General features: G+C 69.9%; 104 protein-coding genes, 1 tRNA gene and 3 pseudogenes (2 of these 108 running past the window's edge). 48 read left to right on the top strand and 60 right to left on the bottom strand.

Annotated features, from left to right (window positions below; translation table 11 throughout):
• The 4 genes from OG252_RS29280 to OG252_RS29265 all read left to right on the top strand — a co-directional run.
• A protein-coding gene (locus tag OG252_RS29280; protein ID WP_329339843.1) for a low temperature requirement protein A crosses the window boundary here: on the top strand, positions 1–549 show its 3' portion. Its footprint begins 684 nt before the window's first position; 549 of the gene's 1,233 nt are visible here — the last part of the coding sequence; its start codon lies beyond the left edge, outside the window; its stop codon occupies positions 547–549.
• Between the two features lie 118 nt (positions 550–667).
• Positions 668–1,696 carry a P1 family peptidase gene (locus OG252_RS29275; RefSeq protein WP_266438143.1) on the top strand — a complete coding sequence of 343 codons (1,029 nt, stop codon included), beginning with the start codon at positions 668–670 and terminating at the stop codon, positions 1,694–1,696.
• A 131-nt stretch (positions 1,697–1,827) separates the two neighbouring features.
• Positions 1,828–3,048: a L,D-transpeptidase gene (locus OG252_RS29270; protein ID WP_329339841.1), complete on the top strand. Its 1,221-nt coding sequence runs from the start codon at positions 1,828–1,830 to the stop codon at positions 3,046–3,048.
• A gap of 187 nt (positions 3,049–3,235) precedes the next feature.
• Positions 3,236–3,982 carry a DUF6227 family protein gene (locus tag OG252_RS29265; protein ID WP_329339839.1) on the top strand — a complete coding sequence of 249 codons (747 nt, stop codon included), beginning with the start codon at positions 3,236–3,238 and terminating at the stop codon, positions 3,980–3,982.
• Positions 3,983–4,055: 73 nt separating this feature from the next.
• Here OG252_RS29265 and OG252_RS29260 read toward each other — a convergent pair whose 3' ends face one another.
• The 6 genes from OG252_RS29260 to OG252_RS29235 all read right to left on the bottom strand — a co-directional run bounded on the left by OG252_RS29260 (position 4,056) and on the right by OG252_RS29235 (position 10,159).
• Positions 4,056–4,307 (bottom strand): hypothetical protein, encoded by a 252-nt coding sequence (locus OG252_RS29260; RefSeq protein WP_266438136.1) that lies wholly within the window; start codon positions 4,305–4,307, stop codon positions 4,056–4,058.
• 99 nt (positions 4,308–4,406) lie between these two features.
• Entirely contained in the window at positions 4,407–6,479 is a 2,073-nt protein-coding gene (locus OG252_RS29255; protein ID WP_329339836.1) for a PTS fructose transporter subunit IIABC, read from the bottom strand.
• Positions 6,476–6,739, bottom strand: coding sequence for a hypothetical protein (locus OG252_RS29250; RefSeq protein WP_329339834.1), 264 nt, complete (start codon positions 6,737–6,739; stop codon positions 6,476–6,478). Before OG252_RS29250 ends, OG252_RS29255 begins: the two co-directional genes overlap by 4 nt.
• Complete coding sequence (gene pfkB, locus OG252_RS29245) at positions 6,736–7,683, bottom strand: 1-phosphofructokinase (RefSeq protein ID WP_266438129.1); 948 nt, start codon at positions 7,681–7,683, stop codon at positions 6,736–6,738. Before pfkB ends, OG252_RS29250 begins: the two co-directional genes overlap by 4 nt.
• Complete coding sequence (locus tag OG252_RS29240) at positions 7,680–8,441, bottom strand: DeoR/GlpR family DNA-binding transcription regulator (RefSeq protein ID WP_266438126.1); 762 nt, start codon at positions 8,439–8,441, stop codon at positions 7,680–7,682. Before OG252_RS29240 ends, pfkB begins: the two co-directional genes overlap by 4 nt.
• A 209-nt stretch (positions 8,442–8,650) precedes the next feature.
• A complete protein-coding gene (locus OG252_RS29235) occupies positions 8,651–10,159 on the bottom strand; it encodes an MFS transporter (protein WP_266438124.1) in 1,509 nt (502 codons plus the stop codon).
• A gap of 63 nt (positions 10,160–10,222) precedes the next feature.
• On the opposite strand from OG252_RS29235, the gene OG252_RS29230 reads away from it, so the two are divergent.
• The gene (locus tag OG252_RS29230; RefSeq protein ID WP_329345216.1) at positions 10,223–11,236 is read left to right on the top strand and encodes a helix-turn-helix transcriptional regulator; all 1,014 of its coding nucleotides are present in this window, start codon (positions 10,223–10,225) and stop codon (positions 11,234–11,236) included.
• Between the two features lie 221 nt (positions 11,237–11,457).
• On the opposite strand, the gene OG252_RS29225 is transcribed toward OG252_RS29230, so the two are convergent.
• Both OG252_RS29225 and OG252_RS29220 read right to left on the bottom strand, forming a co-directional pair.
• A complete protein-coding gene (locus tag OG252_RS29225) occupies positions 11,458–12,063 on the bottom strand; it encodes a TetR/AcrR family transcriptional regulator (RefSeq protein WP_266448387.1) in 606 nt (201 codons plus the stop codon).
• A gap of 546 nt (positions 12,064–12,609) precedes the next feature.
• Positions 12,610–13,605: a sigma-70 family RNA polymerase sigma factor gene (locus tag OG252_RS29220; protein ID WP_266438121.1), complete on the bottom strand. Its 996-nt coding sequence runs from the start codon at positions 13,603–13,605 to the stop codon at positions 12,610–12,612.
• 171 nt (positions 13,606–13,776) lie between these two features.
• On the opposite strand from OG252_RS29220, the gene OG252_RS29215 reads away from it, so the two are divergent.
• Entirely contained in the window at positions 13,777–14,295 is a 519-nt protein-coding gene (locus tag OG252_RS29215; protein ID WP_329339829.1) for a GNAT family N-acetyltransferase, read from the top strand.
• A gap of 26 nt (positions 14,296–14,321) precedes the next feature.
• On the opposite strand, the gene OG252_RS29210 is transcribed toward OG252_RS29215, so the two are convergent.
• Positions 14,322–15,113, bottom strand: coding sequence for a dioxygenase family protein (locus tag OG252_RS29210; protein WP_266448384.1), 792 nt, complete (start codon positions 15,111–15,113; stop codon positions 14,322–14,324).
• A 133-nt stretch (positions 15,114–15,246) separates the two neighbouring features.
• Between OG252_RS29210 and OG252_RS29205 the strand changes: the two genes are divergently transcribed.
• Positions 15,247–15,765: a MarR family winged helix-turn-helix transcriptional regulator gene (locus OG252_RS29205; RefSeq protein WP_329339827.1), complete on the top strand. Its 519-nt coding sequence runs from the start codon at positions 15,247–15,249 to the stop codon at positions 15,763–15,765.
• A gap of 94 nt (positions 15,766–15,859) precedes the next feature.
• Here the strand turns inward: OG252_RS29205 and OG252_RS29200 are convergent, their stop codons facing one another.
• Together OG252_RS29200 and OG252_RS29195 are read right to left on the bottom strand one after the other, a co-directional pair.
• Complete coding sequence (locus OG252_RS29200; protein ID WP_266438115.1) at positions 15,860–17,398, bottom strand: MFS transporter; 1,539 nt, start codon at positions 17,396–17,398, stop codon at positions 15,860–15,862.
• A 218-nt stretch (positions 17,399–17,616) separates the two neighbouring features.
• Entirely contained in the window at positions 17,617–18,261 is a 645-nt protein-coding gene (locus tag OG252_RS29195) for a TetR/AcrR family transcriptional regulator (RefSeq protein ID WP_266438113.1), read from the bottom strand.
• A gap of 263 nt (positions 18,262–18,524) precedes the next feature.
• On the opposite strand from OG252_RS29195, the gene OG252_RS29190 reads away from it, so the two are divergent.
• Both OG252_RS29190 and OG252_RS29185 read left to right on the top strand, forming a co-directional pair.
• Complete coding sequence (locus OG252_RS29190; RefSeq protein ID WP_266438110.1) at positions 18,525–19,802, top strand: M6 family metalloprotease domain-containing protein; 1,278 nt, start codon at positions 18,525–18,527, stop codon at positions 19,800–19,802.
• 134 nt (positions 19,803–19,936) lie between these two features.
• The gene (locus OG252_RS29185; RefSeq protein ID WP_329339824.1) at positions 19,937–21,556 is read left to right on the top strand and encodes an IclR family transcriptional regulator domain-containing protein; all 1,620 of its coding nucleotides are present in this window, start codon (positions 19,937–19,939) and stop codon (positions 21,554–21,556) included.
• Positions 21,557–21,622: 66 nt separating this feature from the next.
• Here the strand turns inward: OG252_RS29185 and OG252_RS29180 are convergent, their stop codons facing one another.
• Positions 21,623–22,246: an NADPH-dependent FMN reductase gene (locus tag OG252_RS29180; protein WP_266438105.1), complete on the bottom strand. Its 624-nt coding sequence runs from the start codon at positions 22,244–22,246 to the stop codon at positions 21,623–21,625.
• Between the two features lie 85 nt (positions 22,247–22,331).
• Here OG252_RS29180 and OG252_RS29175 point away from each other — a divergent pair.
• Positions 22,332–22,404 (top strand) — tRNA-Arg (locus tag OG252_RS29175).
• Between the two features lie 1,276 nt (positions 22,405–23,680).
• Here OG252_RS29175 and OG252_RS29170 read toward each other — a convergent pair.
• The gene (locus tag OG252_RS29170; protein ID WP_266438104.1) at positions 23,681–24,052 is read right to left on the bottom strand and encodes a hypothetical protein; all 372 of its coding nucleotides are present in this window, start codon (positions 24,050–24,052) and stop codon (positions 23,681–23,683) included.
• Positions 24,053–24,964: 912 nt separating this feature from the next.
• Between OG252_RS29170 and OG252_RS29165 the strand changes: the two genes are divergently transcribed.
• The 3 genes from OG252_RS29165 (at position 24,965) to OG252_RS29155 (ending at position 29,647) form a co-directional block, all read left to right on the top strand.
• Positions 24,965–25,291, top strand: coding sequence for a carboxymuconolactone decarboxylase family protein (locus OG252_RS29165; protein WP_266438101.1), 327 nt, complete (start codon positions 24,965–24,967; stop codon positions 25,289–25,291).
• Positions 25,292–25,359: 68 nt separating this feature from the next.
• Positions 25,360–26,796 carry a DUF2252 domain-containing protein gene (locus tag OG252_RS29160; RefSeq protein ID WP_266438098.1) on the top strand — a complete coding sequence of 479 codons (1,437 nt, stop codon included), beginning with the start codon at positions 25,360–25,362 and terminating at the stop codon, positions 26,794–26,796.
• Between the two features lie 181 nt (positions 26,797–26,977).
• Positions 26,978–29,647, top strand: coding sequence for a LuxR C-terminal-related transcriptional regulator (locus tag OG252_RS29155; RefSeq protein ID WP_329345215.1), 2,670 nt, complete (start codon positions 26,978–26,980; stop codon positions 29,645–29,647).
• A 53-nt stretch (positions 29,648–29,700) separates the two neighbouring features.
• On the opposite strand, the gene OG252_RS29150 is transcribed toward OG252_RS29155, so the two are convergent.
• Complete coding sequence (locus OG252_RS29150) at positions 29,701–30,666, bottom strand: hypothetical protein (RefSeq protein WP_329339820.1); 966 nt, start codon at positions 30,664–30,666, stop codon at positions 29,701–29,703.
• Positions 30,667–30,880: 214 nt separating this feature from the next.
• Here OG252_RS29150 and OG252_RS29145 point away from each other — a divergent pair, with 214 nt between their 5' ends.
• From OG252_RS29145 to OG252_RS29115, 7 genes are all read left to right on the top strand, one after another.
• A complete protein-coding gene (locus tag OG252_RS29145; protein WP_266438092.1) occupies positions 30,881–32,509 on the top strand; it encodes an MFS transporter in 1,629 nt (542 codons plus the stop codon).
• 208 nt (positions 32,510–32,717) lie between these two features.
• Positions 32,718–32,915, top strand: a complete 198-nt coding sequence (locus OG252_RS29140) for a hypothetical protein (protein WP_266438090.1) — start codon at positions 32,718–32,720, stop codon at positions 32,913–32,915.
• Positions 32,916–33,163: 248 nt separating this feature from the next.
• Positions 33,164–33,823, top strand: coding sequence for an HdeD family acid-resistance protein (locus tag OG252_RS29135; RefSeq protein ID WP_329339817.1), 660 nt, complete (start codon positions 33,164–33,166; stop codon positions 33,821–33,823).
• A 95-nt stretch (positions 33,824–33,918) separates the two neighbouring features.
• The gene (locus OG252_RS29130) at positions 33,919–35,268 is read left to right on the top strand and encodes a hypothetical protein (RefSeq protein ID WP_329339815.1); all 1,350 of its coding nucleotides are present in this window, start codon (positions 33,919–33,921) and stop codon (positions 35,266–35,268) included.
• Between the two features lie 3 nt (positions 35,269–35,271).
• Positions 35,272–36,135: a YhjD/YihY/BrkB family envelope integrity protein gene (locus OG252_RS29125; protein WP_266438081.1), complete on the top strand. Its 864-nt coding sequence runs from the start codon at positions 35,272–35,274 to the stop codon at positions 36,133–36,135.
• Positions 36,136–36,303: 168 nt separating this feature from the next.
• A complete protein-coding gene (locus OG252_RS29120; RefSeq protein ID WP_266438078.1) occupies positions 36,304–36,771 on the top strand; it encodes an SHOCT domain-containing protein in 468 nt (155 codons plus the stop codon).
• 30 nt (positions 36,772–36,801) lie between these two features.
• A complete protein-coding gene (locus OG252_RS29115) occupies positions 36,802–37,287 on the top strand; it encodes a DUF7144 family membrane protein (protein ID WP_329339812.1) in 486 nt (161 codons plus the stop codon).
• A 24-nt stretch (positions 37,288–37,311) separates the two neighbouring features.
• On the opposite strand, the gene OG252_RS29110 is transcribed toward OG252_RS29115, so the two are convergent.
• Positions 37,312–38,154 (bottom strand): alpha/beta hydrolase, encoded by an 843-nt coding sequence (locus OG252_RS29110; RefSeq protein WP_329339810.1) that lies wholly within the window; start codon positions 38,152–38,154, stop codon positions 37,312–37,314.
• 49 nt (positions 38,155–38,203) lie between these two features.
• Entirely contained in the window at positions 38,204–38,539 is a 336-nt protein-coding gene (locus OG252_RS29105) for a hypothetical protein (protein ID WP_266438070.1), read from the bottom strand.
• 438 nt (positions 38,540–38,977) lie between these two features.
• Between OG252_RS29105 and OG252_RS29100 the strand changes: the two genes are divergently transcribed.
• Complete coding sequence (locus OG252_RS29100) at positions 38,978–39,904, top strand: helix-turn-helix domain-containing protein (protein ID WP_329339807.1); 927 nt, start codon at positions 38,978–38,980, stop codon at positions 39,902–39,904.
• A gap of 60 nt (positions 39,905–39,964) precedes the next feature.
• Here OG252_RS29100 and OG252_RS29095 read toward each other — a convergent pair whose 3' ends face one another.
• The 5 genes and pseudogenes from OG252_RS29095 to OG252_RS52385 all read right to left on the bottom strand — a co-directional run bounded on the left by OG252_RS29095 (position 39,965) and on the right by OG252_RS52385 (position 43,610).
• Positions 39,965–40,942, bottom strand: a complete 978-nt coding sequence (locus tag OG252_RS29095) for a helix-turn-helix domain-containing protein (RefSeq protein WP_329339806.1) — start codon at positions 40,940–40,942, stop codon at positions 39,965–39,967.
• 140 nt (positions 40,943–41,082) lie between these two features.
• On the bottom strand, positions 41,083–41,682 hold the full coding sequence (locus OG252_RS29090) for a GNAT family N-acetyltransferase (RefSeq protein ID WP_329345214.1): 600 nt from the start codon (positions 41,680–41,682) through the stop codon (positions 41,083–41,085).
• A 101-nt stretch (positions 41,683–41,783) separates the two neighbouring features.
• Positions 41,784–42,554, bottom strand: a complete 771-nt coding sequence (locus tag OG252_RS29085) for a LamG domain-containing protein (protein WP_329339804.1) — start codon at positions 42,552–42,554, stop codon at positions 41,784–41,786.
• 226 nt (positions 42,555–42,780) lie between these two features.
• A pseudogene (locus OG252_RS29080) lies at positions 42,781–42,892 on the bottom strand (IS481 family transposase); the annotation flags it as partial.
• 430 nt (positions 42,893–43,322) lie between these two features.
• The gene (locus OG252_RS52385; protein ID WP_443068506.1) at positions 43,323–43,610 is read right to left on the bottom strand and encodes a hypothetical protein; all 288 of its coding nucleotides are present in this window, start codon (positions 43,608–43,610) and stop codon (positions 43,323–43,325) included.
• 216 nt (positions 43,611–43,826) lie between these two features.
• Here OG252_RS52385 and OG252_RS29075 point away from each other — a divergent pair, with 216 nt between their 5' ends.
• From OG252_RS29075 to OG252_RS29060, 4 genes are all read left to right on the top strand, one after another.
• Positions 43,827–46,175, top strand: coding sequence for a hypothetical protein (locus OG252_RS29075; RefSeq protein WP_329339802.1), 2,349 nt, complete (start codon positions 43,827–43,829; stop codon positions 46,173–46,175).
• Positions 46,176–46,328: 153 nt separating this feature from the next.
• On the top strand, positions 46,329–46,511 hold the full coding sequence (locus OG252_RS29070) for a hypothetical protein (RefSeq protein WP_266438053.1): 183 nt from the start codon (positions 46,329–46,331) through the stop codon (positions 46,509–46,511).
• A gap of 323 nt (positions 46,512–46,834) precedes the next feature.
• A complete protein-coding gene (locus OG252_RS29065) occupies positions 46,835–47,608 on the top strand; it encodes an ANTAR domain-containing protein (RefSeq protein WP_329339799.1) in 774 nt (257 codons plus the stop codon).
• 79 nt (positions 47,609–47,687) lie between these two features.
• Positions 47,688–48,404, top strand: a complete 717-nt coding sequence (locus OG252_RS29060) for a GAF and ANTAR domain-containing protein (protein WP_266438049.1) — start codon at positions 47,688–47,690, stop codon at positions 48,402–48,404.
• Positions 48,405–48,495: 91 nt separating this feature from the next.
• On the opposite strand, the gene OG252_RS29055 is transcribed toward OG252_RS29060, so the two are convergent.
• Complete coding sequence (locus OG252_RS29055) at positions 48,496–49,308, bottom strand: SigB/SigF/SigG family RNA polymerase sigma factor (protein WP_329339797.1); 813 nt, start codon at positions 49,306–49,308, stop codon at positions 48,496–48,498.
• 412 nt (positions 49,309–49,720) lie between these two features.
• Between OG252_RS29055 and OG252_RS29050 the strand changes: the two genes are divergently transcribed.
• The gene (locus tag OG252_RS29050) at positions 49,721–50,365 is read left to right on the top strand and encodes a hypothetical protein (protein WP_266438045.1); all 645 of its coding nucleotides are present in this window, start codon (positions 49,721–49,723) and stop codon (positions 50,363–50,365) included.
• A gap of 21 nt (positions 50,366–50,386) precedes the next feature.
• On the opposite strand, the gene OG252_RS29045 is transcribed toward OG252_RS29050, so the two are convergent.
• The 5 genes from OG252_RS29045 to OG252_RS29025 all read right to left on the bottom strand — a co-directional run bounded on the left by OG252_RS29045 (position 50,387) and on the right by OG252_RS29025 (position 55,057).
• Entirely contained in the window at positions 50,387–50,785 is a 399-nt protein-coding gene (locus OG252_RS29045) for an ANTAR domain-containing protein (RefSeq protein WP_266438043.1), read from the bottom strand.
• A 32-nt stretch (positions 50,786–50,817) separates the two neighbouring features.
• On the bottom strand, positions 50,818–51,096 hold the full coding sequence (locus OG252_RS29040) for a hypothetical protein (RefSeq protein WP_266438041.1): 279 nt from the start codon (positions 51,094–51,096) through the stop codon (positions 50,818–50,820).
• Positions 51,097–51,784: 688 nt separating this feature from the next.
• Complete coding sequence (locus tag OG252_RS29035) at positions 51,785–52,915, bottom strand: HTTM domain-containing protein (RefSeq protein WP_266438039.1); 1,131 nt, start codon at positions 52,913–52,915, stop codon at positions 51,785–51,787.
• On the bottom strand, positions 52,905–53,486 hold the full coding sequence (locus tag OG252_RS29030) for a DUF5819 family protein (RefSeq protein WP_323186033.1): 582 nt from the start codon (positions 53,484–53,486) through the stop codon (positions 52,905–52,907). Before OG252_RS29030 ends, OG252_RS29035 begins: the two co-directional genes overlap by 11 nt.
• Before the next feature lie 287 nt (positions 53,487–53,773).
• The gene (locus OG252_RS29025) at positions 53,774–55,057 is read right to left on the bottom strand and encodes an ice-binding family protein (RefSeq protein ID WP_329339793.1); all 1,284 of its coding nucleotides are present in this window, start codon (positions 55,055–55,057) and stop codon (positions 53,774–53,776) included.
• A gap of 902 nt (positions 55,058–55,959) precedes the next feature.
• Here OG252_RS29025 and OG252_RS29020 point away from each other — a divergent pair.
• Positions 55,960–56,181, top strand: coding sequence for a cold shock domain-containing protein (locus tag OG252_RS29020; RefSeq protein ID WP_266438035.1), 222 nt, complete (start codon positions 55,960–55,962; stop codon positions 56,179–56,181).
• 53 nt (positions 56,182–56,234) lie between these two features.
• Here OG252_RS29020 and OG252_RS29015 read toward each other — a convergent pair whose 3' ends face one another.
• Positions 56,235–56,411: a hypothetical protein gene (locus OG252_RS29015; protein WP_266438032.1), complete on the bottom strand. Its 177-nt coding sequence runs from the start codon at positions 56,409–56,411 to the stop codon at positions 56,235–56,237.
• A gap of 644 nt (positions 56,412–57,055) precedes the next feature.
• On the opposite strand from OG252_RS29015, the gene OG252_RS29010 reads away from it, so the two are divergent.
• A complete protein-coding gene (locus OG252_RS29010) occupies positions 57,056–57,967 on the top strand; it encodes a glycoside hydrolase family 11 protein (protein WP_266448376.1) in 912 nt (303 codons plus the stop codon).
• A gap of 60 nt (positions 57,968–58,027) precedes the next feature.
• On the opposite strand, the gene OG252_RS29005 is transcribed toward OG252_RS29010, so the two are convergent.
• The 7 genes from OG252_RS29005 to OG252_RS28975 form a co-directional block, all read right to left on the bottom strand.
• Positions 58,028–60,421, bottom strand: a complete 2,394-nt coding sequence (locus tag OG252_RS29005) for an excinuclease ABC subunit UvrA (protein ID WP_266438031.1) — start codon at positions 60,419–60,421, stop codon at positions 58,028–58,030.
• 107 nt (positions 60,422–60,528) lie between these two features.
• Positions 60,529–60,942, bottom strand: coding sequence for a VOC family protein (locus tag OG252_RS29000; protein ID WP_266438029.1), 414 nt, complete (start codon positions 60,940–60,942; stop codon positions 60,529–60,531).
• A 10-nt stretch (positions 60,943–60,952) separates the two neighbouring features.
• Positions 60,953–61,396 carry a helix-turn-helix transcriptional regulator gene (locus tag OG252_RS28995; RefSeq protein WP_266438028.1) on the bottom strand — a complete coding sequence of 148 codons (444 nt, stop codon included), beginning with the start codon at positions 61,394–61,396 and terminating at the stop codon, positions 60,953–60,955.
• A 65-nt stretch (positions 61,397–61,461) separates the two neighbouring features.
• Positions 61,462–62,673, bottom strand: coding sequence for a glycosyltransferase family 2 protein (locus tag OG252_RS28990; RefSeq protein WP_329345213.1), 1,212 nt, complete (start codon positions 62,671–62,673; stop codon positions 61,462–61,464).
• Positions 62,674–62,759: 86 nt separating this feature from the next.
• Positions 62,760–63,992, bottom strand: a complete 1,233-nt coding sequence (locus OG252_RS28985) for a DegT/DnrJ/EryC1/StrS family aminotransferase (RefSeq protein WP_266438026.1) — start codon at positions 63,990–63,992, stop codon at positions 62,760–62,762.
• Positions 63,993–64,118: 126 nt separating this feature from the next.
• Positions 64,119–65,255, bottom strand: a complete 1,137-nt coding sequence (locus tag OG252_RS28980) for a GNAT family N-acetyltransferase (RefSeq protein ID WP_266438025.1) — start codon at positions 65,253–65,255, stop codon at positions 64,119–64,121.
• A 153-nt stretch (positions 65,256–65,408) separates the two neighbouring features.
• On the bottom strand, positions 65,409–66,191 hold the full coding sequence (locus OG252_RS28975; protein ID WP_329339789.1) for a hypothetical protein: 783 nt from the start codon (positions 66,189–66,191) through the stop codon (positions 65,409–65,411).
• 94 nt (positions 66,192–66,285) lie between these two features.
• Between OG252_RS28975 and OG252_RS28970 the strand changes: the two genes are divergently transcribed.
• Together OG252_RS28970 and OG252_RS28965 are read left to right on the top strand one after the other, a co-directional pair.
• Positions 66,286–66,798 (top strand): glutathione peroxidase, encoded by a 513-nt coding sequence (locus OG252_RS28970; RefSeq protein WP_266438021.1) that lies wholly within the window; start codon positions 66,286–66,288, stop codon positions 66,796–66,798.
• Between the two features lie 79 nt (positions 66,799–66,877).
• A complete protein-coding gene (locus tag OG252_RS28965) occupies positions 66,878–67,744 on the top strand; it encodes a MerR family transcriptional regulator (protein WP_329339785.1) in 867 nt (288 codons plus the stop codon).
• Between the two features lie 147 nt (positions 67,745–67,891).
• Here OG252_RS28965 and OG252_RS28960 read toward each other — a convergent pair whose 3' ends face one another.
• The 3 genes from OG252_RS28960 to OG252_RS28950 form a co-directional block, all read right to left on the bottom strand.
• Entirely contained in the window at positions 67,892–68,083 is a 192-nt protein-coding gene (locus OG252_RS28960; protein WP_217243132.1) for a DUF397 domain-containing protein, read from the bottom strand.
• A 222-nt stretch (positions 68,084–68,305) separates the two neighbouring features.
• The gene (locus tag OG252_RS28955; protein WP_053747518.1) at positions 68,306–69,163 is read right to left on the bottom strand and encodes a helix-turn-helix domain-containing protein; all 858 of its coding nucleotides are present in this window, start codon (positions 69,161–69,163) and stop codon (positions 68,306–68,308) included.
• A 314-nt stretch (positions 69,164–69,477) separates the two neighbouring features.
• Positions 69,478–70,233 (bottom strand): GOLPH3/VPS74 family protein, encoded by a 756-nt coding sequence (locus OG252_RS28950; protein WP_266438006.1) that lies wholly within the window; start codon positions 70,231–70,233, stop codon positions 69,478–69,480.
• A 228-nt stretch (positions 70,234–70,461) separates the two neighbouring features.
• On the opposite strand from OG252_RS28950, the gene OG252_RS28945 reads away from it, so the two are divergent.
• From OG252_RS28945 to OG252_RS28930, 4 genes are all read left to right on the top strand, one after another.
• Positions 70,462–73,437 carry a D-alanyl-D-alanine carboxypeptidase gene (locus tag OG252_RS28945; RefSeq protein WP_329339780.1) on the top strand — a complete coding sequence of 992 codons (2,976 nt, stop codon included), beginning with the start codon at positions 70,462–70,464 and terminating at the stop codon, positions 73,435–73,437.
• Between the two features lie 151 nt (positions 73,438–73,588).
• Positions 73,589–75,490 (top strand): MFS transporter, encoded by a 1,902-nt coding sequence (locus OG252_RS28940; protein ID WP_329339778.1) that lies wholly within the window; start codon positions 73,589–73,591, stop codon positions 75,488–75,490.
• 168 nt (positions 75,491–75,658) lie between these two features.
• A complete protein-coding gene (locus tag OG252_RS28935; RefSeq protein WP_266437998.1) occupies positions 75,659–76,516 on the top strand; it encodes a hypothetical protein in 858 nt (285 codons plus the stop codon).
• A 141-nt stretch (positions 76,517–76,657) separates the two neighbouring features.
• Positions 76,658–77,356, top strand: a complete 699-nt coding sequence (locus OG252_RS28930) for a response regulator transcription factor (RefSeq protein WP_329345212.1) — start codon at positions 76,658–76,660, stop codon at positions 77,354–77,356.
• A 42-nt stretch (positions 77,357–77,398) separates the two neighbouring features.
• Here the strand turns inward: OG252_RS28930 and OG252_RS28925 are convergent, their stop codons facing one another.
• Positions 77,399–78,010, bottom strand: coding sequence for a TetR/AcrR family transcriptional regulator (locus tag OG252_RS28925; protein WP_329339776.1), 612 nt, complete (start codon positions 78,008–78,010; stop codon positions 77,399–77,401).
• 281 nt (positions 78,011–78,291) lie between these two features.
• Between OG252_RS28925 and OG252_RS28920 the strand changes: the two genes are divergently transcribed.
• From OG252_RS28920 to OG252_RS28910, 3 genes are all read left to right on the top strand, one after another.
• Positions 78,292–79,800 carry an MFS transporter gene (locus tag OG252_RS28920; RefSeq protein ID WP_266437992.1) on the top strand — a complete coding sequence of 503 codons (1,509 nt, stop codon included), beginning with the start codon at positions 78,292–78,294 and terminating at the stop codon, positions 79,798–79,800.
• Positions 79,801–79,971: 171 nt separating this feature from the next.
• On the top strand, positions 79,972–80,757 hold the full coding sequence (locus OG252_RS28915; protein WP_329339773.1) for an SDR family oxidoreductase: 786 nt from the start codon (positions 79,972–79,974) through the stop codon (positions 80,755–80,757).
• Between the two features lie 161 nt (positions 80,758–80,918).
• Positions 80,919–82,496, top strand: a complete 1,578-nt coding sequence (locus OG252_RS28910; RefSeq protein WP_329339771.1) for a sodium:solute symporter family protein — start codon at positions 80,919–80,921, stop codon at positions 82,494–82,496.
• 2 nt (positions 82,497–82,498) lie between these two features.
• Here the strand turns inward: OG252_RS28910 and OG252_RS28905 are convergent, their stop codons facing one another.
• Positions 82,499–83,614: an ADP-ribosylglycohydrolase family protein gene (locus tag OG252_RS28905; RefSeq protein WP_266437986.1), complete on the bottom strand. Its 1,116-nt coding sequence runs from the start codon at positions 83,612–83,614 to the stop codon at positions 82,499–82,501.
• A gap of 333 nt (positions 83,615–83,947) precedes the next feature.
• On the opposite strand from OG252_RS28905, the gene OG252_RS28900 reads away from it, so the two are divergent.
• A complete protein-coding gene (locus OG252_RS28900) occupies positions 83,948–84,460 on the top strand; it encodes a DUF2165 domain-containing protein (protein WP_266437983.1) in 513 nt (170 codons plus the stop codon).
• Here the strand turns inward: OG252_RS28900 and OG252_RS28895 are convergent.
• The 4 genes from OG252_RS28895 to OG252_RS28880 all read right to left on the bottom strand — a co-directional run bounded on the left by OG252_RS28895 (position 84,453) and on the right by OG252_RS28880 (position 89,589).
• Positions 84,453–85,019, bottom strand: coding sequence for a hypothetical protein (locus OG252_RS28895; protein ID WP_266437980.1), 567 nt, complete (start codon positions 85,017–85,019; stop codon positions 84,453–84,455). The genes OG252_RS28900 and OG252_RS28895 overlap by 8 nt on opposite strands.
• Positions 85,020–85,110: 91 nt before the next feature.
• Positions 85,111–85,986 (bottom strand): DUF4231 domain-containing protein, encoded by an 876-nt coding sequence (locus OG252_RS28890; protein WP_329339768.1) that lies wholly within the window; start codon positions 85,984–85,986, stop codon positions 85,111–85,113.
• Positions 85,987–86,055: 69 nt separating this feature from the next.
• Positions 86,056–88,641 carry a bifunctional FO biosynthesis protein CofGH gene (locus OG252_RS28885; RefSeq protein ID WP_329339766.1) on the bottom strand — a complete coding sequence of 862 codons (2,586 nt, stop codon included), beginning with the start codon at positions 88,639–88,641 and terminating at the stop codon, positions 86,056–86,058.
• A gap of 69 nt (positions 88,642–88,710) precedes the next feature.
• Positions 88,711–89,589 (bottom strand): LLM class F420-dependent oxidoreductase, encoded by an 879-nt coding sequence (locus OG252_RS28880; protein WP_266437972.1) that lies wholly within the window; start codon positions 89,587–89,589, stop codon positions 88,711–88,713.
• A 131-nt stretch (positions 89,590–89,720) separates the two neighbouring features.
• Between OG252_RS28880 and OG252_RS28875 the strand changes: the two genes are divergently transcribed.
• Entirely contained in the window at positions 89,721–91,253 is a 1,533-nt protein-coding gene (locus OG252_RS28875; protein ID WP_329339763.1) for a CehA/McbA family metallohydrolase, read from the top strand.
• Between the two features lie 35 nt (positions 91,254–91,288).
• On the opposite strand, the gene OG252_RS28870 is transcribed toward OG252_RS28875, so the two are convergent.
• From OG252_RS28870 to OG252_RS28845, 6 genes are all read right to left on the bottom strand, one after another.
• Positions 91,289–91,717 carry a hypothetical protein gene (locus OG252_RS28870; RefSeq protein ID WP_329339761.1) on the bottom strand — a complete coding sequence of 143 codons (429 nt, stop codon included), beginning with the start codon at positions 91,715–91,717 and terminating at the stop codon, positions 91,289–91,291.
• Positions 91,718–91,730: 13 nt separating this feature from the next.
• Positions 91,731–92,228, bottom strand: coding sequence for a protease inhibitor I42 family protein (locus OG252_RS28865; RefSeq protein ID WP_266437963.1), 498 nt, complete (start codon positions 92,226–92,228; stop codon positions 91,731–91,733).
• 17 nt (positions 92,229–92,245) lie between these two features.
• Entirely contained in the window at positions 92,246–92,638 is a 393-nt protein-coding gene (locus OG252_RS28860; protein ID WP_266437960.1) for a type VII secretion target, read from the bottom strand.
• A 43-nt stretch (positions 92,639–92,681) separates the two neighbouring features.
• Positions 92,682–93,191, bottom strand: coding sequence for a protease inhibitor I42 family protein (locus OG252_RS28855; RefSeq protein WP_266437958.1), 510 nt, complete (start codon positions 93,189–93,191; stop codon positions 92,682–92,684).
• Positions 93,192–93,198: 7 nt separating this feature from the next.
• Positions 93,199–94,806 (bottom strand): peptidoglycan-binding protein, encoded by a 1,608-nt coding sequence (locus tag OG252_RS28850; RefSeq protein ID WP_266437955.1) that lies wholly within the window; start codon positions 94,804–94,806, stop codon positions 93,199–93,201.
• Between the two features lie 154 nt (positions 94,807–94,960).
• Positions 94,961–95,809 carry an endonuclease/exonuclease/phosphatase family protein gene (locus OG252_RS28845; RefSeq protein WP_329339757.1) on the bottom strand — a complete coding sequence of 283 codons (849 nt, stop codon included), beginning with the start codon at positions 95,807–95,809 and terminating at the stop codon, positions 94,961–94,963.
• A gap of 105 nt (positions 95,810–95,914) precedes the next feature.
• On the opposite strand from OG252_RS28845, the gene OG252_RS28840 reads away from it, so the two are divergent.
• Positions 95,915–96,310, top strand: a complete 396-nt coding sequence (locus tag OG252_RS28840; RefSeq protein ID WP_329339754.1) for a nitroreductase/quinone reductase family protein — start codon at positions 95,915–95,917, stop codon at positions 96,308–96,310.
• A 25-nt stretch (positions 96,311–96,335) separates the two neighbouring features.
• Here OG252_RS28840 and OG252_RS28835 read toward each other — a convergent pair whose 3' ends face one another.
• The 3 genes from OG252_RS28835 to OG252_RS28825 are packed head-to-tail and all read right to left on the bottom strand — an operon-like array spanning position 96,336 to position 97,380.
• The gene (locus tag OG252_RS28835) at positions 96,336–96,617 is read right to left on the bottom strand and encodes a hypothetical protein (protein WP_329339752.1); all 282 of its coding nucleotides are present in this window, start codon (positions 96,615–96,617) and stop codon (positions 96,336–96,338) included.
• Positions 96,614–96,889, bottom strand: a complete 276-nt coding sequence (locus OG252_RS28830) for a hypothetical protein (protein WP_329339751.1) — start codon at positions 96,887–96,889, stop codon at positions 96,614–96,616. The genes OG252_RS28835 and OG252_RS28830 overlap by 4 nt, the downstream gene beginning before the upstream one ends.
• A 50-nt stretch (positions 96,890–96,939) precedes the next feature.
• Positions 96,940–97,380, bottom strand: coding sequence for an ATP-binding protein (locus tag OG252_RS28825; protein ID WP_329339749.1), 441 nt, complete (start codon positions 97,378–97,380; stop codon positions 96,940–96,942).
• A 200-nt stretch (positions 97,381–97,580) separates the two neighbouring features.
• Here OG252_RS28825 and OG252_RS28820 point away from each other — a divergent pair, with 200 nt between their 5' ends.
• Entirely contained in the window at positions 97,581–98,432 is an 852-nt protein-coding gene (locus OG252_RS28820; protein ID WP_329339747.1) for a helix-turn-helix domain-containing protein, read from the top strand.
• A gap of 10 nt (positions 98,433–98,442) precedes the next feature.
• Positions 98,443–98,625: a DUF397 domain-containing protein gene (locus tag OG252_RS28815; RefSeq protein ID WP_329339745.1), complete on the top strand. Its 183-nt coding sequence runs from the start codon at positions 98,443–98,445 to the stop codon at positions 98,623–98,625.
• Between the two features lie 745 nt (positions 98,626–99,370).
• Here the strand turns inward: OG252_RS28815 and OG252_RS28810 are convergent.
• Complete coding sequence (locus tag OG252_RS28810; protein ID WP_329339743.1) at positions 99,371–99,571, bottom strand: hypothetical protein; 201 nt, start codon at positions 99,569–99,571, stop codon at positions 99,371–99,373.
• 189 nt (positions 99,572–99,760) lie between these two features.
• Here OG252_RS28810 and OG252_RS28805 point away from each other — a divergent pair, with 189 nt between their 5' ends.
• The 6 genes and pseudogenes from OG252_RS28805 (at position 99,761) to OG252_RS28780 (ending at position 105,927) form a co-directional block, all read left to right on the top strand.
• Positions 99,761–101,233 carry a NaeI family type II restriction endonuclease gene (locus tag OG252_RS28805; RefSeq protein ID WP_329339741.1) on the top strand — a complete coding sequence of 491 codons (1,473 nt, stop codon included), beginning with the start codon at positions 99,761–99,763 and terminating at the stop codon, positions 101,231–101,233.
• 1,198 nt (positions 101,234–102,431) lie between these two features.
• The gene (locus OG252_RS28800) at positions 102,432–103,037 is read left to right on the top strand and encodes a hypothetical protein (protein WP_329339739.1); all 606 of its coding nucleotides are present in this window, start codon (positions 102,432–102,434) and stop codon (positions 103,035–103,037) included.
• An 81-nt stretch (positions 103,038–103,118) separates the two neighbouring features.
• The gene (locus OG252_RS28795; RefSeq protein WP_329339738.1) at positions 103,119–103,613 is read left to right on the top strand and encodes a hypothetical protein; all 495 of its coding nucleotides are present in this window, start codon (positions 103,119–103,121) and stop codon (positions 103,611–103,613) included.
• 438 nt (positions 103,614–104,051) lie between these two features.
• Positions 104,052–104,846: a hypothetical protein gene (locus OG252_RS28790; RefSeq protein ID WP_329339736.1), complete on the top strand. Its 795-nt coding sequence runs from the start codon at positions 104,052–104,054 to the stop codon at positions 104,844–104,846.
• Positions 104,847–104,995: 149 nt separating this feature from the next.
• A pseudogene (locus OG252_RS28785) lies at positions 104,996–105,312 on the top strand (SAM-dependent methyltransferase); the annotation flags it as partial.
• A 29-nt stretch (positions 105,313–105,341) separates the two neighbouring features.
• A pseudogene (locus OG252_RS28780) lies at positions 105,342–105,927 on the top strand (hypothetical protein).
• Between the two features lie 69 nt (positions 105,928–105,996).
• On the opposite strand, the gene OG252_RS28775 reads toward OG252_RS28780, so the two are convergent.
• From OG252_RS28775 to OG252_RS28750, 6 genes are all read right to left on the bottom strand, one after another.
• Positions 105,997–107,451, bottom strand: a complete 1,455-nt coding sequence (locus OG252_RS28775) for an aldehyde dehydrogenase family protein (protein ID WP_329339734.1) — start codon at positions 107,449–107,451, stop codon at positions 105,997–105,999.
• Between the two features lie 20 nt (positions 107,452–107,471).
• Positions 107,472–109,202 (bottom strand): N-acyl-D-amino-acid deacylase family protein, encoded by a 1,731-nt coding sequence (locus OG252_RS28770; protein WP_266437941.1) that lies wholly within the window; start codon positions 109,200–109,202, stop codon positions 107,472–107,474.
• Positions 109,203–109,296: 94 nt separating this feature from the next.
• Positions 109,297–110,415, bottom strand: coding sequence for an LLM class flavin-dependent oxidoreductase (locus OG252_RS28765; protein WP_323186032.1), 1,119 nt, complete (start codon positions 110,413–110,415; stop codon positions 109,297–109,299).
• Between the two features lie 101 nt (positions 110,416–110,516).
• Positions 110,517–111,263 (bottom strand): SDR family NAD(P)-dependent oxidoreductase, encoded by a 747-nt coding sequence (locus tag OG252_RS28760; RefSeq protein WP_329339731.1) that lies wholly within the window; start codon positions 111,261–111,263, stop codon positions 110,517–110,519.
• A 12-nt stretch (positions 111,264–111,275) separates the two neighbouring features.
• Complete coding sequence (locus tag OG252_RS28755; RefSeq protein ID WP_329339729.1) at positions 111,276–112,190, bottom strand: TIGR03619 family F420-dependent LLM class oxidoreductase; 915 nt, start codon at positions 112,188–112,190, stop codon at positions 111,276–111,278.
• Positions 112,187–112,902: the 3' portion of an amidohydrolase family protein gene (locus tag OG252_RS28750; RefSeq protein ID WP_266437931.1), read on the bottom strand. 523 nt of this gene lie beyond the right edge of the window; 716 of the gene's 1,239 nt are visible here — the last part of the coding sequence; the start codon falls outside the window, past its right edge; the stop codon is at positions 112,187–112,189. The genes OG252_RS28755 and OG252_RS28750 overlap by 4 nt, the downstream gene beginning before the upstream one ends.

Below are 112,902 nucleotides of genomic sequence, written 5' to 3'. Positions count from 1 at the left end.
GTGAAGTCCGGCTTCGACGAGAGCGACGTGCTGGACGAGCTGGTCCCGATCGCAGCCGGCGGTCTGCTGATCATCTTCGCCGCCTGGTGGATCTACTTCGTGGTGCCCATCCACGGCCATCTGCGCTCCAGCAAGCAGGCGTTCGTGTGGGGCTACGGCCACTACCTGGTCTTCGCCTCGGCCGCGGCGATCGGCGCCGGCCTCGAGGTCGCGGTCGAGCAGGCGATCGGCAAGGCGCACATCTCCACGCTCGCGGCGTCGGCGGCCGTGACGCTGCCGACGGCCCTCTTCCTGCTCACCGTCTGGGCGCTGCACGCGCGCCACTTCAAGGTGGGCACGGCCCAGCAACTGGTCCTGCCGACCACGGCACTGTTGGTGATCTGCTGCAGCTTCCTGGGCGACTGGGCAGTGCTCGCGGCAGGCGTCGTCATGGCGGGCGCGGTGGCGGTCGGCACGACGCTGACGGCGCGGATGGCCGCCCAGGAGAACGAGGACAGTGGGGACAGCGGGGAGAGTGGGGGCAGCAGACAGGCGGCCCCGGTGGTCTGACGTCACTGGAGCCAGAGCCGGAGCCGGAACCGGAACCGCAACCGCAACCGAACCGGAACCAGGCCCGGTGGCGTGACGGAGCCGGGACCGGGCCCGCTACCTGGACGACACTGGCCCCATGACAGTTGACGCACTGACGGACGTCGCCGGTGTGCGCGTGGGGCACGCCACCCGCACCGGCGACGGTTGGCTCACCGGCACCACGGTCGTGCTCGCCCCGGACGGCGGCGCCGTGGCCGCCGTGGACGTGCGGGGCGGCGGACCCGGCACCAAGGAGACCGACGCCCTCGACCCGCGCAACGTGGTGCAGAAGGTCGACGCGATCGTGCTGACCGGGGGCAGCGCGTACGGGCTCGACGCGGCGTCCGGGGTGATGGCCTGGCTGGAGGAGCAGCGGCGCGGGGTGCGGGTGGGTCCGGACCCGGCGCATGTCGTGCCGGTGGTGCCGGCCGCCTGTGTCTTCGACCTGGGGCGCGGCGGCGACTTCCGGGCCAGGCCGGACGCGGCCACCGGCCGGGCGGCTGTCGAGGCGGCCGCGGCGAGCGAGCCCGGCGCACGGGTGCGGGAGGGATGCGTGGGCGCGGGTACGGGCGCCGCGGCCGGGCCGATGAAGGGCGGCGTGGGCACCGCGAGCATCGTCCTCGATTCGGGGATCACGGTGGCCGCGCTGGTGGTGGCCAACGCGGCGGGATCGGTGACGGATCCGGAAACGGGGGTGCTGTACGGGGAGTTGTTCCAGGGGCGGGTGACCTACCCGGAGCCGCGCGTGCACGACGCCGCCCGCCTGCGCCTCGCCGACCTCGCGGCGAAGAGCGCGCCTCCCCCGCTCAACACCACGCTCGCGGTGGTCGCCACCGACGCGGACCTGTCGAAGGCGCAGGCGCAGAAGGTGGCCGGCACGGCCCACGACGGCATCGCGCGGGCCGTACGGCCGGTGCATCTGCTGCACGACGGCGACACGGTGTTCGCGCTGGCGACCGGGGCCCGCCCGCTCGACACCGAGCGCCCCCTCCCGCTGAACGAGATCCTCGAGGCGGCCGCGGACGTGGTGACCCGCGCGGTCGTGCGGGCCGTACGCGCCGCCGAGTCGGTGGACGGGCCGGGCGGGGTGTGGCCGTCGTACGAGGAGTTGTACGGGGGCCGGTGACGCGAAATGTGTCCTGGTTCTGTCACGTGATGGCGTTCACGGCGGTGTGTGGGAACCCGACCACCGACCGATCCCCTCTTTCTCCACGGACCGGAGCGGATCGAACACACCACCTGAACCTGGAGCAGCTCGTGACAACGCCGGACAAAGCAGCGCGGCGCGTACTCGGGGCCTGTGCCGCCCTGATGGTCGGCGCCCTCACCCTCACCGCGTGCGGTGGCGGCACCGATGCCGGGAAGGACGACAGCAAGGGCGGCGGGGACTCCGCCACGGCCTCGGCGGCGAAGATATCCATCTCGGCCAAAAACGGCTCGACCGGTGCGTCTATCAACACGACCGGAGTGCAGGTCAGCGACGGGAAGCTGACGGACGTGAAGATGACGGTGGCGGACGCCGGGACGGCCGTACCGGGGGCGATATCCGCCGACGGAGTCAGCTGGAAGCCGAAGGAGCAGCTGGAGCGGGGGACGAAGTACGAGATAACGGCGAGGGCGAAGGACGCGAACGGGCGGGCCACGGCCGCCGAATCGGCCTTCACCACCGTCAGCCCGGCGAACAGCTTCATCGGGACGTACACGCCGGACGAGGGGACGACGGTCGGTGTCGGGATGCCGGTGTCGTTCAACTTCGACAAGGCGATCAGCGACAAGAAGGCCGTGCAGTCCCACATCACGGTGTCGTCGGACACCGGGCAGGAGGTGGTCGGGCACTGGTTCGGGGCGCAGCGCCTCGACTTCCGGCCCGAGGAGTACTGGAAGGCCGGCTCCAAGGTCACGATGAAGATCGACCTGGACGGGGTCGAGGGCGCGAACGGCGTCTACGGGGTGCAGAAGAAGACGGTCAGCTTCACGATCGGGCGCTCACAGGTCTCCACGGTGGACGTGAGCAAGCAGACCATGACGGTCGTGCGGGACGGCAAGACGCTCAGGTCGGTGCCGATCTCGGCGGGCAGCCCGGAGTTCACCACGTACAACGGGCAGATGGTGATCTCCGAGAAGTTCACGAAGCTGCGGATGGACAGCAGGACGGTCGGCCTCGACAACGCGTACGACATCCCGGACGTGCCGCACGCGATGCGGCTGACCCAGTCGGGGACCTTCATCCACGGCAACTACTGGTACAACAAGGGCAACCCGCCCTTCGGTCGCGAGGGCACCAGCCACGGCTGCGTCGGCCTCCAGGACGTGCAGGGCGCACAGGGTGACACTCCGGCCAAGTGGTTCTACGACAACTCGATCCTCGGGGACGTCGTGATCGTCAAGAACTCCCCGGACAAGACGGTCTCGCCCGACAACGGGTTGAACGGCTGGAACATGGCGTGGAACGAGTGGGTGGCGGGGAGCGCCGAGTGAGCGCGGCCCGTCGCCGCAAGTAGCGTCTGACCGGCACTTTTTGACGAATGATCGGGCCGCGTGGGAACTTTCCCCGCGGCCCGCGCGTTTTTCGGGCGTACGTTTTCTCGGTTCCCGGACATGATGTCCGACCGAGGGGCTACGGTATGCACCCACAAGGTGACATGCAGCAACGCCGGGAGAAACCTTGAGCGTTCCGTACGAGACGGCAGCGTACGAACCACCCGAGTCGCCCGAGTCTCCGGAGGAGCATCTCGCGCGGCTCCTCGGCCGTGCCCTGAACTCCTTCGAGCTGCCCGACGAGACGATCCAGCGGCTGGACTGCGCGCTGGCCCACGACAGTTCGCTGCACTCCGCGCACCACAGCGCGGGGCTGCACCGCGAGACGTACCGCCACACCTGGCTGCTCGCCGACGGCTCGGCGCTCACGCTGTGGGAGCTCGTCCACAACACCGCCCCGGGCAGCGCCCCGCAGCACGAGGTGTATGTGGACGAGGAGGAGCTGCGCGCCGCCACCGCGCGCCTGCCCCTGCCGGCGGACGCTCCGGACTTCGAACTGCCGGTGATGGTGCAGCTGTCGCCGATCCCCACGCCGCGGCACGCGTATCTGCCCGACGACTCGGCGGACCACGCGCGCCGGGTGCTGCGCCGGGCGGAGAACACGGACCGGCCGGACGCGGAGACGGCCGCGCTGCTGAGCACCGCGTTCGCGCACCAGATCACGCAGGCCTTCGGGCGCCCCAGCCGCACCGGCCGGGCCGGCCTGTCCTTCGCGCTCTACGAGCACGCGTTCCTGCTGCGTGACGGAGCGGAGGTCTCCCTCTGGGAGGTCGAGCACACGGCGACGCCGGACGGGCGGCACATGTGCGAGGTGTACGTCAGCGAGGACGCGGCCAGGGACGCCATGGAGCGACGGGCGACGCAGGTCTCCTGAGCGGAGTCACCTGAGGGGCGGAGTCACCTGAGCGGGACTCCGGATCAGCTCCGCCGAGCGGTCCGAGCGCGGGTCAGCGGCCGGCGCTGAGCCGTCGTACCAGTCCCGCGAACGCGTCCGCTTCCGCCGGGGTCAGTTCCACTGCCTCCCGCTGCGGGCCCACCCGCCGCTGGTGCGGCAGTCCGGGCAGGCCCTGGGCCCGCCACAGGGCCGCCTCGACGCGGCCGCGGCGCAGCATGAAGACCAGGCCGGCCACCCATGCGACGGCCACCAGGACGAGGAAGGTCATACCAAGCAGCTGGTAGACCGAGACGTGCTCAGGCATGCGTTCCAGTAGACACCACGGTCCGGGACCGAAGTCCCGGACCGTGACGTATCTCGCATGTGCCGTGAACAACTCACAGCATCCCAAAGGGCTGTGTTGCTAGGCCGCGACCGGCTGCTTCCGCTCCGCCGACGGCGTGGCCGAGCCGCTCCGATCCGCCTCGGCGGCCACGGCTTCCGGTGCCTTGCGCATGCTCTTCAGTACGACGACCAGCGCCGTCGTCACACACACGCCCGCCGCGATGGCGATCAGGTAGAGGAAGGCGTGGCCGATCAGCGGGACCACGAAGATGCCGCCGTGCGGGGCGCGGAGCGTGGCGCCGAAGGCCATCGACAGGGCGCCGGTGACCGCGCCGCCCGCCATCGAGGCCGGGATGACGCGCAGCGGGTCCGCCGCGGCGAACGGGATCGCGCCCTCCGAGATGAAGGAGGCGCCCAGGACCCAGGCGGCCTTGCCGTTCTCGCGCTCGGTCGGCGTGAAGAGCTTCTTGCGGAGGGTGGTCGCCAGCGCCATGCCCAGCGGCGGGACCATGCCCGCGGCCATCACGGCGGCCATGACCTTCATCGCGGAGTCGCTGGGGTCCGCGACGGCGATACCGGCCGTGGCGAAGGCGTACGCGACCTTGTTGACGGGGCCGCCGAGGTCGAAGCACATCATCAGGCCGAGCAGGATGCCGAGCAGGATCGCGTTGGAGCCGGAGAGGCCGGAGAGCCAGTCCGTCATGCCCTTCTGGGCCTCGGCGATGGGCTTGCCGACCACGACGAACATCAGGAAGCCGACGACGATCGAGGAGATCAGCGGGATCACCACCACCGGCATGATGCCGCGCAGCACCGGCGGGATCTTGATCCGCTGGATCGCGAGGACGACACCGCCCGCCAGCAGACCGGCGACCAGGCCGCCCAGGAAGCCCGCGGCGATCTGCGAGGAGATCATTCCGCCGACGAAGCCGGGGACGAGACCGGGCCGGTCCGCCATGCCGTACGCGATGTATCCGGCGAGGACCGGGATGAGGAAGCCGAAGGCGACCCCGCCGATCTGGAACATCAGGGCGGCCCAGCTGTCGACCTGGGTCCAGGAGAAGTGCTCCATGACCGAGGGCGCCTTGTTGATCTCCCAGCCGCCGATGGCGAATCCGAGAGCGATCAGCAGACCGCCCGCGGCGACGAACGGGACCATGTAACTGACGCCGGTCATCAGCCACTTGCGGAGCTTGGTGCCGTAGTTGTCGCCGGACTCACCGGCCCGCTCGACGGGCGTACCGCCCTTGCCGGCCGCGGTGACCTCGCCGCGCTCGGCCCTGCCGCGCACGTCGGCGATGAGTTCGGCGGGCTTGTTGATGCCGGCCTTGACGCCGACGTCGACGGTCGGCTTGCCGGCGAAGCGGTCCTTCTCCCGTACGGGCACGTCGTGGGCGAAGATCACGCCGTCCGCCGCCGCGATCACCGCCGGGTCGAGCCGGGTGAAGCCGGCCGAGCCCTGCGTCTCGACGACGAGTTCGACGCCCGCCTCGCGGCCCGCGTTCTCCAGCGACTCGGCGGCCATGTAGGTGTGGGCGATGCCGGTGGGGCAGGAGGTGACGGCGACGATACGGAACGGGCGCTCTTCGCCTGCTCCGGTGTCCCCGGTTGCTCCGGTGTCCCCGGCGTCGTCGCTGCCCGTGGCGGCGCCGGCGGAGGCCGCCGCCGGCGCCGCCACGGAGTCTGCGGAGGCGGCCTCGGCCGCCTCGGGCTCGTCCCCGCGGATCAGGGCCGCCGCGCCCGCCGCGTCGCCGGCCGAGCGCAGCGCGTCGGTGAACTCGGCGTTCATGAGCTGCCGGGCCAGCGAGGACAGGATCGTCAGGTGGGCGTCGTCGGCGCCCGCGGGGGCGGCGATCAGGAAGATCAGGTCGGCGGGGCCGTCGGCCGCGCCGAAGTCGATGCCGGCGGCGCTGCGCCCGAAGGCGAGCGTCGGCTCGGTGACGTGCTCGCTGCGGCAGTGCGGGATGCCGATGCCGCCGTCGAGGCCGGTCGGCATCTGTGCCTCGCGGGCGGCCACGTCGGCGAGGAAGCCCTCCAGGTCGGTCACCCGGCCCAGGGCGACCATGCGCTCGGCGAGGGCACGCGCCGCCGCTTCTTTGGTGTCGGCGGACAGGTCGAGGTCGACCAGGTCCGCGGTGATCATCTCGCTCATCGCGGGCTCCTTCGCACGCGTATCGCCCGGGGGATGTGGTGGGCGGGGGCGGGGACGGGGATGCAGTGGGGGTTCGTGGGGTTGGTGGAGGAGGCGGGACCGGGGAAGCCCCGCCCCCTCCGGGCGGCGGGCCGGCTCAGGTGGCCCTGCCTCCCTTCGGCCGCGGCGAGTAACGGGGAGCCTCGCCGCTTCACGGCCGGTCCGGTGAGGACGCCGGTGAGGGCACCAGTGACGACGCCGGAGGACACGCAGCTGGTCATGACACCGGCTCCTTCAGTACGCGGTCCACCGGTACCTCGGCCGTGACCGTCACGGCCGCCGGGTCCAGGTCGGACGGCGTCGGCATCACGCTGCCGGGCAGCTGGACGGCCGCGGCGCCGTGCGCGACCGCCGAGGCGAGCGCCTTGGGCCCGCTGCCGCCGGCGATCAGGAATCCGGCGAGGGAGGAGTCGCCGGCGCCCACATTGCTGCGTACGGCGGCCACCTGTGCGCTGCCGAACCAGGCGCCCGCGTCGTTCACGAGCAGCTGTCCGTCGGCGCCCAGGCTCGCGAGGACGGCGCGCGCGCCCCTCTCGCGCAACTCCTCGGCCGCCTTCACCGCGTCGCCCACCGTGGACAGGGGCCGCCCGACGGCTTCCGCGAGCTCCTCGGCGTTGGGCTTCACCACGTCGGGCCGCTCGCGCAGCGCGGCGAGCAGCGCGGGCCCGGAGGTGTCCAGCGCGATCCGCGCGCCGGCGGCGTGCGCCCGCGCGACCAGCTCGGCGTACCACTCGGGCGCGAGCCCTCGGGGCAGGCTTCCGCAGCAGGCGATCCAGTCCGCGTCCCGTGACTGCGCGCGCACCGTCTCCAGGAGGAGCTCCTGCTCCTCCACCGACAGTTCGGGTCCCGGCGCGTTGATCTTCGTGAGCACTCCGTCCGACTCCGCGAGCGCGATGTTCGAGCGGGTGGCTCCGGCGATCGGCACCGGCGCGACCTCGATGCCCTGCGCGTCCAGCAGGTCGGCGACGAGCGCGCCCGGCGCACCGCCGAGGGGCAGGATCGCGACCGTGCGCTGTCCGGCGGCCGAGACGGCCCGCGAGACGTTCACGCCCTTGCCGCCCGGGTCCATGCGCTCGCCGGTGGCGCGGATGACCTCGCCACGGTCGAGCGACGGGACCTCGTAGGTGCGGTCCAAAGACGGGTTCGGGGTGACGGTGAGGATCATGCGCGCACTACTTCCGTGCCGCCGCGCTCGATCGCGGTGGCGTCTTCGGGGCTCAGCCCGCTGTCGGTGATCAGCAGGTCCACGTCGCTCAGGTCGCCGAAGCGGGCGAAGTGCTCCTGGCCGTGCTTGGAGGAGTCGGCGAGCAGCACCACACGGCGGGCCGCGGCGATCGCCGCCCGCTTCACCGCGGCCTCGGCGAGGTCGGGGGTGGTCAGGCCGTGCTCGGCGGAGAAGCCGTTGGCCGCCACGAAGAGGACGTCGGCGCGGATCTCGCCGTACGCCCGCAGCGCCCAGGCGTCCACGGCGGCGCGCGTACGGTGCCGTACGCGTCCTCCGACGAGGTGGAGCTGGATGCCGGGGTGGTCCGCGAGGCGGGCGGCGATCGGCAGGGAGTGCGTGACGACGGTGAGCGCCGCCTCCAGGGGGATCGCGCCGGCCAGCCGCGCCACGGTCGTACCGGCGTCGAGGACCATCGTGCCCTCGGTCGGCAGTTCCGCGACGGCCGCCTTGGCGATGTGGTCCTTCTCGTCGGCCGCCGTGGTCTCGCGTTCGGCGAGGTCCGGCTCGAAGTCGAGGCGGCCGGCCGGGATGGCGCCGCCGTGCACCCGGCGCAGGAGGCCGGCGCGGTCGAGGGCCTTCAGGTCGCGGCGGATCGTCTCCGCAGTGACCTGGAACTGTTCGGCCAGCGACAGTACGTCCACGCGGCCGCCGTCGCGGGCGAGGCGGAGGATCTCCTGCTGCCGCTCCGGTGCGTACATGCCCGTTCGCCTCCCACCTGTGCCCGAACTTGTGGTTTCGCTCGGAGGCTACGCCCGGATTTCCGGAAAGTAAACAGGTTCGGACGTGATTCGGGCATGAACGGACTTCCGTTCATGCCCGAACGCAATACGAGGGCCCGGCACCTCCGCAGGTGCCGGGCCCTTCTCTCCGCCGCTCAGGACAGGAACTCGGGTCAGGACACGATGGGTCAGGACACGAACTCGGGCTCCTTCTCGGCCGCCACCGGGAACTCCGCCCCGGCCCCTTCCGCATGCTGCGCCGGCCGCTTCGGCAGCGCGGACATCAGCAGGAAGATGACGCCCATCACCGCGGCCACCCACCACAGCGCGTGCTGGAAGCCGTCCACGAAGGCCGGGCCCACCTGGTCCGGCCGCAGATCGTCGGCGATCACACCGAAGAAGACCACCGACACCAGGCCGAGCCCCAGCGCGTTGCCCATCTGCTGCACGGTGTTGATGAGGCCCGACGCCGAACCCGCGTGCTCGCGCGGCACCTCCGACAGCACCGCCTCCGTCAGCGGGGCGACGATCAGGCCCATGCCGACGCCCATCACGACCAGCGGCAGCGCCATCTGCCAGGACGCGATGCCGAGGCCGTAGCGCTCGGACTCCCAGATGTAGAGCAGTACGCCCGCCCCCATCACCAGCGCGCCCGCCTGGAGCACCTTGCGGCCGAAGCGCGGGACCAGCTTCTGCACGGACAGACCCGCCGCCGTCGACACGGCGATCGAGAACGGGACGCCGGTCAGCCCGGCCCGCAGCGGGGTCCAGCCCAGGCCCATCTGCATGTACATGGTCCACACCAGGAAGAAGATGCCCAGCGCGACCCCGAAGACGGTCTGCACGGCGATACCGGCGGCGAAGCTCTTGACGCGGAACAGGGACAGTTCGATCAGCGGGGAACCGTCACGCGCCGTCTTGCGCCGCTCGTACGCCACCAGCGCGCCGAGCACCACGAGCGAGCCGCCCATCGACACGTATCCCCACAGCGGCCAGCCCAGCTCCTCGCCGCGGGTGAGCGGGTAGATCAGCATCAGCAGGCCCAGCGTCACCAGCGCGACGCCCACCAGGTCCAGCTTCAGCGCCTTCGGTGCCTTCGACTCGGTGATGAAGCGGCTGCCGAGGATCAGGCCGGCGATGCCGACCGGCAGGTTGATCAGGAAGATGGGCCGCCATTCGAGCCCGAACAGGTTCCACTCGGTCAGCAGGGCGCCCAGCAGCGGTCCGGACACGGCTCCCAGACCGACGATCGCGCCGAAGAGCCCGAAGACCTTGCCACGCTCGTGCGCCGGGAAGGTGGCGTGCACGATCGACAGGACCTGCGGCACCATCAGCGCCGCCATGCCGCCCTGCAGGATGCGGGAGGCGACCAGCATCTCCGGGTTCGCGGCGAAGCCGCACAGCGCGGAGGCGACGGTGAAGCCGCCGATGCCGATCAGGAACAGCCGCTTGCGGCCGTGGATGTCGCCGAGCCGTCCGCCGGTGATCAGGCCGGCGGCGAAGGCCAGCGCGTACCCGGCGGTGATCCACTGGATCTGGCTGAAGGAGGCGCCCGCGTCCTGCTGGATCGACGGGATGGCGATGTTGACGATCGTGACGTCGACGAGGTCCATGAAGGCCGCGGTCATCACGATGGCGAGGGCGAACCAGCGGCGTCGGTCGCCGGCCGCACTGAGGGTGGGCTCGGTGGAGGTCATGTCCCAGAAGCTATGACCGCATTAGGTCAGATCATGTCCTACTTCTGCGGCATCCTCGAACTCATGACGACGGACACTCCGGCCCGGCTCCTCCAGCTCCTCTCCCTCCTCCAGACACCCCGCGAGTGGCCCGGCGGCGAGCTCTCCGACCGGCTCGGGGTCTCCCGCCGCACGGTCCGACGGGACATCGACCGGCTGCGGGAGCTCGGCTACCCCGTGCAGGCGACCAAGGGTGCCGACGGCGGCTACCGGCTCGTCGCGGGCAAGGCGATGCCGCCGCTGGTGCTCGACGACGAGGAGGCGGTGGCGATCGCGGTCGGCCTGCGGGCCGGCGCCGGGCACGCGGTCGAGGGCGTGGAGGAGGCGTCCGTACGGGCGCTGGCCAAACTGGAACAGGTGCTGCCGTCCCGGCTGCGCCACCGCGTCTCCACCCTCCAGGCCGCCACCACCGCGCTGACCAGCGGCGACGGGGCGAGCATCGCGCCCGAGACACTCACCGTCATGGCCTCCACGGTCGCCGGGCGGGAGCGGCTGCGGTTCGCCTACCGCGCCAAGGACGGGGCCGACTCGCGACGCGTGGTCGAGCCGTACCGGCTGGTGTCCACCGGGCGGCGCTGGTACCTCGTCGCCTACGACCTCGGCCGCGACGACTGGCGCACCTTCCGCGTCGACCGGGTGAGCGACCCCTTCGCGACCGGGGCACGGTTCGCCCCGCGGGAGCTGCCCACGGGCAACGCGGCGGAGTACCTGCGGCGTTCGATCCACGGACAGCAGGAGACGTACGACTTCGCGGTGACCTTCGACGCCCCGGCCGAGGCCCTCGCGGCCCGGGTCCCGGCCTGGCTCGGAACGCCCGAGCCGCTGGGTGAGGCGCGTTGCCGGTTGCGGGGTTCGGCCGGATCCGTGGAGTGGCTGGCGGTGCGGCTGGCGATGCTGGGGTTCGACTTCACCGTGCAGGAGCCCGCGGAACTCACGCGGTGCGTAAGGGAGTTGGGCGCGCGGATGGTTCGGGCGGGGTCGGACCCGGAGGACCAGGAGGACCAGGAGAACCCGGCGGACCCAGAGGCCTCTGACTGACCGCCGACTGACCGCGGGTCCGGAGGACGCCCGAACCCGGAGAATCCGGAGGACCGGGAGAACCTGAAGAACCTGGAGGACCGGGAGAACCTGGAGGACCCAGCCTGACCGCGGTCCGGAGGACGGTCGAACCCCGCGGACCCGGCCTGACCGCCATCCGGACGGCGCCCCCGGACGCCCAGGAGGCCCCGGCCCGACCGCCGTCCTGACGGCGCGGCCCTTCAGCCCCGGCACCCCTCCCACGGGAACTCCCCCAGTGCCCCGAGATTGCGCAGCGCCAGTCCCGCCGGTCCCGCCGGTCCGGAGGCCGGGGCGTCCCCGGTGGCCCATGCCTCAACGGCCGTACGTACGGCGGCACTTGCCACGGCGGCGGCGAAGCGCAGGTCGGGCCGTGCGGGGAGAGGACCGGCCACGTCGTCGCCACCGGGCGTGAGCCGCTCCGCCAGTACCTCGGCCAGCGTCCGCTCCCCCGCCTGGCAGACCTCCGCCCACACCTTGCGCAGGCTCGGGCTCGCCTCCGCCAGCCGGATCAGGGTGCGCACCCACTCCCAGGACGCCGCCGACACTCCGGCGCCCGGCGTCAACGTGTGCCGGACCGCGTGCTCCAGGGCCTGCGGCACGGTCAGGTCGGCGGGTGCCTGGCGTACCGCCTCGGCCCAGAGCTGGGCGCCCGCCGCGTAGAGCGGGGCGACGGACTCCTCCTTGGTCGCGAAGTAGCGGTAGAAGGTGCGCGGGGCGATGCCGGCGGCCTGGGCGATGTCCTCGGCCCGGGTGGCCCGCAGGCCGTGTTTCACGAAGAGTTGGGCAGCCGCCCGGGCGATGTCCATGCGGGTCGCGGCCTTGCGCCGTTCGGTGAGGGAGACGGGGGTCGCCGCGGGCGAGGGAGGGGTGGGGCTGCTCACGTTCGGCAGGCTATGCCCATGTGGCAGAATCTGCCATCCGGCGGGCCACCCCGGGGTTCAGGTACGGGGTGGCCCGCCGTTTCACCTTGCCCGGGTACGGAACCGGCGGCAGCGGCGGCCGGAAGGAACCGGGGCACGGCGGCCGGAAAAGACGGAGGCGAGCCCGAGCCTGCGCAAAGAGAGAGCCGGACCCCGGCGCCCGGGGGGAGGGGCGCCGAGGCCCGGCTCGGAAGAGTCCCGGCGCCGGGGGGATGTATGCGTCGGGACTGTGGCTCGGTGGGTCGGCAGGGCACGGAGGCCGGCGGCGGGACGGGTCCCGGCCCGCTCGAACTCCTGGGCCCTGAAGTCTTGTTCCCGGGGCTTCGCCGGTTGAAGCGGCGTTACAACGCCATGTTTGCGCTGTCTTTCGCCACCCGGCGCGCGCGGCACCCTCGGTCGTACGCCTCCCGGCGCCGCGCCCGCCCGGGACGGTTACGCCGCCGCGTCGAACCCGGTGTCCCGCGCCAGCTTCTTCAGCTCCAGCAGCGCGTGCTTCTCGATCTGGCGGATCCGCTCGCGCGTCAGGCCGTGTTCCTTGCCGACCTCGGTCAGCGTGCGCTCCCGGCCGTCCTCGATGCCGTACCGCATCTTGATGATGGAGGCCGTGCGCTGGTCGAGGCGCCCGATGAGGTCGTCGAGTTCCTCGCTGCGCAGCAGCGTGAGCACCGACTGCTCCGGCGACGCCGCCGACGTGTCCTCCAGGAGGTCGCCGAACTGGGTCTCGCCCGCGTCGTCCACCGGCATGTTCAGGGAGACCGGGTCGCGGGCCCAGTCCAGGACGTCCGTGACACGGGCCGGGTTCGAGTCGAGCTCGGCGGCGATCTCCGCGGGCTCCGGGTCGCGGCCGTGCTCGCGGTTGAACTCGCGCTGCACACGGCGGATCCGGCCCAGCTCCTCCACCAGGTGGACGGGCAGGCGGATGGTGCGCGACTGGTCCGCTATCGAGCGGGTGATGGCCTGACGGATCCACCAGGTCGCGTACGTCGAGAACTTGAAGCCCTTGCGGTAGTCGAACTTCTCGACCGCGCGCACCAGGCCGGCGTTGCCCTCCTGGATCAGGTCGAGCAGGGGCAGGCCGCTGCGGGGATAGCGGCGGGCCACGGCGACGACCAGGCGGAGGTTGGAACGGATGAAGACGTCCTTGGCCCGCTCGCTCTCGGCGACCAGGGCCTCGAGCTCCTCGCGGGTCGCGTCCGCCTTCGCCACTTCGTCCCCGTCGAGAATCTGCTGTGCGAAGACACCCGCCTCGATGATCTGGGACAGCTCGACTTCCTTGGCGGCGTCCAGCAGCGGTGTACGCGCGATCTCGTCGAGATACATGCCGACCAGGTCGCGGTCGGCGATCTCGCCGCCATGGGTGCGAACACTGCTTGCCGCGTCGGTCCCGCCGGTGGCGGACTGACGACGGGCGACGGCACGGGTTGCCATGCGTGCTCCCTTGCGATGGTGAGGTCAGCGGGTGGTCCTTAGACGCTGGGCACTCTCCTCGGGTGCCCTGCTTCCGATGGAAACAACGACTGGAATCCGGACAGAATTCCCAACCCACCCCACTATTTTTCTGATCATGCAGTACCCTGCCTGGCCACACGAGGAGGCACGATGTCGTCGGAACGTACTGAGGTGCAGGTCAGGCCTGGAGTCGAAAGCGACCTCACAGCCCTCACCGACATCTACAACCACTACGTTCTGGAGACGCCCATCACATTCGATACCGCGGTCTTCACTCCGGAAGAGCGCCGCCCTTGGCTGCTCTCCCACCCTGAAGACGGCCCGTATCGCCTGAAGGTTGCCATCCGGGCGGACACACAGGAGATTCTGGGTTACGCCACATCCAGCCCTTACCGCGCGAAGCCCGCCTACTCCACCTCCGTGGAGGTCACCGCCTACCTCGCCCCGCACGCGGGCGGCCGCGGCATCGGCACGCTCCTCTACAAGGCGCTCTTCGAGGCCCTGTCCGGCGAGGACGTGCACCGCGCCTACGCGGGTATCGCCCAGCCCAACGAGGCGTCGAGGCGGCTGCACGAGCGTTTCGGGTTCCAGCACGTCGGCACGTACCAGGAGGTGGGCCGGAAGTTCGGCCGCTACTGGGACGTGGCCTGGTACGAGAAGGAGCTGTAGCGGCCTCGGCCGAAACGCCCTTCGGATCAGCCGAACTGCACGGACCGCTTCGCCATTCCCATCCAGAACCCGTCGATCACCGACTTCTGCGTGTCCATCTCACCGGCCACGTCCGCCGCGCCCATGGTCACGAACAGCGGGGCGAAGTGCTCGGTGCGCGGGTGGGCGTACCGGCCGGCCGGGGCCTTGTGCAGGAAGTCGAGCAGGGCGTCCCAGTCGCGGGTCTCCAGGGCGCGGCGGCCCCAGTCGTCGAACTCGGAGGACCAGGTCGGCACGCCCGGGCCGGTGTGCCGCAGGGCGGCCAGGTTGTGGGTGAAGAAGCCGGAACCGACGATCAGCACGCCCTCGTCGCGCAGCGGCGCGAGCTTGCGGCCGATCTCCATGAGGCGGACGGGGTCGAGGGTCGGCATGGAGATCTGGAGCACCGGGATGTCGGCCTCGGGGAACATCTCGACCAGCGGGACGTAGGCGCCGTGGTCGAGGCCGCGGTCCGGGATGTCCTGGACGGGGATGCCGGGCGCGCGCAGCAACTTCCGTACGGATTCGGCGAGTTCGGGGGCGCCGGGAGCGTCGTACGTCACTTGGTAGTAGTGCTCGGGGAAGCCCCAGAAGTCGTAGACGAGGGGGACGGGCCGGACGGCGCCGAGGGCGAGCGGGGCCTCCTCCCAGTGGGCGGAGACCATGAGGATCGCCTTGGGGCGCGGCAGGCCCGCCGACCAGGCGGCGAGTTCGCCGGGCCAGATCGGGTCGTCGGCCAGGGGCGGGGCCCCGTGGCTGAGGTAGAGGGCGGGCATGCGCTCCTGAGTGGCGGCGGACATGGCGGGCGGCTCCTCCGTGAATCGTGCGTGGGTCACTGCTTCAAGTGTGAAGCTCCATTTGCTTCAACTTTTAAGCTTCTACTCCCAGACTCTACGTCCTACTTGTTTAAGATTCAAGAAGAGCTCTCGTACGATGGAGTACATGAACACGGCATCCGCATCCGCTGAAGGGCCACGTTGGCTCACCGAAGAGGAGCAGCGCGTCTGGCGCGCCTACGTCCACGCCACCACGCTCCTCGAAGACCACATGGACCGCCAGCTCCAGCGCGACGCGGGGATGCCGCACATCTACTACGGCCTCCTCGTCAAACTCGCCGAGTCCCCGCACCGACGGCTGCGCATGACCGAGCTGGCCATGCACGCGAAGATCACCCGCTCCCGCCTCTCGCACGCCGTGGCCCGCCTGGAGAAGAACGGCTGGGTCCGCCGCGAGGACTGCCCCTCCGACAAGCGCGGCCAGTTCGCGGTGCTGACGGAGCAGGGCCTGGAGATGCTGGAGCAGGCCGCGCCGGGCCACGTCGCGGCCGTACGCAACGCGGTCTTCGACCGGCTCACCCCCGAACAGCAGAAGTCCCTCGGCGAGATCATGGAGATCGTCGCCGAGGGACTTCAGCCGAACGAAGCGGGTGCGGACCTGCCCTGGCTCCGCTGAGGGAAGCCAGGGCAGGTCCTGCGGGACGTACGTACGGGGCGTCCCCTCCCCGTACGCACAGATGGCCCGAAGGGGTACGACCGGACAGCCGCCGTCAGTGGGCGATCACCGGAATCGGCAGCTCGTCCTCGGCGCCTTCGCCGGAGCCGGTCACCGTGGTGGAGCCCGGCTTGCCGGTGTTGATGAAGGTCGCGGCGATCACCGCGGCGAGGACCAGGATGCCGACGGCGAACCAGATCGCGTTGGTGTACCCGTGCACCTGGCCCTCCAGCTGGACCAGCTGCTGCTGGGCCTGGGAACCGGCGCCGCCGATGTGGTCCTTGATGTACGCGGTCGTCGCCGAGGCGGCGATCGTGTTCAGCAGGGCCGTACCGATCGCGCCGCCCACCTGCTGCGAGGTGTTGACCATCGCGGAGGCGACACCGGAGTCACGCGGCTCGACACCGTGCGTGGACAGGGACATGGCGGGCATGAACGCCGTACCCATACCGAGGCCGAGCAGCACCATCCCCGGCAGGATGACACTGGCGTACGAGGTGCCGAGCTCCAGCTGGGTGAGGAACAGCATGCCGACCGCGGCGACCAGGAAGCCCGGAGCCATCAGCAGGCGCGGCGGGACCCGGGTCATCAGGCGGGTGCCGATCTGCGTGGAGCCCACCATCATGCCGCCGATCATCGGCAGGAAGGCGAGGCCGGTCTTGACCGGCGAGTAGCCCAGCACCAGCTGCAGGTAGTAGGTCAGGAAGAGGAACAGGCCGAACATCGCGATGATCGCGAGGCCGAGGGAGAGGTAGACGCCTCCGCGGTTGCGCTCGGTGATGACGCGCAGCGGCAGCAGCGGGGCCTTGACCTTGGACTCGACGAGGGCGAACGCGGCGAGCAGCACGACCGACGCGACGAACAGGCCAACCGTCGTGGAGTCGCCCCAGCCGTCGGACTCGGCGCGGGTGAAGGCGTAGACCAGCGTGACCAGACCGAGAATGGACAGGACGACGCCCGGGATGTCGAGCGGCGAGCGGTTGCGGCTGCCGGACGGCTCACGGATGACGAAGTACGCGCCCGCGGCCGCGACGACCGCGAACGGGATGTTCACGAAGAACGTCCAGCGCCAGTCCAGGTACTCGGTGAGCAGGCCGCCGAGGATGAAGCCCACGGCGCCGCCGCCACCGGCGATCGCACCGTAGATACCGAACGCCTTGGCGCGCTCCTTGGGCTCCGTGAACATCACGGCGAGCAGCGAGAGCGCGGCGGGCGCGAGCAGCGCGCCGAACGCACCCTGCAGGGCACGGGCGCCGAGCATCATCGCCTCGTTGGTGGCCGCACCGCCGAGCGCGGAGGCGGCGGCGAAGCCGATCAGACCGGCGACGAAGGTGCGCTTGCGGCCCCACAGGTCCGCGATGCGGCCGCCGAAGAGCAGCAGACCGCCGAAGGCCAGGGCGTAGGCCGTGATGACCCACTGCCGGTTGCCGTCGGAGATGCCCAGGTCCTGCTGTGCGGACGGCAGGGCGATGTTCACGATGGTCGCGTCGAGGACGACCATCAGCTGGGCGAGCGCGATGAACGTCAGCGCTTTCCAGCGGTTTGCATGGGAGTCGGCTGCCGCCTTGGCGGTGGCCTGAGCTGTTTCAGACATGGGAGTACCCACTCCGGGACTTCGTGACGGAAATTCGGGACGTAGTGGTCGAAAAAGACGTAGTGGTGGAAAAGACGTTGGTGGAAAAGGCGTCCAAGGAGAACGGCTCGTCGACGGTGACGGCCGAAGTTCGGTGTGATGACCGAGCCGGTGGGGCGACTGAGTCCCTGTGGTTGCTTGCTTGTGCGATGACTCGTGGGGAGTGCTGAACTAATCGGTCAGGACTGCCGCAGGTCCTCCATCGTCACGGCCGATCCCGGCAGGGTGGAGGGGGCAGGCGCCCGCATTCCGTCCAGGAGCAGCTGCAGGTGTCGGTGTACGAAGCGGTCGGCCATTTCGCATCCGGTCCCGGCCGGAGGCCGGCTGAGCTGGGCCACGACGACCATCACGTCGCCGACACCCACGTCGGTGCGAAGCTGCCCGGCCACCTTGGCCCGGTCCATGAGCGCGTCGATGATGCCCTCGAGCCGCTCGCGCGCCGCCTCCAGGTCCGGGTGGTACCGGTCGAAGGTGGTGGCGACCATCGGGCACAGCGCGCTGACCCGCTCGTCGGCGGCGACGTGCACGAAGCGCTCCAGCGCTCCGAAGGCGTCGCCGGTCTCGGCGAGCGCCTGCTCGGCCGCCTCCGCCGTGCGGTCCATGACCGAGCAGACGACCTCGCGGACGAGGGCGTCACGGTCCGGGAAGTTGCGGTACACCGTGGCGTTGCCCACGCCGGCCCGGCGGGCGATCTCGTCGAGCGGCACGTCGGGGCCGAACTCGGTGAACATCTCCCGGGCGGCGGTGACGATCCGCTCCCTGTTGCGCAGGGCGTCGGCGCGCGGCCGGGGCGCCTTGCGGCGCACGGGGGTGGCGGTCTCCACGGCGTACTCCAGAGGCTGTTGGTGTGCGATCCGGGGAAGTGCTCCCCGTTTCGCTCGGACACATGGCTAAACGGGGAAGAGGTCCCCGGTTATTTCCCGCTCACCGGAACATTCCATGTGACCTGAGTCACATAACTCAGGGGCGGGAAACCCACGTTCGGGTCCCTCCAGCGCGCGCCCTCGAATCCCTCGCCACAGGGTGATCGAAAGGGCGCAGCTTCGGACTCCAGAGCACCGGCTGCCGCGGAGCGAAGGGGCCATGCATGCAGCCGAGCCGTCGGATACGCCCGCGCCGCGTGGCCGCCCTCGCGTCCGTGACCGCGCTGACCCTCGCGGTCAGCACGTCGGCCGGCACGGGGCACCTCACGCCGGGCACCACGACGGCCGGCGCCGGGCCGATCGCCCTGGCCCGCACCTCCGCGCACGGCCCCTGCATGATCAGCGGCGGCCCCACGGTCCAGATGTCCGAGGGCGTCCCCACCCCCGGCGGCTACTCCCGCTCCACCGGCACCGTCCGCGCCCTCACCCTGATGGTCGACTTCTCCGACGCCCCCGGTGCGGGCACCGCCCTCGACCGCTTCCACGAGTTCTTCCCGCAGACCCGGGAATGGTTCCGCACCAGCTCCTACGGCCGCCTCGACTACCGCCCGGAAACCCCCCTCCCCGACTGGCTGCGCATGCCCAAGCCCTTCCGGGCGTACGACATAGAGCGCGGCGCCCCCTTCGACCCCGGCTACCGGCAGCTGGTCCAGGACATCGTGGCCGCGGCCGATCCCCAGGTGGACTTCCGGACGTACGACTTCCTCAACGTCCTGGTGACCCCGAACGCCGGCCCCTCCGCCCTGGACACGGTCCTGTCGGTGACCTTCGCGGGCAACGTGGAGGCCCCGGTCGCGGACGGCGTCCCCGTCGCCAACGCCTCCTTCGTCTACTCCCGCCAGGACGACGGCTCCGGCTCCTACGACCGCACCGGCTACCGCGTCCTCCCCCACGAGAACGGCCATGTCTTCGGCCTGCCCGACCTCTACACCCAGGAGGGCGGGGGCGCGGTCGGCCACTGGGACATCATGAGCGAGGACTGGGGCGCCAACAACGACCTCCTCGGCTGGCACAAGTGGAAACTCGGCTGGCTCGACGCGACCCAGGTGAACTGCGCCTCGACACCCGGGACGACGGAGTACACGCTCACCCCGCTGGCCCGCTCCGGCGGCGCGAAACTCGTCTTCGTCCCCCTCGACCGCCGCACCGGCTACGCCGTCGAACTGCGCACCCGCGAGGGCAACGACGAGACGGTCTGCCGTCCCGGCATCCTGATCTACAAGGTCGACGCGGACGTCGACACCGGCCGGGGCCCGGTCACGGTCTACGACTCCCACCGCGACAGCGGCGGCTGCACGCGCAGCCCGAACGTCCACGCGGAGCTGTCGGACGCGCCGTTCGTCCCCGGGGAGGAGTTCCGGGATGTGCGGCGGGGGGTGCGGATCGCGGTGGCGGGGGCGGAGCTTTCGGGGGATTACCGGGTGCGGGTGAGTCGGGGGTAGGTGGGATGGTGGGAGTGGGCGCGGCCGGGATTACGGTGGGGCTGCCCTGACCGCCGTACGGGATTACGGTTGGCCGTCCTGACCGCCGTACCGGATTACGGTTGGCCCGACCCGACCGCCGTACCGGAGACCCGATGCCCGCTGAGACGACCGTGACGTCCTGGACGTCCTGGGACGCCGTACCGTCGGCCGACTCCCCCGCCGTACCCGCCGAGGCGGTCGCCCCGCTGATCCGGGGGGTCGGCGTGCTGCGGCGGCTCACCGAGGCCGACGGGACGATGAGCGCGAGCGGGCTGGAACGGGCCACCGGCCTCGCCCGTTCCACGGTCGACCGGATCGCCTCCACCCTCGCCCGCATGGGATACGTCCGCCTCGACGGCCGGGACGTGATCCTCACCCCCCGCCTGATGGAACTCGGCAACGCCTACCTGGCCGCCCTGCGTCTGCCGGCACTGCTCGACGCCCGCGCGGACGCCCTCGCCGACGAGCTGGACGAGTCGGTGTCCCTGGCCGTCGGCGACCGCGACGGCATCCGCTTCATCCACCAGGCCACCCACCGCCGCGCCATGTCCCTCAGCTTCCGCATCGGCGACCTGCTGCCGGCCGAACGCACCGCACCCGGCCCGCTGTTCGCGACGGAATGGACGGAGGCCGACTGGCAGGGCTGGCGCGCGCGCCGGGCGGCGGACCCGGAGGACCGGGGCTTTCCGGCCGTACCGGCGCGTGAACGGGCGGGTGCGGACGAGGAGTTCGTACGGGCGGTGGCGCTGGCGCGCGAGAACGGCTGGGCGCTGGACGACCAGTTGATCGAGCCGGGGCTGGTGGCGGTGTCCGTCCCCGTACGGCATCCCCGCACCGGTCGGATCGCCTGCGTGGCGAGCGTGGTGAGCCACACGAGCCGGCACTCGGCGACAGACCTGCGCGAGACGCTGCTGCCGCGGCTGCGGGCGGCGGTGGCGGAGATGGAAGGGGAGTTGGGGCGGGAACCGAGCCGGGCGACGGTGGAGACGACGGAGGTCCCGTCCGGCCTGGCGGCCTGGACGGGAGCGTCGAAGCACGAACTCGGCAGGGAGTTCGTCGAGTCCCTCGCCCGCGGCCTCACCGTCCTGACCGCCTTCGGCGAGGGCCGGGCCGAGCTGACGCTCACGGACGTGGCGAAGGCGACGGGGCTGGCCCGGGCGACGGCCCGGCGGGCGCTGATCACGTACGAACACCTGGGCCTGGTGACGCCGGGCAGCACGCAGCGGACGTTCAGGCTGGCGCCCCGCGTACTGTCCCTGGGCTTCCCACCCCTGTCCCGTACGTCCCTCTCCCGCATCGCGACCCCACACCTCGCGGACCTGTCGGCCCGGGTCCACGAGTCCGCGTCCCTGGCGGTCCTGACCGCCTCCGGCGAGGAGATCCAGTACACGGCCCGTGCCAACGCGAGCCGCGTGCTGAGCGCCGACATCACGATCGGCACGCGGCTGCCCGCGGCGGCGACGGCACTGGGCCGGGTGTTGCTGGAGGACGTGCGGGAATCGGGTTACGCCCTGGTCGACGAGGAGCTGGAGAAGGGCCTGCGCTCCATCGCGGTCCCGATCCGCGACCGCACGGGCCGGGCGGTCGCGGCGACGAACGTGGCACTGCACGCCGCGCGTCGGACGGTGGAGGAGATCATGCGGGAGATCCTGCCGGAACTGAGGGCGACGGCGGACCGGATCGAGGGGGATCTGTGGGTGGCGGGGCGGTTCACGAGGGTGGCGCTGTCGTGACGGGCTGCTGACTTTTGAGGGGTTGGTGCCTTCTGAGGGGTTGCTGCCTTCTGAGGGGTTGCTGCCTCAGCCGTCGTACGGCCGGACGGCCCGCCCCTCCCGAAGGGTCAGCCCCCACCAGGCGAGCTGGTCCAACAGCACGGCGGCGGCCTTGGCGGTGCCCTCCTCGTCGTACGGCCGACCGCGCTCGTCGAACCGCTCCCAGGCCATGTGAAAACTGACCGTGTCCCGCATCGTGACGGCATGCAGCTCGGCGAAGACCTGCCGCAACTGCTCCACCGCCCGCTGCCCGCCGGCCATCCCGCCGTACGACACGAACCCGACCGGCTTGGCCCGCCACTCGCTGTACACGTAGTCGATGGCCAGCTTGAGGGAGGCCGGGTACCCGTGGTTGTACTCCGGCGTGATCACGACGACCCCGTCGACCTCCCCGATCCGCCGCGCAAGCCCCGGGACCCCGTCCCCGCCACCGCCGCCCCGCTCGAAGGAGAGCCTGAGCTCATCGACGAGGGCCGGCTCGGCCAGATCGATCACGTGCACGTCCATGTCGTCCCGCTTCCGTACCTCGCCGATGAACCAGGGAGCGACCTTGTCGGCGAAGCGGCCGGCGCGGGCGCTGCCGATGAGGATGCCGATCTTGAGGGGGGACGGGTTGGTGTCAGCCGTGATGTCCGGCGCTGTCTGAGGCATGCAGCAGAACGTAAAACCTCAACCAAACATGAGGTCAAGCCCACTCCGCCGAGAGGCCGACCCCACCCGCTACACTTACGCCGTCGCCTTCGTAGCTCAGGGGATAGAGCACCGCTCTCCTAAAGCGGGTGTCGCAGGTTCGAATCCTGCCGGGGGCACACGAATAAGGGCCAGTTCAGAGGGTTGATCCTTTCGAACTGGCCCTTTGCCGTGATCACGGCCGTGCCACAAATCCACTGGGAATCCACATCGCCCCGCCTCTTGCGAATCGTCAAGCCCCGGCTGCGCTCCGCTCCGCCGGGCGCGATAGAGCCGGTGGCCATGGGTCGATCACCGCATTGCGCGGCCCACGGTCAAGGCGATGCCTCCGGCGGGGGATCGGCCGGCACCGGGATGGAGGGGGCGCCGTTTCCGGCCGCGGGCCCGTAGTGGCGTGCGCGAGGAGCTTCCATCCCGACCACCGCGGACCCAGGCAGAGCCGAGCAAACGCGGCCCATGGCGTCCAGGTCGTTCGTACCGTGGCGCGCTTCACCTGGTAGTGGGTTCAGGAGAGGGGGATGCTCAGATCCCGAGCCGCCTCAGTCCGCGCTACAGGCCCGTGCCAGACTCAGGGGCCCGGTTTGCGGGCGTACCTGACTCGGGAGCACGCATGACTCCGCGCCTTAGGCGACTTGGCAGCGGCCTGATGACCTGCATCGCCGTGGCTTGGTTCGGCAACCAGGCCCTATACGGCGAGGGAGGGCTACGCATCGCCTCCATCATCTTGTTGCTCGCGGGCGCGGTAACGACCGCAGGCGCGATCCTCGATCACGTCCTTCCTCGACCGAAGCGACGCCGGGCACTCGACAAGGGGGACGCCGGTTGAGCAGCTCGTCCCGCCGCTTGCTCTCCAGACCGAGTTGGTGATGCCGGGTTCGCGCGCGTGACCTCCAAATGAGGCCAAATCGCTATCTACTGGGATCCGGTCAAGCTCGCTCACCGGCGAGAGGCCAGAGAACGCGCAGGTCAGGCGCAGACCTCAGCGACCGTCCCGCCCGTAGTTCGCATCGAGGGGTCGTGGCACGGTCCCCGGGCCGTGCCACTCTCGTGCCAGAACGCACGGGGATTCACGGGGCATCGGGGTTCGCCAGGGCGTACCGCCGGCGCCCAACCTCGCTCCTAAAGCGGGCGTCGCAGGTTCGAATCGTGCCGGGGGCACTACGACCGCCCCGACGAATCCCTGACCAAGGCCGGCGAAGAGCTACGGGTCCGCACGGTACGCGGCACGGACGGAACCCGCACAGTCCTCACGTACAAAGGCGCCGCGGTCGACGAGGATTCCGGATCCAGACCCGAGGACGAGACCCACGGCGGGTGAACGCCCCTGCGCCACGGGACCAAGCACTCACGCCGTTCTGAAACGCCGAGCGAAATTGCCTCTCAACCTGATCAAGGTCATTGGGTACCGGATTCGGCCTTGTGCAGCATCTGGGCCAACAGCAGGGCCCCTCCGGTCGCTGCCCCTACCGCTCCCGCGGCCAGGAAACCGCGAGAGGAACGCCAGGACAGTACCGACCACCTCGACTGCGCGGAAAACAACGATCCCGTACTCAGCCACGAACCGGTTGAGATCAGTGACAGGGAGGAACCGATCGAGCCGACCGACAGGGCACTTCCGATCGAACCGACGGACAAGGCGGAACCGACGGACCCCACGGACAGCACCGAACCCACTGAGCCGATCGACAACACGGAGTCCTGTGACCACAACGACAGCACCGAACCAGAGGAGGCACGACGGACCGACCGTACGGAAAGCTTTGTCATGAGGCCATCTTGCCCGCTGGTCGCTCTGTCTCGGGAGGTTGTGGACTGATGGCGCGGGTCTCGGGTGAGGACCTTCCGGCATCTGGCTCGCTGCGTCGCGGGCCGATCCCATGGGGAGTCCGCGCCGGCTGTCGGCGCGGACTCCCCATGGGATCGGCCCGAAACTACGACCACGCCAGACCCTCATGAGTGGTCGCCCAGTTAGGGTGCGCCGCATGACCAACGATGCCCCGGCCTGTCCCGGGTGCGGCCAACCCATGAAATTTGGCGGCTTGGTGCTCTCCCTGCGAGAGGACGACGGCCGGCGGACCTGTCGGTCATTGTGGAGATGTGCCGATCGGCATGTCTGGTGGAGCTGGGCAGACCGGCCGGACGAACCATTGGAGGCCTGCCCGGTCCCAGGGCTGTGGCGCTGACATCCAACGTTGACATCCCCACGTACGGCCGTGACTGTCAGCGCACGTCGAGCTCAGCCGCCATCGGAGTGCGGACCTCGACGCCCCATGCCTGATGCATCGCAGGGCGCAGGTGGCGGCGACCTTGTGTTCGCAGGGGGCGTTCAGCTCGCCGGGATCGCCCGGGACGCGGGAGCCGTCGGAGTCCTGGCCGATGGCACGGACCTGGAAGCGCTCACGTCCTGGGCCAAGGAGCAGGAACTCCGGGGCTTGACCCTAGTACTCGCACCCCACCGCTCCGAAGCCGGAGACGTGGCGGAAACGGGATCAGCCGGAGGGTCACAGGCAGCACCGGAGCCGATGGGCGGTTCTCGATGGCGCGCCATGCGCGAGGCCCGGATGGGTTCTACGGTTGAGGGGGCCCCACACTCACGGAACCGGGTCCGTGCCTCATATGTCCCTCGGACCCTGCCTCAAATGTCCCTCGGACTCGAAACTCACCAGAAGGGCATACGACATGTCCACTGCATCCGAAACCCCTGTCCTGGACACCCTCGCCGCCATGACGGTCGACTCGATCGAGCGATGCGGGCTGGCCCCTGACATGCTCATCCTCACGCGCATCGCGGCACTCGTCGCCGCGGACGCCCCGCCCATCTCCTACGCGGCCCACATCGACCCCGCCATCAGGACCGGCCTGACCGCCGAACAGCTGCAGGACGTCCTGGTCGCCATCGCACCCATCGTGGGCACCGCCCGCGTCATGACCGCAGCGGGCAACATCGCCACGGCCTTCGGTATCGCCATCGCCGTCGCCGATGCCGAGATCGAAGCACAGGGCTGAGCGCAGCCGCTCACCCCTGCACCGATGGTCCGCGCGGCCGACATCGGACAGAAGGCCAAGGAGCTGTGATGTCCCAGAACGCGACCACGGCCATGCGCGCGGCACCCCACACCACGCCCGAGGACCGCGCGGCTCTCGGCAAGGAGGCGCGGCGCCGCTCGCCGCGGTCGGGTCACGCCGTGTACAGGCCCTCTCCCGACCGTCCGGACCCGCTGGCGATCCTGGAGGCGCAGTCCGCGGCACGGGTGCCCGAACTCGTCCCGATCCGCTACGGCCGGATGACGGAGTCCCCGTTCCGGTTCTACCGGGGCGCCGCCGCGATCATGGCGTCCGACCTGGCCGACAGCCCGACCTCGGGACTCACGGCCCAACTGTGCGGCGACGCGCATCTGCTGAACTTCCGTCTACTGGCCTCCCCGGAGCGGCAGTTGGTGTTCGACATCAACGACTTCGACGAGACGCTGCCGGGGCCGTGGGAGTGGGACGTCAAGCGGCTGTCGGCGAGTCTCGTCATCGCGGGCCGGGCGAACGGCTTCGACGACGCCGAGCGCGCCCGCATCGTGAGCTCGACGGTCCGTTCGTACCGCGAGGCGATGATCCGCTTCGCGGGCACGGGCAACCTCGACGTCTGGTACGCGAAGATCGACGCGGACCTCCTCGAGTCCCTGCTCGCAAGCCGACTCCACGGAACGAAACGTGGTCAGAAGAACCTGGCCCGCGCCATGGCCAAGGCCCGCACCCGCGACAGCCTCCAGGCTTTCGACAAGCTCACCGAGACGGTCGGCGGCCGGCCCAGGATCGCGGCGGATCCCCCGCTGCTCGTCCCGGCCGGCGACCTGCTGCCGGACGTCGAGCGCAGCGCGCTGGAGCGTCAGTTCCGCGGTCTGGTCGAGCGGTACGGCCGCACTCTCGCTTCCGACCGGCGCACGCTCCTGGCGGATTACCGGCTGGCCGACGTCGCCCGCAAGGTGGTCGGCGTCGGCAGCGTCGGAACCCGGTGCTGGATCTTCCTCCTCCTCGGCCGGGACGACCAGGACCCGCTCTTCCTCCAGGCCAAGGAAGCCGACGTCTCCGTGCTCGCCGCACACGTCGGGACCAGCCGCTACCCCAACCAGGGCGAGCGGGTGGTCTCGGGCCAGCGGTTGATGCAGGCCGCGAGCGACATCTTCCTCGGCTGGGAGCGGGTGGAGGGGATCGACGGCAAACAGCGCGACTTCTACGTCCGCCAGCTGCGCGACTGGAAGGGCATCGCCATGCCGGAGCGGATGCGGCCGAAGGACATGCAGGCGTTCGGCCAACTGTGCGGGGTCACCCTGGCTCGTGCGCACGCGCGGTCCGGAGACCGCATCGCGATCGCCGCATACCTGGGCGGCGGCGACTCGTTCGACCGCGCACTCACCACCTTCGCGGAGGCATACGCCGACCAGAACGAGCGTGACCACCAGGCTCTGGTCGACGCGGTGCGCGCGGGCCGGCTCCCCGCGGAGGAGCTGCCGGCAGCCTGACCCGGAGAGGACACCCGGCTCGCCGAAGGGCAACGGGGTGTTGTGGGCGACGACCACCGCCGCGCGCCGGGGCGAAGAGACTGGGAAGCTGGAGGAGGGAGCGCCGCCCGTGACGTGACCCTGGCGGACAGGGGTGGTGAGTGCCGTGACCGAGACCCACGAGAACGCCCAAGGACCGACCGTGCCGACCGCGCCGACCGTGCCGGTCATTCCGGCCGTTCCGTGCGCCGATCCCCAGGGAGACCCGTTCCTGCGCACCCGGTTCGCCCTCCCGGCGAGGCCCGCCACGTTCCTGCGGCGGCAGCGGCTCCTCGACCACCTCGACCAGGCTCGCGGGACGCCGTTGACACTGGTCAACGGGGCGGCCGGGGCCGGCAAAACCCTACTCGCCGCCGACTGGGCCGCCGGACTGCCGCCACCGGTCGCCTGGCTCACCGTCGAAGCGGGGGACCGGCATCCCGGGCTGTTCTGGGCATACGTCCTTCAGGCACTGCGCGCCTGCGGTGCGCCGGCATCCGACGCGGTCGGGGTGCCCGCGGACGCGACCAGGGTGGACCAAAGGCTGCTGGCAAGGCTCGCCGCCGAGCTGAACGATCGCGACCGGCCCGTGATCCTCGTGCTCGACGAGTACGACCGCATGACCGATCCGGAGATCACGGAGCAGCTGGAGTTCGTCCTGCACCATGCCGGGCGGGGCCTGCACCTCGTCCTCGTCACGCGCACCGAACCGCTGCTTCCGCTGCACCGTTACCGGGCGGCCGGCGAACTGACGGAGATCCGCGCCGCCGAGCTGGCCTTCACGCCGGAAGAGGCCGTCGCACTGCTGGAACTGCACGGTCTGAGCCTTCCGGTCCACGCCGCGGGCGCCCTGGTGGACCGCACCCGGGGCTGGGCCGCCGGCCTGCGCCTGTCCGCCCTGGCCGCTCTGGAGAGCGCCGACCCGGAGCTGTACCTGAAGGAGTTCGAGGCGGACCGCAGTACGGTCGCGGACTTCCTGCTGGCCGAGGTCCTCAAGGGACAGCCGGAGGAGACACAGGGCCTCCTGCTGCGGGTCAGTGTCCTGGAGCGCTTCTGTCCCGATCTGGCCAACGCGCTGACCCTTCGGACCGATGCCGAGCCCATTCTCGCCGGGCTGCACCGCGACAACGCGTTCGTCGAACACCTCGGGCACTCGTGGTACCAGCTCCACCCGCTGTTCGGAGAGATACTCCGGGCCCATCTGCGCGAGCGCCTGCCCGGCCTGGAGCCGGAACTCCACCGGCGGGCCGCGCGGTGGCTGCGTCGTTCCGGGTTCCTGCCGGAGACGCTTGCCCACGGCGCCGCCGCGGGAGACTGGGATTTCGCCGCCGGCGCCCTCGTCGACGACCTGGCGATCGGACAGCTCTTCACCGGCCTGCGCTCAGGTGACCTGACCGAGTTGTTCTCCCTCATGGGGCCCGAGGCCAGGAGTCCCGCGGCGGACCTCGTGCGCGCGGCCCGCGACCTGTCCCGGTACGACCTCGACCGCGGACTGGCCCGCCTTCGCCAAGCCGGGGAGCATGTGTCCGACGACGCGCCCGAGCAGGCGGCGGCCCAGCTGAGCTGTGCGCTGCTCGAGGCGCTGGCCGCCCGACTGACCGGATGTCCCCCACGGGCCGAAAGGGCCGCCGAAAGAGCCGATGAACTGCGGCAGGAGGTCCCGGCACACCTCCTGGACGAGCACCCCGAACTCACTGTCCTCCTGCTGACCCATCTCGGTTCGGCCCGCCTGTGGGCCGGGCGTTTCGAGGACGCGCGCGCCGCCCTGACCGCGGCGGTCGGTGTTCCCGGCAGGGCCTCCACCCTGCTGCCCCGGGAGGACTCGATGGAGCACCTGGCCCTGCTCGACTATCTGAACGGCTGGCTCGGCCGGGCGGAGCGCAAGGCCCTGGCGGCGGTGCCCGAGGCGGAGCGGCCGGGCCTGCCCCGGCCGTCCGGCTCCGGCATCGGGCAGCTGGTCCTGGCCGCCGTGGCCGTCGACCGCCATGAGCTGGGCCGGGCCCAGGCCCTCCTCGACGAGACGGCCCGGCTCCCCTCGGGAACGCGCGATCCGGTGGCGGCGGCGGGACGAGCGCTCGCCACCGCTCGCCTCCTGTTGGTCAGGGGCAAGGCACGAGCCGCTGTCGAGGCGGCGGACCCCGCCGTCGCCGCCGCCGTGGCCTCACCCTGGGCGGCAGGCTATGAAGCACTCGTCGCCTCCGCCGCCCACCTGGCCGAAGGACGGCCGGGCGAGGCCGCCGAGGTGCTCCAGGGCGTGTCCGGCGACCAGCCGGCGTGTGCCGTGGAGGCCGCGGCGATCCACGTCGCCGCAGGCCGTGCCGGGGCGGCCGTCGACCTGCTCGACAGTATCCGCACCGGGGGCCGGGCCGGGCCGGCGGTGACCGTGAGGGCAGCGCTGGTGAGGGCTCAGGCCGCGGAGCAGGCGGGAGACACCACCACCGCCCGCAAGCTCGTGGCGCATGCGCTCCTCGACGCCCGGCGGGAGCGGCTGCGGCGTCCGTTCCTCGATGCGGGAGCGTGGATCCGGCCCCTGCTGGCCACGCCTCCGCTCCACGAGCTCGCAGCAGACTGGCTCACACCCGGCCTGCCGCGACACGGTGGGCAACCTCGGCCGGAGTCGCTGTCCCCGCCGCTCGTCGCGGTGGAGCTGAGCGGACGCGAGCGCGACGTCCTGGAGCGGCTGGCCCGGATGATGTCGACGGAGGAGGTCGCCGCCGACCTCTACGTGTCGGTGAACACGGTGAAGACCCACCTCAAGAGCGTCTACCGGAAACTGGCGGTGAACCGACGCGGCGACGCCGTGCGCCGCGCGCGCGACCTCCGGCTGCTGTGAACGATCGTCATGCTGTGAACGCGCGTCGGTGAGAGCGTCCTCCTGAAGAACGGTCAACGGCGCCGGTGGCGGCGCCAGTACCAGAGCGCGCCGACCCCGGCGGACGCCGTCGCCAGGGTGATGCCGAGGACCGGCCAGCGGCTGTCGGCGATGCGCAGACCGGTGAGGAAGGTCACGGCGGTCACGACGAGCGGCACGAGGAGGGAGAGGAGCGCGCGGAGTGCGGCCGCCATTGCTTCCGGTTCGAGGCGGGCGGTCCGGTGGCGCGGGGCGGGTGCGGTGTCGGCGAAGTAGTAGGCGAGGACACGGTCTGCCAAGCGGGCGTCGGCGCGCTGGTAGACCACCGCCATGTACGGGAGCCAGACGAGGGGGGCGACCAGTCCGGCCAGGAAGACCACACCGAGGAGCAGCCAACGCCAAGTCTGGACGGCGACCCGCCCTACGCGCCGGCCCGCGTCCTGGCTCTCGTCGGCCGGCGCGAGAATGCCGAGGAGGTGGGCCATGCGCAGGGTGACGCCCCAAAGGGCCACCCCTCGCTTCCAGCACGCGGGTGCGCCTGCGGCGCGTCCGGTGCGGGCGAGCGCGTCCTGGGCCTGTCGGGTGTCCTCGTACACGCCCTGGAGGACGAGGAGTTCGGCGGCGCGGGCGCTCGCCGTGGGGGTGCGGCCGTCGAGGGCGGCCAGCTCCAGGACCGTACGTGCCTGGCGCAGCAGCGCCGCGCAGAACGCGACGGGAATGAGCACGAGGAACGGGCCGCCCACGAGGGAGCCCTCCGACACGACGGCCCGACGTCCGCGAGCGACCACCCGGGCCCGGAGCTCCGCCTCGCCGGCACTGGGGTGGTCTTGCCGAAGCGAGGCGACTGCTTCGGGCACGGCCGGACCGACACGGCGGACGGCGAAGTCGGCGAGGAGTTCGGGAAGGTGCCCGGGATCGGTGACGACCGACGCCAGCAGCGAGCGCTCGGGAGAGGGCTCCTTGCGGGAACCCGCAGTTCTCAGATCCTCCCGTGGCGGCACACATCGTATCTATCACGAATCACCCCAATCAGGACGATCGATCTGCTTCTCGGAGCGCGGCAGCAGACACCATCGCGGCGCAGCCCTTCCCCCGTGGCGGGTGAGGCACGAGGCGCGCGCTTCGGATGGGATGGGAGGAACAGCGACGCGTGCGTCGGCCCATTGCCCGGCCGACTCCGCCGGCGTATCGGGCCGACTCGGCGAGGTGGACGGTGTGAAGCACTGGCGAGCTCTGATCGTCCTCGGTACGGCCCAGTTCCTGATGGTCCTGGACACCTCCGTCATGAACGTGTCCATCAGTCAGCTGGTCGAGGACTTCGACACGGAGGTCACCGCCATCCAGGCCGTCATCACCCTGTACGCGCTGGTCATGGCGGCGTTCATGATCATCGGCGGCAGGTTCGGGGACATCCTGGGGCGTCGCCGTATGTTCCTTCTGGGGCTGGCCGTCTACGGCGTGGGGTCGGCCCTGACCGCCGCGGCACCCACACTGGGGGTCCTCACGCTGGGCTGGTCCGTCATCGAGGGACTGGGCGCCGCCATGGTGCTGCCGGCCATGGCCGCCCTCGTCGCGGAGTCGTACCGCGGGAAGGACCGGGCCATCGCCTACGCGGTCATCGGCGGGCTCGCCGGCGCCGGGATCGCGGTCGGCCCGCTGCTGGGCGGCTGGGTGACGACGTACCTCACCTGGCGGCTGGTCTTCGCCGGCGAGGTCGTGGTCGTCGTGGCCGTCCTGCTGTGCCGCCGGGTGATCGTGGAGTCCCCCCGGACCGGCCCGCGCCCCCGGCTGGACGGAGTCGGTGCCGTGCTCTCGGCAGCCGGACTGGGACTGGGCGTGCTCGGGGTGCTGCAGAGCAGCACCTGGGGATGGGTGCAGCCCCGCAACCCGCCCTTCACCGTCTTCGGCTTCGCCCCGACGCTGTTCGTCGTCGGCATGGGGGTGGCCGTCCTGGCCGTCTTCCGGTGGTGGGAGCGGCGGCGGGAGCACAAGGGGACCGACCCACTCGTCCACCTGTCCCTGCTGGGCAGGCCCGTGCTGCGGTCCGGACTGATGACACTGCTGAGCCAGAACCTCATCCTGCTGGGGCTGTTCTTCACCATCCCGCTGTACTTGCAGGTGGTTCAGGGGTTCGACGCCTTCGAGACGGGGCTTCGCCTGCTCCCGGTGTCCGCCACCATGCTCGTGACCTCCCTGTGCGGAACCTTGCTGGGTCGGGTGATGGGGCCGCGCCAGGTGGTCCGGCTGGCCCTGCTGACCCTGACGGCGGCCATCGTGTGGCTGCTGGCCACCATCGACCCGGTCATCGACGACGCGCAGTTCGCCGGAGCCATGGCCCTGCTGGGCGTGGGTGTCGGCCTGCTCGCCTCGCAGCTGGGCAACGTCGTCCAGTCCAGTGTCGACGAGGAGGAACGCAGTGAGGCCGGAGGGCTCCAGTTCACGGCACAGAACCTGGGCTCGGCGCTGGGCACCGCGCTCATCGGGTCGATCCTCATCGGTGCGCTGGCCCACGCCTTCACCACGCAGGTGGAGGACAACCCGCAGCTGTCCGAGGGGACCCGCGAGCAGGTCGGCGTCTCGCTCGAGGCCGGAGTCACCTTCGTCCCCACCGATCAGGTGCGCTCGGCGGCCGAGCGTGCCGGGCTGCCGCCGTCCGAGGTCGAGGCCGTCGCGGACTCCTACGCCTCCGCGCAGCTGAACGGCCTGAAGGCGGCGATCCTGGCCACCGGCGGCATCGCCCTCGCCAGTTTCCTGGTCACTCCCCACCTGCCGACCGGCCGGGACGGCCGTCCGCGGCAGCCGGACGCCGATGCTCCGGCCGGAGTGACCGGATCGAAGCGCTGAGTCCTGTTCACGCGGCGCCGGTGCTTCCCGGTGGCTTGTGGCCGCTACCGCGTCGGCCGGCCTGTTGCTCGGCCTGCGGTGATCCGTACGGTCCGTCGCTCGGTCACGGGTCACCTCTACCGGGTGAGGCCCGAAGGAACACGGAGGCGCACGATCGTAGGGAGCAGTGCCGTCCGTCTGTCCCAGGCAGTCCACGGGAGGACAGCTCGTGCGCTACGAGATCCGAGTCGAGGGACACCTGTCGGAAACGCTGGCCAAAGCCTTCCCGGAGCTGGGCCACGTCGTGATGTCCGGCCAGACCATCCTCTTCGGCCCCGTCGTGGACGAAGCACACCTGTACGGGCTGCTGGCACGCTGCCAGTCACTGGGACTGCGCGTCATGGAGATGCGACAGCTGCCGGAGTGACGGGGCCGGGCGGTGTGCGGTGCGGGCGGGGCCCCGGCGGCGTGCGGGGCGGGGCCGAGCCCCGGCGGCGGCGTGCGTCCGGTTTTCCCGCCCCACCGCCCCGGCGGCGTCACCGATCACCCGTGGTGGGTGACCCCGGCACCGGGTGACAGGCGTGACCCTGGAGCGGCCAGGTCCTCGCACACCGCTCCGTCACACACCCCCGTCGGCGGTCCGGAAGCGACCGCTCGATCACGCGAGGAGGAACCATGACCATGCCGCGTGATCCGGCATCGCGCACCGGACAGGAACAGGAACATGAGCCGGACCGGGCGGCCCCCGGTCCGATGGACGACCCCGCGCAGGCACTGGGGCGGCTCGGCCGTTCATGGACCTGGCTCCTGGGCTCGGCCGTCGCGACGCTGGCTTTGGGTGTCCTGGTGCTGGTCTGGCCGGAGGCGACCCTGCACGTCCTGGCGGTCCTCATCGGCCTGCATCTTCTGGTGGGCGGGGCGTTCCGATTCGTGGACGTCTTCGCCCGGGCGGGGCACGAACGGCTCCCGGGGCTGCTCCTGGCCGTGCTGTACGTCCTCGCCGGGGTGCTGTGCCTGCGGAACCCGCTGCAGACGATCAACGCGCTCTCCCTGATCGTCGGGGTCGTCTGGCTGGTGTCCGGCATCCTCACCCTCTACACGGCCGTCGCCGCCGATGACCTGCCGCACCGTGGCGTCGTCCTGGGCATCGCGGTCCTCGGCATCGTCGCGGGGATCGTGGTGCTCGCGCTGCCGGCCGAGTCGGCCCGCGCCCTGACCCGGCTGCTCGGCCTGTGGCTCGTCCTGCTCGGCCTGGGCGAGGCGGTGGTCGCCCTCGCGTGGCGGGCCGCGCTCCGAAAAACGTCCACCACCGGCACCCCCGCCGCGACGGCCTGACACCGCACGCGCCGCTCCGATGCCGCTGCCTCGACGACGGTCATTGCGACCGGCGAGCGTCGCGGCTGCCGCGGCGCACACGGAGAGGAGCTTCCATGAACCCGGCCGCGCCCCCCGACCCGCCGGACTCCGGCGGATCCGCCGAACGGCACCACGTCATGACCGCCGAGGAACGGGCCGAGTACGAGCGACTGCGCCGCCACGCGGCGGTGCGCCACCGGCGGCTACGCCACTCCGGCGCCTCCCTCCTCCTCCTGCTGGCCCTGCTCCTCGCGCCCCTGGCAGTCGTCGCGGCCTGGGTCCAGGACACGGTCTCCGACACCGACCGGTACGTGGAGACCGTCGCGCCGCTGGCGTCCGAGCCGCCCGTGCAGGAGGTCGTGATCAACCGGCTCACGGACCGCGTGGTGGCCAACGTGGACGTCAAAGCGGTGACGGACTCGCTCACCAGGGTCCTCCAGGACGCCGGGGCACCACCCCGCGTCGTGGCGGGGGCCGAGTCCCTCGAGGGTCCGCTGCGCAACGCGGTCAGGACCGTCGTGGACCGCACCGTGACCCGCGTGATCACCAGCGACGTCTTCCAGCAGGTGTGGGAGGGCGCCAACCGGCGCTCGCACGCCGCGGTGGTCAACATGCTCACCGGTGAGAGGGAGGGTGCCGTGCGTGCCGAGGGTGACACCGTCCAGCTGGACGTGGGGGCGGTCGTCGAAGAGGTACGGGAACGGCTCGTCGACGCCGGCTTCGACAAGGCGGCCGCCATCCCGGACACCGACCGGACGATCACGCTGTTCCAGGCCGAGGAACTGGGCAAGGCTCAGGACACGATGCGGCTGCTGGACATCCTCGGCACCTGGCTGCCCGTCCTGACCGTCGTACTCGCCGCGCTCGCCGTGTGGACCAACCCGGCGCACCGGGTGATGCTGATGATCACCGCGACGGGTGTCGGCGTGATGATGGTGGTGCTGCTCGTCGCGCTGGCCGTGGTCAGACGGGTCTATCTGGACTCGGTCCCGCCCACGGCGCTGCCCACCGACGCGGCCGCGGCGATCTACGACACGTTCGTCCGGTTCCTGCGCGACAGCACGCGCACTTTGCTGGTCGTCGCGGTGGTCACGGCACTGGTCGCGTACCTGTACGGTCCCGGACGTCCCGCCCGTGCCGTCCGCATGGCGACGGACAGGGGTACGACGGCCGCCGGCCGGAGGCTGGGCCGCGCCGGAGTGCACACCGGGTCCACCGGACGCCTGCTGGCGGACCACCGGGCATGGACCACCGGTGCCGTCATCGCGGCCGGAGCGCTGGCGCTGGTGCTCTGGAACCACCCCACGGTCGGAGCGGTGGCGCTCGTGCTGGGCATCGCCCTGGCCGTCCTGATCATCCTGGCGATCCTCGCGGCCGCCGCGGGACCGACCGCCGGGCACGAGGACCGGGCGGCGGCCCCGTGAGCCATGGCCAGGAAACCCGGCCCCGCCCCGGCCTCCCGCAGGCACACGGCGGTGGAGCGGGCCCTGGCGAGCCTGCGGTCCGGCCCGGTGGCCCGCCTGCTTCCCCGCCTGTCCGCGCTCAACATCGTGGAGGGCTCCGTACGACTGGCCGCGCAAGCCTTCATCACCGCGCTCCCGCTGCTGATGACCGTCGCGGCGTTCGCCCCCCGAGGGGTGCAGGACCTGCTGGGCGACTCCCTCCGTGCGGTTCTGGGGGTGCGCGGTGACACGCTCGACGAGGTACGCCGTGCCTTCACCGCCACCGGCACACCACGGGACGCCGCCGGAGCTGTGGGCGTGGTGGTGACTCTCGTGTCCGCCACGGCCTTCAGCCGGGCGCTTCAGGCGGTCTGCGAGCGGTGCTGGCACCTGTCCCGGACACCGGTGCGGGCCGCGGTCTGGCGCTGGCTGGTCTGGCTGCTCGTCTGGCTGGGCGTCCTCCTGGTCCAGGCCCCGCTGCGCGACGGGTTCGGCGGCGGCGCGGTGATCGGAGGGGTGCTGTCGCTGCTGTCGTCGACGCTGCTGTGGTGGTGGTCCCAGCATCTGCTGCTGGGCGGCAGGATCGGCTGGCGGAACCTGCTGCCGGGGGCCCTGCTGGCCGGCGCGGGCACGGTCGTGCTGAGCTGGGCCGCCGGCCTGTTCGTGCCCACTGCCATGGAGCGCAGCCTCCAGGAGTTCGGTCCGCTGGGGCCCGTCTTCACGTTCCTCTCCTGGTTGATCGCCGTGTTCCTGGTGGCCGTCTCAGGCCTCGCCCTCGGCCAGTACGTCGCCTCCTCCGACTGGTACCGGACAGCCGCCGTCCCCCGCCGTACGCGGCCCGAACCCTGATTCCTGCCGCGCGGGAGCGCATCCGTCGAGCCCACCGAGCGCCGGGCCGCCCGCAAGCTCACCCGCACCGGGTGAGGTCACCCGCCCCGGGCCGTGGCCACGCTGAGGACAGCACGCAAGGCGGCCGGGCGAGCGCCCGGGACGGAGAACAGACATGGGAGAAAAGACATGAGCGCGCAGACCTACCTGGCGTACGACTACCCCTTGCTGAGCGTCTTCTGGAGCATGCTCCTGTTCTTCCTGTGGATCATGTGGTTCGTCCTGCTCTTCCGCGTCGTCGTGGACATCTTCCGCGATGACGCGATGAGCGGGTGGGCGAAAGCCGGCTGGCTGGTGCTCACCATCCTGCTGCCCTTCCTGGGCGTCTTCGTCTACGTGATCGCCCGCGGCAAGAACATGGGCCGCCGGGAAATAGCGCAGGCCCGAGCACAGCAGGAAGCCTTCGACGCCCGCGTCAAGGAGGCCGCGGGCGGCGTGGGCCGACCCAGCAGCGCCGACGAACTCAGCAAGCTGTCCGAGATCCGCGCCCGCGGTGACATCACGGACGAGGAGTTCCGCAGGGCCAAGGAACTGGTCCTGACCGGGCACGGCCCGGCGGAGCACGCCGGCTCCGCCGCCCGCACCCCCGGTCGCTGAGCATCCGCACACCATGAATCGAGGCGCAAGATGACCGCGACACACACCCGGCCGGCACACACGGCGAAGCAGGAATGGGCGACCGGCCTGACGGCCTTCGCGGCCGTGATGCTCTTCCTTGTCGGCCTGCTCGACATCTTCCGGGGCATCATGGCCATCGCCGAGGACGACATCTTCGTCACGACGCGCAATTACGTGTTCGAGTGGGATCTGACCGGCTGGGGCTGGATGCACCTCGCTCTGGGCGCGGTCGCCGTGATCGTCAGCATCGGGCTGCTCCAGACCGCGGTGTGGGCGCGCGTCGCCGGCGTGGCCATCGCCTCACTCGTCATCATCGCCAACTTCCTCTCCCTGCCGTACTACCCCATCTGGTCCGTGGTGATGATCACGATCTCGGGCTTCATCATCTGGGCCCTGTGCGTCGTCCAGCGCGGCAACCTCTTCGACCTGTCCGAGGAGCGCCCGTTGTCCGATGAGCGCCAACCGTCCGAAGAGCGCCCGTCGCACAGGGTGTGAGCACTGGGCACATGATGTCCCCGCTCAGGCGGCGAAGCGCTTCACGAAGGCCAGGGCCGTGGCGGCGACCTCGCGCCAGCCGCTGTCGATCGTCAACGCGTGGCCGCGGCCGGGCAGCTCCGTGATCTCGGTGACGGCGGCCTCGTTGCGTGCCTGCTTCTTGTACGAGGCATTCGCGATGGCCCAGGGAACGGTGTTGTCCTTCTCCCCCGAGATGATCAGCAGAGGGCCGCGGTCGGGATGGAGCGTGTCGACCTTCACCTCGGTCCAGGGGTTGACGTTCGCGACGGCCGCCTGGAAGAGGGGTTCCCCCGGTGCCGGGACCGCGAAGTTCTCGTACAGCTCCCTGGCCTCCTCTTCGCCGACCGCGTTGGCGAAGGCATACCGGAACTGGTCGTAGGTGAGGGGAACGGCCCGGTGATAGTTCGCCGGATTGCCGAGCACCGGCCGCGCGGCGCGCAGGGAGGAGACCGGCAGCGGAAGCACCCCGCGGAAGGGCGCCGGATCGATCGCCACGGATGCCGCCGAAAGGCCCCGCCCCGCGATCATCTGGGTGATGAGGCCACCGAAGGAATGGCCGATCACGACAGGCCTGCGCTCCAGCTTGCCGATCAACTCGGCGAAGTGGTCGGCGACTTGACCGACACTCTTGCCCGCGAAGACCTCAGGGTGGGCGTTGGCCTCGGCGACGGTTTCGGGGTCGTCGGGCCAGCCGGGAGTCAGCGGGGCGAAGCCGGCCTCCTCGAAGACCGCGGTCCACCGGTCCCAACTGCTGGGCAGCAGCCACAGGCCGTGCACGAAGACCACCGGGGTGCGGCCGGTGGCGTTGATCTCCTCTACACGTTCGAGGTCGTGCGATGCCGGCATGGCGCAAGTCCGTTCTGTCGACGGGAAGATGAGCTGATGCGGTGCGAAGTCAGGGGCGTACGCCGCGGACGGCGGCGCTGATGATGTCGGCGACCGCGTCCGGGCAGCTGAGCAGCGGCAGCCGGTCCTTCGTGGCGATCAGATCCCAGGAGGGGATGGTGTGCCAGGCCGTGGACGTGGCCCGGCCGGTGAACGCCGTGGCGCTGAGCGGCCGCTGCCCGGCGGCGAGCACGCGCGTGGTGGACCTGGGCACGTCGCCGGCGAAGACCCGGTGGACACTCACGGTCTCGATGTAGAGGTCGAGCCCGGCGGACCCGTCCGGGGCGGGTGAGGACACCGCGGTGAGCGCCGGTTCGAGCTCCGAACCGGGGAACTTCGCCGACATGCCGCGAGGTGCGCGGCGTCGGCGGGCAGCCCGCGCAGCGGGTTGGCCACCGCGACGACCGGGAAGCGCCCCCGCTGCAGTCGCTGGATCACAGGCATCGGCCGGCGTCGCTGTCATCCCTGTCATCCCTGTCATCCCTGTCATCCCGGCCAGGGCGGTAGCGGCCACCGCCGTCACGCCAGTGGTCACCGCTCGGCGCCGCGTCACGTGCTGACGAGCTGTCATGTGGCCCCCATCCCCTCTGAGTTGACCGGGACTCAAGCTAGGGGCGGACGGGTCTCGGGTGATGACTGCACGCGCACAGCTCTGTCCCCACCGTGCACACCACCGGCTGTGCACGCGGGACCGCCGCGCGGAGCCCGAGGGCACAATCCCGGTCGTCGATAATGTTTTTGACCGTACGGGGAGGGCGAGATGCTGTTGTTGGACACGAATACCGTGCCTCCCGCCGATCGGGTGGAGGCGTTCCATCACGCCCTGACCCACGCCTCCGTGCCGAACCGCATCGTCCACGAGGAGCCGGAGACCGGGCTCCAGGCACGGATGCACCTGTGGCGGATCGGTGCGCTCGATCTGTTCACGTCCCACAACACCGGCTTCCGGCTGACCCGCACGGCCCGCCATGTACGGCAGGAGAGCCGGCCGATCGTCGCCGTGGCGCTGCAGAGCCGAGGGCTCGGCCGCGCTGAGATCGACGGTGAGCAGGGGATCGTCGGCCCGGACGACGTCTATCTCTTCAATGAGATGACACCTCGCGAGTTCGGCTGGGCGGGAGAAGGAGCTGCCCAGGCCATACTGATCGACTTCGACCGTCTCGGGCTGCCGATGGAAATCCTGCGGAACTCCACCTTCCGGCTGCGGGCGAGTCCGTTGCACGATGTGGTTCTGCAGCATGTGCGAGCCCTGTGGCGGGATACGGAACGGCTCGCTGCCGACCCGGGGGCCCCGGCTCTGGCGAACGCCACGATCGAGCTCGTACGGGCGCTGGTGGTCTCGGCCTCGCAGGAGGCGGGGGCGCTCGCCCGGGAGATCATGGACGATACGCTCCTGACCCGGATGCTCGCGTACGCACGCCGCCATCTCGGCGACCGCGACCTCGACGCCGGGCTGATCGCCAGGGAGCACGCCATATCGGTGCGCCACCTTTACGAGGTCTTCCAGCGCGCGGGACTCAGCCTGGAGCAGTGGATCATCTCCGAGCGGCTGGAGGGGGCACGGAACACGCTCGCCTCTCCGCAGCTGGGCCATCCGACCGTTGCGGCAGTCGCCCGGAGGTGGGGGTTCGCGAACCCGGGCCATTTCACCCGCAGGTTCCGGGCCGCCTACGGTCTGACCCCGAGCGAATGGCGCAGCCTGAACGGCTGACGAGGTGGCCGGTGCAGGACCCCGTCGGTGGCCGGTGCAGGACCCCGTCGGCCGGACGCGTCAGCCCGTGGGACCGACAGCGCCCTGGTCCACCAGCTTCCGCCACTCGCTCGGTGACACCCCGTACGCCTCCTTGAAGACCCGGCTGAAGTGGGAGGCGCTGGTGAAACCCCATCGATGAGCGATGGCTGCGACCGTCAGCGACCTGGTCCGGGGATGGCCCAGTTCCTTCCGGCACTGTTCAAGACGATTGGCCCGGAGCCAGTCTCCGAGTGTGATCCCCGACCGCGCCAAGATCGTGTAGAGGTACCGCACTGATATGTGGTGCGTACGGGCGATGCGGGCCGCGGTCAGGTCGTGCTCGGCGAGATGGGCGTGCAGGTACTCCATGATCCGGTACTGCAAGGTGGACTCGAGCGGCTCCTGAGCGAGACGGGAGTCACCGAGGTAGGTGGCGATCACCGCTCGCAACAGTTCGACGCTCGGCTGTTCCACGGAACAGGTCTGCTGGAGATCCATCCGCAGCCGGGTTCGGGCCAGCCGCGCGAAGTACGTCGAGGCGAGATCGGCGACCGGGTGGTCCCGGCCCAGTCGCACCGCGGTGACCTTGCTGAGCGCGGCCGCGGGCAGGGCCAGTTCCCGGCGGGGAATGCGGAAATAGTGCTGGTGGATACCGTTCTCGTTGACCAGTGTGTACGGCTGCGTGGTGTCGTAGACGGCGAAGTCGCCCGGGCGCAGCACCGCTTCCCTGTCGCCCTGCACCACCATGCTCGCCCCGGACACCTGAAGGCCGAGAAACAGGCTGGGTTCGAGGTCGTCGCGGACCAATGCCGCGGTACGCCTGACAACGGTCGCGTTGGACCTCACCGAGCAGACGTTCAAGGCCCCGACAGAGCTGACCGTGCCGACCGCCGAGATCTGTTCCGCCTGCGGATGGTGCTCGATGTCGACACGGACGACGCGGTCCCAGATCACCTCCCGAACGGCCTCGGCCCGGTCGGACGGTGGTACGTGGGTCGTGTCGAAGGTGATGCTCATATGGCCCCCATGCCCGGTCCGGTCGAGGCCGTCCGCGAGCAGGCGGGATCGGCCGGACTCCCACTACGAGACGAATCAGGCTAGTTGGAGCCTCCATGGGCTGAAGCCCCCGTGCAGTCAGGGGTACGTGTCGCGCACGCTCAGTTCAGAGTTGCTGCCGTGCTGTCGAGTTGAGGATCCGCGCTGTCGAGCACGCGCTCAACCGGACGGCGTGGCCGGGGAGACCACATGCCGAGCCACTGCTCGGCGCCATAGGCCTCGAACCGCTCTGCCTCAGTGAACCCCAGCTTCGCCGCGAGACGCATCGAGCGGGTGTTGGCGGTCTGGGTGAAGAGCACCACCGGCTCGCCGGGAAGCTCGTCGGCGAACCAGTCGAGTGCCGCTGTGCATGCCTCGGCGGCGTACCCGTATCCCCACGTCTGCGGCAGGAAAAGGTAGCCGAGCTCGGCCTTCCCAGCGGCAGCCGGAGGGCCGTGCTCCGTTGCCCGTCTGAGAATGATCTGGCCGATCATCGCTCCGTCGAGATCGACCGTGAAAAGGCCCGGGCGCCGCTCGGGCGCCCCCGACATCTCGCGCTCGAGCTCGTCACGCGGCCGGGGGCCGCCGAGGTAGGTGTGCACCTCCGGCGAGGCGAGCAGCTCGATGAACGCCGCACGGTCCCGGGCCTCGGGCTCACGGAGCACGAGCCTCCCGGTCCTGATCGGGGCAGGCGGCCAGGCGACGGAGCCGAGTTGAGTCATGCCGGCCAGCCAATCAGCGGGCTCGACAGCGATCAAGACGCTGCGGGCCTGCATGCCGGGTGGGCTTCACGACCGGTGGACGCGGCCGACCCGCCCGGGACTCAGAGGTCGGGGACTCCGGTCAGGGAGGCCATCTGGCTGATCATCGTCGGGCTCGCGACGCCGGAGTAGGCGCGCACCTCGTCCACGGTGCCCCGGAAGTACTCACCGCGGATCGCCGAGCGGCCCACCTGCAGACCGCCCGAGGCCGTCCACGAGGTCGTGTCCACGGCGGTCGACATGTTGGTCAGTTGCCCGTTCACATAGAAGCGAAGCTCATGAGCGGGGGCGTCGAAGACGACGGCCAAGTGGTCGCCCACGCCGTAGGGATCGTCATCGGGCAGAGCCTGCTCCTCGGTGATGACCACGTGCGGAGCGTTCGCCTTGTCCTTGGTGGAGACCGCGACTTCCCACTTGCCGCTCGCCGCCTGGTACCGGATCACGACGCGGTCGGCGTCGGAGCCCGGGAGTGACAGGACGGTCTGGGTCCTGTCGTCGACTGCGGCCGGGCGAGCGCGGGCGGCGAGAGTGAAACTCCCGTCCCCGCCGACCGGTGCCGCGGATGTCGCCGCCCAGTCACCGTCGCCGTCGAGCCTGAGATCGCCCTGGTCGACCAGTGCGGGATCGCCGAAGATGTCCTCGTTGTGGTAGATCCACGCATCGCCGTTCAACGTCAGCGGAAGGCCATCGGGCTCCACATTGGGAGCGATTCCGCCGGGCGCCTCCTCCAAGGGCCAGTAGCCCTCCCGGCTCAGCGACGTCTCTTCGGCCCGGGTTCCGTGCCCCTGGCCGACCGCGTGGGCGGCACCAGGGAGCGCACCGAGTGTGAACACGAGCGCGACGGCGCCTGACGCCATTAACGCGGCGCGGTGTCTGTCGTACATGACCCCCCTTTGAAGAACCTGGTCTTGAAGAACCTGGTCAAAATACGCGAGTGATCTTCCAGCCTCCCTCCTTCAAGCGCAAGGAGTTTCGACCGCGCAGATCACGGATCGGCCGGTCAGATGCTGGACAGTAGGTGTGGAGGAAGTCTGCCAGGGCGTCGGTGCGTTCGGTGTTCACGGGAGATGCCCATCTCCGCGGCGAGGTGCGCAACGGGACGGCCAGAGCGGACACGGTCGACGAGCAGTCGCCTGCCGTGAACGGTCAGCCGGGCATTACGGTGGGACACGAAGGCCTCCGTGCGGTGAAGATTCGACACCTCCACCACACACGGAGGCCTTCGCCATGATCAAGCCCGGCCGGTGTCAATAACGCTCGTGATCAATACACCTAGGCGCCGTGGGAGAACGGCTCGGGTGGGCCGACCTCCATGCCGAGTTCGGCGGCTGCCAAGGCGTGGTCCCCCTCGTCGACTCGTCGGCGATGTCCTGCGAGAACCGGTGAACTGCGGGGTGCGGCTGCTGTCGCACCGGATCCTTGTGTCGATGCCGGTGACGTCGTACGCCTTGGCGTTCATACCGCCCTGCTTGTACCCGGGGACGGGTCGTTCGCGTCCACCGGCTGCTTGCTCACGCTGCGGCCGCTGGTCCCGCCGTTCGGTGCGGTCGAAAAGGTTATGCGGTCGTCGTCCGCGCTTCCGGTCGGCATGGTTCCCCGTTTCACAGGTGTCGTCGCGGTTGCCGCAGGGGCTCTCGGAGGGACTCTTGAAGAGGCCGCCAGAAGGAATCGAGGCTGTTGCGCGGAGGGACGGACCCGGTCGCCTCCGGTTCGGTGTCGAGAGCTTGTCGACCTCGCTGTCGATGTCCACGGCGATCGCCCGCAGTTGGGGCATCCGCCGCCCGGTGGAACCCGCGGTACGCCGTCGCCGCCGGTCCTCGCCAACCCGCCTCGATGCGGTCGACGATCGCGTCCATTCGCTTGATCTGCTTGTCCAGGTAGGCCTGCATGTCGTCCAGGTCATCGGCCAGTTCAGTGAGGTCCTGGCCCGACACCCTCAGATCGACGCCGCCCTCCTGGCCCGCGCCCGCACCACGTACGCCCATGGGAGCGAGTACGCCACGTCAGCGGCTGTCCGAAAGTGGTGGCGGCATTGCCTGGACCTTGTCACACTCCGTCATATGCCGTCCCCTTTCCGTGGTTTGAGTCGCAGACGGAGGGCGGCGTTGGGAGCATTCGCGCTGCTCGTCGCGGCCGGATTCTCCGTCATCCTCGCCTTCGTCGACAGCGAGAAACTGGTTGCCCTGGTCAGCGGTGCCGCGGCGGAGCTGTTGGGTGCGCTGGTGCTGGGGATCTGGGCCCTGCTGATGGACGGTTCCGTCGCCGCCGACGACTCGCCGAGGTCGTCGGCGCAGGCGGCGGACGCCCTCGCGAGGGAGGCCGTGGAGCTTTACGATCAGCGGCAGCGCGCTCGGAATCTGGTCGAGCACGAGCCCGTGCCGGTCCGCTGGGTGTGGTCACGCCACCAGGTTTTCGGACGACCCGAGGACGTCATCCACCCCGAACATGGTGTGGGTTCGCCGCGCTTCGCGGTTCTGCCGAACGCCGAGCCCGCCTCACCGGCCATGCTGGCAGAAGGCGGTCTCAGCGAGCTGTTCAACGTCTACGCCGGGGTGAGAAGCGGTCGAGTGGTCGTGCTCGGTGAGCCCGGATCAGGCAAGTCCGCAGCCGCCGTTCTCACCGTTCTGAAGGCCGCTCAGGAGCGCCAGGGCATCGAGGACGAGCGGGAGCGCGAGCGGGTGCCGGTTCCGGTGCTGCTCACTCCGAAGGGCTGGAACCCGAAGATCCAGAGGGTGCAGGACTGGCTCGCCGACCGGCTGGTCAGTGACTTCAAAGCCCTGCGCGCACCCTCCTTGAGCACTCGGACGCCGGCCCAATTGATCAGCGAGCACCGCATCGCCCTGTTCCTCGACGGCTTCGACGACATCGACGCCGAGCAACTGGACGCGGCTCTGCTCGCCCTGCGCGAACTGAGCGAGAGCATCCGGCTGGTGATCTTCAGCAGGAACGAGCAGTTCACGCAAGCGGCGCAGATCCGGCGGCTCCCCAGGGCCGCCGTGCTCGAACTCCAACCCGTGCCCGCCGGGGTGGCGGCGGACTGTCTCTCAGCCTGGCAGCCCGACGGAGTCCACTTGCACCTCCGGCAGCCGCTGGCCGAGCGCGTCAGAGAAGAGCCCGACGGTGTACTGGCACGTGCCCTCCGTACGCCTCTGATGCTGACCCTGTTGCGGGACGCGTTCCCCCACGGCGAGATCGACGGATTCCCCGCGCTGGTGGAGGAGTTGCTGACGCCCGGGAGGTTCAGAACTCCCGAGGACATCCACGACCGTCTCCTCAAGCAGATCCTGCACCGGGCGTACCCTCCTGACCGCCCCAACGCCCCCACCCCGTACACCCTGGACCAGGCGCAGCGCTGGCTCGGCCGCATCGCCCAGCGGATGACCAGCGACGAGGCACAGGAACTGGCGTGGTGGCGCATGCACGAGTGGGCCTCCGCCGCCTGGCGGATCCTCGCGGGGATAGCCGGCGGCGGTCTCGCCGCGGGGCTGATCGCCGCTCTCGTGGGGCGGTTCACCAACGAACTCGGCGAACGGACGGTCATCGGGGTGTTTCCGGCCGCGGTGGCCGGTGCGGTGCTCGGGCTCGCCACCGGAATCGTCACCGAGCGGCGCGCCGCGCAGGTCAATCTGCTCCGAGGCTCCGAGAGGGCCGGCTTCAATGCCGGGATGGGGCTGATGTCCGGGCTCGCGGTCGGGAGTGCGGTGGCGCTGACCGTCGGCCCCGCATCCGGACCGGTCGCGGCTGTGATCGCGGCGCCGGTGGCTGCCCTGACAGCCGGGATCGGGACCGGTTTCGCCGCGGGACTGCTGGACCTGACGCCTCCCCGGGCCACCACGAACTCACAGGCATCGCCCCTGCTTCGCTTCCTGGGCCGACTGGTGGTGGGACTCCCAGCCGGGCTCGCCACCGGGGTCCCGGCAGGCCTGGCGGGCGGTATCCCGCTCGGCCTCGCCCAGGGAACGCGGCGCGGGCTCGTCGTCGGCCTGGCCATCGGCATCGCCTACGTCCTCGCGTTCGGCCTCCTCGACGGCTTCGCCCGGATCGCGCCGAACGCCGACTCCCCCGTGGGCCCGAAGTCCGCCTGGAACGAGGACCGCAAACACAGCCTCTCCACGGGCGTCGTCTTCGGACTCGCCATGGGGTTCGCGGCCGGGCTCACCGATTCCCTTGCCACCGCCCGGCACGATCCCCTCGGGGTCGCGATACCGGTCGGACTCATCACCGGAGTGGTGGTCGGCGTCGTGACCGGGACCGCGGCCGGCCTCACCGTGTCCAACAGCTGGCGGACCATGGTCGTGTTCGTGCAGCTGTGGGTACTGCGTGTCCTCCCGCTGAGGGCGATGCGCTTCCTCGAGGACGCCCGCGAACGGGACGTACTGCGAGAGACAGGGCCCTTCTACGAGTTCCGGCACGCGCGGCTCAAGGACTATCTGGCTCGGCAGCCGGAGAGCTGAACGAGAACGTGCCAGTTGCCGAGCCTTCCCGCCCACATCACCACCTGGCACTGGATTCGCACGACTGATCGGCACCGTCCGGGGAAGCCAACTGATAGCGGCGCAGCCACCGGGTTCACCGGTGGTTCACCGTCCATCGGCAGGAGAAGACAGATGCTGGCATTCGTGGCGGGCGCGCTCTTCGTCATCGCCTTCATCATCCGCGTCACGGAGACGTCGACAGATACGATCTTCAGTCCGACGAGTCTCATGTTCGTCGGCCTTGCTTTCCTCGCCGTGCACATGGCCGGCGTAGGGGCCGGCCGGTCCCCCCGGGGAAGTGGACGTCGCCGCTGAGCAAGGAGCCCAACTCAGGGCTTCCGGCAGCGCCTTGACGTTCGGTGACGTCATGATCCGGCCGCACCCGCAGGACCGGGGTCTGGCCCGTCGTCTGCCGGAGCGGCTGCTGACCGACCACCAGGCGTCACACGGTGCCACGTTGGTGGACCGGGCCGATCGCCCTCCTCTCGCCGCGCTCCGCTCCTGGGAGTGGCAGGACGTCGGAGAACTTCGCAGGCCGGGCGGTTCGACCACGTTCCGTGCGCTGGTACGGCCCGTCGGGGAACGAACCGCGGCCGGGACGGACGGCCCCGTCACAACGCCTTGAAGGGGTGGCCCGGGTGGGGACCGACAGGCGGTCGTCCCGCGTGCGGATGCTGGTGGCCGAGCAGGCGGTCCGGCGTGGTGCGCGGGTCGGTGTGGTCGACGTGTGCACCGCGGCCGTGGCCGCGCTGCCGGTCGGTGGGGCCGGGCTGTCGGCGATGTACCGGTCCGCGCCGAGCCATCCTTTGTGCAGCACCGACGCCATCAGCGAGCAACTGGAAGAGCTCCAGCTCACCCTGGGCGAAGGGCCCTGCGTGGACGCCTTCCTGCACGGCTCGGCCGTCCTGACACCCGATCTGCTCACCCGTGACCTGCAGAACCGCTGGACGGTGTTCGCCGACGCGGCCCTGGAAGCCGGAGCCCGCGCGGTCTTCGCGCTCCCCCTGCAGTTGGGGGCGATCAGCCCTGGAGTCCTGGACCTGTATGCCGACGTGCCGACCGCGCTGGACTCGGAGGAACTGGCCGACGCACTGGCGTTCGCCGACCTCGCGACGTTGGTCCTGCTCGATACAAGGATCGACGAGACGGGCGGGCCGACCGGCGGTCCGATGCCGGACCGGAGCTTCGAGGACCTGGGCGCGTACCGCGCGGAGATCGACCAGGCCAGCGGCATGCTCACCGCCCAGCTCGGAGTCGGCATCGAAGAAGCCTTCGTCAGACTTCGTGCCTACGCCTATATGAGGGGCCGTCGGCTCGCCGACGTGGCCGCCGACGTGGTGGCCCGCCGAGTCTGTTTCTCTCCGGACGCGGAACCGAACGAGGAACCGAACGAGGAAGATGAGAGAACCTGACGCATGACTGCCGACCGCCGAACGCGCCGTATTTCCCGCCCGTTCAGGCCGGGACCAGTCTCAATCGAGGGTGCCCACGATGGATCAACAGCTTCTGGCCAAGACCTTCGTCGAGCTGGCCGACAATCTGGTCGCCGACTTCGACCTCATCGACTTCCTGCGCCTGCTGACCGACCGCTGCGTCGGAATGCTCGACGCGAGCGCCGCCGGGGTGCTGCTCGCCGACCGGGACGGCAAACTCCGCGTCATGGCCGCCTCGGACGAACAGGTGCGCCTGCTGGAGCTCTTCCAGCTCCAGAACGACGAAGGCCCCTGCCTTGAGTGCTTCCGCACCGGCACACCGGTGATCGTCCCCGATCTCGGTACGGAGACCGCCCGCTGGCCGCGCTTCGCGGTGGCGGCCCAGCGCGGCGGATTCGGGGCGGTCCAGGCCCTGCCCATGCGTCTGCGGGATGAGGTGGTCGGCGCCCTGAATCTCTTCCGCACCACTCCCGGCCCGTTCGATCCGGCCTACACGCCCGTCGCCCAGGCCCTGGCCGACGTCGCCACCATCAGCCTGTTGCAACAACGCACCCTCCACCGCGGCACGGTGCTCAACGAACAGTTGCAGATGGCATTGAACAGCCGGGTACTGATCGAACAGGCGAAGGGGAAGCTCGCCGAACGCCAGGGGATCGACATGGAGCAGGCGTTCACCGCGCTGCGCGGCTACGCCCGCGCCCACAACCGGCGCCTGGTCGACGTGGCCCGCTCCTTCATCGACGGCTCCGAATCCCTCGCCGGTCTGGGGTCCTGACGTACGCCACACCACGCCGAGCGCCGAACACCGAGCGAGGGCGTCGGGCCCCGGCCCGGCAGTCCGACGCCGCCCGTGCACCGGGACGTCGTCACACCACCCTGCCGCCATCCTCGGCCATCACCTGGTCGCGCAGGCGCGCACAGGTGCGGGTGATCAGACGGGAGACGTGCATCTGCGAGAGACCGAGCTGCAGGGCGATCCGATCCTGCGTCATCTCGCAGAAGAACCTCATGTAGAGGATCTGTCGTTCGCGTTCGGGCAGTGCCCGCAGCAGCGGGCGGAGCGCCTGACGGTTGACGATCAGGTCGAAGCCGGGCTCCGTGCCACCGAGAGTGTCGGTCAGTGGGTAGCTGTGCTCGGAGCGGCCGGGTCCGGCGTCCAGGGACAGCATGGTGAAGCTCTCCATCGCCCCCTCCCCCAGCCGTACCTCCGCCTCGGTGAGGCCGGTGTGCGCGGCGATCTCGTGAACGGAGGGTTCGCGGCCGTAGAGCGAAACGCACTCATGGCCGGCGGTGCGGACCCGGCCGCGCAGCTCCTGCACGCGTCGCGGCACATGTACGCCCCACAGATGGTCCCGGAAGTGGCGTTTCACCTCGCCGAGGATCGTCGGTACGGCAAAACTCGGGAAGGCGGTGCCGAGGTCCGGGTCGAAGCGGGTCACCGCCTTGACCAGGCCGAGTCGGGCGACCTGCTTGAGGTCTTCGAAGGACTCGCCGCGATGGCGGAAGCGCCCGGCGAGCCGTACGGCCATCGGCGCCCAGGCGCACACAACCTCCTGCCGCAGCGCGAACTTCTCCGGGCCGTCCGGGAGAGCGGTGATACGGCGGAACGCGGCATCGGTGTCCGGAGCGTCGTCATAGGGGTGTGTGCTTCGTGGGCTCTGTGCGCGTGCGTACGGCATGGGCACGTGTCTCCCCGATCGGTGGCGTCGCTCACCGTGGGAGCCGGCAGATCGCAGCACACTGGGGAGCAGCGACAGCTGCCCCCACGGGCGTGCCTCCGGTCTGAAGCACACCGGGTGAGTGCCCGGGCAGCCCGCTTTCAAACAGGGCCCGTGCAACGCAACTGCGGCTGCTCACGATCGACGTGCAGGCGAAACACCGCGTTCTGCGCCACCCCGGCCGACATCCGCGCCGTCGGCACCGCACCGTCCATCCGCCGACGCCCCAGTGACCCCGTGTCCCCAACGAGCCCCGGCGCGGCGCCGATCCGGGGCTATGCTGCTGAACGACGTCCCAGACCCAGGCGCCGCACCGCCCATCGGCCACGATGGCTCTCCCGCACGTTTCCGGTCTCCTGAAACGAGGCGCCCCATGCAGACTCCGCGGCAACCCCACGAACCCGAAGGCTCCAAGCCGTCCGCCATGGACACGGTGCGGCTGCGCCGACTGAACCGGTGGCAGGCCGAGGGGATGCGAGAGGACCTGGCGGATCTCTACGTGGAGTCCTCCGCCACCCCGCCCGGGCAGGAATTCCAGGATCGGCAGGAGTTCCTGCGCCGTCTGGCACACGACGTCCAACAGCCGGGATTCGACATGCTGGTCGCCGAGGCGCAGTCCCTGACCGGCTGTGTCCTCGGATTCCCCGTGCCGCGCGACGGCTCCTGGTGGCAGGAGTTCGAGGGACCTCTGCCGCAGAACCTCGAGCAACTGACCGCCTCCGGACATGTCTTCGCCATCACCGAGACCGTCGTCCATCCACACGAGCACGCTCACGGGCTCGCCCGCCGCCTGCAGGAGCGCCTGCTCGCCGACCATCAGGCTTCGCTCGGCGTCACCTTGGTGGATCAGTCCGACCGTCAGGCCCGTGCCGCGTTCGAGACCTGGGGCTGGCTGGAGGCAGGGCAGATCCTCCGCGCACCGTCCGTCCTGTGCGTAGTGCTGCTCCCCCTAGGAGAGCGCACGACGGAGCATCCGGACGGCCTTGCCCACAACGCCCGGACCCAACGGCCCGAGTAGCCGCCCGCGCTGGAACGGGAGTCACGGAGGGTCGCGGCGGTGCCTCGTTGCGACATCCGTCGATGTGCGGTCCGCCAGATGAAGGCCCCGCAGTGCTCGGCGCAGCTCCCGCTGTATCGGCTCCGGAAGCGTCCGGTCATTCGTCGTGACGACCAGAGCCACAGCCACGTCCCGGAGCTTGATGTTGCAGTGCTGCGACACGTCCACCAGCACGTCCCAGGCCCTCTCGCTGGAACACGGCGCGAGTGCCATCACCATGCCGCGGGCCTGGTCGATCACCGCACGGCTCGCCAGCGCCCGCCGCAGCTGGTCATTCTCGGCACGCAGGGCGACGACGTCCTGCCCCGCCTGCGTGTTCCCCCACGTGGCCTCGGCCCGGAGATCCCACCACTCCTGTTGGATCACGGTCGTGCGTTGCATGGCATACACCTCTCAACGGACCACTTCACAGGTCACCTGCGGTGTTCACGGTCCCGACGGTCCTCGCGCCTCCAGCGCGCCCGGTGCTGACGGCTGTAGCGGCGGTCCCAGCGTTCCTGACGATTCCGGCGCTCCTGGTAGCCCCGGTAGTCCCCGAGGTCGGAACTGCCGCCACGGCTCCGGCCTCCGCCACGGTCGCGGCCGTAGCGGGTGGCGCCGTAGACCAGCACTGCCGCGGCCACCCACCAGATGGGGTTGAGGAAGCCGAAGCCGAACAGGGCGACGATGAGGATGAGGAGCAGGGCGAACACGGTGGGCCTCCCCGGGAGCGGGACACAGCATCGATACCGGGGACTGGGGCCTCACCCCGCAGCGTAGTCCTGTCCGGAGGCCGCGGATACAGCGCGGCGTAGGCCGTCCTGCTCGGTACGGATGGCTACTTGACACTGGTACGCGCTGATCGTTCCCGCTACGGTCCCGACCGGCCTGGCAGCACGACGTAGGGCTGTGCACTCCGGATCATTCGGGCGCAGCATTCCTGCGGGAAGCCATGGTCGAAGCCTTTTCGAGGCGCCGGTCGCCGAACAGCCGGCCGACCCGTCCCGGCCCCACCAGCCGCCCCCGACCCCGCACCACGCCAACGCCCCGACGCCACGCGAAGGGAAGCAGCCCCGGGCCGAGAGACGCCGCGAGAGCCCGACACCGAAACGGCCGACCTCCATCGCAGGGCGGGCTCGGAACTGCTTCCGCAGGGCGAACGGGACAAGCTCACCCGGCGTCTCCAACAGGCCGTCAGCGCCTCCGTCGACAGCCCACACCAAGCAGTGGAAGACGCCGACGGCACCTTCGACGAACTCGCCACCCTCCTGGCGGGCGCCCTCACAGAGCGGCGCCGGGTCCTTCGTTCAGACCGGCAGGAACCGGCCGCCGAAACCGGACAGAGGAACTACGGCTCGCCACAGCCGGCTCATGTCGCCGCGGCCCGGACCACCCAGGGCTTCAGTGGCCGGACGGTGCGGGCTGCGCCGGCACGAGTGCCGACTCTCCGCGAGGCGGGACCCCCGTCTTCCAGGTGTCTGCCCGCCTGCTCGTGCGCCGCCGCAGTCGTCCCAGTGAACGGTAGAAGCGGTCCGGCAGGAACACGGCGTCCGCGATGATCATCGCGCCGGAGAAGAGCGGCAGCCCCAGGAGGACGGCGATGCCCAGGTGCATGCCCAGCAGCAGGGCCAGGACCGGGTACTTGAGCCGTCCGAACAGGACGAACGGGAAGGCGACCTGCAGCAGCACTGTCAGGTAGCAGGCGATGGCGAGCAGTACGTCGTGCTCGTCCGCCATGAGGGAGAGTTCGGGCCAGGGCCGGAACAGGTCGAGGTTCAGGACGTAGTGGAGGGCGGTGCCGTTGCCCCAGGTGCCGCCCTGCACCTTGTAGAGGCCCGCGGATCCGTAGAGGAAGCAGACCTGGGCCGCGATGACGAACATGCCGCAGTTGTGGAGTACCGCCGTCAAGGTCCGGCGGGACACGCCCAGTTGATGCCGGAGCTCGCCTGCTCCTGAGCCTGCCGAGCTGTTCTCCCCCTTCCCCGCCGAGGCGTGGAGACGGGTTCTGCGCGCATCCAGGGACCAGCGCCGGCCGCATGCCGTGAAGACGAGGTACATGGCCATCAGGAGGATGAGGTTGTCTCCGCCGTCGGTCATGAAGATCGCCCTGGCGTGGAACGACGCCACCATGATCGCGAACAGCACGGACACCGCTCGGGTCCGCCAGCCCAGCATGAACAGCGCGGCCGTGACGAGAGCCGTCGCGTAACAGACCTCGAAGTACGCCCGGCTCTCGGACAGGGTGAGGAGGCTGGCCCACCCCGTCTGGCCGAACAGCTGCGTGGCCAGCTCGGGCGTCCACGGTGAACCAGGACCCCAGATCTCGTCGCGGTGCGGAAACTCGCGCAGCAGGAAGACCAGGTAGAGCAGCCCGTACCCGATCCGCAGCACGGCCGCGGCGTACAGCGATACCGGCCGCTCGGTCAGGACGACGAGCAACGTACCGATCCGCTCCGGTACGTGGCGCGACGTGCCTGCGTCCGCCGGCTCGGGAGTACGCCGGTACTGTGTCTGTGCCTGCTCAGTTTCCATGGGAGGCCACCTTCCACCAGGGCAGATACCGCGTTTCAGCAGGCTTCGGAGCAGCAGCGGACGAGCCGGGGACGCCCGCCGCGGCGGGCGCCGCGATGGGCACAGTGATCACCCGCAGCTGGACGGACTCGAAGCTGCCTCCGCGATGGGCGGCGATGCGATCGGCCGCGATGTTGGTCAGGTACTGCTGCACCATGAGCGCCCGCTGCGAGCGCGGCTGGTCGTCACCACCATGGGTTTCGAGGTACGAACTCCATGCCCGCCGCAGCATGTTCTGTGCCGTGTGGCTCGGGAAGGCGTTGTGCTTCACCGCGGAGTTGTCGACGGCGGTCAGATCGAACCAGCCGCTCACCTGCGTGGTGCCGTCCGGGGTGGTGTGCATGGTCCTCGCCGAGATCTGCCGGTTGACCGACTCCGGATCCGGCGCGAAGAGCCGCCAGTTCTGCTCGAACAAGGGGAAGACCCACGCACCGACCTGCCGGCTGTACTGCTGGGAGAGGGGGTTCGGAGGCGCCACGTGCAGAAACACGAGGAGAACATGGACCAGGGCGGTGGCCAGACAAAGGACCACGGCGACGCTCGTGCCTGCCTTCAGGAGGCTGGGCGGAGGTTTGGAAGACCCATGGCACGCGAGGGCTTCCCCTCCCCGATCCTCCTGCTGTCCTGTCGGCGGAGTGCCGGTGCGGTCCGGTCCGTGGACGTCCCCCCCTTCAGCGCCACCCGGCACGGCCCCACCCGGCCTTTCCACCCTGGCTTCTCGCATGACTTCTCCCGAGACTTCGCCGACTTCGCCAGCGGCGCGCGACGGAATCGACCACGACCCGTCGCGCGCCGCTCGCCCTGCTTGCTCACTTGGAGCTAGGCAGCCTTCTTGTGGTGTCCTTCGTGATCGCTGCCGTAGCCCTCGGGCTCGCCGGGTTTGCCGGGCTTACCGTGCTGTCCCGGATGCCCGTCGTGCTCATCGGGCTTGTCGTTGTGATCATGGTCGCCGGGCTTGCCGGGCTTCTCCTCGTGGTCGTGGTCGCCGGGCCTGCCGGGCTTCTCCTCGTGGTCGTGGTCGCCGGGCCTGCCGGGCTTCTCCTCGTGGTCGTGGTCGCCGTTTCCACCGATCACGCCGCCGTTCCCGCCGCCGTTCCCGCCGCCGTTCACGCCACCCGTGGTGGCGCCCGCGACCAGGCCACCCAGCACGCCGCCGGTGGTTCCACCTGTCGTCAGGACACCACCGAGAACGCCGCCCTGGCCGCCACCGGTCCCGCCGCCCGTCGGCACGCCGGCGATGACGCCGACCGTGGTGGTGCCCGTGGTGCCCGCTGTGGTCTCACCTGTCGTGGCACCGGCGATCACACCGCCCGAGACCAGACCACCCGTGGTCCCACCGGTCGCGCACTGCCCCTGGAAGATCGTGTTGTCGTCCAAGGTCACGGCGCCGTCGTCGACCGCAGCGGCCAGTAGCCGGCCATTGATGGTCGCCCCTGTGGTGGCCGTGATCGAGGCCGCGGCCAGGATGTTGCCCACGAACGTGGAGCTGGTACCGAGCGTGGCCGAGCTGCCGACCTGCCAGTACACATTGCACGGCGAGGCGCCGTTGATGAGACGTACCTCGCTGGCGGACGCCGTCGTCAGCGAAGAACCGATCTGGAACACCCAGACGGCATTGGGGTTGCCCTGGGCGTTCAGGGTTAGTGGACCGGTGATTTCTGCGGCGACGGGCGCCCTGTAGACGCCCGGAATCAGCGTCTGACCACCGAACTCATGGGGACTGTCGACGTACGTGACGTCCGGTGCCTGTCCGGCGGCCTGGTTGTAGGCGATCCCCAGATCGCTCTGGGCTCCGGCAGCGACGGCGTCAGCAGCGTGCAGAGCTCCGGGCGGCAGCACCTGGCCGGGCGGGAAACCCACGATGGCCGAACCCGGACTCACTCCGACGTTGCCCTGGATCACCGAGGTGCCGGTGTTGGTGACTGTCGAACCAGCCAGTACTCCGAAATCTGCTGCCGTGCCGAGAGGCACAGGGATGGCAACGGCATTTGCGCGTGTCGGCATCAGCGCGAGGACGACAGCGGCGATCACTACACCCGCTACCGCCGCGATCCACACCGACATGGTGCGCCGTAGAGGCGCGTCAGGGATATTCAGCGTCATCGAGGGGCCAACTCCTTTATGCGGATCGTCTTGGCGGTTCCCAGTCGCACAGAATCGCCTGTTTCCGGCGTTGGCATATTACTGAGGAGTGTGACCGTCGATGATTCCCCGGAGCGGGTTCTCCAGAATTACTGAATAGACAGTAAAATACATAGGAATGCTCAATGGGCCAAGTGGCCCCAAAATCACAATTGCCGCCAGGGCGTCCGCCCGGCGCAGTCGGCGGGACGGAAGAAACACCACGAGAAGATCACGCATGCCCCGCACAGAAGGTGGCCATTCCGATGGGTGTCGCCCAAAGCGAGGCCACTTCATGATCTTGGGATTTTCGACGAGGATTCGGCCGCCACCTGCGCTTATCTGATGTGCGAGGGCATGGTCGCAGTAGACAGGCCGCGCGCGACACACCCGGCACAGCCAAGTCGGCACGTCACGGTGTTCGGTGACCGTCCGGCCAAAGGAAAGCGCGCGGCGATGCGTCGCTCGAGATATACCCGAAATCCACTGTCCGCAGTAATATTGACTGCGGGTCGGTTCACTCTCACGTGCAACCGCCCGGAAGGGCGACTCCGGCGTGTTTGCGCCGGAGTCGTTGTCGTCGGATCCCACCTGCATCGCTTCCGTGCGTGTGCCGCGCGCGATCAACGGCGAGAAGACGAGCCTGGAAAAGACCCTCAGTACCTGCTCCGCCGCCATCCACGCCCGGCTGGAAGCTGCCCGAGGTCCTGGACCGACGTGGCTCGGGCATCTCTTCTGAGCCACCCCCTTGGTCGCGCTCTCGCCGTACCGCGACAGCAGGCCGACCCAACGCTGCGTAGCGTACGGGCAGCCCCTGACAGCCGGGCCGCACCACAAGGGCATCAGATGCCGGCGCAGAGAGAACCCGTGGGGTCCCACCCACGGTGACTGCGACTGTCCGCGAGTGGAGCGACGAGGAAGGGTGGGGCGTGCTCGACTCGCCCGAGACTCCCGGCGGCTGCTTCGGCCACTTCTCCGACATCCGGACAACCGGCTTCCGCACACTGTCGCCCGGACAGCAGATCGACCTCACATGGGAAGCCCCCGGCTTCGAACAGGACGGCTACGACTACCGCGCGGTGAGCATCGTTCCTCGGCCTGCCTGACGCCCACACCTGACATCAACGATGTCGCACGTTCAAATCCAGGTCGCGCAAGGTCAGAGCCCGCACGCCATCAGCAAGGGCAGCAGCGCACCGGCGACCGTCGCCGCCGCCCCGCCCAGCCGTACCGCTCGATGCGGGCGGGACTGCGGGGTGAGGACGCGGCGCAGGCGGATGAGGGCGCCGGGGCCGCCTGCGCCCAGGGCTGCTTGCGGAGTCGGGAACGACGCCACCTCGCACCAGGTGGTGCCCGGCCCTGAATGTGGGCGCGCTCGTGTTCCTCGTCAGTCGGGCGTCCGCCCGCCCATGACAGGTCGTGATCACGGCGTTGCCCTTGCTGAAGCGGACGTACGTGTCCCCGTGGGCGCCGCGCACCACCGCTTGCCGTTCACGGAGGACCTGCGCCGCATGCCCCGCTCGCGAGGGCCTTCCAGGGCGGCAGCGGCACCTGCGTTGCAGTCCTGATTTGTCAGGATCCGGAAGAAGTTCGAAACATTCGTAGATGAGACCCTCGTGAATCGATCTCGAAAGGAAAGGCTTTCGGTGACTCATCTCGGCCGAACTTGCCCTCTCTGACGTTTGAACAGGGGAAATACCAGCCTCACGAGACCCCACCGCAATCGAATGTTTCGCGATCATTGTCGAAAATATTGACAGTTGACAGGGCCAGACCAACACTGGCGCCGTTGACGGGGGGCTCAATCACTGTCGATCCACCTCACGAGCACGAGGAGGAAACCCGCACATGAACGACGCACCCGCACCCGCACCCGCACCATCAACCGCGAACCCGACGAACCAGGGGAACCGCAACCACGGCCGCTTCCGGCCGTTCACCCGCTTCAAGCTGCTCATCAGCAGTGCCTGCGCCATAGTCATGGTCGCCGTGGCCGCGATGGCCATGCCGGGCACCGCCCACGCCGACACGGTCGTCAACACGAACCAGACCGGCACGAACAACGGCTACTACTACTCGTTCTGGACCGACGCTCCGGGCACGGTCTCCATGAACCTGGGGTCCGGCGGCAACTACAGCACCACCTGGAGCAACACCGGGAACTTCGTCGCCGGCAAGGGCTGGAGCACCGGCTCACGCAGGACGGTGACCTACTCGGGCACCTTCAACCCGTCCGGCAACGCCTACCTGACCCTCTACGGGTGGATGTCGAACCCGCTCGTCGAGTACTACATCGTCGACAACTGGGGCACCTACCGGCCCACGGGAACGCACATGGGCACCGTGTCCAGCGACGGCGGCACGTACGACATCTACAAGACGACGCGGTACAACGCCCCGTCCGTCGAAGGCACGCGCACCTTCGACCAGTACTGGAGCGTCCGGCAGTCCAAGAGGACGGGTGGAACCATCACCACCGGCAACCACTTCGACGCCTGGACCCGTGCCGGAATGCCCCTCGGCAGCTTCAACTACTACATGATCATGGCGACCGAGGGATACCAGAGCAGCGGCAACTCCAACATCACCGTGGGCGGCACCACCGGTGGCGGTGGCGGCAGCGGCAGCGGTTGTACGGCGTCCCTGTCCGCCGGGCAGCAGTGGAGCGACCGCTACAACCTCAACGTCTCGGTCTCCGGCTCCAGCAACTGGACCGTGACCATGAACGTGCCCTCCCCCGCAAAGGTCCTCTCCACCTGGAACACCAGCGCCAGCTACCCCAGCGCCCAAGTGCTGACCGCCAAACCCAACGGCAGCGGCAACACCTTCGGCGTCACCATCCAGCCCAACGGCAACTGGACCTGGCCGACCGTCTCCTGCAGCACCGGCTGACCACTGATCACCTGTGGCGCGGCGGCCCTTGCCGCCGCGCCACCCGTCCCAGGAACTCCGTCAGGCGCCGACGTACGCCGCCAGGTGCTCCCCGGTCAGCGTCGAGCGGCTGTCGACCAGGTCGGCGGGTGTGCCCTCGAAGACGATGCGGCCGCCGTCGTGGCCGGCGCCGGGGCCGAGGTCGATGATCCAGTCGGCGTGTGCCATGACCGCCTGGTGGTGCTCGACGACGATGACCGACTTGCCGGAGTCGACGATCCGGTCGAGGAGGCCGAGCAGGTGCTCGACGTCGGCGAGGTGGAGGCCGGTGGTCGGCTCGTCGAGGATGTAGATGCCGCCTTTCTCGGCCATGTGGGTGGCCAGCTTGAGCCGCTGGCGCTCGCCGCCGGACAGGGTGGTGAGCGGCTGGCCGAGGCTGAGGTAGCCGAGCCCGACGTCGGCGAGCCGGTCGAGGATGGCGTGCGCGGCCGGCGTGCGCGCCTCGCCGGTGCCGAAGAACTCCTCGGCCTCGGTCACCGACATCGCGAGCACCTCGCTGATGTCGCGGCCGCCGAGGTGGTAGTCCAGGACCGCCGCCTGGAACCGCTTGCCCTCGCAGTCCTCGCAGGGGGTGGCGACGCCGGCCATCATCGCCAGGTCGGTGTAGATGACTCCGGCGCCGTTGCAGGTGGGGCAGGCGCCCTCGGAGTTGGCGCTGAACAGCGCCGGCTTGACGCCGTTGACCTTCGCGAACGCTTTGCGGATCGGGTCGAGCAGTCCGGTGTACGTCGCCGGGTTGCTGCGTCGGGAGCCCTTGATCGCCGCCTGGTCGACCGACACCACACCCGCGCCGGCCGGGATCGACCCGTGGACGAGGGAGCTCTTGCCGGAGCCCGCCACGCCGGTGACCACGCAGAGCACGCCGAGCGGGATGTCCACGTCGACGCCCTGCAGGTTGTGCCGCGTCGCGCCGCGGATCTCCAGCGCGCCGGTGGACTTGCGCACCGTCTCCTTGAGGGTGGCCCGGTCGTCGAGGTGGCGGCCGGTGACGGTGCCGCTGGCCCGCAGCCCTTCGACGGTCCCCTCGAAGCAGACGGTGCCGCCCGCCGTACCGGCGCCGGGGCCGAGGTCGACGACGTGGTCGGCGATCGCGATCGCCTCCGGCTTGTGCTCCACGACGAGCACGGTGTTGCCCTTGTCCCGCAGCCGCAGCAGCAGGTCGTTCATCCGCTGGATGTCATGGGGGTGCAGGCCGATGGTCGGCTCGTCGAAGACGTAGGTGGTGTCGGTGAGCGAGGAGCCGAGGTGGCGGACCATCTTGACGCGCTGGGCCTCGCCGCCCGACAGCGTGCCCGCCGGCCGCTCCAGCGAGAGGTAGCCGAGGCCGATCTCCACGAACGAGTCGAGGGTTCCGACGAGTGCGGTGAGCAGCGGTGCCACCGACGGCTCGTCGAGGCCGCGGACCCATTCGGCCAGGTCGCGGATCTCCATCGCGCACGCGTCGGCGATGCTGACCTTCTTGATCTTCGAGGACCGGGCGCCCTCGCTGAGCCGGGTGCCGTCGCACTCGGGGCAGGTGGTGAAGGTGACCGCCCGCTCCACGAACGCCCGGATGTGCGGCTGCATCGCCTCCTTGTCCTTGGACAGGAACGACTTCTGGATCTTGGGGATCAGTCCTTCGTAGGTGAGGTTGATGCCGTTGACCTTCACCTTGATCGGCTCGCCGTAGAGGAAGTCGTGCATCTCCTTCTTGGTGAACCTGCGGATCGGCTTGTTCGGGTCGAGGAGGCCCGACTGGGCGTAGAGGCCCACGGTCCACTGGCTGTCCGACTTCCAGCCGGGGATGGTGAACGCGCCCTCGGCGAGCGACTTGGAGTCGTCGTAGAGCTGGGTGAGGTCGATGTCGGAGACCGCGCCCCGGCCCTCGCAGCGCGGGCACATGCCGCCGGTGCGGTTGAAGGTCGCCTTCTGCGCCTTGGTCTTGTTGCCGCGCTCGACGGTGATCGCACCGCTGGCCCGGACCGAGGCGGTGTTGAAGGAGTACGCGCTCGGCGGGCCGATGTAGGGCTTGCCGAGCCTGCTGAAGAGGATGCGCAGCATCGCGTTGGCGTCGGTGACGGTGCCGACGGTGGAGCGGGGGTCGGCGCCCATCCGCTGCTGGTCGACGGTGATCGCGGTCGTCAGTCCGTCGAGTACGTCGACCTCGGGCCGCGCCAGCGTCGGCATGAAGCCCTGCACGAAGGCGCTGTAGGTCTCGTTGATCAGCCGCTGCGACTCGGCGGCGATCGTGTTGAACACGAGCGAGCTCTTGCCCGAACCGGAGACGCCGGTGAACACCGTCAGCCGGCGCTTCGGGATCTCGATGCTGACGTCCTTGAGGTTGTTCTCGCGCGCGCCGTGCACGCGGATCAGGTCGTGGCTGTCGGCAACGTGCGGCGCAGGCGACTGCGTGGTCGTCCTCGTGGCCCTGCTCATCGTCTCTCCATCTGTCGGTCGGGTCCGCACGGCGCGGGAACCCCGGCAGCCACGCCGCTTCGGCCCGTGGCGGGTGGGTGCGGGTCACGGCGGCGACGCCGGACGGCTCAGGTCAGCTCCTGGATGCGGATCAGGTTGCCCGCGGGATCACGGAAGGCGCAGTCGCGGATGCCGTACGGCTGCTTGGTGGGCTCCTGGACGACCTCGGCGCTGTCGGCGGCCTGCACCCGCTCGAAGACGCCGTCGAGGTCCCGGGTGGCCAGCAGGATCCAGCCGTAGGTGCCCTTGGCCATCATCTCGGCGATGGTGCGGCGCTCGTCGTCGGTGATGCCGGGGTCGGCGGCCGGCGGTGCCAGGAGGATGGACGTGTCGGGCTGGCCGACGGGTCCGACCGTGATCCAGCGCATCGTGCCCTGTCCGACGTCGCTGCGGACCTCGAAGCCGAGGGCGTCGCGGTAGAAGGCCAGGGCGGCCTCCGGGTCGTCGTGCGGGAGGGAGCTCGCATGAATGGTGATGTCCATGGCTGTCACGCTAGGCGGGGCTCGCGGTCGGCGCTTCTCGATTCCTGATCGGCCTGGTCACTTGTTTCGCCACGCAGGACGGCATGCCCGCCGTCGCGCGTGCCGCCTCGCGGCGGTAGACGCTGGGCGGCATCCCGACCAGCTCGGTGAAGCGGGTGCTGAAGGTGCCCAGCGAGGAGCAGCCGACTTCGAAGCAGACCTCGGTGACACTGAGGTCGCCACGCCGCAGCAGCGCCATCGCGCGCTCGATGCGCCGGGTCATGAGATAGCCGTACGGCGATTCTCCGTAGGCACGCCGGAACTCGCGGCTGAGGTGCCCGGCCGACATGTGCGCGCCGCGGGCGAGTGCCTCGACGTCCAGCGGCTGCGCGTACTCCCGGTCGATCCGGTCGCGGACGCGACGCAGCCGCGCGAGGTCGCGCAGGTGCTGCGTCGCGCCGGGTCTGCTGGTCACCCGCGAAATCGTGCCACGGCGCGACGGCCTTGCCTAGCGCCGGTGGCGTCCCGCTCCGCTCGGCGCTATCCACGGGTGCGCAGGCTCCGCAAATGTCTGCGGACCTTCCGCACCGCCCGCCGGGCGGCCGGTTGCGGGAGCTTCGACGACGGCAGGACGCGCCGGCTGCCGGACCAGTCCGGCACGGTGACCTCGTACGCCTCGTCGGGAATGCCCGTGCGCCGGTCGCGGAAATGCGGATAGGCGAGGTGCAGGCGGCCTGCACGGCCGTGATGGACCGCTTCCGGCACCGACCTGGCGCGGACGAATTCCAGAATGTTCTTCAAGGGATCCAGCGCACCCATGGCAACACAGGTGAGGATCAGCCGCTCCCCGACCTTTATCCGGTCGGCCATGCCCTTGGTCCAGTACGCCGTCATCATCGGAGCGGCGAGTTCCATTTTGTGCCGCTGCTCGTTTTCCGGCTCTTTCAGCAGGCCGGCCCTGAATTGCTGCAGCAGTCCGATCGTGAAGGGCCGGACCATCAACTGATCACGTTCGGCACCCGGCGGCACGAGTCGCGCGATGAGGTCCATCAGCGCGTGGACCGCCGCGAAGCGCGCCGTGTAGTCGCCTCTTCGGGTCGCGTGCTTTCCGTCGTCGCGGCGCACCAGGTAGTAGCAGACGTGGTCGGCGACGACGGACACGCCGTTGCCGCGGAGATACGCCTCCATGGTGAAGAGGGCGTCCTCGCCGGTGGTGAGCTTCTCGTCGAATCTGAGGCCCAGTCGCACGAGCAGTTCGCGCCGGAACAGCTTCTGGGCGCTCAGCGTGAAGATGACCCGGGAGGTGTAGACGTCGGCACGCTCCTGCGTGCGGCCGAACATCGACCTCGCGACGCCCCGGTCGACCCCCTCCATCTTGCCGAGCACCACGTCCGTGCCGGCCCGGTCGGCCATCGCGACCATGCGCTCCAGGGCTTCGTCCCCCAGATAGTCGTCGGCGTCGAGAAAGAAGACATAGCGGCCGCGGGCCGACTCCAGGCCGACATTGCGCGGGCCACTGGGGCCGCCGGAATTGGCCTGCCGTATCACCCGGGTGGGCACCTGCGACAGGGCGGCGAATTTCTCCAGGTATTCACCGGTGCCGTCGCTCGACCCGTCGTCGACGGCCACGATCTCGATGCGGTCGAATCCCAGTGTCTGGGTCTCGACCGATTCCAGACAGCGGACTAAATAGGGCATGGCTTCATACGCGCCGACGACAACCGTGACGTCGGGCACAGGTTCACTGTTCATTAACGGCAAGACAACCGGTAATGAACGATGGTTGTCCGGAATTACATCATCCGGATATCGTGACCGGTGGGAAACAGTCCATTTCCTCACTGCCCCAGCGGCGTCGGCGGCCTCCTCGTGTCGGAGACCGGGGCCGGGGTCGGCGGACGGGCCGTCGTGGCCCGTTCCCTGGTGAGGGCGCTGGTGATCCGGTGCGCGAGGAGAGGGTCCGCCGGGAGGACGTGGGAGGCGAACCAGCGGGCGGGAGCCGGGTCGGGGGACGGCTCCACGAACTCCGCACCGGCGTAGTCGTCGAGCGGAGGGTCGTAGATGTAGCCGCAGACGATGCCGTGGTTCACGAGGCGCTCCACGAGGGCGTCCCGGTCGTCGACCAGGAGCGGCGCGCGGAAGAGGGGGAACGGGCCGTTGTGGGCGGCCCGGTCCCGCAGGGCCGGGGAGGCCCAGGGCGTGCCCGAGAGGAAGGTGACGCCGGCCCTGCGATGGGCAAGGTCGCTGTCGAGCCGGGCCATGCGCAGGGCCAACTGGCCTCGGACCAGGGCCCCGTGGCGGGTGCGGAAGTCGTGCAGGTCGACGCGGACCCATGGTTCGTACGCGGTCAGGTTCGGCGCCCGCAGGGCGGAGGCGGTCAGGCGCGGGGCGTGCAGGGCCATGCGGAAGTCGTCGCGTTCGAGGAGGCCGAGGCGCTGCATCGTCCGCCATGCGGGGCGGACCAGCCGGAGGGTGCGGACGGCCGAGCGGGCCAGGGGGCGCAGGGTCGCGGCCAGGTCGGCACGCAGACGCGTCGGTTCGAGCAGGTCGTCGCGCAGGAGCTCCAGCTCGCGCCGGGTGCGGGCGTCCTCCACGACGAGGAAGCCGCCCGCCATCGCCGCCACGTGCTTGGAGAGGCTGAAGGCCGCCGCCCTGCCGAAGGTGCCGATCGGCTGCCCGTCGACGTGCGTGCCGATCGCGTGGGCCGCGTCCTCGATCAGCGGGATGCCCAACTCGTCGCAGCGCAGGCGTAGTTCGCCGACCCGGTCGGGTACCCCGTACAGGTTCGTGGTCAGCACCGCGTCCACGTTCCGCCAGGTGGCCTCCGGCACGGCGGCCGGGTCGATGTTGCCGTCCCAGGCCGACACCGGAGCCTGTACCGGGCGCAGTCCGGCCGCCAGGACGACGAAGAGGATCACGTCGTCGTTCACCGGCGACATCAGCACCCGGCCGCCGGGCCGGCACCAGCGCCGCAGCGCCAGATACAGGGCCAGCCGCGCCGAGGGCGTGTAGACGCATTCGCGTCCGAGTCGCCGTGTCATCGTCGCAGCGAGCCGCGATCCGTACGGCATCGTCACCTCTTCCTGAAGAGCCGTCGAAGAGCCACAGAGAGCCACTGAAGAGCCACAGAAGAGCCATTGAGGAGTCGCGAAGCGAAGGGACGCGAAGGGAGAGGAGAGAAAGGTGGAGCGGTCCGTTCAGTGCGCGCGCGGAGCCGCTCCGCCCGCCGCCGGGCCGGCCGACGTACGCAGCCCGCCGACCGTCTTCAGGAGCCGGTCGGCCGGCTCCCGCAGCGTGGGATGGGCCAGGACCGTGTTGCGCAGGCCGCGCACCGGTCTGCGCCACAGCCGGTGGGCCGCCGCGACCGGGTGCGGACGGGTCGCGAACCCCTCGCCCACGCGCAGTTCACGGGTCTTGAGCCAGTCCTTGTACTCCTTGTCGCCGCGCCCCATGTCCATGAGCCGCACGCCGTCCCGTCCGGCCGCCTCGGCCATCCGCAGGTGCATGATCAGGCCGGGCGAGTAGTAGTGGAAGTCGGGGTCGTACGCGGTGAACCAGGCCGCGAAGACGGTGCGCGAGCGCGGCCCGAAGTGCGCGGCCACCGGCCGGTCCCCCGCGTACACCACGGACAGCACGCCGGTGAAGTGCTCCTCGCGGACGCGGAAGAGGTGCTCCACCAGGTTGACGATCCACGGGCGCGCGAACCGGTCCATCCGGCCCGTCCGGCGGTACTGCGCGGACTTCCACTCCATGAGCCGGCGCAGCATCCGCGGGTCGCGCTCGTCGTGGACGAACCGCATCTCGCCCACGTTGCGGGTCAGCCGGCGTTCCTTCTTCAGCGTCGTCTTGGCCAGCCCCGGGTACGCGGCGCGCAGCCACTGGGCGTAGTCGCTGTCGCCGCTGTCCTCGAGGTCGACGACCGGTGAGGCGAAGGTGCCCGTCACGTAGTCGCCGAAGGGCTTCTGCTCCTCGACGAGGTGGTCGAACTCCAGGACGGACAGCCCGCAGGCCCGCAGCAGTTCCTGGGCGTCCCAGGTGACACCGGGGCGGTGCACGAGGGCCTGGCAGTCGGAGAGGCCGAGTCCGATGGCCCGGCCGACACCGAAGGTGCCCCGCTCGTAGGGGAGGAAGCCGACCGGCTCCCCGTGCTCGTGCAGCACGGCCACCCGGGCCGCCCCGCCGCGGTGCAGGCCGACCCCGGCGGCGAACTCCGGTGCCAGGAACGGGTTCGCGTACTCGGGCGACTCGTCCATCGCCCGGTGCCAGGCTCCGCGGAGCTCGGTGCTCAGCTCCTCGGGTCTGTGGATCGTGATGTCCGCCTCGGCCTTGCTCATGGCTCGCACGGGCGACCGCCCCCCTGTATTCCCCTGTGATCCCCCATGACGCGTTGCCGCGTCCTGCCCCAAGGATCAAAAGTCGCGAAACAGTACGCAGACTGTCAAGGGTGGCGGTCGCAATGGATTGGTATGGATCGGGTGCGAAACGCCCTACGCGGTCTCGCGGAGCTCATCTCTCACGCAGGCCACGATGCCGCCGACCAGCAGCGCGGCGAACCCCACCAGCAGCAGGACCTTCCACCCCTGGTCCGGCCCGAACAGCTCGGTCTCGACCACAGCGAGGGTCAGGAAGCCCAGGAAGAGATACATCAGGACAACGGCAGGGGAGGACACGCCGAGCATTTCCCGACGGCCGAACACCACGAGCAGGGCGATGCCGGGGGCGAGCCAGGCGCCCAGCAGGGACCACAGCTTGCCCCACTCCCCGTACAGAGCCCGGAAGCCGAAACCCGGGTCGAGTTTCTCGGTGTGGTCGCCGACGGTGACCCGTACGACGATGTCCCGCCAGAGGAGCAGCTCCGCCCGGTCGCCGCGCTCGACCTGCCGGTACGTGTCCGGCCCCACGTAGATCCACTCGGTCCGCGCGTCGCCGCTTACGCGCATGTCCGTACGCAGGCCGTAGTGCGTAACGCAGCTCTCCACTCCGTAGCTGTCCGTGCTGCAGGACTCCTCGGTCTCCTTGTCCGTGACCGTGCCACTGCCGGGCACCAGACAGTCCACGCCCGAGGCCGTACGGACCTCTCCGGCCGGGCACTCGGAAGCACTCCGGTACGCCTCCTGCGCCCGGTACTGGTCGGCCAGCGGCGCCGCGAGCGGCCAGGTCAGCAGGACGATTCCCGCACCGATCAGCAGCCGTACCGCCCGCAGGCTCAGGCGCCGCGCGACCAGGTGCCGTAACGCGACCTTGTCCTCGGGACCCCGGGTCCTCCCCATGCCCACACCCCTGTGCGGGCACGAGGGCGGCGGCCCGAACGGTTCCTTCCGCACCGGTGGCCGGGCCGTCACCCGGCCGGGCTAGCATCCGCTCATGACGACTGTGGACAGCAATGGCGTTTCCCCCCTCGACGTCGAGATCGGTGCCCTCCAGGGCGGCTCCGCGGATCTCGCCCAGTACGCCGGCCGGGCCGTGCTCGTGGTGAACGTGGCCTCCAAGTGCGGGCTGACCCCGCAGTACACCGGCCTGGAGCGGCTCCACGAGCAGTACGCGGAGCGCGGCCTCACCGTGCTCGGCGTGCCCTGCAACCAGTTCCTCGGACAGGAGCCCGGCAGCGCCGAGGAGATCGCCGAGTTCTGCTCGGCGACCTACGGCGTGAGCTTCCCGATGACCGAGAAGGTCGAGGTCAACGGGGAGGACCGGCACCCGCTGTACGACCGCCTGACCGGCTTCGCCGACGCCGAGGGGCACAGCGGGGACATCCGCTGGAACTTCGAGAAGTTCCTCGTCGGCCGCGACGGCAAGGTCGTCGCCCGCTTCTCCCCGCAGACCGAGCCGGAGGCGCCCGAGGTGGTCGCGGCGATCGAGGCACAGCTGGCCGGCTGATCTCCTTCCCCGGAGTCTGGTTGACCTTGCCCCTGGGGCAAGGTCGAGCGTCCTCGTCACCGGGTGGAAGAGCCGCCCGGTGACGGAGGATGACGTGGTGGACGAAGGACTGCTCACCATCGGCGCGTTCGCCGCGCGGGCCCGGCTGTCGGCCAAGGCCCTGCGGCTGTACGACCGGCTCGGACTGCTGGCACCGGCGCACGTCGACGAGGTCAGCGGCTACCGCTACTACCGCGCGAGCCAGGTCGAACACGCCCGGCTCGTGGCCATGCTGCGCCGACTCGACATGCCCCTCGCGCGGATCGCCGAGGTGGTCGAGACGGCGGGAACCGAGGGCGCCGACCGGCTCGCCGCGTACTGGACGGACGTAGAGGCGCGGGTGGCCGGGCAGCGGACGCTCGTCGAGTACCTCCGTGGACGACTGTCGGGGAGGAGCTCCGAGTTGTACGGGAAGTTCGAGATCGAGACGGTGGACGTACCGGCGCAGGTGGTGATCACCGAGACCCGGCACACGCTGGCGGACGAGCTGCCGGCCTGGATCGGCGCGTCGCTGGGGCGGCTGGAGGTGGCGGCCCGGAAGTGCGGGGGTGTGACGGCGGCGCCGTTCGTCGTCTACCACTCCGAGGTGTCGATGGAGAGCGACGGCCCGGCCGAGTCCTGCGTGCCGGTCGCCGACGAGGCGGCAGCGCGGGCGTGGGCGGCCGGGCAGGGGCGGGGACGACAGACCGGCGTCCGGGTGGAGCCGGCCCGGCGGCTCGCCCGCACGCGGATCTCCAAGGCGCAGGTGGCGCATCCGCAGATCCTGGCCGCGTTCGAGGCGGTGGAGGCGTGGATGGAGCGGGAGGGTCTGGAGTACGACGGACCGTGCCGGGAGATCTACTTCGCCGACTGGGACGCGGCGGGCGCCGAGGACCCGGTGTGCGACGTGGCGTTCCCGGTGCGCTGAACTCCGGGTCGGGCCGGCCCGCTTCCGGGCACAAGCCGAGCCCCCTCGGCAAGGACGGCGAGCTGGTCGAGAGGGCTCTTACAGTGGTGCTTGTGCAGTTGTCGGTGGTGCGCTCGGCTGGGGATGAGGATCAGAAAGACCCTCTCCCTACGCCTTGACCGAGGCCACGAACGCGTTCCACGCCTCGGTGGGGAAGGCCAGGGTCGGCCCGTCGGTGACCTTGGAGTCGCGGACGTCCAGCTCCGCGACGGTGGGCGACTTGACCTCGACACAGGCGCCGTTGTTGTTGGAGTACGAGGACTTCGTCCACGAGTCCGTGGCGCCCTGAAGAATTGCCATTTTTGCTCCGTAAGCCAGTTGCGCAGTTCGGTTTCCGCCAACCTTTGCTGATCGTTGGCGTGATCGACGCTACTCGCTCACATCCCCTTCTGGAGCAGTCGTTCACTCTTCCGGATGGCATATTCCAGGGGATTCTTCCAGTGAGGCCCGGCCGGGGTGTAGCATCCGGCCTTTCGCTCCCAAGGGCCCCGATTCGGGGGCCTGCATGGGCCCTCCCGGGGCTCAGCGGGCGTACTCCTTGGCCACGTCCTCGATGAGCCGGGTCGACTGGTCGACGTTCAGCGCCTGCGCCCTCAAGTGCTCGTACATCACCGTGTACTTCTGCACGTCGTGGGCCTTCTCCAGGTAGAGGTCGCTGGTGACGCCCTCGATGTACACCACGCTCGAGTCGGCCGCGTCGGCGAACTCCAGGATGGAGTACTGGCCGTTGATGCCGGGATGCGCGCCGACCTCGAAGGGCAGGACCTGCACGGTGATGTGCGGGCGCTGGGACATCTCCGCGAGGTGCTCCAGCTGTTCGCGCATCACCGGCCGGCTCCCGACGACCCGGCGCAGCGACGCCTCGTCCAGGACCACCCACAGCCGCAGCGGCTCCCCTTCGGCGGCGATACGATCCTGCCGCCGCATCCGCACCTGCACGCGCTTGTCGATCTCGGTGTCCGAAGTCTCGGGCGAGCCGCCCCTGATGATGGCCTCGGCATAGGCGCGGGTCTGCAACAGCCCGGTGATGATCTGGGGTTCGTAGACGCGCAGCGACTCGGCGTCGGTCTCCAGGCCGATGTACACGCTGTACGGGATGTCCCCGAAGGCATGCCACCAGCCCTGCTGCCGGGAGTCCTTGGCCATCTGCATCAGCGACTCGACGATGCGCTGGTCCTCGACCTCGTACACCCCGCACAGATCGCGGACGTCGCGCTGGCTGATACTGCGCCTGCCGTTCTCCAGCCGGCTGATCTTCGACTGCGAGACCAGCAGTCGCTCGGCGACTTCCTCGGCCGTCATGCCCTTGAGCTCGCGGAGCCGACGCAGCTCCTGGCCCAGCCGGCGCCGCCTGACGGTGGGATTGACATTGGACGCCACGGGACGTGCACCTCCGGCTGCGTGCCTCATACTTGCCACTTTGCGTATCTGCTGTTGAGCAGACTGCCACCAAGGCGCGTACTACCGCTGGGAAACGGTGGATATGCGCGGGCCCCGCACACGACCGCGCGGGGCGGCGGAACCGCGTCGTCGTCCGGACGTACGGTTCCGTCGCCCCGCGCGGACCCAGCGGCTCCCGTACCGGTCTTGGGGACTGCGGTGCGGCGCTCGGTGGTGCGGGTCATGCTGTGTGGTGCCCTGGTGCCCTGGTGCCCTGGTGCGCTGTGTTTGCCCTGGTGTCGTGGAACTGCGGCTCAGTGGGCCACGACGCGCGTCATCGATCCTCGGCGCGGTTGCATCGGAACGCCGCGGGCGGGCTCCGGTGCGGGCCTGGCTCCGGGGGCGGCCTGACGGCCGGCCGGTGCCGGGCTGCGACGCGGCTGGGCAGCCGCGCCGTTCTGGACGTCCATCACGGCGTGTGCCACGAGGCCGCCCATGGGGTCGTGCCTGATCAGGTCCCGCAGCCGGGATCGGGACGAGCGTCCCTCGTTCCCCGGATACAGGTGCTTGCCGAGGCCGACCGCGTGCGCCAGTGCGGCGAGCGCCGCGGTCCGCGGGTCCGGCGGTACGCCGGTGCGGATCGCGGAGTCCAGTCGGGTTCTGATCTCCCGGCTGATCTCGGTCTGACTCGCCTGGTAGCGAGTCGTAGGCAGCACTCCGCACATCTGGCCCGCCACGGCATGCACCATGCCGCACCGCTCCAGATGCGAGAGGTAGGTCTGGCGCAGCCCGAGACGCGGCCCGCCAATCCAGTGGATAGCACGTACCGGAGCGCCACGCCTTCGCAGCAACTCCAACGCGCAGTCCAGTGTTGGATCTCCAGTCGGCCGTGGGGACACCACGGCGATACGATCCCCGTCTGGGGCTATCCGTCCGGCCAGCGCCAGCTCCACTAGCTGCGCTCCGGCCAGACCAAGGTCGAGCGACTGCGGCTGTGCGGTGGTACCCGTGGCCGGGTCCAGCGCCAGAAGCAGAAGCTCCTCCGGAAGTGTTCTGCGGCTCATGCCCATCCATGCCTCCCCGCGTGGATGAATGACAGGGTGACCCCTCTCACATTGGTCTGTCGAGGGTGCGTGACCTGTTTGTGAGGGAACCGGTAGGTATGTCGTTCTCGTCTACCGTCCCGGGCAAGCCCACACACAGGACACTGGTACATGGTTCGGACACTGCGGCAGAGCGGTGTTCCGGGCGGCGGTTCACGGTTCGATAGGCGTACGGACACGGGTGGTGTCCGGCGCATGGAGGAGGCATCGGTGGCGGGCGAGTCCCCCGACAGGTCGAAGCAGCGCGAGTCGTCGGCAGAACCGACGTCGGGGAGCGCGGGCCCGGTTCCCGAGGCCAGGACGGAGTCCCCCGACCCCACCGAGAAGCGCGACCCGCGCCTCGCGGTGGCCCGGGAGCCCTCCGGCGCCGCCGCCACGGCCCGTGGCGGCGTCGACACGGCGACGAGGGTGTTCTCGGTACGGGAACTCACCGCGGAGGCGGAGAACGCCGAGGAGGCCGCTCCGGACACCGCGAAGGCGAAAGCCGGCGCCGGGACTCCGGAGGCCGACGCAGGAGAGGCCAAGGCCGACGCCGGGGAACCGGGGACCGAAGAGGCCGCGCAGGACGCCACGGAGGCCGCCAAGGACGCCGTGGGGCTGCAGGCCGACAGCTCCGAAGCCGAAGAGGCCGGGCAGGCCGCACAGGACGCCACAGAGCCGCAGGCTGACGCCGGGAAGCCGAAGGCCGACGAGCCCGCGCAGGACACCACCGAGGCGGAGGCCGACGCCCCGAAGCCCAAGGCCGACGAAGCCGCGCAGGACACCACCGAGACCGAGACGGCCGACGGGCCCGCCAAGGACGCCGTGGAGCCGCAGGCCGACAGCACCGACGCCGAAGAGGCCGAAGACGCCGCGCAGGACGCCACAGAGCCGCAGGCTGACGCCGGGAAGCCGGAGACCGACGAGGCAGCGCAGGACGCCACAGAGCCGCAGCCTGACGCCGCGAAGCCCGAGGCCGACGAAGCCGCGCAGGACACCACCGAGGCCGGGACGGCCGAGGAGGCCGCCAAGGACGCCGTGGGGCCGCAGGCCGACAGCTCCGACGCCGAAGAGGCCGCGAAGGGTGCCACGGAGCCGCAGGCTGACGCCGGGAAGCCGAAGGCCGACGAGCCCGCTCAGGACACCACCGAGGCCGAGACGGCCGACGGGCCCGCCAAGGACGCCGTGGAGCCGCAGGCCGACAGCACCGACGCCGAAGAGGCCGCGGACGCCGCGCAGGACACCACCGAGGCCGGGACGGCCGAGGAGGCCGCCAAGGACGCCGTGGAGCCGCAGGCCGACAGCTCCGACGCCGAAGAGGCCGGGCAGAACGCTGAGGTCGAGGACGGCGCTTCCGGTGCGGGTGGCGAGGTCGGTGTGACGGGTGACGTCCGGCTGCGGGACGCCGTGGCGGCGTGGGTGGCGTCCGCGGACGAAACGGCGGAGGCCGAGGACGCCGCGCCGGAGCCTGCGCAGGACGAGGCCGATGCGGAAGCGAACCAGACCTCCGACACGGGCACGGCGGCCCCCGACAGCGGCACCGATACCGGTACTCCGAAGAAGGGCGACGAGTCGCCCGGCGACGCCAAGCCCCCCGTGGACCAGCCCACCGCCGTCTTCAAGGCCGTACGGCCCTCCGCGCCCGCCGTGGATCAGCCGACGACCACGCTGAAGCTCGGCGATGCCGCGAAGCCGGCCGGGGACAAGGCCGAGTCGCCCGCCGAGCGGACCAGCAAGTTCGTGGCGCTGAAGCCGCTGGAGGACCCGGCGACGCGCAGGCCGGCGCCGAAGGCGCCCGATGCCACCACCGCGCTGCCGCAGGTGACGCAGGAGCCGAAGGCCAAGCCGCCCGCCGACGCCACGTCCTCCGTCCCCCAGGTGGGTCCGGAGCGGACGACTCAGCAGCCGTTGCCGCCGAGGCCGCCGTTGGATCTGCTGGCGGAGCTGACGAACACGCCGCCGCCTCCGGAGACCCCGGTCCGCACGATCGTGCGGCGGGTCAAGATCTGGACCCCGCTGGTGCTGCTGCTGGCGGTCGTGTTTGCGATCGTGCAGGCCGTACGACCGCTGCCGAGCCCCGAACTGACGCTGACCGCCGACGAGTCGTACACCTTCGAGGGCAGCAGGGCGAGCCTGCCCTGGCCGAGCGAGGGCCAGGGCTGGATGGACGTCAACGGCATCGGCACGATGGGCGACTTCGGCAAGCAGACGCCGGTCGCCATCGGGTCCGTGGCCAAGGCCATGACGGCGTACGTCGTGCTGAAGGACCACCCGCTGAAGTCGGGCGCGGAGGGGCCGAACGTCCCCGTCGACGCCACCGCCGAGAAGGAGGGCGGCTACAACAAGGACGGCGAGTCCACCCTCAACACCGTCAAGGCGGGCGACAAGCTCACCCTGCGGCAGGCCATCGCGGCCATCATGATCCCGTCCGCGAACAACATCGCGCGCCTGCTGGCCCGTTGGGACGCGGGCAACGAGGCGGACTTCATCAAGAAGATGAACGACGCCGCCGCGGACCTCGGCATGAAGAACACCACGTACACCGACGCCTCCGGCCTGAAGGAGACCACCGTCTCCACCGCCGAGGACCAGGTGAAGCTCGGCAACGAGCTGGTGAAGATGCCCGCCCTGATGGAGATCACGTCCATGGGCGAGTGGATCGATCCGTCCGGGCAGAAGGTGTACAACTACAACTATCTCGTCCCCTACAACGGTGCCATCGGCATCAAGACGGGCACCACCACCAAGGCCGGCGGCAACCTCCTCTTCGCGGCCCGCAAGGAGGTCGGCGGCGAGACCGTCACCCTGGTGGGTGCGATCCTCGGCCAGCACAAGGCGCCGATCATCCAGACCGTCAACGACGTCAGCAAGACCGCGATGCTGGGCGCCCAGGACGAGCTGGTCTCGGCGAAGATCCTGAAGAAGGGCGACGTCGTCGGGTACGTGGACGACGGGCTCGGGGGGCAGACGCCGGTGGTCCTCACCAAGGACGTCACCGCGGTCGGCTGGGCCGGGTTCAAGGTGCAGCTGTCCTTCGACGCCGACGACCTGCCCCACACCGCGAAGGCCGGCACCAAGGTCGGCACGCTCACCGTCGGTGACGGGTCCAACGGCGCGGTCAAGGTCCCGGTCGCCCTGCAACGGGACCTCGTCGAGCCGGCCTACACGGACAAGCTGACGCGTCTCGGCTGATCCGGTCCCATAAGTGCGCCGCATACGCCGCCGACCGGAGCCCGCCCGGGTTCCGGTCGGCGGTGTGCGTGCTAGCGTCACGAATCGGGGCAGGTCGCTCACGGGACGCGGCCGAGAACAGAAGACGGGACACCACGGGGAGTGCCTTCAGGTGGCCACAGCGGAGCCGACACGCACCGACGACACCGATCCGGGCCCGGGAGCCGGCCCGCGAATACGCGAGCCCGCACCGGACACGGAGGATCACGAGCACGGCCGTAGACCCTCCACGGTCGGATCCGGGTTCGGTTCGAGATTCGGTCCCGGGTCCAGGTTCGGTTCCCGGTTCAGAACCGCCTTCCTCGCCCTCCGCGAGCGCCTCCTGCGCCACCCCGTCCTTTCCGTCACCGCCCTCTCCGGCGCCCTGCACGTCGTCTGGTTCTTCACATTCGCGAACAGTGGCGGCGACCTCGCGGCGCAGGACGCGTGGGCCGAGTTCGTCGGCCGGCATCCGGACTCGGCGTACAACCTGGCCTGGTACGGCGGCATGCACCCGGTGTCGTACAGCGTGGTGTCGCCGTATCTGATGTCGGTCCTCGGTGTCCGTACGACGATGATGATCGCGGGGACGATCTCGGCCGGACTGCTGACGATGGTCCTCATCCGCAGCCGTTCGGTGAAGAACCCGCTGTGGGCCTCGCTCGCGGGCGTGTTCGCGTTCCTGTGCAACGCGGCGTCGGGGCGGGTGACGTTCGGGCTCGGCACGATGTTCGCGCTGGGCGCGGTCGCCGTCGTGTTCTGCTGGCCGTACCGCTGGCGCTACAAACGCTGGGCGAAGGCCCTGTGCGCGGCCCCGCTGGCCGCGCTCGCGACCATGGCGTCGCCGGTGGCGGGCCTGTTCGTGGGGCTCGTGGCGGCGGCGCTGTTCCTGCAGAAGCGCCGGCCGGGCGCCTGGGCGCTGGGCCTGGCGCCCTCGGCGGTCGTGGCGGTGTCCGCCTGGCTGTTTCCCTTCGCCGGCACCCAGCCGATGAAGATCGGCTCGGTGATCCTGCCGCTGCTGTACGCCCTCTTCGTGCTCTTCCTCGTCCCGCGCGAGTGGAAGACGGTCCGGCTCACGGCCGGGGTGTACGCCCTCTCGATCGTCCTGGTGTGGCTGGTCAGCTCGCAGATCGGCTCCAACATCTCGCGCCTCGCGATGCTGTTCGCGGGGGTGGCCCTGGTGGCCGCGCTGCCGTTCGCGGTGCCGCGCACGCGCAAGTGGTACGCGATCGTGGTGGCCTTCGCCGGCTTCACCACGTGGATCGGCTTCAAGTCGGTCGACGACGTCGTCCATACGACCCCGACGGCGTCCTGGGCGCGTGAGCTGGCGCCGCTCGTGAACGAACTCCAGGAGGTCGGCGCCGAGAAGGGCCGCGTCGAGGTCGTACCGGCCGCCTCCCACCGCGAGGCCTCCGCGCTCGCCCCGTACGTCAACCTGGCCCGTGGCTGGAACCGCCAGGCCGACATGGAACGCAACCCGCTCTTCTACGACGACACCCTCAACTCGGCGAACTACCACGAATGGCTCAAGCGCTGGGCCGTGCACTTCGTGGTCCTGCCGAAGGACACGCCGGACGGCGACGGAGGCGAGCGCGAGCGGCAGCTGGTGCAGCGGGGCATGCCGTATCTGAAGCAGATCTGGGGCGACGCCAACTGGCAGCTGTTCCGGGTGACCGACCCGGCGCCGCTGGCCGAGCCGAACGCCGTTGTCGAGCGGGCCGCGCAGGGCGAGATGACCATGCAGGTGAAGAAGGCGGGGCGGATTCTCATCCGGATCCCGTACTCGCCGTGGCTGAGCATCGTCGACGCCGAGGGCAACAAGCTGAAGCCGCCGCAGGAGACGGACGCCTCCAAGGACCGGGCCGACGGGACGCCGAAGACGTACGACAACGTCAACGGCTGCCTGATGGAGACGGAGGAGGACGCGGAGGGCGACAAGTGGACGATGCTTCTTGCTCCGCAGGCGGGGACGTACCGGCTGGCCGCGCCTTATACGGTGCCGCGGGGAACTCCTTGCCCCGACGAGTTGAAGTGACCGTGGGCGGGGTGGGCCTCCGGGGGCGCCGCCCCCAGACCCCCGGCCTGTGCCCACCCGCCACCCGTCACCCGTCTCGATCGGACGAGAAGTGGCCCCTCAGGGATTTCAGGCGGAGCGGGTGGCATCCCTCTCCCAATCTGACGTGTCGTCAGCTAGACCGGACCCATGACAGACGACGCGACGCACGCACCCGAAACCCGCAGCCACCTGTACGCGGAACTGGCCGCCGTGGGCCCCTACGGAGCCGACCTCGGACACGCGCTCATCACCATGGTCGAGCCGCACCCCGGCCGGGAGCGCGAGTACAACCGCTGGTACGAAGACGACCACTACATCGCCGGCGCGATGGCGATGCCCTGGCTGTACGCCGGACGCCGGTGGGTCGCCACGCGGGACCTGCAACTCCTGCGCTACCCCCCGGCCTCCGCCGTGGCGCAGCCGGTGACGGCGGGGTGCTACATATCCGTCTACTGGATGACCGCGGGCCGCTACGCCGACCACATGCGGTGGACCGTCGGCATCAACAAGCGCCTCAACCGTGACCACCGGGTCTTCCAGGACCGCACGCACGTTTTCACCGCGTTCCAGGACCACGTGGCGACCGTCTACCGCGACGGCGGGAGCGGCCCGCGTGACATCCACGCCCTCGACCACCCCTACGCCGGGCTCGTCGTCCAGGTCATCGACGCCGGCTCCCCCGGCAACCGCGGGGAGCTGCTCGCGTGGCTGCGCGAGGACCACCTTCCGAAACGGCTGGCGGGCTCGCCCGCGGCCATGGTGACCGTCTTCGCGCCGACGCCTCTGCCCGTGGACCGGATGAGCTACGTCAAGCCGGTCGAGGGGGTCGGGACCCGGCTGACCCTGCTGTGGTTCCTCCAGCGCGACCCCCGCGACGGCTGGCGCGACCACTTCGCGGACCTGGACACGGCTGTCGCGGCTTCGGGGCTGGGCGACGTGCAGCTCGTCGCACCGTTCATCCCGACGGTGCCCGGGACGGACCGTTACGTGGACGAGCTGCGGTGAGCCCTGCGGCGACCGTGCTCGGCAGCACCAAGGTGTGACCCACACCACAAGAAGAACGATGCCGTTTCGATAACGCGGAGCGCTACCGTAAAGGAAGTGAACGAAACAGTTTCGTTCAGAAACAGCATGGAGAAGACAGGCATGGTCTCCGTACTCATCGTCAATGACCAGTCCCTGCACCGCTACGCCCTGCGCGTGTGCCTGACCGCCGAGCCCGACCTGGTCGTCGTCGGCGAAGCCGCGAGCGGGGCCGACGCGGTCACCATGAGCGCCGCACTCCGTCCCGACATCGTCCTCATGGCCGGCCGCCCGTCCGAGCGGTACGGCATCGAGGCCATCCGGCGCATCGCACGGCCCTCGCACCTGCCCGAGCCCCTGGCACCCACCGATGCGGCAGGGCCCCCGCCTCGCGTACTCGTTCTGACCCCGACCGGCCACCAGGAATACGCCTACGCCGCCCTGCGGGCCGGAGCCGGCGGATTCCTCCTCGACGACGCGTCCCCGGACGAAGTGACCGCGGCCATCCGTGCCGTGGCCGCCGGGGACGCCGTGATCACCCCCGTCCTGACTCGCGCGCTCATAGACGTCGTCCGCCAACAGCGCGCCGCCCGCCCCCTCGGTCGGGACATCGGCCTCGGCACCCTCACCGGACGCGAACGCGACGTCCTCACCGCTGTGGCCTCGGGCTGGTCCAACGCCGAGATCGCCGAACGGCTGTCCATCGCCCCGACCACCGTCAAGTCCCACGTCAGCCACATCCTCGCCAAGACCGGCGCCCGCGCTCGCGTGCAGGCGGTGGCCCTCGCCTACGAATCCGGCCTGGTGCGGCCGGCCGCCTGACGCATACCGCGCGGCCGCGGGCAATCGACCACGGAGGCCGAATCAAGCCCCAGGGCAGCCGCCGGCCCCTGTCGCGAGAAGGCCGTTGACCACCACGGCCGCCAGCGTTTCGGCCGTGGCGGTGAGCTGTTCCGAGGAGAAGTTCGCGGGCCTGCCCAGGCGTCGGGCCAGAGGCGTGTCCAGCATGCCCGCGACGGGAGGGATGACGGCGAAGAACAACACGTCCATCGAGATGGGCGTCATGCGCTCGGAGGCCACGAGCCGCTCGATGGCGGCCATCATCGGCTGCAGGGTCGGGGCGATGTAACGCTCGTACAGGTACTCCAACCGCTCGGTGTCCTGGGAGAGCTCGTCGACGAAGATCCGTCCGATCAGGGGTGTGTCCACGGCGGACCGGTAGAAGCCGGTGATCGCCCGCCGCAGATACTCGGCATCGTCGGCCGAGGGATCCACCTGCGGCAGACCCGCCAGCTGCGCGCCCAGGGCAGCGTCCATCACCGCACGCCAGAACGCCGCCTTTGCCCCGTACCGGTCGTTGATGAAGTTGTGGCTGACGCCCAGACGGCGGGCCAGCTCGCGGGCGGAAGCACGGTCGTATCCCAGCTCCGCGAAGGCCTCCAGTCCCCGCTGCATGATGGCCTCTTCCTCGGGCACCGCGGGAGTGTCCGCGCCGGGGCGTCCCGGCCTTCGAGCGAATTCGGCTGTCGCGCCCATCCTGCCTCCATGCCTTGTTGCCGGCCCCTACGTGGCGAGTACTCCCAGGTCGCACTGTGCCAGGGCCATCGTACGAGCCCACGAAAGACTCACTTGACACTTGTCAGATTACCGCTAATCTGACAAGCGTCAGACGCTTCCTGGGCGAGCATGCCGCGCGGCGTCGGCTCACCAGCCGGATCCTCTTCCGCCCTCCTGTCCATGTTTCTGGAGTGTTCGCCATGCCCGACGCCTCCACCGACACCTCTGTCGGTACGACAGTCACTTCCCTGCCGTCAGGCCAGAAGTCACCCGGCCACCGCTGGTGGATCCTCGCCGTCATCGGCGTGGCCCAGCTGATGGTCGTGCTGGACGCCACGATCGTGAACATCGCGATGCCCTCCGCACAGGAGGACCTGGGTTTCTCCAACGGAGACCGGCAGTGGGTCGTCACCGCCTACGCGCTCGCCTTCGGCAGCCTGCTCCTGCTCGGCGGCCGCATCGCCGACCTCTACGGGCGCAAGATGACCTTCCTGGTCGGCCTGGTCGGCTTCGCCGGTGCCTCCGCCCTCGGCGGTGCCGCGGGAAGCTTCGAGATGCTCATCGCCGCCCGTGCGGGACAGGGCATGTTCGGTGCCCTGCTCGCCCCGGCCGCGCTGTCCCTGCTGAACACGACCTTCACCGACCCCAAGGAACGCGCCAAGGCCTTCGGCATCTACGGGGCCATCGCCGGCTCCGGCGGCGCCATCGGCCTGCTGCTCGGCGGAGTGCTGACCGAGTACCTCGACTGGCGCTGGACCCTCTACGTCAACCTCGCCTTCGCCGTCGTCGCCCTGGTCGGCGGTGCACTGCTGCTCCAGCGCTCCACGCGCGACAAGAACGTGAAGATCGACATCCCCGGCACCGTCCTGGTCACCAGCGGCCTGTTCTGCCTGGTCTACGGCTTCTCCAACGCCGAGAGCAAGGACTGGAGCTCCCCGGCCACCTGGGGCCTCCTGCTCGCCGGCACCGTCCTGCTCGCCGCGTTCACCTGGTGGCAGACCCGCTCCGCCCACCCCCTGCTGCCCCTGCGCATCCTGCTCGACCGCAACCGCGGCGCCTCCTTCGTCGCCCTGCTGATCTCCGGCGCCGGCATGTTCGGTGTCTTCCTCTTCCTCACCTACTACCTGCAGTTGAGCCTCGGCTACACCCCCGTCAAGACCGGACTGGCCTTCCTGCCCATGGTCGGCGGGCTGATGGTCGCCGCGATCCTCGCCACCAGCACGCTCATCCCCCGCTTCGGTCCCAGGCCGGTGGTGTCGCTGGGCATGGGCCTCGCCGCCGCGGCACTGGTCCTGCTGACCACCCTCGACCTGAACAGCAGCTACCTCACGCACATCCTGCCCCCGCTCGTCGTCGTGGGCTTCGGCATCGGCCTGGTGATGGCCCCGGCCATGAGCCTGGCCACCGCGGGTGTGGGCGCCGAGGACGCCGGCGTGGCCTCCGCCACCGTCAACACCATGCAGCAGATCGGCGGCTCCCTCGGCACGGCCCTGCTGAACACCCTCTCCGCCAGTGCCGTCACCGACTACCTGGTCGGCAAGAACCCCAAGGACCCGGCCGTCCTCGCCCAGGCCAGCCTGGAGTCCTACTCCACCGCCTACTGGTGGTCGGCCGCCTTCTTCGCCGTCGGCCTGATCGTCAGCGTTCTCCTCTACCGGCGTGGCGTACCGGCCGCCGACCCCGATGCCGCACCCGTGGTGCACATGTGAGGTCCTGGTCGGGGCGTTACCGCCCCCGCGACTCCTGAGCGGCCCGCCGGATGCCCGGCGGGCCGCTTCAGAACCTTGTCCGCTGCGACTCCCTTCCCCTTCCCCTTCCTCGGCGGGGCGCCCATACTCTGACGCTCCGTCAGATAATGCGCCAGAGCCGGGGAGGACCCCATGTCACTGCTCGCAGGCAAGACCGTCGTCGTGTCGGGAGTCGGGGCCGGGCTCGGCCGTCAGGTCGCGGCGGCCGTCGTACGGGACGGCGGGAACGCGGTGCTGGGGGCGCGGACCGGGGCGAACCTCGCCAAGAGCGCGGCCGAAATCGATCCGGACGGGGCGCACACGGCGTACCGGGCGACCGACGTCACCGACGAGGGGCAGTGCGGGGCGCTGGCGGAGCTGGCGCGGGAGCGGTTCGGGCGGATCGACGCGGTGGTCCATGTGGCGGCCTGGGACAGCTACTTCGGCGGCCTGGAGGACGCCGACTTCACGACCTGGCAGTCCGTCATCGACGTGAACCTGCTGGGGACGCTGCGGATGACGCGGGCCTGTCTGCCGGGGCTGAAGGCGGGCGGGGGCTCGGTGGTGTTCATCGGTACGCAGTCGGCGGTGGCGGCTCCGTCGCAGGTGCGGCAGGCGGCGTACGCGGCGTCGAAGGGGGCGCTGACCAGCGCGATGTACTCGCTGGCGCGGGAGCTCGGGCCGTACCGCATCCGGGTCAACACAGTGCTGCCGGGCTGGATGTGGGGTCCGCCGGTGCGGGCGTATGTCCAGTTCACGGCGCAGACGGAGGGCGTGCCGGAGGCGGAGGTGCTGGAGCGGCTGAGTGGCCGGATGGCGCTGCCCGAGCTCGCCTCGGACGCGGACGTGGCGGACGCGGCGGTGTTTCTGGCCTCGGACCGGTCGCGGGCGATCACGGGGCAGTCGCTGCTGGTCAACGCGGGGGAGCTGATGCGCTGACCTAACCCTTTTCAGCCAACCTGGAGTTCATATACATAAACCAGGAACAGCTCTCAGAACAATTTTACGTGCTCTTGACCATCCGCTTGCTTGCCGCGGGCATGTCACCGAACCCAGAGTTCACATGCCTGACCCTGGCCACGGACCCTGGAAGGGGGCACATGAACAGTCTCGACTGGGCCGTGCTCATCGGCTACTTCGGCGTGATGGTCGCAATCGGCGTCTGGTCGCACAAGCGGGTGGACAACGTCAGCGACTTCTTCACGGCCGGCGGCAAGATGCCCTGGTGGCTCTCCGGCATCTCCCACCACATGTCGGGCTACAGCGCGGTGATGTTCACCGGGTACGCGGGCATCGCCTACACCTACGGCGTGACGTCCTTCGTGACCTGGTCCTTCCCCATCGCGCTCGGCATCGCCATCGGCTCGAAGCTGTTCGCCCCGCGCATCAACCGGCTGCGGTCGCGACTCCATGTCGCCTCACCGCTGGAGTACCTGAAGAACCGTTACGACCTCAAGACCCAGCAGGCCCTGGCCTGGTCCGGCATGCTGCTGAAGATCGTCGACGTCGGCGCGAAGTGGGCCGCGATCGCGACCCTGCTTTCGGTCTTCACCGGTATCTCGCTCAACCAGGGCATCCTCATCACCGGCACCATCACGGCGGTCTACTGCACGATCGGCGGCCTGTGGGCGGACGCGCTGACCGAGCTGGGCCAGTTCGTCATCCAGCTCCTCGCCGGTGTCGCGATGTTCGTCGCCGTGGTCATGGAACTCGGTGACAGGAACATCGGATTCATCGACGCCTGGGACCAGCCGGCCCTCCAGGGCCACGAGAAGCCGCTGGTCGCCGACTACGGCGCGGTGTTCCTGCTGGCGTTCCTCTTCATCAAGCTCTTCGAGTACAACGGCGGCATGCTCAACCAGGCCCAGCGCTACATGGCCACCTCCAGCCCCCGCGAGGCCGAGCGCTCGGCGAGGCTGTCGGCGGTTCTCTGGCTGGTCTGGCCCCTGGTCCTCTTCTACCCCATGTGGATGTCGCCGCTGCTGGTGGAGTCCCAGAAGCCGGACGGCTCCGACTCCTACGGCCTGATGACCGAACAGCTCCTGCCGCACGGCCTGTTGGGCCTGGTCATCGTCGGCTTCTTCTCCCACACCATGGCCATGTGCTCCTCCGACGCCAACGCGATCGCCGCCGTCTTCACCCGGGACGTGGCGCCGGTGATCTCGACGCGGGCCCGGAGCTGGAGCCAGCGCTCGGGGCTGATCGCGGCGCGGCTCGCGACGGTCGTCTTCCTCGGTCTGTCGATGGCGGCGGCCACCCAGGTCAACTCCCCCGCCTTCAAGGACATCATCACCGTCGTCATCAAGTGGGTCGCCGGCCTGATGGGCCCGATGGCCATCCCGATGATGCTCGGCCTGCTGCGCCCGTTCCGCCGCTCGGGCCCGACGGCCGCGCTCACCAGCTGGTCCATGGGTCTGTTCGCCTTCTGGCTGGTCAACTACCCGATCAACTGGAACGTCGACGGCGGCGTCCCGCTCCAGTACCAGGTGTCGATCCCACTGGCCGTCTCCCTGGTCCTCTACATCCTCATCGGCTTCCTCAAGCCGGAGGACACCCCGGAACGCCTCGCGATCATCGAGACGATCAACACGGACGGGGACGGGACCGCCGGCGCCGCGGCGATCCCGACGCCGGCGGACCCCATGGACAAGGTGGGTCCGGCACCGGTCAAGGACTGAGGTCACGCCCGCGGATAGCGGGCGAGCCACCCGGGGGACGACCCGGCCGGGCCGTGCAGTGCGGGCCCCTGGGTCATCTCCATCGCGAAGTCGTCCGCCAGTTCCAGCAGAGTGGGACGGCCCTCCAGCTCGGCCAGCCAGGCCGGCGGGAGGGCCGTCTCGCCGTGCAGGGCGCCGAGCAGGCCGCCGGTGAGCGCGCCCGCGGCGGCGGAGGGCCCGTCGTGGTTGACCGACAGACACAGCCCGTGCCGTACGTCCTCCCCCACGAGCGCGCAGTACACGGCGGCGGACAGCAGCCCCTCCGCCGTACCGTCCCCGATCAGCTCCTCCACCCGGGCCGGAGCGGGCATGCCCTGCCGTACGGCGCCCAGCGCGTGCTGCAGCCCGTCCGACACGGGCTCGTGCCCGGGCCGGACGGCGAGCAGCGCGAGGGCCCGCTGCACGGCAGCGTCGAGACTCTCGCTGCGGGCGAGCGAGTGCACGATCACGGCGTACGCGCCGGCGGCCAGACACGCGGTGGGATGCCCGTGGGTCTGCGCGGCACACTCCACGGCGAGCTGTACGACGAGTTGCGGCTCCCACCCCACCAGCAGCCCGAAGGGCGCGGACCGGGCGGCGGCCTCCGGACCGGCCTCACCGGCGTTCTTGGGCGAGTCCAGCGTCCCCATGGTGTCGTCGCCGAGCCCGAGCAGCAGGGGCCGGGTGGGATCCCGCCGGGCATACAGCCACTCCTCCCGCGCGAGCCACCCGTCGTCCTTGCGCCGCTCGTCGGGACCCCAGTCACGCTGGGTGGCGAACCAGCGCAGATACGCCCGGTGCACGTCGGTGGGCGGATGCCAGGCGCCGGTGTCGCGGCGCACCTGGGCGCGTATCAGCCCGTCCACGGTGAACAGGGTCAGCTGCGTGAGATGACTGACCGCGCCGCGCCGCCCGTACCCGAACCCGAGATCGAGCAGCCCCTCCGCCCCGTACTCCTCCCGTATCTCCGCCAGCCCGAGCCCGTCCACCGGCGCGCCCAGCGCGTCCCCGACGGCCACCCCGAGCAGGGTCCCCCGCACCCGCCCCCGAAAATCCTGCTGCTCGGCCCGCCCCCAGACGGCCCCGGCTGTCGCACCCACCAAGACCTCCCACGGCACCGTCCACTCGTACGACAGTTCAGCACTGTAATCGAACGGGGACGGGGAGTTCAGGGGCGAATCGGTATGCCGGGAGTGACCGGAGTGGGCTGGTGTGGTCGGTCTGGCCGGTCGTGGCCCGGCCAACGATCAGCATCGGCTGAGCGGTCGTCCGGCCGCGGGCAGCCTCGGCGGCGTCACCCCAAGGACACCGACCGGTTCCCCAAGTCCGCGTGGTCCAAGGCCAGTTCGGCGTCCTCGCCCGCGCATCCCGCCCGCCACCAGTCTGGCTCAATCGGTACCGGCACCCCGCGTCAGGCAGGAAAGATGGCCGCCATGGCCACTACAACCTCACGCAGCGCTCTCTCCCTCACCGCCACCCTCCTCACCGCCACCGTCGCCCTCTACATGGCGCTCGTCGCTTTCGGGAACATCACGGACTTCGGGACGAATCAGCAGTTCGTGCAGCACGTGCTCGCCATGGATACGACGTTCAAGGACGACGACCTGATGTGGAGAGCCATCACCAGCAAGGGACTTCAGGACGCGGCGTATGTCGCGATCATCGTGTGGGAGACGGTCGCCGCGCTCGTCCTGCTCTACGGGACGTGGCTGTGGGTGCGGAGGGATCACGCGGGTGCCCGGCGGATTTCGACGTACGGCCTGCTGATGGTCATGCTGCTGTTCGGTGCCGGGTTCATCGCGATCGGCGGCGAGTGGTTCTCGATGTGGCAGTCCGGGGACTGGAACGGGCTGGACGCGGCGACGCGGGCGTTCGTGTTCAGCGGGGTCGTGCTGCTGGTGGTGAACCTGCCGCTCGGGGACGCGGGCACACGCTCCGCTAGCTGACCACCACGACCGTCGTCCCCGTCTCCCCGAACGTCCACAGCGCGTCCCCGTCGGCCGTCTTCATGCGGATGCCGCCCGTCTGGACACCGGCGGCCGGCGGGGGCGGCGAGGAGCCGTCCACCGCACTGGAGAAGGCGATGTTGACGCCGGACGCGGTGGCGAAGTAGACGATGTGCTCGATCTGCACGCCGTCCGAGCCCGTCGTCGCGTCCGTGCGGGTACCGACCGTGTAGGTGCCCGGGCCGGGATCGACGGTGCCCGGCCAGACCGCGAAGGTACGGCGGGACGCGTCGCTCGCGTCGACCAGCCAGACCCGCTTCTGCCCCAGGGAGTAGACGATGCGCCGCCCGGTGCCGGAGCCGTCCGGCACCGCGGCCGGCGCCGCGGACTTGGTGGGCGTGGGCTGTACGCCCGCCGAAGCGGTCGGTCGGGCGGCCGTGGCGGTCGGGTGCGGCCCCTTGTCCGCCTCCACGGCCAGGACGGAGACCGCCACAACCGCGCCCACCGTCAGGCCGGTCACCCAGACCCACGAGGGAAGCCGTCGGGCAGGCACGGGCACGCATCTCCTCAGCGACGGACAGACAGCTGTGCGACCCCCACATCGAGGGTCCGATCATCGTACTGTGAGCCCGTCGGCGCCGGATCCCACCTCACCCCGCCCCCCGCGACGCCCGCCACATCGTGTGCTCGCGGCTGATCGCCTCCTCCGCGTCCGCGACCTCCTGGGCCCAGGCGGCTTCCCCGGCCTGGGTCAGCCGGTCGTGGACGACGCTGAGCTCGGTGGCGGCGAAGGTGTAGGCACGGCCCAGCGTCTCGTACTGCCGCACCGCGAACCACGCCGAGCCGGCGCCCAGGACGGCCGCGAGGACCCCGGCGAGATCGAAGTCCAGCACACCGGTGAGCCGCAGCACCGCCGCCGTCAGGCCGAGTCCCTCGACGGCGATGAGCAGCAGCCGCCAGCGCCGCGCCCGTACGACGTTCGCCTGCGCCTTGTTCGTGTACCAGCCCAGCTGATCCTCGACGCGATGCCGTACGTACGCCTTCTTCCGGGCGGCGAAGTCCTGGCCGCGCAGGTCGTTCATGGCGTCCGTGACCGCGGCCGACCCCATCGGGACGAGGCTCGTGGCGGGCGCCTCCCTGACCAACTCCCGTAAGCGCTCCAGGAAGCGGAGCTGGGCCTCGCCCTGCGGCACGTCGGCCGGGAACGGGGTCCCGCCCACCGCGTACCGCCAGGCGAGCGTCTTCGTGGACTCGGCCAGCGCCCGGCCGTCGTACCAGGCCTGCTCCGGCCGCTCGGCCAGCAGCCAGACCTCCACCAGCAGCGTCGCGACGAAGACCGCGACCAGGGCGAGAAACGCCGCCCGGTGATCGAGGACCCCGCACGCCGCCGCGGCCACCGCCAGCAGCAGCCGCCACTTCGTACCCCCGATGTAGCGGCGCTGGCCGGTCAGCGAGGCGGCGTCCGAGGAGCGGAACACCACCGGCAGATCGTCGTCGCGCAGTCCACCCGTCGTCGTTCCGCTCACCCGTCGTCCCCCTCGCCACCGGATCAAAGGCGCCAACCGGCCCTTTCTACTGCCCGGCCGGGGCCCGGGTCAGTCCAACACCGGCAACAACTCCGGCAGATGCCCGTCCGACACTGCTGCCGCCCGCTGCCGTTCCTCGGAGACCTCGCCGTACAGGGTCGTCCGCGGCTTCGACGGGCGGCCGGCCGCCTCCGCCACCTCGATCAGGTCCTTGACGGACTTGTACGAGCCGTAGGAGGAGCCCGCCATGCGGGAGATGGTCTCCTCCATGAGGGTGCCGCCGAGGTCGTTCGCGCCGGAGCGGAGCATTTCGGCCGCGCCCTCGGTGCCCAGCTTCACCCAGCTGGTCTGGATGTTGGGGATGTGCGGGTGCAGCAACAACCGGGCCATCGCCGTCACCGCCCGGTTGTCCCGCATGGTCGGGCCGGGGCGGGCGATGCCCGCCAGGTACACCGGCGCGTTCGTGTGGATGAAGGGGAGGGTGACGAACTCCGTGAAGCCGCCCGTCCGTTGCTGGATGCCGGCCAGCGTGCGCAGGTGCCCCAGCCAGTGCCTCGGCTGGTCCACGTGGCCGTACATCATCGTCGAGGACGAGCGGATGCCCAGCTCGTGGGCCGTGCTGACCACCTCGATCCAGGTGGCCGTCGGCAGCTTGCCCTTGGTGAGGATCCAGCGGACCTCGTCGTCGAGGATCTCGGCGGCCGTGCCGGGGATGGAGTCGAGGCCGGCCTCCTTCGCGGCCGTGAGCCACTCGCGGATGGACAGGCCCGTGCGCGTGGCGCCGTTCACGACCTCCATCGGGGAGAAGGCGTGCACGTGCATGCCGGGGACGCGGGTCTTGACCGCCTTCGCGATGTCGAAGTACGCCGTCCCGGGCAGGTCGGGATGGATGCCGCCCTGCATGCAGACCTCCACGGCGCCCACCTCCCAGGCCTGTTGGGCGCGGTCGGCGACCTGGTCCAGGGAGAGGGTGTAGGCGTCGGCGTCCGTGCGGCGCTGGGCGAAGGCGCAGAAGCGGCAGCCGGTGTAGCAGACGTTGGTGAAGTTGATGTTCCGCGTGACGATGTAGGTGACGTCGTCGCCGACCATCGACTTGCGGACGTCGTCGGCGATGCGGGTGAGCGCGTCCAGCGCCGGGCCGTCCGCGTGCAGCAGGGCGAGGGCCTCCTCGTCGGTGAGGCGGGTCGGGTCGTCCGCCGCCGTCGCCAGTGCCGCGCGTACGTCCGTGTCGATGCGCTCCGGCACCATGCCGGGGACGGCCGCCTCGCGCAGGGCGGCCCAGTCGCCGTACACCTCGTCGAAGTCGTCGCGGCGGTCGGACGTACGGCCCTCGGTGTCGATCGACACATGGAGATCCGTACGGCCGGACGCGGTGAACGCCTCCTCCGGCTCCTGCCACGGATGCCCCTCGACGACGGCGTCCGGGCGGGCGAGTCCGGTCTCCGGGTCCGCGAGCGCCCGTACGTGCGGGCGCAGCCGCGGGTCCAGCCAGGGCTCGCCGCGCTGCACGAACTCGGGGTACACGCACAGGCGTTCGCGCAGTTCGAAGCCGACGGCGGCCGACCTCTCGGACAGTTTCTCGATCTGGGGCCAGGGGCGTTCCGGGTTGACGTGGTCGATGGTCAGCGGGGACACCCCGCCCCAGTCGTCGATGCCGGCGCCGATCAGCCGCTCGTACTCGGAGTCCACGAGGTTCGGCGGGGCCTGGAGACAGGCGGACGGGCCCATGATGTGCCGGGCGACCGCCACCGTGGCGACCAGCTCGTCCAGTTCCGCGTCCGGCATGCCGCGCATCGCGGTGTCCGGCTTGGCGCGGAAGTTCTGGATGATCAGTTCCTGGATCGAGTGGTAGGCCCGGGACACCTTCCGCAGCGCGAACAGCGACTCCGCCCGCTCCTCGTACGTCTCGCCGATCCCTATGAGGATGCCGGACGTGAAGGGGACGGAGGAACGGCCGGCGTCCTCGAGCACCCGCAGCCGGACGGCGGGCTCCTTGTCCGGGGAGCCGTAGTGCGGGCCGCCGGGCTCGGACCAGAGCCGCTCGGCGGTCGTCTCCAGCATCATGCCCATGGACGGGGCGACGGGCTTGAGGCGCTGGAAGTCCGTCCAGGACAGCACGCCGGGGTTGAGGTGCGGCAGCAGGCCCGTCTCCTCCAGGATGCGGATGGAGATGGCGCGGACGTACGCGATCGTGTCGTCGTAGCCGTGCGCGTCGAGCCATTCGCGCGCCTCCGGCCACCGGTCCTCGGGCTTGTCGCCGAGGGTGATCAGGGCTTCCTTGCAGCCGAGGGCGGCGCCTCGGCGGGCCACGTCGAGGACCTCGTCCGGGGACATGAACATCCCGTGCCCCTCGCGGCGCAGCTTGCCGGGGACGGTGACGAAGGTGCAGTAGTGGCACTTGTCCCGGCACAGCCGGGTGAGGGGGATGAAGACACTCTTGGAGTAGGTGATGACGCCGGGGCGGCCCGCCGCCTGAAGGCCCGCGTCGCGCACGCGGGCGGCGGACGCGGTGAGGTCCTCCAGGGCCTCACCTCGGGCCTGGAGCAGCACCGCGGCCTCGGCGGCGTCGAGGGCGACGCCGTCCCTGGCGCGTTTGAGGGCGCGACGCATGGAGTTCTCGGTGGGGCCGGTTCCGGGGGTCGCGGAAGTCGTCATCCTTCGAGCATACGAGCGACGTGATCAGTGCAGTCAGGAACCGTCCGATTCGTCCCCGCCCGCCCGGCGTTACACGGTGTCACGGGCGGTGTCACCGACGGCGGGGAGATAACGGGCACAGTCGTCCAGGACGCCCAGCACCTCCGCCTCCCCGGCCGGCGGCAGCTGCACCACGACCTCCTCGATGCCCAGCTCGGCGTAGTGCGCCAGCTTGCCTGGCGAGGGGTGGACGGCGTACGGGACGATCTGGAGGGCCGCCGGGTCGCGGCCCGCATCCGCCCAGGCGGCGCGCAGCACGGGCAGCGACTCCGACAGGCCGCGGCCGCCGATCGGCAGCCACCCGTCGGCGTACTCGCAGATGTGCGCGAAGAGTTTCGGCCCGGCCGCCCCGCCGACCAGCGTGCGCGGACCGACCACCGGGCCGCGCGGCTTCTGTACCGGTTTGGGGTACGCGAAGCTCGCCCGGACGCTCCCGAACTCCCCCTCGTGCGCCGTCGGCTCCTCGCTCCACAGCGCCCGCATCAGCGCCATCCGGTCCCGGACGAGCTCGCGCCGGGTGCGCCACTCGACACCGTGGTCGGCGGCCTCCTCGACGTTCCAGCCGAAGCCGAGGCCGAGGGTGAGGCGGCCGCCGGAGAGGTGGTCGACGCTCGCGACCTGCTTGGCGAGGTCGATCGGGTCGTGCTGGGCGACCAGGGTGATGCCGGTGCCCAGGCCGAGCCGCTCGGTGACCGCCGCGGCCTGGCCGAGGGCGACGAAGGGGTCGAGGGTGCGGCCGTACTCGGGCGGCAGCTCGCCGCCCGCCGGGTACGGGCTGGTCCGCTCGACGGGGATGTGCGTGTGCTCGGGCAGGTACAGCCCGGCGAACCCGCGCTGCTCCAGCTCGCGGGCGAGCCGGGTCGGGGTGATCGTCTCGTCGGTGAGGAAGATCGTCACGGAGATACGCATGGCTCATCTGTACCGGCTTCGCGCCCATCTGTCCATACCGACCGGTCGGCATCTTTAGTGACATCCAGAGGGGCGGCACCAATTCCCCTGTCTTTCCACGGCCGTTCACGCGCGTCCGGCACGGTTGGGGCATGTGTGACGCCAACGACGACAACGTCCACCACAGCATCGGAAGACGCGCACTCTTCGTGACGGGAGCCGCCGCCGCGCTTACGTTGGGAAGCGTGACCTTCGCCTCACCGGCCGGGGCGGCCGACGGGGACCAGGAGACGCAGACGCTCCGCGGCACCCTGCCCACCGGCTCCCCCGACTTCGTCTACGTACCCGTCGAAGTCCCCTCCGGCGTACGCGAGATCAGGGTCGCCTACACCTACGACCGCCCGTCCGTCCCGGCCGGCACCGCGGGCAACGCCCTCGACATCGGCATCTTCGACGAGCGCGGTACGGAACTGGGCGGAAAGGGGTTCCGGGGCTGGTCGGGCGGCGCGCGGACCGAGTTCTTCCTCCGCGCGGACGACGCGACACCGGGGTACCTCGCGGGCCCGGTGCGGGAGGGCACCTGGCACATCGCGCTCGGCCCGTACACGGTCTCCCCGCAGGGACTGTCGTACGAGATCACGATCACGCTGACCTACGGCGAGCCGGGCGCGGCCGTCCGGCCGGCGTACCCGCCCTCGCGCGCCAAGGGCCGGGGCCGCGACTGGTACCGCGGGGACTGCCATCTGCACTCCTGGTACTCCGACGGCCGCCGCACCCCCGCCGAGATCGCGGCGCTGGCGCGGGCGGCCGGCCTGGACTTCATCAACTCCTCGGAGCACAACACGCATGCCGCGCACGCCCATTGGGCGCCCGAGGCGGGCGAGGACCTGCTGATCATGCTGGGCGAGGAGGTCACCACGAGGAACGGCCACGTGGTGGCCCTCGGCACCGACCCCGGCACCTTCGTCGACTGGCGCTACCGGGCCCGCGACAACCGCTTCGGCCGCTTCGCCCGGCAGATCCGCCGCGCCGGCGGCCTGGTCGTACCGGCCCACCCGCACGCCACCTGCATCGGCTGCAACTGGAAGTTCGGGTTCGGCGAGGCGGACGCGGTGGAGGTGTGGAACGGGCCGTACACCCCCGACGACGAGGTCTCGCTCGCCGACTGGGACAGCATGCTCGTGGCGTCCGTGCGGGGCGGCGGCCGGGAGTGGATCCCGGCGATGGGCAACAGCGACGCCCACCGCGACCCGGACGTGATCGGCCTCCCCCAGACGGTCGTCCTCGCCGACGACCTCACCCGCGAGGCCATCCAGGAGGGCATCCGCGCGGGACGTTCGTACGTCGCCGAGTCGAAGAACGTGTCCCTCGCCTTCACGGCCTCGGGCGGTCGCGGCCAGCACGCGGGCATCGGCGAGCGGCTGGAGTCGGCCGGGGACACGCCGGTGACGGTCCGCCTGGAGGTCACGGGCGCCCCGCGCTGCACGGTCCGCCTCGTCACCGACCAGGGCGTGCTGTTCACCAGCGCGCCGCTGCCGGTGGCCGGTTCGGGGGTCGTCGAGTGGCGTACGACCCCGGCTTACGCGGCGTACGTCCGGGCGGAGGTGCGGCACGAGGCGGCGGCGGGGCCGCTGCCGGGGGCGTTGGCCGCGTTCACCAACCCGATCTTCCTGGGGCGTTCATAGGCAGTAGGCGGTCAGTTCCGCGGTCGGTTCCGCGGTCAGTTCCGCGCGGTGCGCGCCCTCGTCAGCTGCTTCAGCTCGATGATCGTCGCGACGGCTCCCAGCCAGCGGGCCGCCGCCTCGTCGGCGGGGGCTCCGCCCGCCATTGCCTGCCGCGGCACTGGCTGCGTGGCGGCCTCCAGCCAGTCGCGTACGACCGCTGCCGCCTCGGGGCGCGGCAACGGCTCGGGCAGCTCCGCCGTGTACGCCAGGCCCCCGGCCCGGACCACCTCGGCGAGGAAGGCCACCGAGCGCGGCTGGGTGCCGAGGCGGTCGAGGATCACGGCGGCGGCCGCGGCGCCGTCGCCGAAGAGGGCGGTGCGGCGCGGGCCGGGGGCGGCGGTGAGGCCGTAGCGCAGGAGCACGGTGACGTCGAACTCGGCCAGTTCGTCGTCGGTGTGGGACGGGTGGTCGGGGGTCGTGTTCATCGCGGGCCTCGGCTCAGCTGACGGTGACGGTGTAGGTGACCCGCTCGGGCGCGGTCGGGGTCGGCGTCGAAGAGGGGGTCCCGGTGTCGTCGCCCTCGCAGGTGGTCGCGAACGTGCAGTGCGTCAGCACGATCTCGGTGCTGCCCTTGCCGGTGGCCTCGAAGGTGAAGGTGAGCTCGCTGCCGGCGCCGGGCACCGGCTCGTCGCCGGAGTCCGACGCGCTCTTCTCACCCCGGCTGCGGACCACCGAGGTGTCGGGCCCGGGGTCGCCCAGGTACCAGTGCTCGCGGGTGGAGGCGTTCTCCTCGACGGTGAGCGTGAAGCGCTCGCCGACCCCGGCGGAGATGCTGCGGTCCTGGGTGGGACGGCTGACGGGCTCGGTCGACCTGGCGGGCTCGCCGGAGTCGTCGGTGCCCGTTCCGCAGCCCGTGGCGAGGGCGAGGAGCGCGACCGCGCCGACCACCACCGCCCGGCCCCGGGAGCGGGACGCCGTACGCATCGTTGAGTTCACTCTTCGCTCCCTCGCCCCTAGTACTGGGACAGAACCGAGGGCCGCTCGGCGAAGGTCGGCATCGTGGTCATCTCGCTCTCGGCCACGCTCACGCTGCGGGCGTGGGTCGCGACGAGACCGTCGGTGCCGGAGTACGCCCCCTTGGCGAGGCGCAGCTTGTCGGCGAGCTCGTGCAGCGCGTCCTCGATCGTGCGGGCCTCGGCCGTCCAGGCCGCGACGTACGAGTTGACCGCCTCCGCGGAGACGGCGCCGCCCAGCAGGTCCGACGCGTAGCAGGCCCTGGAGTCGATCGCGGTACGGATCTTCCCCGCGTCGTCGCCCGCCTCGTTCAGCTCTTTCGCCTGGCCGGTGAGCCCGCTCTTCTGTACCGAGAAGTCCGGCGCGGCCGTGGAGTCCTGTGCAGATGTCATCGTCATCCCCCTGTCTCTTGTGCCCTGTCACGGCCACGCCGTCTCATCGGACCGTGACCTCGAAGACGTGGAAGGCGGCCTCGGCGCCCGGTGCGCCGGTGGCGGTGGCGGTGGGGACCGGTGTCGCCGTGTCGGTGGGGCCGCCGCAGGTGTTCATCGGGCACCACAGCAGCCGTACCGTGGCCGTGCCCTTCCCGAGCGCGGTGAAGTCGAAGGACTGCGTGCCGCCGGAGGCGCCGTCGAGTTCACTGTCTGCGTAGTCCGCCCGCTTGCCGCGGTACTTCAGCACGTCCGCGTCCGGTTCGGGGGCGGTGAGATACCAGGCCTGGTCCAGGTTCGGGCTGGCGGGGAGGGTGAGGGAGAACGTGTCCCCCGCCGCCACGGTGATGGCCCGGTCCCGTGGACCGTACTCGGCGGCGGGGGCGGACGCCGTGACGCTCGGAACGGATGCCGTGGCGGTGGGTGCGCCGGATCCGCCGGACCCGCCGCAGCCGGTGAGGGCGAGCAGGCCGGACAGGGCCGCCGAGCAGACGAGCAGTGCGCGCGTGTTCATGATCGGTTCAGTCCTGGGGTAGATGGACGGCGTACGCGTTGGGCAGGCCGTCGTTGCTGGCCTTCGCCATGCCGCCGTTGACGAAGTCGTCCTCGCTGACCCAGGTGGTGGTGCCCCACGGGTTGTAGATCTGGAGCATGTCGCCCTCCTGGCCGATGATCATCATGGCGTGGCCCGACCGCTTGCCGTTCTCGTCGAATCCCTCGACGCCGATGGGCACCGGCTTGCCCTCCGCCACCGCCTTTTCGATCTCCGGCAGTGCGTCGCGCCGTGCGTCGGCGGTGCGGACCTCCTGGAGCTCGTACGTGCCGCCCGTGTCCGGGCCGACCTCCTTGTTGAGGACCTCGGTCTTGCCGTCGAGGCCCATGCCCTCCCAGTTCGCGCCGCCCCCGCCTTCCTCGTGCACCCGGTGCTGTTCGTCCACCAGGCGCTGCCGGAAGGCCTCGGGGTCGTCCTCCTGTCCGCTGGGGCCGCCGGTGAGTTCGAGTGCGTAGAGCGGGTCGACCATGGCGCGCGCGGTGACGGTGGAGGAGGCCACACAGGTGCCCTCCTGGCCGTCGCCGCCCTGGGTCCAGCCCTGGGAGTCGAACTCCTGGCGGTCGGCGTTGACGTTGGAGCCGTTGTACTTCGTCCCCTGGTCGTCCAGGCTGTCGCCCTGGGTGGTGATCGGCGCGAGGTGCTCCTGCAGCCACGCCGGGTCCTTGCCGTGGATCTTGCCGGCGAAGGTCTCGACCTCGCCGACGCCGTGTCCGGCGGCGAGGGCCTTCATGAGGTACGCCTTCTCCTGCGGCGATGACGCGTTGGCCATGAGGAGTTCCATCCGGGCCCGGTCGGCGGGCGGCAGGTTCTCCATGGCCCGCCCCGAGCGCTCCAGTTCGTTCGCGGTGAGGATCTCGTTGTACTCGGCCTCGCCGTTCACGCCACTGGCGTCGGCCAGCATCAGCCGGTCGACCGCGGACAGCTCGTCGGTGGTCATCTTCCCCGTACGTGCCTCGGCGGCCCACTTGTTCAGGTCCCGGGCCGCGACCCGGCAGGCCTCGCCGGCGGCGAGCACGGCCGTGCGCATCAGGCCGACGCCGTACGAGGCGAAGTGGGCGGCGTTCTTGCGGTCCCACTCCTCCTCGTCGTTCTCGCGCATCTCGTCGAAGAAGCCCTCGCGGTCGCTGCCCATCTCCGCCAGCGCCTGCTTCAGCTTCCCCCGGCCTTCGCTGTCCTGGCTCTGGGCCTCCGTGATGGCGTCGGCCAGCACGATCAGCGCCCTGGAACCGCCCTCGAACGCCTCCGCCATGTCCGACACCGCCCGCGACACGGCACCCACCGCGTCCTGGGCGAGGACACTCGTGTCGCCGACCCAGACCTCCGGGAGCCCCTTGCGGGCCACCCGGTCCACCCGTTCGTGCAGGCCCATGGCCTCGTCGAGCTGGTCGCGGTACCGCATGCCCAGCGATTCCAGCGTCCCCGGATCACCCTCCGGCGGGGGTTCCGCGAACGCCAGGTCGATCAGATCCAGCAGATCGTTCTTGCTCCCCGCCTTCAGCATCCGCTCGCTCAGCCCCGCCAGCCGCTCGGCACGCTCGGTCGCGGACTCGTCGATCCGCCGAAAAACCCCTGCCATCGCCGGCCCCGCCCCCCGTTCACATGATCATGCCCGCGGGACCGTAACACGGGGCCCAGGCGCCCTCGCCGCCCGATCACACGCCGCGCACACGGCTCCCACAGCATCCGCGCGACCCGGGTGGCGCTCACCGCGCCCGTTTCCCTGACTTCCGTCAAGGAACGCTGATCTCGTCCCCGAGCTCCGCCACATCCGCCAGGTCAGCCACCACCGCCGCGTGATCCGAGGCCCACACCCCGTCCACAGGCCCGTCGCCCGCCCGCCGGACATGCCGGACGTGCCCCTCGCCGACCGGGCCGGGCGGGCCGACGTGGATGTAGTCGATGCGGACGGCAGGCTCCAACACCCGTGCCGTGTAGGGGTTTTCTGGTGTCCAGGTGGCGGAGGGGGCGGCCGGGTCGGCGTACTCCCAGGCGTCGTAGAGGACTTGGCCGGGTACGGCCGGCTCGGTCTTGTAGCCGCCGAACAGACGGACGGCGTCCGAGTCCGGCCAGGCGTTGAAGTCCCCCGTGACGACGGGCGGGAACGGGGTGCCGCCCCGGTGCCGGGCGACCAGTTCCGCTACCGCGGTGACCTGACGGCAGCGCACCGCGGAGGCGTACGGGGCCGAGGTGAGGTGGGTGGTGAAGAAGGGGACGTCGTAGGCGGGGGTGGCCAGGCGGGCGTACAGGGCTGTGCGGCCGTCGGCGAGGGCGGCCGGTGCGGGCAGCTCCAGCACCTCCTGGTCGACCACCGGCCAGCGGCTGAGGACCGCGTTGCCGATGTCGACGGTGGGGTCCCCGATGCGGCGCCGCCAGCGTTCGGGCGACGGGGACGGCGCCCACGTCCAGTGCAGGCCCATCTCGTCGGCGAGCCACTCGGCCTGGTTCTCCCCGTCCGCGGCCCACACCTCCTGCAGCCCGACGACATCGGGGCGCAGGTCCCGTAACACGGCGAGGATCGCCTTCTGCCGCGCTTCCCAGGGGCCGAAGCGCCACCACAGGTTCCAGGTCACGACCCTCATCCGCAGCCACCGTCCTCGCATCCCGCGGCGTCGGGGACCATTGAAGCAGCCGTTCGAACGTTCCCGCCCGCCCGTTGCGACTGCTTCACAAGGAGCCCACCGCCGATGCCCCGACTCGCAGACCTCAGGTTCCGCGCCGCCACGACCTTCCAACGCCGCGTCGGCAACCCGATCCTGCGCCGCCTCCCCCTCCAGACCGTCCTGGAGACCACGGGCCGCGTCTCCGGCCTGCCCCGCCGCACCCCGGTGGGCGGCCGCCGCGTCGGCGACTCCTTCTGGCTGGTCTCGGAGTTCGGCGAACGTTCCCAGTACGTCCGCAACATCAAGGCCGATCCGCGAGTACGGGTACGGATCCGGGGACGGTGGCACACCGGCACGGCCCAACTTCTGCCTGACGACGACCCGGTGGCGAGGCTTCGCCGACTGCCGCGGTTCAACAGCGTGGGGGTTCGGGTGTTCGGGACGGATCTGCTGACGGTGCGGGTGGATCTGGACGGGTGAGGTCGGGCGGAGGGGCCGGGCGGGCTCAGTCCACAACCTGTGGATCACGGAAGTAATAGACGATCGTCACCCCGAGACCCGGCGTGTGCGTGTACACGACCGTGATCGACTCGGCTGAGTCGCGTGCGAGAGGGGTCGTGTACGTGTACTCCACGGAAGGGGGCCGCCAGCCAGGGATCTCCCGGCCGACCGCCGGGTCACGGCCGATGGCCACGAGAGCGTCCCGGACGACCTCCCGCTCCCCCTCCGTCAGGTCGCCGAACGCCTTCCTCGCAGGCTCGGCCTCCTCCAACGGAACGTCGTTCACGTGCTGCCGCCTCCGGTGCGCGCCTCTTCCAGGGCGGCCATGATCTCGGGCGAGTTCCTGATCAGGACCCGGTGCCGGTAGGCGCGGACCACTGCGGCGGCGCCTTCGAAGTCGTTGGTCGGGGAGGCTCCTATGGCGGCGGCCAGCTCTTCCTCGAAGCGTTCCCGGTCGCCCGGAAAGCCGTAGCGGCTGAGCGCACTGCGCAGGTCGTCCACGGTCCGGATCTCGGGCAGCGGCATCGCTCCCCAGCCGTGCTCGGGCTGTGCGCTCATGGTCAGCTCCTGGTGAAAGGGCATGGCTCCACCTCCCAGTATGGCCCGGCTCAGCACGTCGGCGCCCCGCCCCCGCACTCGGCCCACAGCAGCTTGCCGCCCTTCGACGCGCCCAGCTCGCGGAGCACCGAGGCGCCCCATGCGTTCGCGCAGGAACGGACGAGGTGCAGGCCACGGCCGCCCTCCTCGTCCAGCGGAGGCGTTGGGGCCTCCCGCTCCGAGAAGCCCGGCGGGACCCTCGGATCCGTGTCCCATACGGCCACCCGCAACCGGCCGGGCTCCGCAGAGCGGACGCGGAGGGCGTACGGGCCCTTGGTGTGGCGGTGCGAGTTGGTCAGCAGTTCCGCCGCGAGCAGTTCCGCGGTGGGAGTGAGTTCGGGCATCTCGTGGGCGGCGAGAATCAGCCGGAGGGCGCCCCGTGCGATGCCCGGTGCGCGTGGATCGTGCGGAAGATGCAGGGTGTAGTTCCAGGACGGGGATACGGTGGCCATCGGAAGTCTCCGGTCACTGAGGGGAGTTGGACGGGTGCCTGGTGTCTCTGCCGCGGCGTCCCACGGTGCGCTTCCAGGTGGGGCGCCTGGGAACGACGATAGAGCTCAGCAAATGACATTTGCCGATGTTCGAGATACTTCCCTTGCAATTCCCTCGTGTGAGTGACCGCCGATGGAACACGCGTCCAAGAGGAGTTCACGTGCCCGGCAGACCCCCGCTGACCGCCCGCCGTCTCCGGCTCGCCGTTGAGCTACGCAAGATGCGCGAGCGTGCGGGCATGACTGCGACCGAGGCCGCGCGGATGCTCAGCACGAGCCAGGGACAGCTCAGCAATGTGGAGTCGGGCCGCTTCGGCGTAAGCCCCGAACGCGTCAGAGCGCTGGCTCGCATCTACTCCTGCCCGGACCAGGCGTTCATCGAGGCCCTGGTCGGGATGGCGACCGACAAGACGTTCGGCTGGTGGGAGTCGTACCGCGAGGTGCTGCCGTCAGGACTCCTCGACCTCGCCGAGCTGGAGCACCACGCCACCGCCGTACGCACCGCGTACACCTCCCACATGCCGGGGCTGCTCCAGACCGCCGATCACGCACGGGAGATCTTTCGGCATGTCATCCCCGCACCCACACAGCCCGAGGTCGAGCACCGCGTATCGCACCGGATCAAACGTCAGGGCGTGCTGTACGGGCCGCACCCGACTCCGTACAGCACCGTCGTTCACGAGGCAGCCCTACATATGGGCGTCGGCGGCCGGAGTGTGGCTCGCACCCAGCTCCAGCATCTGCTGGAGATGAGCGAGCAGGAGCACATCACCCTGCATGTACTCCCGTTCGACGTCGGCGCGTTCCCCGGCTCGGGTCAGTCCATCAACTACCTGCACGGACCCGTCCCACAGCTCGACACCGCGCAACTCGACCAGTTCCACGGCCCGGTACTTCTCGACGCCGAGGCGCACCTTCAGAAGTACCGGCGCCTTCTGGACGTCGTGGAGGCCACCGCCCTCAGCCCTGAGAAGTCCCGGGACCTGATTCACTCCCTCGCCCAGAGCCTCTGAAGGAGCCAACATGCCCCCGCACGGCTGGCAGAAGTCGTCCTACTGTCAGGAAGGCGACGCCTGCGTCCACATATCCGCCACCTCCCCCACCACCGTCCACGTCACCGAAAGCGCCGACCCCACTCAAACCGTCCTCACCACCACCCCCGTCGCCTTCGGCGCCCTCCTCGACACACTCAAAGCGTCGAAATGATGTCCCGCTAATCCGAGACGCAGTACCGGACGGTCACGGCCTCCCAGCGCCGGATCAGCAACCCGGTCCTTGAGCCGCCTGCACGAGCAGGAGCAGCCCCGCAACGCGGTCCGGCTCGTTCAACGCGCCACGGATTGCGGTCGCCCACCCATGCTCGACCCGACCGGCAGGCCCGCTGGACTCCGAAGTGGTCCAGGAGGGCCCGAAGGTCCTCGGCCAGTCACTTCGACACCGCCGGATCTGGCAACCGACCGAAGCTGCGGGCGTCGTACCGAATCACAAGGTGCGCTCGGCGAGGGCCGGGACGACCGGTCCCAGAACTGCGAATCGGCGTTCCCGGGATGCAGCAGGGCCACCGGAGGACCCTCCCCACCGTGCCGGCATCCGTATCATCCGCCCAGACCTCGCCAGCCTCGACCCACACCAAGGACTCCATGGGACGACTTGCCCCGACGGCTGCTCCAGCAACAAGACGATATTGGCCAAGCCCTGCGGCGAGCGGCCGACCGGTTCCACCTGGTCGCAACGCGACCTTTACTGAGCCGCCTTCGAGCTTCGAACCCGGGACCTACGCATTACGAGGGCCTACAAGAACATCCCGATCAGTACCGGGAAGTGCCACCGGATCCCGTTTCCGCTGATCAGAGCGTTGCGGCCTGGATCGGCGTGACGTTCTGTCCAACGTGTGCTGCCCCGTCCGCTCACGCAGCGCTCACGCAGTACGCCGATTGAAGGGCTGCGATCCCTACTCCTCCTGCCCCTCGTCATCGACGTCGGCCCTCCGCGCGGGCGGCCGTTCGCCGCCCTGGCGCCAAGCGGAGTAGAGGATCGCCACGGCGGAGGTGACTCCGATGATCTGATCGGAGGGGAGACCAACGGCGATCAAAGTGACTGCCGCTACGACGATGGTGGCGAAGGCACAGAGGTCTGCAGTGCGCTGGCGCATCAGATTCCCTTCACATACGGGGGTTTCAGCAACGCGAGCAGCCTGCTGGGGCGCGCCACCGGCCCGGAAGTTTGATCTTTTGATCAAGTAGATCAAATGCAATACTTGGGCGATCAAAGCAGGGGGATCATGGGGAACGGGCAAGGACGGGGGCGCCCGTGGGCGCCAGTCGAGGACCTGAGCGAGCCGATGACCGAGGTTGTGGTGCTGCTCCGCGAGGTGATCGACGGCAGCGGCCTGGGATTGCGCGGACTCGCTGAGAGGCTGAGAGTCGAGCACCGCGGAGGACCCCCGCCACGCGGATACCAAACGCTCTCGAAGAGGCTCAGAGGCATAGGACTACAGAACGAACCACACCTGATCTACAGCATCGTCTCCGCATGCGTGGGGGAAGGTCGCAGGCAAGAACTGACGTCGCGAGTCACCGAGCTCCTCGCCGATGCCCGCGTCGCCGCGCCCCCTTCCGATGGCGCGTCCCGGAGACGGCCGTCGGCGACGGATCGGAAGCTGATCGCCGCACTCGACGAGATCAACACGCTACGAAAGAAGCTGGACCGGCTGCAGAGCAAGGCAGATCGGGCTGAGAAACGGCTCCTGGAGGCGCGCGAGCTCCTTGCAGCGGCTCGCGCGGCGGCATCAGGGAAGTCGCCAGCACCCACGAGCCCTGCAGCAGACTCTGCTGCCCCTCGGACAGAGGCCCGGTCGTGGACCAGCATCGTTCTTCCCCCGCGCAAGACGCTGGCAGAGAACAGGTCTCCCAGATCATCGACCCGAGAGGTCAGCACCAGCGTCGAAGACGTGATCCGGTTCCTGAACTCCGTTCCGGCCCTCCGAGAGCGAACGGCTGCATCACTGCGGGCAGCCTTCGACAGCGTGCTGGACGGGGAACGGACGGGCCGCTACGACTTGAACACGCTGGGAAAGAGCGAGAAGGTCTATCTGGGCAGCAGAGTGGAGCACTTCCTCTGGGAAGCCTGGGGTCTCAAGGGACGCAAGCACGCCAGCATCGCGAGCGTGCCACTGAAGTTCACCTGGACAAGCACATGGGTCCTAGCCCCCGAGCACATCGGCCATGTGTGCCTGCTGGTGCGTGCCAGCGACACGCAATCACGCTGGGACCTTGGGGTGCTGGAGGTCGCCCCCGAGCACTTGAACCAAGGACGGAACCGAGACGGCAAGCAGACACTGTCGGCTGCCGGCAGGGGCGCCATCCATTGGCTCTTCAAGGACGCCCCTCTGCCGGAGAACATGCTGCTTCATCTCGATCAGCAGTCTCTAGCGCAGGCCCTCTCACCCGACGACGACGTTCCAAACGCTGGCCAGGCTCGCACGAACAACCTCTTTCGGGTCGTGCAGGGACACCTTCTTGATCGAGCCGCGGTACAGACAGTGGCGATGCAGGCTGACGCCCCGAAACGCGTGCGCGATGCCCGTCGCCACCTACGCAGAGAAGGCATCATTGTCCTCGGACACCAGCTGAATCACCTTCAGATCGCCGAGGCCCTCGGCCTGCCACGCCCCCTCAAGGGCCAGTGGGTCAGCATCAGAGTGACCCGTCAGCGCCCTGACCACGGTGACGCACCCTTCGTGGAACTTGATGGCCAGAGGTGGACGGTCGCCAGTCCGGATGACACCGTCGAAGAGGGCCCAGTTTTGTCGTGACCAATACGCTTGGGGCTAGCATCGCTGGCCCGAGGAGCGGCACCGCTGTCACACTCGGAGTCGCCTACTGAGCCAGCGGGCGTCCAGCCGAACAGCCGGACTTTCTTGTGGCTCTTGGTAGGACCTTCCCTTGTGGGACTCGAACCCGCAGCCAATGGCTTAAAAGTCCTGGCTAAGGCTTGCTGGATGGTTCCGGACCCTCTCTCGGCGTCCGAAACCGCCTGGTCAGGAGTACTTCGCCGTGTATCGGGGGTTGGTGCCTGACGGCTCCTGCCGGACCGTCCGCTCACACAGGGCACACCGCATGAACTGCACAGAACACTCTGGACGGGCCACGCTTGCGGATCCATTCAAGATCACAAAAAGTAGGCTCGACCCTACAGACACCGGCCCGTTCGACGGGCAGCCTGGGGGCATCGACTCAGCCTCGTTCCCGTGACGCGGATCTTCAAGATCAGCAAATGCATCAATTCTGATGCTGACCCGCGCCCTCACGGCGGCGAGTCTTGTACGCGGTGCCTCAAAGAGGATCGGCTCGTTGGATTCAGCCGCGTGTCCGTCTGATCGCGTGGGTGAAGCCGAGGGTGATCACGAAATGTACCTACCGTGGTACAGACTTCGCGGTGTGAGGCGGAGAGGCTGGTGCCCGAGGTGGGGAGCAGCCGATGAGCGGGCTGGCGGTGGAGTTCGAAGTCGTTACTGCCATTTGTGCTGCGCGGGTTCTGATTCGCCAACTCCGAGGGCTGTTGGTGGACATCGGTAACGCAATCCGCGCCTGGCGCTCCGTGCGTGACACCTTGCGGGACGAGCAGGAGGAACACCAGGGCTAACCTCTGCCCTCGGACCGACTTAGCGGCGGGCGGGCGGCGCCAGGCCAGGACGCTCGGCAGCCGAGACCGCTGTCACCGCTGGGCTGGCTCTCTGCGGCCGGCCTGGTGGCGAAAGGGCGCGGCGTTTCGTTCGGAACGGAGCCGACGTTCCGAGTCGGCGCGTTCCGTATCGGAACAGCCGCAGGTGCCTGTCAGTTCTGAACAGGCACTATGATCATTTGCTCCGCGTCTCCGTCGGCAGCGAGTGACGGCGCACGGTCATCAAGGGCGTGCGGACGACGGCGACACTCGGACTCAACCCAAGCGTCGCCGGGACGCTGCAGAAAACGGGTGAGAGCGGCGCACGGAGCAATCTACGATCGTGCGTCATGGGCGTGTACATAAGCCGACATCGGACAGATGCGGCACCGAAGCGAGCATCGGAGTCGGATGCCGAATTCTTCGAACGGATCGCCGGTCCGTTCTGGGACCAGGTTCGAGATGTGATCAACGAGTGGTGGTCGCACTTTCCCCCCGATGCTCAGCCCGGCCTGCGCAGTCGGCTACGCGATCGCAATTCCGACGCGAACGTCTTCTCCGCGTTTTGGGAGCTGTACGTGCACGAGATGCTGCTCGGCTCCGGTTGCACCGTGGAGATCGAGCAGCAAATAGGCACAGGGGGAAAGTACCCAGACTTCCTGGTCACCCGTGGCGACGAGCAATTCATTGTCGAGGCGATCTGGACGGCCGAGAATCTGGACGCAACCGGGAGCAGCTCGCTCCCGCCTCAGGTGGTGGACGCGATTGACCGCGTTCCGACCCCAAACTTCTACGTGGCATACAAGGTTGACAGCGTTGGCTCGACCACGCCGCAGCAACGGCGGTTGAAGAACGAGCTGACACGATGGCTGGCAAGCTTGGACCCCGACCAGGTCACTGCCGAGTATGAGCAGAAGGTGCCGCTACCCAGGCATACCTGGCAGGAGGCAGGTTAGCGCCTCAGCTTCGAGGCGATCCCCCGCAGCCCCGGCGGGCGAAGCGATCCGACGAGCAGGACAATCGGCTTCCATCCCTCGGTGTGGGTCGCCGATGACTCAGATCGGGTTCTCAAAGCCGTGAGAAAGAAGGGCAGGAAGTACGGCGACTTGGCGCTGCCATTCATCGTGGCGGTTGGTAATTCGGCGGTCTTTCCCGAAGATGAGGACACCGAGAGCGCGTTGTACGGGACCTCGGTCGAGTACGCCCACCGCACCGGATCGACCTTCGGTCGCAATGCCGACGGCTACTGGACTGCTGCGCAAGATCAGACCCATAGCCGGGTCAGCGGCGTACTGACCGTCGACAACCCGGCACCTTGGACCTGGGCGAAGAAGGTCCCAGTCCTCTGGCAAAGCCCCGCACCTGACTCGCTCCCGGCCCCCGTTCTCCCCACCTGGGAAACGGCACAATTGGTCGATATTCGCATCGAACGCCAGCCAGCGGCTCGCCCCATCCACACGTCTCTTGGTCTGCCTGACCACTGGCCGATCGGGGACGCTTTCCCCTGGCGTCGGCCAAGCACCGAAAGCTGAGGGCCCGACGCGAACGGGCGGATGCCCCACCTGTGGAGAGTGCCCGGGGGACCAGAGCAGGCCCCCTCGTGATACCGAGCAGGGGCGTCTTCACAGCCTAGTAACCGGCTTGCCCCGTGAGTGCCTGGGCGATCTGCCAGATGACAGCTCCTGCACTTGACGGGGTATCGCGGTCTTGTCGACCGGCACTGCTCACCGCCGTACGTGCCGACCGCATCCATACCAAGACAGGAGCCACCGTCCCCAACGCGTCACCGCAGGTCACATCTCTTCCCGCCGTATGCCCTACCTCGCGCACCCCGACTGCCCCACCGTAAAGTTGTGTTGTGTGCCCTCGGCAGACTGGCCGCGCTGCTCGGCGCGGCCCTTGCACTGTTCGGCTCGTAAACTTCTCTGGCCACTACCTCGGCATCAACTCCTCGTGCATCATGGCCTCTTGTGGATGAGGGAATAGTCGCGCTGATAGCGGCAGGTTGCGGGCTTCTCGGCTCGATACTGGGGGCTGCCTTTACGGCATGGGCTACCAAGGCCGGAGCAGACAAGAGCGCTGATGCTGTGCGCGGTCAGGCACACGACCAGGCTGCAAACGAGCACGCTCACTGGCTACGGCAACAACGTCTTTCTGCCTGCGAGGGATTCCTCGACGCATGGGACGAGTGCACCCGCAGAAGAAAAGAGCTGGCCCGTCCAGCAGAGGAAGGCCAACATCGGCCCCTCCGCACAGAATTGCACCAAGCGGCCACTCGCATGCTGGAACGTGCTCGGCGCATATCGATTCTTGGCCCTGAAGAAGTCGCTCAAGCCGCCCAGGAAATCTCTGACGCAACCATGGAGAATATCGAGAGAGAAGACAAGTTCGGCCAATACATCGAGGCAGCCGTCGCACGCCTACGGGAGCAGGAAAGACATGTCCGCGAACTCTCGCCCGACCTCAAATTTGAGCAGCTGAATCAGGTAATCGCCCACGCTGGCGACTTAGAGAGTTTGCAGGAACTCTATTCCATAGAGGAACTGGAGCGGATCCTAGGAAATGCGGAGCACTCCATGAAAGAGGGGGAAGAGTGGCTCAGCAGGTTGATCAAATTCGGGGAATTGGGGGACGAAATAAACAACGAAGGAGCGCGCTTCCTGGAGGATTTTAAACACAACATCCAGGTAACCGAAGAAAATAGGGCAGTATTCGTTCGCACCATGCGGAAATCAATCGCAAGTCCGCCGATGCGTAACGACTGATCAGCCTCGTTCTGCCGCAGGCAGGTAAGCGCATGCCCGCCTCCCTCAACTCGTCGAAGACCACGTTGGCGTCACCCGCGGTCTGTACACAGACCCCGGGAATCGACTCCTGTAGCCCAGCACGCGGCAGCTCGGCGAGGTCGCCACCAGCCATTGGCCTCGTGGCCCCCCGAAGTCCTGCTTCCGGCCATCGCCCAACACCTCAAACCCGGGTGCACCCTCGCCTTCGCCGTCCCCCACCCTCAATGCGCGGCCTACGCCCACCACCGACGACCGGCCCCGCCGCGACTACGTCACCCTCCCCGACCGCACCCGGCTGCCCATTGCCCGCTGGGACTTCGACGCCACCCGTTGGGAGAAGCACCTCGACCGCGCCGGCCTTTGGCTCACCTCGGCCCAGGAGTTCCACGACGCCCGGCACGGCCGTTGGCCCACGACCCTGCTGATCACCGCGCGCAAGCTCTGACCCCGCCCCGGCTCCCTGTGGAGGAACCAATGCGCCCGCCCTACCTGCTCCTCGACATCGACGGCGTCCTCATCCCCTTCCCGGACGCTGCAGGGGCCAGTCCGGCGACCCACAACAGGCACGACGTCGTGCCCACTGACCCGGAGCGCCGACGACCCAGTCACCGTCTCGCTCAACCCCGCACACGGCCCCTTGCTCATGCACGTGATCGGCACCGGCCTGGCCACCCCCTTCTGGTGCACGAGCTGGCGCCAAGACGCGACCACCCTGATCGGGCCGCTCCTCGGCCTCCCACCCCTGCCGCACGTCGACCTCCCACGCCCACAGATCGCCACCAGCCACCCCAGCGGCTACCTCTGGAAACGCGACCAGGTCGACACCTGGCTCGGCGACGCACCCGCGATCTGGATCGACGACGACTTCACCAGACTCGACCACGAATGGGCCACGGAGCGGACCAAGCGGGGCCAGGCGACCGCCCTTGTTCAGCCTGATCCCCGCATCGGGCTGCTGGCCGAGCATTTGGTCGAGGTCTTGGCGTGGGCCGCGCAGGTGTCCACCACACGGACTGGTGCATCGAACGCCTCACGCGAGGCCGAAGCCGAAGCCGCGTAGCGGAGACAAGTCGCAGGAAGCGTTTCTTCGTGCCGTGTCCGACCTATGCGCGAAGCGAGCAGGCCTGCCTCACCCCGGCCACACGATCGCCTGCACCTCGCTGTACGCATGCAGCGCGTACGAGCCGACATCCCGCCCGACCCCGCTCCTCTTGAACCCCCCGAACGGCGCCTCCATGTTCCGGCCGACCGTGTTCACGCCGACCCCGCCGGCCCGCAGTCGCCGGGCCACCCGGAAGGCTCGGGCGACGTCCGCCGACCAGACGTAGTCGATGAGGCCGTAGTCGGTGTCGTTGGCCAGTGCCACGCCCTCCTCTTCGTCCTCGAAGGGCACGACCGTCACCACGGGGCCGAAGATCTCCTCGCGGGCTACCCGCATGTCGTTGGTGCAGTCGGCCAGGAGGGTCGGAGCTACATAGAAACCGCGGTCGTACGAAGGTCGTTCGCCGCCCGTCACCACCACCGCCCCCTCCTTCCGGCCCAGTTCGACGTACGACTCCACCCGGTCCCGGTGCGCCGCCGAGATCACCGGCCCGACGATCGTGTCCGGCTCACGCGGGTCCCCCACCTTCAATCGGCCTGCGTACCCCGCCAGTTGCTCGACAAGGCGGTCGTACACCCCCCTCTGCGCGAGCACCCGCGTCGGCGCCGTGCAGATCTGGCCGCTGTAGAAGGAGAACGTCGTCCCGATGCCGGCGACGGCCGAGCCGACGTCCGCGTCGTCGAAGACGAGCGCCGCGCCCTTTCCGCCCAGCTCCATCAGCTGACGCTTCATCCCCCGGCCGCAGACCTCGGCTATCCGCTGTCCGACCGCCGTCGAGCCCGTGAAGCTCACCATGTCGACGTCGGGGGACGAGACGGCCTGCTCCCCCACCTCCACCGACCGGCCCGAGACGACGTTCACCACCCCGCGCGGCACCCCCGCCGCCTCCAGCGCCTCCGCCATCCGGTACACCGACAGCGGGTCCTGCGGGGCCGGCTTCACCACCACCGTGTTGCCCATCGCGAGGGCCGGGGCGACCTTGCCCGCCGGGTTCGCCCAGGGGTTGTTGTACGAGGTGATGCAGGTGACCACCCCGACCGGCTGCCGTACGGCCAGCGCGCCCATCACCGCCGCCCGCCCCATCGGGCCGGCCTCGTTGATCTGCGGCGGGATCGCCCACTCGGCCGGTTCCACGCGCGCGTACCGCCGGAAACGGGCGGCGGCCACCCCGACCTGCATCCGCCGGGCCGTCGCCGTGGTCGCCCCGGTCTCCGCCCGGGCGAGGTCGGCGTACGACTCCAGGTTCCCGCCGATGATCCCCGCGGCCCGCGCGAGGATCGCCGCCCGTTCCTCCGGCGTCGTACGCGACCACGGCCCGAAGGCCTCGCGGGCCGCGGCACAGGCCGCGCGCACCTGATCCCGCGAGGCCTCCGGCGCCCGGCCGACGGTCTGCTCGGTCGCCGGGTCGACGACCTCGTAGTGACCGCCGTCCGGCTCGACCCAGGCACCGCCGATGAACAGCCGCTGCCCCTCGGCAGTCACCTGAGCAGTCAACTGAGCAGTCACCTGGTCGCCACCGTCCGCGTGTCCCGCCCGGACCGCAGCACCTTCCCGGGCACCGCCCCGCTCACCGCGTCGTCCCGGATCGCCTCGACCCCGTTGACCCACACGGCCCGTATCCCGATGGCCTTGGAGTCCAGCCGGGGACTGTCACCCGGCAGGTCGTGCACCAGGGTGGCCGTGCCCGCGGCGATCCGTTCCGGGTCGAAGAGGACGAGGTCCGCATGCCAGCCCTCCCGCAGCTGCCCCCGCTCCCGCAGCCCGAACAGCCGCGCCGGGTCGTCCGTCAGCATCTTCACCGCCTGCTCCAGGCTCACGAGCTTCCGGCCGCGCAGACAGTCCCCGATGAAGCGGGTCGTGTACGGGGCCCCGCACATCCGGTCCAGATGCGCGCCCGCGTCCGACCCGCCGAGCAGCACGTCCTCGTGCTGCCAGGTCTCGGCGCGCAGCGACCAGGACGCCGGGTCGTTGTCGGTGGGCATGGGCCACAGGACCGTACGCAGCTCGTCGGCGGCGCAGATCTCGACGAGGCACTCGAACGGGTCCTGGCCGCGTTCCGCCGCGATGTCCGCGACCACCCGCCCGCTCAGACCCCGGTTCGCCTCGCTGTAGGTGTCGCCGATGACGTACCGCCCGAAGTGCGTCAGCCGCCGGAAGACGCCCGCCTCCTTGGAACCGGCCCGCTCCAGCATCCCGGCCCGGACGGACGGGTCACGCAGTCGCTCGATCCGCTCCGGGACGGGCAGGCCGAGGATCGGGCCCCAGCCCGGGATGAGGTTCAGGGCGCAGAACGTGCCCAGGGACATGTTCATCGGCGTGAGGATCGGCATGGTCAGCGCGACGACCCTGCCGCCCGCCTTCCGCGCCTGCTCGCTCGCGAGGAGCTGCCTGGGCACCCGCTCGGGGACGGACGCGTCGACGGTGAGGACGTTCCAGTTCAGGGGCCGCCCGGCCGCCGCGCTCATCTCCACGAGCAGGTCGATCTCCGCGTCACTGAACTGGTCCAGGCAGCCCGCGACGATCGCCTCGATCTGCGTGCCCTCGTGCTCACCGACCGCCCGCGACAGCGCCAGCAGCTCGGCGGGCAGGGCGTGCCGGGAGGCGACCGGCTTGCCGTCGCCGTCGGAGTGGGTGGAGGACTGGGTGGTGGACAAGCCCCAGGCGCCGGCGTCCATTGCCTCGTGAAGCAACCGGATCATCGCCGCGAGCTGCTCCTCGTTCGGCTGTCCGCCGATCGCGTCCGGGCCCATCACGTACCGCCGCAGCGCGCAGTGCCCCACCATGAACCCCGCGTTGACGGCGATCCGCCCCTCCAACGCGTCCAGGTACTCCCCGAAGCCGTGCCAGCTCCAGGGCGCCCCCTCCTCCAACGCGACCAGGGACATCCCTTCGACCTTGGACATCATCCGGCGCGTGTAGTCGGCGTCGTCCGGCCGAGCCGGGTTCAGCGGCGCGAGGGTGAATCCGCAGTTGCCGGCGGCGACCGTGGTGACACCGTGATTGAGGGAGGGGGTCGCGTACGGGTCCCAGAACAGCTGGGCGTCGTAGTGCGTGTGCGGATCGACGAACCCGGGGGCGAGGACGAGGCCGGTGGCGTCCTCAGTGGTGCGGGCCGGTTCGGTGACCTCCCCTATGACGGCAATACGTCCGTCCCGTATGCCGACATCGGCGGTGTACGCGGGCGCGCCGGTCCCGTCGACAACGGACGCGCCTTGGATGACGTGATCGAGCATGGGCTCACCTCCTGGAGCTGCGGTGCGCTGGCCTACCTAGGGGCGCGGGGAACTGCGCGACCAGCCACAACGGACCCGCACCCCGCGACGGCGATCAAGTGGCAGCCCGGAACCGCGACGTCCGATGCACAGGATCCGTATCGATCTTCGGAATCACGTGCTCCCCGATCAGCCGAATCGTCTGCAACGTCTCCTCCTTCGGCACCCCCACCGGCAGCCCGAAGCTCAACTGATCCGCCCCCGCCTGCTCCCACCGCTTGCACTGCCGGACCACCTCATCGGGATCCCCGCAGATCAGCAGCTCCTCCTCGATGAGCACCTCGACGAACTCCGCGGTGTACTCGGGCAGGGTCTCCGGCCACACCGGGAACCCCTCGGGACGAGGAAACGTGTCGTGGTACCGGAACACCAGCGACGGCAGATAGTGCAGCCCGCCCCGCACCGCGATCTCGATCGCCTCGGCGTGCGTCGGCGCGCAGATCGCCGTCGTCGTCACCATCACGTTGTCGTTGACGAAGTCCCCGATCGGCTCGGCGTCCACGATCGCGTTCTTGTACTGCTCGAGCACCCACTCCATGTCGGAGACCTTCTGCACGCTGAAGCCGAGCACCCCGAGGCCCTTGCGGGCGGCCATGGCGTACGAGGGCGGCGAGCCGGCGGCGTACCACATGGCGGGGTGGGACTTCCCGTACGGCTTCGGCAGGATCTTCCTCGGCGGGAGCTGCCAGTGCTTGCCCTGGAAGCCGACGTACTCGTCCTGGAGCCACATCTTCGGGAACTCGGCGATGGTCTCCTCCCAGATCTCCTTCGTGTAGTTCATGTCGGTGATGCCGGGGAGGAAGCCGAGGATCTCGTGCGAGCCGGCCCCGCGTCCGCTGCCGAACTCGAAGCGGTTCTCGGTGAGATGGTCGAGCATGGCGACCTTCTCGGCGACCTTCACGGGGTGGTTGACCTGGGCGAGCGGGTTGAAGATCCCGGAGCCGAGGTGGATGCGCTCGGTGGCGTGTGCGAGGTAGCCGAGGAAGACGTCGTTGGCGGAGAGGTGCGAGTACTCCTCCAGGAAGTGGTGCTCGGACGCCCAGGCGTACTTGAAGCCGGACCTGTCCGCCTGGATGACGTACTCGGTCTCCTCCATCAGCGCCTTGTGTTCGGCCAGCGGGTCGGTCTCGGCGCGCTTGCCCACATATCCCTGTACAAAGAGCCCGAATTCCAAGGAGGTTCACCGTCCCGAGTCATTTTTCTGACGTACCGTCAGATTCACCTGTTGGCCGACTGTGGCACCGGCGGCATGGACCGTCAATAGCTGATGGAGGGTCAGACAATCGATACGCCCGCCAGCCACCCCCCGTCGATCACGAACGGCTGCCCGGTGATGTAGGAGGAGTCGTCGGCGGTCAGGAACAGCGCCAGCCGCGCCACCTCCTCCGGCCGCCCGATCCGCCCGAGCGGCACGAGCTTGCGGTACAGCGCGTCCGTCGCCCCCTCGGGGGCGGCATCCGGATTGCTCATCGCCGTGTCGATGGCTCCCGGGCACATGGCGTTGACCCGTATCCCCCGGTCCGCCAGCTCCAGTGCGGCCACCCGCGTGAGCCCGACGATCGCGTGCTTGGTGGCCGCGTACGCCCCCACGTACGCCATGCCGGTCACCCCGGTGTAGGAGGCGGTGTTGACGATCGTGCCCCCGTCGGACATCCGGGGCGCCACCGCCTTGATGCCGAGGAAGCAGCCGGCCTGGTTGACCTTGACGATCTGCATGAACTCGTCGAGGGGCGTGTCGAGAAGGGTGTTGAAGCGGAGGATCCCCGCGTTGTTGACGAGGCCGTCGACACGGCCGTACGCCTCCACGACGGCATCGACGGCGGCCCCCCACTCCTCCTCCCGCCCCACGTCGAGGTGCACGTACAGCGCCCCGATCTCCTTCGCGAGGCCCTGCCCCTGCTCGTCGAGCACGTCCGCCACGACGACCTCGGCGCCCTCCTCCCGGAACAGCCGCGCCTCTTGCTCTCCCTGCCCGCGCGCCGCCCCGGTGACGATGACGACACGTCCGTCCAGCTTGCCCATGCGGTCTCCGTTTCAGAGGTGCGGTGCGATCTCGGCGCCGAACGCGGCCATCTGGTCGGTGAGTTCGGTACGGCTCCGGCTGCGGAACCTGACCTGGATCTGGTGGACGCCCATCGCGCGGTAGGCGCGCAGGGACTCGGCGAGTGCGTCGGGCGGGCCGGTGAGGGTGCGGCGCCCGACGTCCCAGGTGGGGGTGCCGACGTAGAGCGGCTCGGCGATGGCGCCGATGGTGAAGGGGCCCTGGAGGACGGCCTCTTCGCGCAGGTTCCTGATCCGCTCGATCTGCGCGGGCAGCCGTTCGCGCGGGTCGCCCTGCGGGAGCCAGCCGTCGCCCTTGAGGGCGGCCCGGCGTACGGCCGCGGGTGAGGAGCCGCCGACCCAGAGGGGGACGCGGGTCTGGGCCGGTCTGGGGCGCTGGCCGAGGTCCTGGAAGTCGTAGAGCTTGCCGTGGTGTTCGGGGAACTCCTCCGGTCCGAGGGCCTTCCTCAACGCCTCGATCGACTCGTCGAGCACGGCGCCCCGCTGCCGGAAGTCCACGCCGAGCGCCTCGAACTCCTCCTCCACATGCCCGGCCCCGACCCCGAGGACCAGCCGCCCGCCGCTCAGATGGTCGAGCGTGGCGTACTGCTTGGCCGTGAGCAGCGGGTGCCGCAGCCCGACGACGGCGACGTGACTGAGCAGCCGTACCCGCTCGGTCGCGGCGGCGAGGAAGGCGAGGGTGGCGACCGGGTCGTACCAGACCGTGCTCATCGCGGACGCGAGCCGGCGCGGGACGGCGACGTGGTCGCAGCAGGCGACGTAGTCGAAGCCGGCGCGGTCGGCGGTGCGGGCGAGGTCGAGGAGGTCGTCGGGCCCGGCGGCGGCCTCCCAGGGTTCGGCGTAGATCGTGGACTGGGACTGGACGGGGAGCTGGATGCCGTACTTCATGCACCGCTCCACAGACCGTCGGGAGTCAGTCCCAGCAACTCGATCGCGTTGCCCCGCACGATCCGCTCCACGACCTCGGCGTCCAGGTGCCCCATCTGCGCCTCGCCGACCTCGCGCGACTTCGGCCAGGTGGAGTCGGAGTGGGGGTAGTCGGTCTCGTACAGGACGTTTCCCACCCCGATGGCGTCCAGGTTCCGCAGCCCGAAGGCGTCGTCGAAGAAGCAGCCGTAGACGTGCTCGGTGAAGAGTTCGGACGGCGGCCGGTGGACCTTGTCGGCGACGCCGCCCCAGCCGCGGTTCTCCTCCCAGACGACGTCGGCGCGTTCGAGGATGTAGGGGATCCAGCCGATCTGCCCCTCGGCGTACATGATTTTGAGGTTCGGGAAGCGCTCGAACTTGCCGCTCATCAGCCAGTCCACCATCGAGAAACAGCAGTTGGCGAAGGTGATGGTGGAGCCGACGGCGGGCGGGGCGTCGGCGGAGGTGGACGGCATCCGGCTGCTGGAGCCGATGTGCATGGCGACGACGGTGCCGGTCTCGTCGCAGGCGGCGAGGAAGGGGTCCCAGTCGTCGGTGTGGACGGACGGCAGCCCGAGGTGCGGGGGTATCTCGGAGAAGGCGACGGCACGGACACCGCGGGCGGCGTTGCGCCGTACCTCCTGTGCCGCTAGCTCGGCGTCCCAGAGGGGGATGAGGGTGAGCGGTATGAGGC

It is taken from the genome of Streptomyces sp. NBC_01352 (genome assembly GCF_036237295.1).
Lineage (GTDB): Bacteria > Actinomycetota > Actinomycetes > Streptomycetales > Streptomycetaceae > Streptomyces > Streptomyces plumbiresistens.
Note: the sequence above shows the minus strand (reverse complement) of the source record. Positions and strands in the feature narration are given on the sequence as shown.

Excerpts from the sequence above, each read along its gene's own strand:
- OG252_RS29275 (WP_266438143.1), top strand. The coding sequence starts at position 668 with ATGACAGTTGACGCACTGACGGACGTCGCCGGTGTGCGCGTGGGGCAC.
- OG252_RS29260 (WP_266438136.1), bottom strand. The coding sequence starts at position 4,307 with ATGCCTGAGCACGTCTCGGTCTACCAGCTGCTTGGTATGACCTTCCTC.
- OG252_RS29255 (WP_329339836.1), bottom strand. The coding sequence starts at position 6,479 with ATGAGCGAGATGATCACCGCGGACCTGGTCGACCTCGACCTGTCCGCC.
- OG252_RS29250 (WP_329339834.1), bottom strand. The coding sequence starts at position 6,739 with ATGACCAGCTGCGTGTCCTCCGGCGTCGTCACTGGTGCCCTCACCGGC.
- pfkB (WP_266438129.1), bottom strand. The coding sequence starts at position 7,683 with ATGATCCTCACCGTCACCCCGAACCCGTCTTTGGACCGCACCTACGAG.
- OG252_RS29240 (WP_266438126.1), bottom strand. The coding sequence starts at position 8,441 with ATGTACGCACCGGAGCGGCAGCAGGAGATCCTCCGCCTCGCCCGCGAC.
- OG252_RS29235 (WP_266438124.1), bottom strand. The coding sequence starts at position 10,159 with ATGACCTCCACCGAGCCCACCCTCAGTGCGGCCGGCGACCGACGCCGC.
- OG252_RS29230 (WP_329345216.1), top strand. The coding sequence starts at position 10,223 with ATGACGACGGACACTCCGGCCCGGCTCCTCCAGCTCCTCTCCCTCCTC.
- OG252_RS29225 (WP_266448387.1), bottom strand. The coding sequence starts at position 12,063 with ATGGACATCGCCCGGGCGGCTGCCCAACTCTTCGTGAAACACGGCCTG.
- OG252_RS29220 (WP_266438121.1), bottom strand. The coding sequence starts at position 13,605 with ATGGCAACCCGTGCCGTCGCCCGTCGTCAGTCCGCCACCGGCGGGACC.
- OG252_RS29215 (WP_329339829.1), top strand. The coding sequence starts at position 13,777 with ATGTCGTCGGAACGTACTGAGGTGCAGGTCAGGCCTGGAGTCGAAAGC.
- OG252_RS29210 (WP_266448384.1), bottom strand. The coding sequence starts at position 15,113 with ATGTCCGCCGCCACTCAGGAGCGCATGCCCGCCCTCTACCTCAGCCAC.
- OG252_RS29205 (WP_329339827.1), top strand. The coding sequence starts at position 15,247 with ATGGAGTACATGAACACGGCATCCGCATCCGCTGAAGGGCCACGTTGG.
- OG252_RS29200 (WP_266438115.1), bottom strand. The coding sequence starts at position 17,398 with ATGTCTGAAACAGCTCAGGCCACCGCCAAGGCGGCAGCCGACTCCCAT.
- OG252_RS29190 (WP_266438110.1), top strand. The coding sequence starts at position 18,525 with ATGCAGCCGAGCCGTCGGATACGCCCGCGCCGCGTGGCCGCCCTCGCG.
- OG252_RS29185 (WP_329339824.1), top strand. The coding sequence starts at position 19,937 with ATGCCCGCTGAGACGACCGTGACGTCCTGGACGTCCTGGGACGCCGTA.
- OG252_RS29180 (WP_266438105.1), bottom strand. The coding sequence starts at position 22,246 with ATGCCTCAGACAGCGCCGGACATCACGGCTGACACCAACCCGTCCCCC.
- OG252_RS29170 (WP_266438104.1), bottom strand. The coding sequence starts at position 24,052 with ATGACAAAGCTTTCCGTACGGTCGGTCCGTCGTGCCTCCTCTGGTTCG.
- OG252_RS29165 (WP_266438101.1), top strand. The coding sequence starts at position 24,965 with ATGTCCACTGCATCCGAAACCCCTGTCCTGGACACCCTCGCCGCCATG.
- OG252_RS29160 (WP_266438098.1), top strand. The coding sequence starts at position 25,360 with ATGTCCCAGAACGCGACCACGGCCATGCGCGCGGCACCCCACACCACG.
- OG252_RS29135 (WP_329339817.1), top strand. The coding sequence starts at position 33,164 with ATGACCATGCCGCGTGATCCGGCATCGCGCACCGGACAGGAACAGGAA.
- OG252_RS29130 (WP_329339815.1), top strand. The coding sequence starts at position 33,919 with ATGAACCCGGCCGCGCCCCCCGACCCGCCGGACTCCGGCGGATCCGCC.
- OG252_RS29125 (WP_266438081.1), top strand. The coding sequence starts at position 35,272 with ATGGCCAGGAAACCCGGCCCCGCCCCGGCCTCCCGCAGGCACACGGCG.
- OG252_RS29120 (WP_266438078.1), top strand. The coding sequence starts at position 36,304 with ATGAGCGCGCAGACCTACCTGGCGTACGACTACCCCTTGCTGAGCGTC.
- OG252_RS29115 (WP_329339812.1), top strand. The coding sequence starts at position 36,802 with ATGACCGCGACACACACCCGGCCGGCACACACGGCGAAGCAGGAATGG.
- OG252_RS29110 (WP_329339810.1), bottom strand. The coding sequence starts at position 38,154 with ATGCCGGCATCGCACGACCTCGAACGTGTAGAGGAGATCAACGCCACC.
- OG252_RS29105 (WP_266438070.1), bottom strand. The coding sequence starts at position 38,539 with ATGTCGGCGAAGTTCCCCGGTTCGGAGCTCGAACCGGCGCTCACCGCG.
- OG252_RS29095 (WP_329339806.1), bottom strand. The coding sequence starts at position 40,942 with ATGAGCATCACCTTCGACACGACCCACGTACCACCGTCCGACCGGGCC.
- OG252_RS29090 (WP_329345214.1), bottom strand. The coding sequence starts at position 41,682 with ATGACTCAACTCGGCTCCGTCGCCTGGCCGCCTGCCCCGATCAGGACC.
- OG252_RS52385 (WP_443068506.1), bottom strand. The coding sequence starts at position 43,610 with ATGCAGGCCTACCTGGACAAGCAGATCAAGCGAATGGACGCGATCGTC.
- OG252_RS29070 (WP_266438053.1), top strand. The coding sequence starts at position 46,329 with ATGCTGGCATTCGTGGCGGGCGCGCTCTTCGTCATCGCCTTCATCATC.
- OG252_RS29060 (WP_266438049.1), top strand. The coding sequence starts at position 47,688 with ATGGATCAACAGCTTCTGGCCAAGACCTTCGTCGAGCTGGCCGACAAT.
- OG252_RS29055 (WP_329339797.1), bottom strand. The coding sequence starts at position 49,308 with ATGCCGTACGCACGCGCACAGAGCCCACGAAGCACACACCCCTATGAC.
- OG252_RS29050 (WP_266438045.1), top strand. The coding sequence starts at position 49,721 with ATGCAGACTCCGCGGCAACCCCACGAACCCGAAGGCTCCAAGCCGTCC.
- OG252_RS29045 (WP_266438043.1), bottom strand. The coding sequence starts at position 50,785 with ATGCAACGCACGACCGTGATCCAACAGGAGTGGTGGGATCTCCGGGCC.
- OG252_RS29035 (WP_266438039.1), bottom strand. The coding sequence starts at position 52,915 with ATGGAAACTGAGCAGGCACAGACACAGTACCGGCGTACTCCCGAGCCG.
- OG252_RS29025 (WP_329339793.1), bottom strand. The coding sequence starts at position 55,057 with ATGACGCTGAATATCCCTGACGCGCCTCTACGGCGCACCATGTCGGTG.
- OG252_RS29010 (WP_266448376.1), top strand. The coding sequence starts at position 57,056 with ATGGTCGCCGTGGCCGCGATGGCCATGCCGGGCACCGCCCACGCCGAC.
- OG252_RS29005 (WP_266438031.1), bottom strand. The coding sequence starts at position 60,421 with ATGAGCAGGGCCACGAGGACGACCACGCAGTCGCCTGCGCCGCACGTT.
- OG252_RS29000 (WP_266438029.1), bottom strand. The coding sequence starts at position 60,942 with ATGGACATCACCATTCATGCGAGCTCCCTCCCGCACGACGACCCGGAG.
- OG252_RS28990 (WP_329345213.1), bottom strand. The coding sequence starts at position 62,673 with ATGAACAGTGAACCTGTGCCCGACGTCACGGTTGTCGTCGGCGCGTAT.
- OG252_RS28985 (WP_266438026.1), bottom strand. The coding sequence starts at position 63,992 with ATGCCGTACGGATCGCGGCTCGCTGCGACGATGACACGGCGACTCGGA.
- OG252_RS28980 (WP_266438025.1), bottom strand. The coding sequence starts at position 65,255 with ATGAGCAAGGCCGAGGCGGACATCACGATCCACAGACCCGAGGAGCTG.
- OG252_RS28975 (WP_329339789.1), bottom strand. The coding sequence starts at position 66,191 with ATGGGGAGGACCCGGGGTCCCGAGGACAAGGTCGCGTTACGGCACCTG.
- OG252_RS28970 (WP_266438021.1), top strand. The coding sequence starts at position 66,286 with ATGACGACTGTGGACAGCAATGGCGTTTCCCCCCTCGACGTCGAGATC.
- OG252_RS28960 (WP_217243132.1), bottom strand. The coding sequence starts at position 68,083 with ATGGCAATTCTTCAGGGCGCCACGGACTCGTGGACGAAGTCCTCGTAC.
- OG252_RS28950 (WP_266438006.1), bottom strand. The coding sequence starts at position 70,233 with ATGGGCATGAGCCGCAGAACACTTCCGGAGGAGCTTCTGCTTCTGGCG.
- OG252_RS28945 (WP_329339780.1), top strand. The coding sequence starts at position 70,462 with ATGGAGGAGGCATCGGTGGCGGGCGAGTCCCCCGACAGGTCGAAGCAG.
- OG252_RS28935 (WP_266437998.1), top strand. The coding sequence starts at position 75,659 with ATGACAGACGACGCGACGCACGCACCCGAAACCCGCAGCCACCTGTAC.
- OG252_RS28930 (WP_329345212.1), top strand. The coding sequence starts at position 76,658 with ATGGTCTCCGTACTCATCGTCAATGACCAGTCCCTGCACCGCTACGCC.
- OG252_RS28920 (WP_266437992.1), top strand. The coding sequence starts at position 78,292 with ATGCCCGACGCCTCCACCGACACCTCTGTCGGTACGACAGTCACTTCC.
- OG252_RS28915 (WP_329339773.1), top strand. The coding sequence starts at position 79,972 with ATGTCACTGCTCGCAGGCAAGACCGTCGTCGTGTCGGGAGTCGGGGCC.
- OG252_RS28910 (WP_329339771.1), top strand. The coding sequence starts at position 80,919 with ATGAACAGTCTCGACTGGGCCGTGCTCATCGGCTACTTCGGCGTGATG.
- OG252_RS28900 (WP_266437983.1), top strand. The coding sequence starts at position 83,948 with ATGGCCACTACAACCTCACGCAGCGCTCTCTCCCTCACCGCCACCCTC.
- OG252_RS28885 (WP_329339766.1), bottom strand. The coding sequence starts at position 88,641 with ATGACGACTTCCGCGACCCCCGGAACCGGCCCCACCGAGAACTCCATG.
- OG252_RS28880 (WP_266437972.1), bottom strand. The coding sequence starts at position 89,589 with ATGCGTATCTCCGTGACGATCTTCCTCACCGACGAGACGATCACCCCG.
- OG252_RS28875 (WP_329339763.1), top strand. The coding sequence starts at position 89,721 with ATGTGTGACGCCAACGACGACAACGTCCACCACAGCATCGGAAGACGC.
- OG252_RS28870 (WP_329339761.1), bottom strand. The coding sequence starts at position 91,717 with ATGAACACGACCCCCGACCACCCGTCCCACACCGACGACGAACTGGCC.
- OG252_RS28860 (WP_266437960.1), bottom strand. The coding sequence starts at position 92,638 with ATGACATCTGCACAGGACTCCACGGCCGCGCCGGACTTCTCGGTACAG.
- OG252_RS28855 (WP_266437958.1), bottom strand. The coding sequence starts at position 93,191 with ATGAACACGCGCGCACTGCTCGTCTGCTCGGCGGCCCTGTCCGGCCTG.
- OG252_RS28850 (WP_266437955.1), bottom strand. The coding sequence starts at position 94,806 with ATGGCAGGGGTTTTTCGGCGGATCGACGAGTCCGCGACCGAGCGTGCC.
- OG252_RS28845 (WP_329339757.1), bottom strand. The coding sequence starts at position 95,809 with ATGAGGGTCGTGACCTGGAACCTGTGGTGGCGCTTCGGCCCCTGGGAA.
- OG252_RS28840 (WP_329339754.1), top strand. The coding sequence starts at position 95,915 with ATGCCCCGACTCGCAGACCTCAGGTTCCGCGCCGCCACGACCTTCCAA.
- OG252_RS28830 (WP_329339751.1), bottom strand. The coding sequence starts at position 96,889 with ATGAGCGCACAGCCCGAGCACGGCTGGGGAGCGATGCCGCTGCCCGAG.
- OG252_RS28825 (WP_329339749.1), bottom strand. The coding sequence starts at position 97,380 with ATGGCCACCGTATCCCCGTCCTGGAACTACACCCTGCATCTTCCGCAC.
- OG252_RS28815 (WP_329339745.1), top strand. The coding sequence starts at position 98,443 with ATGCCCCCGCACGGCTGGCAGAAGTCGTCCTACTGTCAGGAAGGCGAC.
- OG252_RS28810 (WP_329339743.1), bottom strand. The coding sequence starts at position 99,571 with ATGCGCCAGCGCACTGCAGACCTCTGTGCCTTCGCCACCATCGTCGTA.
- OG252_RS28805 (WP_329339741.1), top strand. The coding sequence starts at position 99,761 with ATGACCGAGGTTGTGGTGCTGCTCCGCGAGGTGATCGACGGCAGCGGC.
- OG252_RS28800 (WP_329339739.1), top strand. The coding sequence starts at position 102,432 with ATGGGCGTGTACATAAGCCGACATCGGACAGATGCGGCACCGAAGCGA.
- OG252_RS28770 (WP_266437941.1), bottom strand. The coding sequence starts at position 109,202 with ATGCTCGATCACGTCATCCAAGGCGCGTCCGTTGTCGACGGGACCGGC.
- OG252_RS28760 (WP_329339731.1), bottom strand. The coding sequence starts at position 111,263 with ATGGGCAAGCTGGACGGACGTGTCGTCATCGTCACCGGGGCGGCGCGC.
- OG252_RS28755 (WP_329339729.1), bottom strand. The coding sequence starts at position 112,190 with ATGAAGTACGGCATCCAGCTCCCCGTCCAGTCCCAGTCCACGATCTAC.